We start from the raw sequence: 115343 nt of genomic DNA, 5'->3' as shown, positions 1-115343 counted from the left end.
GCCGCCCTGGAAGATGTTGTGGCCGTCCGCATCCTTGCGGTTCACCCACCAGGAAAAATTCAGCAGCAGCTTGTGGAAGACAAGTTCGAGGAAATCCCGGTCAGCCTTGCCGGTGATCGCGCGATCGATCTCGTACACGCGCCATGCGGCCCACGCGTGCACGGGCGGATTCGCGTCGCCGAACGCCCATTCGTAGGCGGGCAACTGGCCGTTGGGATGCTGATAGCGGTCCTTCACGAGCAGCAGCATCTGCTTCTTTGCAAACATCGGATCGACCAGGGCGAACGCGACCGCCTGAAACGCGAGGTCCCACGATGCGTACCACGGGTACTCCCATTTGTCCGGCATCGAGAGGATGTCCGCGTTGCATAGATGCCGCCAGTCCGCGTTGCGCCCGCGCTGGCGCGCGGCGGGCGGTGTCGGCTGCAGCGGGTCGCCTGTCATCCAGCGGTTCACGTCGTACTGGTAATACTGCTTCGACCACAGCATGCCCGCCAGCGCCTGGCGCTGCACGAGCCGCGCGTCGGCACTTTCGATGTCGCGCTGCAGCGCGTCGTAGAACGCGTCCGCCTCGGCAATGCGCTGCGCGAACAGGCCGTCGATGTCGAGCGCTACGTCCTCCTTCGGCGCGGATAGCGGACGCCAGCGGAACGTGACGACTGCGCGCCCGTGCGCCGCGATCTCGAGATGCACGCGCGCGGCCGCCTTCGTGCCCGCGTCGCGCCGGATCGCGTCGTTATTGCCGTGCACGACATAGTCGTCGAAGCCGTCCTTGAATGGACCGGCGCCGTCCATGCCGAACAGGCGCTTCACGTTGGTCTCGTTCTCGCAAAACAGCCACTCGACGCGCTCGCCTCTTTGTGCGGCAGCCGTCACGACGAGCGGCTCGTGCGTGCCGCAGTGCGCGACGACATGCTCGCCCTCGGCGGACGAAACGAGCGCGAGCGACGGCTTGCTGCCTGTGGCCTTCCACGACCACGTGTTGCGCGCCCAGAACTGCGGCAACACGTCGATCGATGCGTGCTGCCCGGCGCGGTTCTCGACTGTCACGCGCATAACGATGTCTTCCGGCGTGTGCTTGGCATATTCGATCTGCACATCGAAATAACGCTGATCATCGAATGCGCCCGTGTCGAGGATTTCGTATTCGGGCAAGCCGGCGCCGCGCCGCGCGTTTTCGTCGACCAGGTCCTGGTAGGGAAACGCCGCCTGCGGGTACTTGTAAAGCATGCGCATGTACGAATGCGTCGGCGTGCTGTCGAGGTAGAAGTACAGCTCCTTCACGTCCTCGCCATGATTGCCTTCCTGATTCGTCAGACCGAACAGACGCTCCTTCAAAATCGGGTCGAGGCCGTTCCACAGCGCGAGCGAACAACACCAGTCCAGCCGCTCGTCCCCGAATCCGGCCAGGCCGTCTTCGCCCCAGCGATAGGCGCGCATGCGCGCGTGGTCATGCGGGAAATAATCCCACGCGGTGCCGTGCTCGCTGTAATCCTCGCGCACGGTGCCCCACTGGCGCTCGCTGAGGTACGGTCCCCAGCGCTGCCAGCGGGCGTAATCGGCCGAGTACAGGCGTTGACCTTCAACCGTGTGGATGAGGCCGGCGGCGCGCTGCAGCATGGGCATCTCCTTGAATTGGGGCCGCCACGGTGGAGCGTGGCGCGGCGAATCTCCCATGCTAGCGCGGTTTGGCCGCCGGGCGCATGCGCCGCGCTACGGGTAGGCGCTAGCCGCCATCGCCGAGCCGTTTGAGGATGCGCAGCAATTCGCCGAGGGACCATGCCTGGAACGGTGTGCCGCCAGGCCGGTGCGGCGCATCGCCATCGGCGACCTCGGAAACATGGTCGAGCCCGGCGCGGTCGAGATGCGCGAGCAGCGGCGTGACGAACCGCTCGCGAGCGAGCGCGCACTGCGCCGCGGTATCGCCGTTCACGCGCAGCCAGGCATCCACGAAGGGGCCGAGCAACCAGGGCCAGACGGTGCCCTGATGATAGGCGCCGTCGCGCTGCAGCACCTCGCCACGGTACTGCCCGCGATACGCGCGGTCAGACGGCGCGAGCGTGCGCAGCCCCATGGGCGTGAGCAGGTTGGCTTCGACCTGCGCCACGACCGCGCGCGCCGCATCGCCTTCGAGCAGCGCGAACGGCAGACCGCCCGCCGCGAAGATCTGGTTCGGCCGAATCGAGCAATCGACCGTACCGTCCACGTGATCGAGATCGACCACGTCGAACAGCGCGCCCGTCGACGGATCGACAAAGCGCCCGGCAAACGAGGCGCTTGCGCGCGCTTCCAATTCGCGCCAGCGCGTATCCCACGCCGCGGCGATGCGCAGCGCATTGATCCACAGCGCCTGTATTTCCACCGGCTTGCCGATGCGCGGCGTGACCACCCAGTCGCCCGCCTTCGCATCCATCCAGGTGAGCTGCACGCCCGGCACGCCCGCTCGCAGCAGGCCGTCGCGCGGATCGGCTGCGATCCCGTAGCGCGTGCCGCGCGCATAGCCTTCGAGGATGGCGTCGACGGCGCCCTGGAGCGCACGCCGCGCTTCGTGCGGCACGTTCCCGGCCGCAAAGTAGTCGTGCACCGCCACGACGAACCACAGCGATGCGTCGACGGAGTTGTATTCGGGCGCGCCGCCTGCGTCGGGAAAACGGTTTGGCAGCATGCCCTCAGAAACGGTCGCCGCCCATTCGAGCAGGATCGCGCCCGCCTCCTCGCAGCGCTCGTTCGCGAGCAGCAGGCCACGCATGGCGATGAACGTGTCGCGGCCCCAGTCGGTGAACCACGGATAGCCCGCGACGATCGTACGGCCCTCGCCGCGTGCAACGGCATAGGCATTGGCCGAACGCTGCAGACGCGAGCCGAGCGACGCCCGGCGCGCTTCTTCGATGCCGACGAGCAGCTGCGCGCGGCTCGCCGCGCTATCGTTGCTGTCGAGCGAGGCATCCGGCACACCCGAAGATGGTTGCGCGTGCAACAGTATCACCACATCGCCTATGCCCAGGTCAAACGTGAATACGCCTGGCGTCGCGAGATCCTCGATGTAGTCGAGCCCTCGCTCGCGTTCGCGCGGGTAGCAGAAGTTGCGGTACCAGTCCGGCGCATGCGTATAGCAGCCGTTGGAGCGCGCGACGATGGCGGGCAGATCGCCGTACGGTTGCCAGCGCACGTGCTCGCCGTCGATCTGGGCGTTGAAGTCGAACGCGGGGTTCTCGTGGTGCAGCCCGTGATAGTCGCGGCCCGAGATCAGCAGGCGGACTTTCAGCACGGCAACGCCAGCCCCGGAGGGTGCATCGAGCCGCCAGCGCAGCACGGTTTCGCGGCTCGCCTTCGCCAAGAACACTTCCGCCGTGAGCACGGCGCCGCCGTCCAGCCGGTAGCACCACGTGGGCCACGGCGAGGTGTCGAAGCTCGCGATGCGCCCCGAGGTATCGGGATAGAGCAGATCGGGGGCGTAGCGCTGCATCGTCAGCGCGGTCTTGCGCTCCCCGTCCTCGAGCCAGGCTTCGATGCCGTTGACGAGCACCACGCGGTTCGTGGGCGGCTGCATAGCCGTGAGCAGCAGCGCGTGGTAGCGGCGCGTACGCGCGGTGCCGACTGTGCCGGATGCAAATCCGCCGGCGCCGTCCGCTTCGAGCCATTCGTCGTCGAGGCGCTGCGCATCGATGGGGCTGTGAAGACGCGTCATCGGTTGTCCTACCCTCGTGGATCATCTGCGCAACGATACTCCCGTCGGCGCGGAGCAGCCAGAAAGCGAGTCGAAAGACGCGGGCGACGTGAACATCGCGAAATTGTTTACGTGCGTGCAGGGTTAGCGGGGCTCGGGCCGCCCGCGCCGCTGCCGGTAATGGATCTGCGCGGGCACCTGAATGGACTCGGGCGCGCCTTCGCCTTCGAGCAGTGAAAACACGCAACGCAGGCTATGTTCCGCGAGTTGCGCGCTGTCCTGCACGATGGCGTCGATGCGAAGCGGCAGGCAGTCGAGCAGTTGATGATCGTCGAAGGTCATCACGCGGCCCGGCGCCTCGGCCAGTTGATGCGCTTCGTTCACGAACTCCAGCAAGCCTTCGAGCAGCGTGATCGAACCGGCGAACAGCGCCTCGGGGTAGCGCCCATGGGCTTCGAACCAGGCCTTCATCAGCGCATAGCCCGACTCTCGCTGGTAATCGCGCTGATACACCCAGTCGGCCTGCTCCGCAATGCCGTGCCGCTCTAGCGCGAGCCGATAGCCCGCAAGGCGGTCGCGGCTCGGGGAAAGTTCCGGCTGGCCACCGAAGAACACTACTTCCCGTGCGCCCTGTTCGATCGTCTCGCCCACCAGAGCCGCCACCGTTTCAGCGGCGTCGGTAATTACATAGGGAATCGCGCTCGTCGCCACGCGGCGGTCGGCGAACACGATCGGCAGACGCTTCACCCACTTGTCGTAGCGCGGCGCTTCGGCCGTGCACGGGACGACCACCACGCCATCCACCTGCTGCGCGACCAGATGCGCAAGACCCTCGGTCTCGCGCACCGGATCTTCGTCGCTCGTCACGATCACGAGCTGATAACGGTAGCGCTCGCGGCATTGCCATTCCATGGCCTGGGCGAGCGCGGCGTGCGCCGAGTTGGTCAGATCGGGAATCACGAGGCCGATCGTGTTGCTGCGCCGCGAGCGCAGCGCGCGCGCCGATTGCGACGGCGTGAAATGATGGTCCCTCGCCACCTGCAGCACACGCTCGACCGTGGCCGCCGAGATGCGGTAGCGCTCGGCATTGCCGTTGAGCACCATGCTGGCCGTGGTCCGCGAAACCTCCGCGAGGCGGGCAATGTCGTCGATAGTCAGACGCTCGAACTGGGACACGCGGCGTTCCTGCTGGATGTGAGTTGGGGATCGGGTGAACGCGGGAGCGAAGAGCGGGCGACGCGGCTGCGAGCCAGGGCAAGGCCCAAAACGAAGCGCCCCGTGTGGCACGGGGCGCGCAGTCACTCTCAAGTGCGCGCGGTCGCGAAGTCTTCGCGTCCGATGGTACTACGCTCGCGCGCGCCTGAAAACGTGCTTACTGCTTGTACAGGTTCAGCGGCACCGGGATGAACTTGTCGACCGGCTGACCGTCGACCACCTTCTTCGCGGCCTGCACGCCATACTGGCCGATCAGTTCGGGCTGCTGCTGCACGGTCGCGGCCATCTGGCCGGACTTGACCGCGGCGATCGCGTCGTCGGTGGCGTCGAAGCCGACCACGGCCACGTTCTTCAGGCCCGCAGCCTGCAGCGCCTTGACCGCGCCCAGCGCCATTTCGTCGTTCTGCGCGAACACGCCCTGAATGTCCTTGTTGCTCTGGATGATGTTTTCCATCACCGAAAGGCCCTTGGCGCGATCGAAGTCGGCGGGCTGCTTCGTGACGATCTTCACGCCGCCCTTTGCCGCGATTTCATCGTCGAAACCGGCGCCGCGCTCGTTGGCCGCCGACGAACCCGGAATGCCCTGCAGCTCGACGATGTTGCCCTTGCCGCCCAACTTGTCGGCGAGAAAACCGGCAGCCATCTTGCCGCCTGCCTTGTTGTCCGAAGCGATATGCGAGCTGACTTCCGCGCCGTTCACGCTGCGGTCGAGCGAAATCACCTTGATGCCCTTGCTCGTCGCTTCCTTCACGACGTTGGCCACGGCCGAAGAATCGGTCGGGTTGATGAGGATGACGTTGACCTTCTTCTCGATCAGGTCCTCCACGCTCGCCTGCTGCTTCGCCGGATCGTTCTGCGCGTCGACGGTGATGAGCGTCACGCCATCCTTCTTCGCTTCGTCTTCGGCGCCTTTCTTGAGCGAGACGAAGAACGGATTGTTGAGCGTCGAGATCGACAGGCCGACTGTGACCGCGCCGCCCGAAGCCGGCGCCGCCGACGCGCCAGCATCGGCCGTGCTGCCCGGACCTTCCTTCGAGCAGGCCGTGAGGCCCAGCACGAGCGAACCGGCAGCGAGCGCCGCAAAGAGTTTCGATATCGACGGCGAATTGTGCTTATTCATAGTCTTCCTCCTCGTTATATGTGGAGTGTGTGGAGATATACAACTCAGGATAACTATTGATGCCAAACTGCCGCGCCACGCGATTCGAGCGTGGCGCAGCCTGGGGGATTACGACGACTTCTTGTTGCCGCGATCGATCAGCACGGCGAGCAGGATCACGATGCCCTTGATGACCTGCTGATAGAACGACGACACGTCGAGCAGGTTCAGGCCGTTGTTGAGCACGCCGATCAGCAGCGCGCCCACGAGCGTGCCGAAGATCCAGCCGCGACCGCCCGTGAGGCTCGTGCCGCCCAGCACGACCGCTGCGATGGCGTCGAGCTCGTAGCCCGTGCCCGCGGTCGGCTGCGCGGAGTTCAGGCGCGAAGTCAGCACCACGCCCGCGAGCGCCGACATGACGCCCGCGATCGTGTACACCCACAGCTGGATGCGATCGACTTTCACGCCCGAAAGCTTCGCCGATTCGGCATTGCCGCCCGTCGCGTAGATATGGCGGCCGAACACGGTCTTGCGCAGCAGCACCCAGAACACGCCGAACATCACGAGCATCAGCACGACGGGAATCGGCACGAGGCGCGCGACATAGCCGCCGCCCAGCAGCGAGAAGAAGTCGCTGTTGAAGCTGCTGATCGGGCTGCCGTTCGACACGACGAGCGCGAGGCCGCGCAGCACCGTCATCGAACCGAGCGTGGCGATGAACGGCGCGACCTTGCCCTTGCTGATGACGAGTCCGTTGGCGAAGCCCATCAGGCCGCCAGCCACGAGGCCGGCGAGCGTCGCGACGATAGCGGGCGTGCCCGTGCTCAGCAGCGTCGCGATGATCACCGAGGAAAGCGCGAGCACGGAGCCCGCCGAGAGATCGATGCCGCCGAGCAGAATCACGAGCGTCATGCCGAACGCGATCAGCGCGTTGATCGACGCCTGGCGCATCACGTTGAGCAGGTTGTCGAGCGTGAGGAAATCGCGGCTCACGATCGAGAGCGCCACGGAGATGATCAGCAGTGCTACGAAGGGTCCGAGCTTTTGCAGCGTCGCCCGGCTGCCGGGGGTAAGGGTCACTTGCGACATGTCATGTCTCGCTAGTTTGTAGTGTATGAGTAAGCGCCTTCGCTCAGACCGCCACGGCTTGCGCAGCGCTCGCCTGGCCGCCGGCTGCCGCCGTCATGATCAGTTCCTGAGTGGCCGTGGCCGCCTCGAAGATGCCGTTCTGGCGCCCCTGATGCATGACGAGAATGCGGTCGCTCATGGCCAGCACTTCGGGCAACTCGGACGACACCATCACGATGGCGACGCCCTGCGCCGCGAGCTGATTGATGATCGTGTAGATCTCGGCTTTGCCGCCCACGTCCACGCCGCGCGTGGGCTCGTCGAGCAGCAGCACCTTCGGCGGCTGCGCCAGCCACTTCGCGAACACGACCTTCTGCTGGTTGCCGCCCGAAAGCGCCTTGACGTCCAGTTCGGCGTCGCGCGTACGCACGCGCAACTGCTCGATGAGGCCGTCGACGGCGCTGTGCTCCGCGCGCTCGTTGACGAAGCCGAGGGTCGCGTACTGGTCCAGATGCACGAGCGTCGCGTTTTCGCGCACCGACATGCCGAGCACGAGCCCCTGACGCTTGCGGTCTTCCGTAACGAAGCCAATGCCCGCCGCAATCGCGCTGGACGCGTCGCGCACCTCGAGCAGCTTGCCGTCGAGCGTGACCGTGCCCGCGCTCTTGCGGTTCGCGCCGAACAGCGTGCGCAGGATCTCGCTGCGCCCGGCGCCCATGAGTCCGGCGATACCGAGCACCTCGCCCGCGCGCACGTCGAACGTAATGCCTTCGATATGGCCTTCATCCGCCAGACCGGCCACGCGCATGCGCACGTCGCCCGGTGCATGGCTGCGTTTCGGAAAACGCTCGCCGATCTCGCGCCCCACCATCAGGCGCACGATCTCGTCGAAACCGGTGTCGCGAATCGCGCGTTCGCCGACGAAATGGCCGTCACGGAGCACGCTGATCTTGTCGCACACGCGGAATATCTCTTCCATGCGGTGCGAAACGTAGACGATCGCCACTCCGCTCGCCTTGAGCGACTGCATGATCTCGAAGAGCGTTTCGATTTCGCGGTTCGTGAGCGCGGCGGTCGGCTCGTCCATCACGAGGACTTGCGCGTTCAGCGACAGCGCCTTGGCGATTTCCACGAGTTGCTGCTGACCGATGGAGAGCAGCCCTGCTTCGGTCTGCGGATCGATACGCTGCGCGCCGACCTTGTCGAGCCACTTGCGCGCCTCTTTACGCATCGTCGCGACATCGACCATGCCGAAGCGGCTCGGCTCGCGGCCAAGGAACAGATTCTCCATCACCGTCAACTGCGCGATGAGGTTCAATTCCTGGTGAATGATGGCAATGCCCGCGCGTTCGGCCTCGACGGTGCTGCGGATCTGCACCGCGCGCCCATCGACGAGGATCTCGCCTGCATCGGCTTGATACACGCCGCTCAGGATCTTCATGAGTGTCGATTTGCCGGCGCCGTTCTCGCCCATCAGCGCGTGGATCTCACCCGCCTCGATGTGGAATTCGACGCCTTCGAGCACCCGAACCGGACCGAACGCCTTGCCGATCCCCTGCATCATCACTTGCATCCTGGACCTCTCAGAAGATCACGCCCGAATGCAAAATCACATTCGCGTAGGGGCTGCACTCGCCGGTGCGGATCACCGCCTTCGCCTCGCGGCAGCGGCGCTTGAATTCTTCGTGCGGCACGGTTTCCACGGCGATGTGCGTGGCGGCCATCTCGCGGCTGCGCGCCACCACGGCCGCGTTATGCGTCTGCGCCTCGCTCGCGAACACCGCGCGCTCGGCCTTGAAGTCGGCGAGCACGCTGTCGAGCACGGCGAAGAAGTCGGGCACGCCCACCGCGAGCGAAACGTCGATGCATTCCACACCGTCGGGAATGGGCAGGCCGCAGTCGGCGATCACGAGGCTATCGGTGTGGCCCATGCGCGCGAGCACGCGTGCGATGTCGCGATTCAGATGTCCGTGTTTTTTCACTGCGAATCTCGGGCTTGCGTGTTCAGAAAGGCTTCGAGCTCGGCGAGCGTGGGCATGCCGCCCTGCGCACCGGCGCGCGTCACCGAGAGCGCGCCTGCCGCGTTCGCGCGCCGCACGGCCTCGCCAATGCCGAGATGCCAGAACGCCGCGAGTGCGCCGTTGAAGGTGTCGCCGGCGCCGGTCGTATCGACGGCTTCGACGGTGAATCCCGGCTGATGCACGAGCGCGCCATTGGCATCGGCGTAGTACGCGCCGTCTTTGCCGTGGGTCATGGCGATGCGCATGGGCGAGCGCGCGATGACCTCGGCCCACGCGCCTTCCGGCGTTTGCAGCGCGGTGGCGAGTTCATGCTCGTTGGGCGTGAGCAGCGTAGTCAGTTCGAGCAGTTCGCCGCTCAGTTCGACTGCGGGCGCGGGATTGAGAAAGAACGGCTTGCCGTGTTCGCGAGCGCGCCGCGCGGCGTGCAGCACCGTTGCGTAGGGCACTTCGAGTTGGGCGAGCACGACGTCGGCCTGCGCGATCGCGGTGCTTGCACGGTCGATGTCTTCGGGCGAAAGCTCGTGGTTCGCGCCGGGCACGACGATGATCGCGTTATCGCCGCCCGAGAGTGTGATCGACGCGATGCCGGTCGCCTCGCGCCCCGTGCTCACATGCGCGATATCGACGCCTTCGCGCGCCAGCGTCGCTTTCATCTCGCCGCCGAACGCATCGGCGCCGACGCAGCCGATCATCGTCACCTCGGCGCCAAGGCGCGCCGCCGCGACCGCCTGGTTCGCGCCCTTGCCGCCCGGATGGGTCGAAAAATGCGTGCCGAACAGCGTCTCGCCGAGCCGGGGAAACGTGTCGGTCGTGACGACCATGTCCATGTTGATGCTGCCCACCACCACTACGCGCGCCATTGCACTCCCTTTCGACGGCTTGCCGCGCCTGCGGTTTTTTGCCGTGCTAAAACGTAATCAGCTTGGGAGCGCAGTTATACCAGAGTGCTCACGCGTGTGAAATAGACCCAGGGTATAACCGGATGCGCAGGACAATATGTCCCCGATTACTGGTGGGCCGGCCGTAGTGGGGCACCGGCTCTATACGAATCCGGCGCGGTGGTGGCCCGCGACGCGATTCTTGCGCATCACACCTCGATACCTAGCGCGACGATCCGCCGGTACAGCGTCGCGCGCGCCATGCCGATCTGCGCGGCGGCTTTCGTCACCTGGCCGCCGGCCGCGCGTAACGCTTCGGTCAGGAAGCGGCGTTCGTAATCGCGCATTGCTTCGTCGTACTGCTGATACTGCGGCACGCCAGTGTCGTCCTGCGTATCGTGCTGAGTGCCCGTCTCTTCGTCGCGGCGCTGCCCGCGCCCATCGCCGATGAAGCGCGCGAGCGAGCGCGCATCGATGCGCTCGCTGTCCGATAGCAACACCGCGCGCTCGAGCGTATTGCGCAGCTCACGCACGTTGCCTGGCCAGCCATACGCACACAGCACCGCGAGCGCGTCCTTGTCGAGTTCGAGATGCCCCGCGCCGCTCTCCACCGCGAGCTTGTCGAGAATCGAATACGCCATCGCCTCGATGTCCGCCAGGCGCTCGCGCAGCGGCGGCACACGAATCATTAGTACGTTGAGCCGGTAGTAGAGGTCCGCACGAAACCGGCCCTGCGCCACGAGTGCGGGCAGATCCGCCGAGGTCGCCGCGATGATGCGCACGTCGGTGCGCACGATGCGATTCGAGCCGAGCGGCTCGAACTCCTGCTCCTGCAAGACCCGCAGCAATTTGCCCTGCAGCGCGAGCGGCATGTCGCCGATCTCGTCGAGAAAGAGTGTGCCGCCCTGAGCCAGCTCGAACTTGCCGATGCGCCCCTTGCGCTCCGCGCCGGTGTACGCGCCCGCCTCCGCGCCGAAGAATTCCAGTTCCAGCAGCGTGTCGGGAATCGCCGCGACGTTCACCGTCACGAGCGGACTGTCCGCGCGTCCGGACGCGCCGTGGATGGCGTGCGCGAGCAACTCCTTCCCCGTGCCGGTTTCGCCAAGCAACAGCACCGGCGAGGCGAGACGCGCGGCCCGGCGCGCCTGGCGCTTCACTTCGAGGCTTGCGGCGCTCGTGCCGATCAAGCTCGAAAAGCTGTACTTCGCGCGACGCACCTGCGCGAGCGACTGACGCGTGCTGATCAGTTCGGCTCGCAGCCGTGCGTACTGGCTAAAGAGCGGCGACAGTCCCTTGAGTTCGTTGAACAGCACGAAGCCGACAGCACCGATCGTCTCGCCGTTGTCGTCCTTGATCGGCAAACGCGTGACGACGATCGGATCGCGATCGGTCTCGAGAATGTCGAGCAGAATGGGCTCGCCCCCCTTCACGACGTCGCGCATCATGCTGTTCGGAATGACGGCTTCGCAATCGAGACCGATCACGGCTGTGGGGTCGTCAAAGCCGAAGCGCGCCGCGTAGTCCCGGTTGATCCACACCACGCGCGCGTTGCGATCGACGATCACGGTGCCTTCGCTGAACTTGTCGAGTGATCGAAAGAGCGATTGCATCGCCAGCTTGCGCACGTGGTCGTAGTCGGCCAGCAGCGCGGTCGTTTCGATTTCCATTCGGTGCTTTTCCTGGATCGCGGCCCTGACGTAGCCCGTCACGACCAGTGGATTCTCATTTGCGGGACGCATTATCCCAGAAATGAGATTGCGCCACGTCCCCTGAAATTTCCCGGCTTGGCGCGCGGGGATGGCAAGCGGCGCCGCGCTTTCTTCGCCTAACTCGTCTCAGTTTTGCGACTCGCAGCCGCCGCAAGCATCCCGGCGCACCCCTGCGCCCCGCGCAGCGGGTTCGCCCGCCGCTTCGCGCAAGGCTCTCCGTCCGCTGGCACACATCGTGCTCTATTGCGCGGTCGCGCCGGCTTCGGCGCGCGCGAACAACAAACAGACCTGCACGAATAAACCAACTGGAGACAAGATGTCCTTTGTGATTGTGATCGCCGCTTTGGCGTTCCTGATGTTCGTGGCCTACCGCGGCTACAGCGTCATTCTCTTTGCGCCCATCGCCGCACTGGGCGCCGTGCTGCTGATCGATCCCTCCGCCGTCGCCCCCGTGTTTTCCGGCATCTTCATGGAAAAGATGGTCGGCTTCGTCAAGCTCTACTTCCCCGTCTTCCTGCTCGGCGCCGTGTTCGGTAAGGTCATCGAACTATCCGGCTTCTCCGAGGCGATCGTGGCCGCCGCGATCCGCTACATTGGCCGCTCGCGCGCCAATGCCGTGATCGTCGCGGTCTGCGCGCTGCTCACGTATGGCGGCGTCTCGCTCTTCGTCGTGGTGTTCGCGGTGTATCCGTTCGCCGCCGAACTCTATCGCCAGAGCAACATTCCGAAGCGCCTCATGCCCGGTGCGATCGCGCTCGGCGCGTTCACGTTCACGATGGATTCGCTGCCCGGTACGCCGCAGATCCAGAACATCATTCCCACGACGTTCTTCAAGACCACCGCGTGGGCCGCGCCCTGGCTCGGCGTGATCGGCTCGATCTTCATCATCGTGGTCGGTCTCACGTACCTCGAATGGCGCCGCCGCAGCGCCATGGCGAAGGGCGAAGGCTATGGCACGTCGCTCGTGAACGAACCGGAGCGCGTCGAGACCGGCAATCTGCCGCATCCGGCGCTGGCCATCGCGCCGCTCGTGCTCGTTGGCGTCGCCAACTTCCTGCTGACGAAGTGGATTCCGCAGTGGTACGGCGAAAGCTTCACCGTCGCGCCCGACGTGCTGCCCGGCATGCACGCGCCCGTGACGGTGGCCGTGAAGAGCGTCGTCGCCATCTGGGCCGTGCAGGGCGCACTGCTGCTCGGCATTCTGCTCGTCATCGTGACGGCGTTCGGCCGCGTGAAGGAACGCTTCGCGACCGGCACGAAGGCCGCAGTGAGCGGCGCGCTGCTCGCCACGCTCAATACGGCATCCGAGTACGGCTTCGGCGGCGTGATCTCGGCGCTGCCCGGCTTCCTCGTGGTCGGCAATGCGCTCAAGGCCATTCCGAATCCGCTCGTGAATGCGGCCGTGTCGGTTTCGGCGCTCGCGGGTATCACGGGTTCCGCATCGGGCGGCATGAGCATCGCGCTCGCCGCCATGTCGGACACCTTCATCAAGACCGCGCAGGCCATGCACATCCCGATGGAAGTGCTGCACCGCGTGGTGGCAATGGCGAGCGGCGGCATGGATACGCTGCCGCACAACGGCGCGGTCATCACGCTGCTCGCGGTTACGGGCCTCACGCACCGCGAGTCGTATCGCGACATTTTCGCGGTGACGATCATCAAAACGCTCGCGGTCTTCTTCGTCATCGCCGTGTTCTACCTGACCGGCATCGTCTAACCGGCAACTACACCAGGCCCACCCATGCATCTCCCCAACACGCTCTCCCTCGCCGGAAAGACCGCCGTCGTCACCGGTTCGACCAGCGGCATCGGTCTCGGCATTGCGACGGCGCTGGCTCGCGCTGGCGCCAATATCGTCCTGAACGGTTTCGGCGATCCGGCGGCCGCGCTCGCGCAAATCGAAGCGACCGGCGTGCGCGCCGTGCATCACAACGCGGACATGAGCCGTCCTGCCGAGATCGAAGCCCTCGTGACTTTCGCGGCAAGCACGTTCGGCGGGCTCGATATTCTCGTCAACAACGCGGGCATTCAGTACGTCGAAACGATCGAGAACTTCCCGGTGGATCGCTGGGACCAGATCATCGCGATCAATCTGAGCGCGACGTTTCACGCGACGCGCGCAGCGCTTCCCATCATGCGCGCAACGGGTTGGGGACGCGTGATCAATATCGCGTCGGTACATGGGCTCGTGGGCTCGGTCGGCAAGTCGGCCTATGTCGCGGCCAAGCATGGCGTGATCGGGCTCACCAAGGTCGCCGCACTGGAAACCGCGCGCAGCGGCGTGACCGTCAACGCGATCTGTCCGGGCTGGGTGCTCACGCCGCTCGTACAGAAGCAGATCGATGACCTGGCTCACCGCGAGGCCATCTCCGTCGAAGACGCCACGCTGAAACTGCTCGGCGAAAAGCAACCGTCGGCAAGCTTTGCGACGGTCGAGCAAATCGGTGGCGTAGCGGCCTTCCTGTGCTCGGAAGCGGCGAACGAGATGCGCGGCGCCGAACTCAAGGTGGATGGCGGCTGGCTCGCGCAGTAAAAACGGCAGCGGCGCGCGAACGACGTACGACGCGTCAATCGCGCGCCATGCGCCGCAGTTTCATGGCGTGCGTATTCCGTACGTCTTCGTACAGAACACCTGAGCGCGCCGATTTATATGCTGGCTGATTATTTCGTATCGTTCCGCAGTGAGTCGATACGATGCTGCCGTATCGATTCATTTGCGATTGCTTCGCTCCTGCCCGGCCGCCGCGCCTTCCGCGATCAATGACCAAACCACCTGTTCGAACTGCTCGGGTTCGATCGGTCTGGAGTACAAATAGCCCTGCGCGAAATCACAGCCCATCGACTTGAGAAAATCCCGTTGCTCGACGGTTTCCACGCCTTCGGCGATGACCTGGATTCCCAGCTTGTGTGCGAGCACCACCATCGCCTCGCATAGCACCTGATTGTTTTCGTCCACGCTGAGGTTCTGGACAAACGACCGATCGATTTTCAGGTAATCAATGTCGAAGCGTTTGAGATAGGCCAGCGAGGAATAGCCCGTGCCGAAGTCGTCGATCGAGATGCCTATGCCCGCCAGACGGAAATCGAGCAACCGCTCGTCGATATTCGATTCGGCCTGCAGCAGCAGCCCCTCGGTGATTTCCACCACCACGCTTTGCCCCGGCATGCCCTCGCGATCGAGATAGTCATGCCACCGCACGCCGACCGTGCTGTCCTGGCGGACCTGCACCGGCGACATGTTCACGCTGATCTGGAACGACGGATCGTATTGCTCACGCCAGATGCGCGCTTGTTGCACGGCTTGCCTGAACACCCAGTCGCCGATGGGAATGATCAGGCCGGTATCTTCGGCCAGCGGAATGAATTCCAGCGGACTGATCATGCCGCGCTCCGGATGCAGCCAGCGTAACAGGGCTTCCGCCTTGCAGACCCGGCCCGTTGCCAGGTCGACGACCGGCTGATAAACCAGCCGAAGCTGATTGCGAGGCAACGCTGAACGCAGGTCGCTGGTCAGGCGCAAGCGCGTTTCCGCCTCCAGCTGCATGTCGGGCGTGAAATAGCTGAAGCGGTTGCGTCCGGCATTCTTGGCCGCGTACATGGCCTGGTCTGCGTTCTTGAACAAGGCGTCGAGTTCAACCGTGTCGTCGGGGAAAACGGTGACGCCAATGCTCGCCGAGATGTAGACCTCGTCCGCGCCGAGTTTGAACGGTTCAGTCAGTTTGCGATTGATATTGCGCACGGTCTGCTCGACCGCGTCCATGTCTTCGAGATCGGGCAAGATCACCGTGAACTCGTCGCCGCCCAGTCGCGCGACGGTATCCAGATTGCGCACGCACGCGCTGATGCGGCGACCAGCCTCGATCAACAGCACGTCGCCGCGGTCGTGCCCCAGCGAGTCGTTGACCTCCTTGAAGCGGTCGAGGTCGATCAACATCAGGGCCACGCGCCTTTGCGAACGGCGCGCGAGCGCGGCCTCCTCGGTAAGACGATCGTGAAAGAGCTGCCGGTTAGGCAGACCCGTCAGCGCATCGAAATTGGCCTGCTTCCAGATGGTCGCCTCGAACGCCATCCGGTCGGAGAGGTCGCGACCGACTGCCAGCACCGAAGTGACATGGCCGGAACGATCGATCTCAGGCGTGATGCGAATGTGAGTGCATTGCTCCTGCCCGTCCTTTCCTGCCCACCGCAGTTCGAACTGGGCGCTTTTTCCCGTCGCGATGACTTCGCCGATCTTCCTTTCGTAGACCAGCGCATTGGCGCCGCCGGGAAGCTCCGAAGGCCGCTTGCCGAGCACGCTGGCGAGATCGCATCCCGCCGACGTGCAAAAGGCCGGATTGGCGAAGATGCGGCGCAGCTCGCGGTCATATCGCGTGATCGTATCGGGCGAATTCTCGATCAGCGTGCGCGACTCCCGTTCGCGGGCGACGAGTTCCGCCGTCCGGTCGACGACAGTCTGTTCGAGCGACGCATTGATTTCGTTGATCTTGTGAATCTTCTGCCTGATCGCCGTGCGCATCCGCTCGAAGCGCTGCGCCAGCCGGGCCAGTTCGTCCGGTCCGCCAGGCGGGCCTTCCCCGTCCTTGCCATCGTCCTCGACGGCGCCGGCATCCTCGCCAGTGTCGTGCATGCGGCGCACCAGATCCTGGAGCGGCGCCGAAATGCTGTACGAAATAAAGTAGGCAAGGAAAATGGAAAGCAGAAACCCGGAAATGCCGACCACCACGATCTGGTTGCGTACGGCCTGCGCCTCCGCGGTGAGATTCCGTTCGGCGATCGTGCTGACCACGAACCAGCTCGTGCCGGGAATGCGCGCGTAGGCGGCAAGATAATGCCCGCCGCGCTTTGCCGCGAAATTGACGAACCGGCTCGACTCGCCCGATACGCGGTGGCGCGCGATATCTTCGATCAGGCCGGGCTCGGGCGCGGCGCCCGGGTTGGGCGACGAGGCGTGATTCGGAACCACGATGATCTTGTTGTCGCTCGCATCGAATACGTAAATCTCTGTTCCGCTGCCCGTGGCGACGTCGTTGAAAATCGTCGAGAAGTATTCGGGGCGAACGACCAGAACCAGACTGCCGATCTTCGCGTTGTCGCTCTTGTTGTAGATGGCGCGCACCATTCCCAGGTTCTGCTGGCCCACGCCATCGTCGTAGCTGCCCCAGTAGGTGCGTTCATGCGATTCTTCCGCAATGCCGACGAGCGCCGTCACACCCGAAGTCAACTGCGCAAATGCCTGCGTATCCAGAATCCGGTCTTTCTGGTCGAGCAAATATTTCTGGTTGATGAAATCGACCGACCCATAATGCTCGAGCAGCAAACGCGTCATGTCCTCGCGCGCCTCGCTCTGCTCCATCGCACTGCCGCTCGCCGCTCTCGCCAGTGCGCCCTGGACCCGGTCCGAAAGCACGAGAAGATTGCTTTCCGTTTCGATCTCGTGCATGCGCAGCTCGACATTTCTCGAAACCTGCCTCACCACCTCTTTCGAAAATATCTCCGCATTTTCCTTGATCGCCGCGATCGACTTCACATAGGAAATGCAGCCCGAAATGATAATGGGCAACAGCGCCAACAGAATGAAAGCGGCGATCAGTCGATAGCGAATCTCGACGCGTCGAAGCAAATCCTGGCAGAGGTAGTCGAAAGCGCGTCGCAGCAGTGCGGAGATTGCATTCATTTGTAGTGCATCTTCGCTTCAGTCTTGACCGAGTTATCCAGGCGCTGCGCAGCCTGCCTGGGTGTAATTTTCCTGAGCAGCACATCCTGCATCAATTCATGCACCAGCTCAATCGTATTGGAAGGAAGCGACGAATAATAGGGGCTTGCCGTGACGGGATAACGGCTGAGCGCGTTCGTGTAGTCGACGATCTCCACGTCGCTCACCACGGTCCCCATGCCTTTCTGGAACGGCGAAATGTTGTGGCGTTTCCGCTGAAGAATCGGAAACCCCTTGCCGGCGATGAATTCCAGAAAACGCATGGCCGCGGCCTTGTTGGGCGTTTCGCAAACGGCAAAGCCCGTTTCGCTGCCGAGCACCGGCACGACGCGTTCGCCGCGCGCGTTCCAGGGCGGCACGAACACGCCCACCGAGAAATCGTTTCCATGCAGCATGAGTCCGGCTGACCAGCTGCCCTGGAACGCCATCGCCACCTTGCCTTCCTTGAAAAGGCGAATGCCCTCGTCGTACCCCGTCGTCATGAACGACGGCTGCGCGTAACCGCGCTCCGGGATCAATGCGATTTTGGCGAAGATATCGGCCGCCTCCGGCGTATCGAGGTTCAGCGTGCCGTCCGCCATTTTCTCTTTCCAGTTGGGCTCGCGCGCGACCACATCATTGGCAAAGCCTGAAGCGAATGGCCCGTTGCCGAGCATGTTCGGAAAGCCGCCGCTCCACATCACCGGAATCATGCCCGCCTGCTTGAGCCTCGCGCACACCGCCAGGAACTCATCGAAATTCGTCGGCAGCGTGTCGATGCCGGCCTTGGCGAACATGGCGCGGTTGTAATAGATCATCGTCGTCGCCACGCCGCCCGATATGCCGAACCCCTTGCCTTCGCGACTGGTCCAGTCAGCCTTGAGCGGATCGAGCATGTTCTTCCATGCGGCGCTCTGGCGGACATCGGTCAGGACGCCCTGGTCGGCCAGCTCGGCGGCATAGGCGTTCGGATTGATGCTGACGAGGTCGGGCAGCGTGCCCGCCGCCACGCGCGGCTTGATGTTCTCCTCGATCGAGTTGCCGACCATGAACTGCACGTTCACGTGCAGATCGGGATTGAGCTTGTCGAACCCGGCGGCGATCTGGAGCATCTCCTCCGGCCAGTCCGGCGCCCAGATCAGCGCGGTGATGGTGGTCCGTGCCGGCGCGGCCTTGCTGCTCTGGGCGCCGTTCTGCTGATCGCAACCCAGGAGCAAAAGCATGCCGATCAGACCGGACCACAGCCAGGCAAACTTGATTCCGTGCACGTAACGCTCGCTTTCAGTTCGGGAATGGCGGACCCCGCGGAACGCAGGGGAACCACATTGCATATCGGCCGAAACCGGGCGTCACTTGAGGGGGTTACGCGTGAGCGTGGCACGCGACAATTGGCGAGCCTTGCGGACGAACGATCATGCCCGTTCGCAAACGTTAGCGCGGCGCGATGCGCTAACGTGGTGCAATAGCAGCGGGTCTCTTTGCGCAGACCCGGAGCGCGGCGCGGCGAGGTCGATGGCTCGCCGCCTTGCGTCGCTTTCGAATCAATCGTTGCGATCGTTTCAATCGAGCGACGGGCTGCATTCGCATTCGAGCGCCGCGACCCGCGCCGGCCGCTCCATTGCCGCAAGCCGATGCAGCGTCACGAGTCCGAACACGGCGAGCGCGCAGCCGAGCACCAGATCGGCACGTATGCCCGCGCGGTCCACGATCGTGCCGCCCACTGACGAGCCAAGCGCAATCGCCACCTGGATCACGCTCACGAACATCGCCGAGCCCGCTTCGGCAAGATCGGCCGTGCCGCGCTGAATCCACACGGAGAAGCACAGCGGAATCGCGCCGAACGCCACGCCCCACATCAGCATCGCCGCGATCTCGCCAATTCGCACGTGGTCGAGCAGAATCATCGCTGCGAGCGCGCACAACAGCAGCGCCGTCATCGTCGCCACGGCGAGCTTCAGGCGCGTGGCAACGACCGCCGAAGTCAGCGCGTTCGAGAAAAAGCCGATCACGCCGAACGCGAGCAGCAGCAGCGTGATGGCGCTCATCGAGAAGTCCTGCTGGAGCAGCGGCGCGATGAACGTGTACGTCGAGAAATGCGCGCCGAACACGAGCGCCACCATCAGCATGCTCAGACGCACATGCGGGCGACGCAGCAGCGTGGCGAAATCGGCAAGACGCAATGCGGCGGCGGAAGGAAGCGTTGGCACCAGCAGCGCCTGCGCAACGAGCGCGAGCGCGACGAGGCCGCCCGTCACGAAGAACGACATGCGCCACGACGCGAAACCCGCGATAAAGGTGCCGAGCGGCACGCCGATCACCGTCGCGAAGGTCACGCCGGTCAGGATGATGGCCGTTGCGCGCGGGGCGTCGCTCGTATGCACGAGGCGGCCCGCCGCTGCAGTCGCGAGCGTCCAGAATCCGCCGAGCGCCGCGCCGAGCATCGCGCGGCCAACCAGCATGAACGCGAAATTCGTCGCAAGCGCGGAGACGATATTCGACGCGAGCAGCATGGCCGTGAGCAGGAGAAAGACTTGCCGCCGGTCCATGCGGCCTGCAAACATCATCAGGCCCGGCGCGAAGATCGCCGCCATCACGCCCGGCGTGGTCACCATGAGTCCGGCAGTACCCGGCGTCACGCCGAGGTCGCGGGCGATCTCGGTGAGCAAACCGACCGGCAAAAATTCGGACGTCACGAACGCAAATGCGCTGATCGCCACGGCCAAGACTGACAGCCACTGGCGCAGTGTCGTCTCTTCGAGCGGCGCGGGCGCGAGATTGGGAGAACGGTCGTTCATGTTTCGATGACTGTTTTGTGTGTGGCGAATAATAAAAGCCATTGTTCGGCAATTTCGCACCAAAAAATGGGGAAAATCGCCGCTTAAATGGTCAATCGGGAATGACGTTTAAATTAACATCAAATAAAGCATCGCGTGCGGCCCTGCGATTAGCGGGGTCGACAAAAGGGTTATGAATGGAATGTGACGCGGCCTGCCTCGCGCGGGCCGGCGGGGCGGTGATTATGTCATTTCAGAGCCGGAAAAATAAACGATATTTTTCTGGGGACAATATAGGCATCGAATAGATGCTTTGCTGGTCACTGGACAGGAGACTAAGGGCGCCGGGAAAGCGCCCCGTGAGGAATTGCCGGAAAACCGGCCCATCAGGTCAAGCGAGGCGCTCGCAGGCGCCTGGGTTCAAAACCGCGTCTGCACGCCAACGCGGGCGATGAACTGATTGGGACCGCTCGACGTACCGTTGGGGTCGAGCACGCCGCTGATCAGCGCCTGAGCCCCGGCGTTCGTGCGCTGATACACGGTCTCCACATACACGACCGTCCGCTTGGACAGGAAGTGATCGACGATGGCCGTGATCTGGTGCGCGTGATTGTTGTCGAGATACGCGTTGCCCTTCATGTACATGTAGTCGGCGGCAATCGCCCAGTCTGGCGCGAGCAGCCAGTTCGCGCCGGCCTCGGCCTGGGCAATGGCGCCGCCGTTGAAGGTGTTGCGCACGGTCGTCACCAGCAGCGTCGCCATGACCTTGCCGAAGTCGTAGTGCGCGCCCACGCCCCAGTTGCGAATGCCGACATCGGGTTCGCCGGTCTCCACATATTTGGCTTCGGTGTACGCGGCCGCCATGCCGAACGCGCCGTTGGTGTAATTCGCGCCGGCACTGACCGTATTGCCGCGTCCGAATGCACCCGGAATGCCACCAAAGCCGTACAGGCCGCCGAAGCTGAATCCGGCAAACTTCGGCGATTGATACTTGACCGAGTTCTCGACCGTGGCGCCGGCCATGCGGTCCCAGTCGAACTGCTGCGCGAAGGGTGGGTTGCCCGGAATCGCGATCTTCGCAAACGGGCCCGCGCGGAAGTTGTAGAGGCCCCCGACTTCCATCGCCGCGTCGTCGTGGCCGAAAAACAGCGAATCGGTCATGAAGTCGTATTGATTGCCCATCGTGAGCCTGCCGTACTGGTCGCTGTCGAGGCCAACGTAGGCGTTGCGCCCGAAGATCCCTTGACCCGAGATGATCGAACCCGTCCCCATCGAAAATTGATCGACGAGATCGAACACCGCGTGCAAGCCGCCGCCCAGATCTTCGCGCCCGCGTATCCCAAGCAGGTTCGGCGTGAAAATGCCGTCGTCGAACTTCACCACCGAGTGGCCGCCCTGGTTGCTGACCCACGACACGCCCGCGTCCACCATGCCGTACAGCAACACGCTGTCGCCTGCCGGGCCGCCTTCCGCATGTGCCTGGGCGCAAGCCATCACCGATACCGCCGTGCACCACAGTGCGAGGCTCTTCATTGACGTCTCCTTTACCTTGATCTCTTTGTCGGCATCCTTTTATTACGGATACCTTATTAATTGAAATAATCGTCGAACTTCGGGAAACCGTAACGGCGCCGGGGCGCCGTCACCGCGACATCAGTCGGATTGCAGTGCGACCGGAGCCGACCGGCGTGCCAGCGCGCGCGGTGCGGTTTCGATCAGGAACATCGAAACGAAGATGCCGCAAATGAGCCCGCCGAGCGCGAACTGCAGCGTGAACTGAATGCCGTCGTGCTGCGCGACATAACCGGCAATCGCCGGCGCGATGCCGCCGCCAAAAATCTCGCCGGCACCCGAAGTAATGCCGATGGCCGAGGCGACTAGCCCCGCGGGCGCAGCTTCAGTCGCGATCGGCCCGGTGAGGACGCCCAGCATGCCAAGCGCGAAGAACGAAACGACAAACAGGACGGCAAAGAGCATCCACGGATTCGCGCCGATGCGGGCGAACACATACAGCGAAATCGCCGCGCCCGCGAACGACGCGACCGAGGTCAGCCGCCGCCCCGCAACGTCGGAGAGACTGGCAAGGCCGAACTCGCCGAGAAAGCCGCCGAAGCCGATCGCCGACACGACAAAGCCCATCTGCGCGGTGTCGAGATGCAGATAGTCCACGAGATAGTTGGGCACCATCGCGCCGATCACGAAGATGCCCGCCATCGCGCAAAGCGTGGCCAGCATGGCTAGCACGACGTTGCGGCTGGCGAAGAGCGCGCTCCAGCGCGGGCCGCCCGTTGCGTGCGCAACCGCCGCGTGCACCGGCTTGATTTGCGGCGCGTCACGCAACATCGTCGCGATCAGCACGGCCACGATGAGGCCCGGCACCGCGGAAACCGCGAACACCCAGTGCCACGACGGCACGACGCGCAGCAACTGCGTCGCGATGATCGGCGCGAGGCCCAGGCCCATCAGCGCGAACATGCTGAGCTGCAGCCCCTGGTTGCGCCCGCGGCGCGACGGATGCGAGGCCTCGCCTACCGTCGCCACGCTCGTGGGCGTGAACGCGCCCTCCGCGACGCCCATCAGCGCGCGAATGAGCAGCAGGCTTGCGAAGCCGGTCGCGAAACCCGAGAAGCTGGAGAGCAGCGAGAACATCACCATCGCCGCGATCATGATCTTGCGCCGGCCGATGCGGTCGGACAGGCGGCCCATGAGGATCGAGAACACGCCCCACGCAATGCTGAGAATGCCGATCAACTGGCCGAGCTGCTGGTAGCTCAGGTTGAGGTCTTTCATCATGTGGGGAAAGAGCGGCGCGATCATCCAGCGATCGAGCCCGACCAGACCGAAGCCGATGGCGAGCAGGACCAGCGTCCTGCGTTCGTTTTTCAGATCGTGTGGTTCGTGCGGATGGTGTGATTGGGCCTGCCTCGTCACGTTTGTCTCCTTGGTTGTCATGCGTGTTCGTATTGCGAACTACGCTTCGTTTATCGAACTTCGAGCGAGATCGTAGGAAACCTCACCTAATGATGTCAATCAAAAAAGACCCTCGTTGTACACAATTTCTCTTTACTTTCCGCTTACTTTTCCACGTTTACCCTGTATTTCGCGACAGTTGTATTGAATAGATCGATTCGCTGTATACAATCTGTACACATCGTGGTGCAGTCTCTGGCCGCTTCTCCATTCGCTTTTCACCACTTCCTTACGCATGAACGGCATCGACGACACCCCCGCCAGCACGCGCGCCGGCTCCGCCGCTTCGCAAACCGTCAAGGCCCAGCTCGGGCTGCGAGAACTGATACTCGGCGGCGAACTCGCGCCGGGCGAGCGCATTTCCGAACTGGCCGTGGTCGAGCGCCTTGGCGTCTCGCGCACGCCGGTGCGCGCGGCGCTCATGCGCCTGCAGGAAGAAGGGCTGCTCGAACCGATTCCGAGCGGCGGCTATGCCGTACGCTCGTTTTCGGAAAATGAAATACGCGACTCGATCGAACTGCGCGGCACGCTCGAAGGGCTGGCTGCGCGCCTTGCCGCCGAGCGCGGCATCACCCATTCGATGTTCCGCGACCTGCACGACTGCATCGACGAGATCGACGAACTGCTCGTGGGCGAGCTGAGCGAAGAAACCTTCTCCCGCTATGTCGAAGCGAATGGCCGCTTTCACCGGCTGCTGGCCGCGGCTTCCGACAGCGAAGTGGTGGCGCGGCAGATCGAGAAAGTCGCCACCTTGCCGTTTGCATCCGCCAGCGCGTTCGTCGTCGTGCAGTCGCTCGACCCGCGTGCGCGCGAAACGCTGATCGTCGCGCAAGCCCAGCATCGCGCCGTGCTCGAAGCGATCGAAAGCCGTGAAGGCGCGCGCGCCGAAGCGCTGATGCGCGAGCATTCGCATATCGCCCATCAAAACCTCAAGCGCGTGCTCGACAACCAGCGCGCCATGACGAGGCTGATTGGCGGCAATCTCATTCGCCGCAATCCGCGCTAGTGGCGCGCGGTATACACGCTCGCTAAACGGCTTGATTCGAACGGCGGCATGCGTGCCGCCCCTCACCCTGAACGAAGGCGCAGCCAGGCGCCCTGGAGGAGACATATGTTCCTGAAAAACGCATGGTATGTCGCATGCACCCCCGATGAAATCGACGGTAAGCCGCTGGGGCGTCAAATCTGCGGCGAGCGCATGGTGTTCTGGCGCACGGCCGAAGGCGGCGTCGCCGCGCTCGAAGACTTCTGCCCGCATCGCGGCGCGCCGCTCTCGCTCGGCAGCGTACGCGAAGGGCATCTGGTGTGCGGCTATCACGGCCTCACCGTGGGCGCCAGCGGCAAATGCGTGAGCATGCCGTGCCAGCGTGTGGGCGGCATTCCGTCCGTGCGCAGCTATCCCGCGGTCGAGCGCTACGGTTTCATTTGGGTATGGCCCGGCGATGCGGCGCAAGCCGACCCGGCGAAGATCCATCACCTCGACTGGGCCGACAATCCCGCGTGGGCGTATGGCGGCGGCCTTTATCACATCCAGTGCGACTATCGCCTGATGGTCGACAACCTCATGGACCTCACGCACGAGACCTACGTGCACGCCTCGAGCATCGGCCAGCCCGAGATCGAGGAAGCACCGCCCAAGACCACGGTCAACGGCGACGTGGTCACCACCAGCCGCTACATGCAGAACATCATGCCGCCGCCGTTCTGGGCCGCAGCGCTGCGCGGCAACGGCCTCGCCGACAACGTGCCCTGCGACCGCTGGCAAATTTGCCACTTCTCGCCGCCCAGCCACGTGATGATCGAAGTGGGCGTGGCGCACGCAGGCAAAGGCGGATATGACGCCGATACGCGCGACAAGGCATCGAGCATCGTCGTCGACTTCATTACGCCGGAAACCGAAACGTCGATCTGGTACTTCTGGGGCATGGCGCGCAGCTTCGCCGTGCACGATCACGCGCTCACCGAAACGATCCGCACGGGCCAGGGCAAGATCTTCTCGGAGGATCTCGAGATGCTCGAATCGCAGCAGCGCAATCTGCTCACGTGGCCCGAACGCCGCATTCTGAGCCTCAACATCGACGCCGGCGGCGTGCAGTCGCGCCGCGTGCTCGACCGGCTGATCGCCGCAGAACGCAACACAACGGCCACTGCCGCAACGGACTGATTCGACCAAAGCCACGGTCGCGCGGGCACGCGCGGCCGCTCTCCTTCCCTTGCCCCAACGCATCATGAAAGTCACTCTTCTGCGCAAGATTCCCGTCGCCACCGATATCTGCGAGTTCGAACTGGCGAGCGCCGATGGCGCACCGCTTCCGGCATTCGCGGCGGGCGCGCACATCGACGTCCATGTGGATGGATTCGTGCGCCAGTACTCGCTGTGCAACCGCCCCTCCGATCACGGCGCCTACCACATCGGCGTGTTGCGCGACCCGGCTTCGCGCGGCGGCTCCGTTGCGATGCACGCGCTCGACGCCGGTACGAACCTGGAAATCAGCATCCCGAAGAATCATTTCCCGCTGGACGAACAAGCCACGCATACCATCCTGCTCGCGGGCGGCATCGGCATCACGCCGCTCATCGCCATGGCCGAGCAGTTGCGTGAGGAAGGCCGCCCGTTCGAACTGCACTACTGCACGCGCGAGCCACAGCGCGCCGCCTTTCGCGAGCGTCTTGCCGAAGCGGGTTTTGCCGAGCACACGCACTTCTATTTCGACAGCGAAGGCGCCGATGCACGCATCGACCTCGCGCGCGTGCTTGGCGCTCCGCACGACGGTAAGCACGCCTACGTATGTGGCCCTGCGGGCTTCATCGACGCCGTGCTCGCAGCCGCAACCAGCGCGGGGTGGCCCGCGCAGAACGTGCACCGCGAGTACTTCGGCGCCGCCCAACCAGGCGCGAGCGCGAACGCCGACACGAACGGCGCCTTCCAGGTCACCCTTGCGAGCTGCCAGCGCGTGATCGACATCCCGGCCGGCACGTCCATCGTCGAAGCGCTGCGCGCGGGCGGCGTCGAGGTGCCGGTCTCATGCGAGCAAGGCGTATGCGGCACCTGCATCACGCGGGTGCTGTCCGGCGAGCCGGACCATCGCGATCTCTACCTGACCGACGAGGAGCGCGCCGCCAACGACCAGCTGCTGCCGTGCTGCTCGCGCTCGCGCTCGCCCATGCTCGTGCTCGACCTCTGATACGGCGCGGCGGGGCCCATCAGGACTCGCGCGCTCGCCTCACCGCGAGCAGCGCGGCGAGCGCCGCCACCACCGTAACCGGGACGCTTGCGCCTATCACCGTCGTGGCGCTCGCGCCGCCCGCCAGCAACTGCCCTGCCGCGAGCGGACCGACGATCGACCCTACGCGGCCCACCGCGACTGCCGCGCCCACGCCGGTGCCGCGCATGACGGTCGCGTAGCTCGCCGCGGAAAGCGCGTAGAGCATCGACTGCGCGCCCACCACGCCCATGCCCGCGAGCAGCACCGACACCGAGATCCAGAACAGGTTGCCCGCGCCCGCGAGCATGAAAAGCGAAATCGCGATGCCGGCATAGACAGCCGCGACGACTCGCCCGGGCCTGACGCGGTCCATCAGCATGCCGATGCCGAGCACGCCGATCACGCTGCCCACGTTGAAGAAGATCTGCGTGACGCCGGCCTGGCTGCGCGAGAGGCCCCGGCTCACGATCAGCGAGGGCAGCCAGTTGAGCAGGAAGTACAGCACGATCAGCGTGCAGAAAAAGCTGATCCAGATCTGTGCGGTCACCGCGGCGCGGCCGTCGCCGAACAGCACGCGCCACGTGGGCGGCGGGCCGCTCTGCGTGGACTGCGCGCGGCTCGAGGCCGCTTCATAGGCCGCGGATTCGGGCAGGCAGGCGAGGATCAGCGGCGCGACCACGAGCGGTCCGACGCCGCCCGCATAGAAGATATGCCGCCATTCGGTGTCGCCCGCACTGAGCACGCCGATCAGCGCCGCGAGCGCGCCGCCGAGCGGCATGCCGCAATACATGATGCTGACCGCCGTATTGCGCAGCCGCGGCGCCACGGCTTCGGCCGAGAGCGCGATCAGGTTCGGCATGGCGCCGCCAAGGCCGACGCCGGTCAAGACGCGCGCCACCAGCAGCGTGGCAAAGCTCCACACATGGGCGGTGAAGATCGAGAACACGCCGAACGCGACCATCGAGAGCAGCAGCACGCGCTTGCGCCCGATGCGGTCGGCGAGGCGTCCGCCGATCATCGCCCCGGGCAGGAGCCCGAGCATGCCCGCACTGAACGCGAGCCCCATCTGGCTCACCGAAAGACCGAACTCGCGCGCCATGCGCGGCGCGGCCACGCCCGTCGACTGAAGATCGACGCCCTCCAGCACCGCCACGATCAGACACAAACCCAACACCCATGCGGTGCCCGCCGCCGTGCGCGCGCTCACCTGCGTAGTCGATGACGACACGTTGCCTCCTCGTTTTGTAATGGAATGTCGCGGCCTTTCACCGCACCGTCACTAGTTAGTTAACCTAACCTACGTGCTAAAAAAATTTCATGCATGGGGCAGCGGAGTGCGGCAGCCCGCTTCGATGAGCCGCAGCCGGTGATCGAACGCCATGAGCGGGTAAGCGAAGAAGTAGTGCGCCGTGACGCGCTTTTCGGCATAGAACGGATCGTCGGCCGAGGCATCCATCGCGATGCGCAGCGTGCGCGCCCAGGCGAATGCAAGCAGCAGCCAGCCGATAAGCGCGAGATAGTCGTCGGCCACGCGGTAGGGCAACTCGCGATCGTCTGCACTGCCCTGCCTGATTTCGCCCGTGATGCGCTGCACGTCCGCCACCAACGCATCGAGCCGTGCGCCTGCACGGTGAAGCGCAGGATCGTGGGAAGCGACACAGCGTGTGGCGTCCGCTGTGACATGCGCAAGCAACGCGCGCAACGCCTCGCCGCCATCGCCGAGCACCTTGCGCACGAGCAGATCGATCGCCTGGATTTCGTTCGTGCCTTCGTAAAGCATGGCGACGCGGCTGTCGCGCACCGTCTGCTCCACGCCGTATTCGTGGATATAGCCGTAGCCGCCGAACACCTGCAGCGCACTCGATGCCGCCGCAAAGCCATTGGCGGTGAAGAACGCCTTGGCGACAGGCGTGAGCAGCGAGGCGAGCTGCCCCGCCGCCTGGCGCTCGTTCGCATCGGGGTGGCGCGCGGCCACGTCGAGCCAGTAACCGATCCAGTAGCCGATGGCCCGCTGGCCCTCCACCGTCGCGCGCAAGTCGAGCAGGATGCGCCGCATGGCCGGATGAAACGCGATCGGCGCGGCCTGCGCCGGCTCGCCCTCGTATTGCGCAGGCGCACTCACGGCGCGCATTTGCACGCGTTCGTGCGCGTAGGCGTGCGCGCGCTGGCAGGCAAGCTGCGCGTGGCCCACACCCTGCATCGCCACCTGCAGGCGCGCCGCGTTCATCATGACGAACATCGAAGCGAGGCCGCGATGCGGCTCGCCCACCAGCCAGCCCAGCGCGTGCTCGAAACGCATCGAACACGTCGGGCTCGCCTTGAGGCCCATCTTCTTTTCGATGCCCTCGCAATGCACGCCGTTGCGCACGCGCTCGCCGGTCTCGCCGAAGGTCCATTTCGGCACCACGAAGAGCGAGAGGCCCTTCGTGCCCGCCGGCGCATCGGGCAGACGCGCGAGCACGAGGTGCACGATGTTGTCGGTCAGATCGTGCTCGCCGCCCGTGATGAAGATCTTGCTGCCGTCGATGCGCCAGGCGCCGTGCGCCGAGTCGGGCGTCGCTCGCGCGCGCAGCAGCGCGAGATCGCTGCCCGCCTGCGGCTCGGTCAGACACATCGTGGCAAGCCACTCGCCGCTCGCGATCTTCGGCAGCCAGTCGCGCTTCAGCGCATCACTGCCGTGCGCCATCAGACACGCCGTCGCGCCATGCGTGAGGCCGGGCGACATCAGCCATGCGTGGTTGGCCGCCGCGAGCATTTCCTGCAGTGCGACTTCGAGCAGTTGCGGCAGGCCCTGGCCGCCCGCGTCGGCGTCGAGCGCGAGCGTCGGCCAGCCTGCCGCGACGAAATCCGCATACGCCTCGCGAAAGCCCGTGGGCATCGAGACCTCGCCGCCCTCGAAGCGGCACCCCTCGAGGTCGCCCGCCGGGTTCAGCGGCGCGACGCGTTCCATCACGAAACGTGCGGCTTCTTCGAGCACCTGCTGCGCCGTCGCGCTGTCGAGGTCCGCCCATGCGGGAACGCTGCGCCACCATGCGGGTGCTTCGATCCATTCGTCGATCACGAAGCGCATGTCGCGCAGCGGGACCTGATAGTCGAGACTCATCGTGAACGTTCCTCAAACGTGCTGCAGATGACGAGCGAAGATCACGCGCGTTTGCGTGCCCCGCGCGGCGTACAACGCGTCTACGAGCGCCGCGCGCTGGCTCAGCACGACGCGCTGATTGATCGACCCTTTATCCGTAATCTCGCCCAGATCGAGCGACGGCGGCGCGTCCATCAGGTGCAGTCGCGTGACGAGGGTCGCGCTGCCCGTCGCCTCGCGGTTCAGCCGCTCCATCAGGTCAGCAAAGAAGTCGCGCACGGCGCTCGCGTCCAGAACGTCGCGCGCGGGCGCACTCGCATCGAGCCCCGCGAGCCGGCGGCATTCGTCGAGGCGCGGAAAGATCAGCACGCCGATGTCGTCGCGGTCCATGCCCGCGATCACCGCGTCCTGCACGTACGGTGCGCCGCCCGAGACGATGCGCGCGCGCATGGGCCCCACGCTCACGAACGTGCCGGAGCTGAGCTTGAAATCCTCAGCAATGCGTCCGTCGAACAGCAGGCCGAGTTCGGGCCGCCCGGCATCGACGAAGCGCACGGCGTCGCCGGTGCGGTAGTAGCCCTCTTCGTCGAACACGTCGTGACGGTCCGCCTCGTTCGCGCGCCAGTAGCCGCCCATCACGTTCGGGCCGCGAAAGCGCGCTTCGAGCTTGCCGTCCACGGGTACGAGACGCGTCTCGCAGCCCGGCGCGGGCAGGCCGATATAGCCCGCGCCCATCACCGGGCCGGTCGTGAAGAGGCACGACGGCGCGGTCTCGGTCATACCAAGGCCCGCCATGATGCGGATGCGCTCGCCGCAATGGGCCTGCGTCACGCGTTCGAGCCGGTCCCACGCCGCCTGCGAGAGCCCCGCGCCCGCGAAGAAATACATCTTCACGCGCGAGAAAAACGTCTCGCGCAGCTGCGCGTCGGTTTCGAGCGCGGCAGTCAGTTCTTCCCAACCCTTCGGGACGTTGAAGTAGAGCGTGGGGGCGATTTCGCGCAAATTGCGCAGCGTCTCTTCGAAGCGGCCGGCCACGGGTTTGCCGTCGTCGATATAGAGCGTGCCGCCGTTGTAGAGCGCGATACCCACGTTGTGGCTGCCGCCGAAGGTGTGATTCCACGGCAGCCAGTCCACCAGCACCGGCGGCTCGATGCCGAACTGCGGGAACGTCTGCAGCAGCATCTGCTGATTGCTGCACAGCATGCGATGCGTGGTGGGCACGGCCTTCGGCAGGCGCGTCGAGCCGGAGGTGAAGAGGAACTTCGCGATCGTGTCGCCGCTCACGCGCGCCTGCGCGGCTTCGAAGCTGCCCGCCTGCGTCTCGAGCAACGTCGAAAACGGCGTCTCGCGGCGGCCGCCGCCAGCCGGCGTCACGACCACGCGCTCGATATCGGCGGGCACCGCGGCGTCGAGCGCCGCGGCAAAAGCGGGGCCGTCCGCCGCGAATACGAGGCCGGGATTGAGCAGACCCAGCGTGTGCCGCAGCTTGTTGTAATCGCTGGAGACGAGCGAATAAGCGGGAGAAATGGGCGCATAGGGCACGCCGGCCCATAGCGCGCCGAACGCCATCTGCAGATGTTCGAGATCGTTGCCCGAGAGCAGCGCGACCGGGCGCTCAGCCGACAAGCCTCGCTCGATCAAGGCTTGCCCGATCGCACGGGCGCGTTCGAGCATCTGCGCGTAGCTGATGCCCTGCCATTGGCCGTCGACGCCGCGGCGCGCCACGAGCCAGCGCTCCGGATGCTCGCGCGCGCCGCTCACGAGCCGGTCGGTCACGCGTTCGGGGAAGTCGTCGAGCGCCTCGCTCGAGCGCAAATACCAGCAGTCGCCGCGCCGTTCGATCTGCGGCGCGGCCGAGCCGATCGCGACGGCGCGATAACCGGCGAAGTCCGGTTGCACGACGGCGCGAGCATGCGTTTGGGTCGGCTCCGAATCCAAAGCCTGTCTCCTTTGCTTGACCGGTGCCAGGCTGCGCGATGGATCGGCGCAGACGGCCCGGTGGTTCATGTCGTGATGCGCGCGTTCAGATCGGATAGTGGCGCGGACCGGTCTGCACGGTAATCCAGCGCAGGTCCGTGAATTCGGCGATCGAAGCCTTGCTGCCGAAGCGGCCATAGCCGCTCGCCTTCACGCCGCCGAACGGCATTTGCGCTTCGTCGTGCACCGTCGGCCCGTTGATATGGCAGATGCCCGATTCGATGCGCTTCGCCACGTTCATGGCGCGCGCGATATCGCGGCTGAACACCGCCGCCGAAAGCCCGTACTCGCTGTCGTTGGCGACCTTCACCGCTTCTTCGTCGCTGTCCACACGCTGTACCGTCACCACGGGGCCGAACGATTCGTCGGCGTAGAGCTTCATCTCGCGCGTGACGTTTTCGACGATCACGGGCTGCATGATCGCGCCGTTCACCTCGCAGCCCAGCGGCAGTTTCGCACCCTTCTCGCGCGCGTCTTCCACGAGCGCGAGTATGCGCCGTGCCGATGCTTCGCTCTCCAGAGTCCCCAGCACCGAGCCCGGCTGCGTGGGGTCGCCTGCCTTCAGCGTGCGTGCCTTCGCAACGAGCTTGTCGACGAACGCATCGGCAATCTTGCGGTCGACGATCACGCGTTCGGTCGACATGCAGATCTGCCCTTGATTGAAGAACGCGCCGAACGCTATGCCTTCCACTGCCGCGTCGAGATCGGCATCGTCGAGCACGAGCACGGGCGCCTTGCCGCCCAGTTCGAGCAGTGCGGGCAACAGACGCCGCGCGCAATGCTCCGCGACGACGCGGCCCACGCGCGTCGAACCCGTGAAGTTCACGCGTTTGACGGCGGGGTTGGCGATCAGGCGCTCGACAATGGTCGGTGCATCTTCCGGCGCATGCGTGAGCACGTTGACGACGCCCTCGCCCAGCCCCGCCTCGTTGAGCACTTCGCCGATCAGCGCATGTACGCCGGGACACCCTTCGGAAGCCTTCAGGACCACGGTATTGCCGCACGCGAGCGGCATGGCGAGCGCACGCGTGGCGAGAATCACCGGTGCGTTCCAGGGCGCCATGCCGAGCACCACGCCGCACGGCTGGCGCACGGCCATCGCGAGGCTGCCGGGCAGGTCGGATGGGATCACCGCGCCGTCGATCTGCGTGGTCATGGCGGCCGCTTCGCGCAGCATGTTGGCGGCGAGCATCACATTGAAGCCGTACCAGTTCGCCATTGCGCCCGTTTCCGCCGCGCCGATGGCGATGAAGTCCGCAGTGCGCGCATCCATGCGATCGGCGGCGGCCAGCAGGCGCTTGCGGCGCTCCGTGGGCGTGAGCGCGGCCCAGGCCGGGAAGGCGTGCGCGGCGGCGGCAACGGCCGCGTCCGCATCTTCCACCGTGGCGGCTGCCGCGCGCGTGGCCACCGCGCGCGTGGCCGGATCGATGCGCTCGAAGGTCTTGCCGTTCGACGCACGGCGCTTCTCGCCGCCGATCAGAAGCCGGGTTTCATGCATGTCGTTGTCTCCTCTGTCTGGTGCGCCGCTATCGATTAGCGCTTGTATGCCTGCAGGCCCGGCTTGATGCTCTTGTCGTCGAGGAACTGCTTGAGGCCCTGCTCGCGGCCGCCTTCCTTGTCGCGATGGTTGGCCTGGTCCAGCTTCGCGTAGAGATAGTCCTCGTTCTGCTCCCACGTCAGTTCACGCGAACGCTTGAAGCCGTGCTTCGCGTTGCGCAGCACGACCGGGTTCTTGTCGAGCAGTTTCGCGGCAAGCGCGAGCACTTCCTCGCGCAGCTGCGCGAGCGGCACGCTCTTGTTGACCAGGCCCATTTTCGCGGCCTGCTGGCCCGTAAAGGTATCGCCCGTCATGATGTAGTAAAGCGCCTCGCGGTGGCCCACCGTATCCGCCATCGCCTTGCTCACGAGGTTGCCCGGCGGAATGCCCCAGTTGATTTCCGAAAGACCGAACGTGGCTTCGTCCGCGGCAATCGCGAGATCGCACGCCACGAGCGGCGAGAAGCCGCCGCCGAAACACCAGCCGTTCACCATCGCGATGGTCGGCTTCGAATACATGCGCAGCAGCTGCCATTGCCAGCGGCTCGCGTCGCGGCGAATGCGCTCCTGCAGGACGTCGGGGCCCGCATCGACCTCGCGGAAGTATTCCTTCAGGTCCATGCCGGCCGTCCATGCCGAGCCTTCGCCGGTCAGCACGAGCACTTGCGCCTCGGCGTCGAGCTCGAGCGTTTCGAGCACGTCGATCATCTCCTTGTTGAGCGTCGGGCTCATGGCGTTGCGCTTTTCCGGCCGGTTGAACGTCACCCAGCCGATGCCGCCCTCGACCGCAACCTTGACCGTTTTCCAGCGACCTTCGTAACTCATTCTCTCTCTCCGTAGACACTGCCGCACTCGCGGCTTGAAATCAATTTACTATCAGGCTACCTGATATGTAAAGTAGAATATGATCTCGTCGGTACAAACCCGTAAAACGCGATGAACCAGAAAACCTCACCCACTGCGCCGCGCGCCCGAATCGCGCAGCCAGCCGCCGAGGGCAGCCCGCACGCCGTGCCGCCCATGCGCCTGAGCTACCTGATCGGCCAGCTCGACCGCGTCGTGTCGCGCCGCCTGACCGAAGCGCTCGCGCGCCACGGGCTCACGCTGCCGCAGTACACCGCGCTTTCCGTGCTGCGTGCGCGCGGCCGCTCGTCCAATGCGCAACTCGCCGAGCGCTCGTTCATCACGCCGCAGGCCGCCAACGAAGTCGTGAAGACGATGGAGGCGAACGGCTGGGTCATGCGTGAAGCCGACCCGATGAACCGCCGCGTGGTGCTGCTTTCGCTCACGGAAGCCGGCAACGCGCTGCTGGGCGAATGCGACGCCGCCGCCGACCACGTCGAAGGCGCAATGCTCGACGATATGGACACCGAAACAGCGGAAAAACTCCACGCGCTGCTGCATGCCTGCGTGCGCAATCTGCGCGCTGCTTAAGCGCTCGTGCGGCGAGTGACAATAAGGAGGAGACACCTTTGAACATCGACCAGCTCGTTGCGATCGACACGCACGTCCACGCCGAAGTGTCGTGCTGCCAGCCGCCCGACCTCTTCGCGAAGGAGTTCGACGACGCCGCCGACAAGTATTTCGGCACCGTGTTGAAGCAAGGCCGCCGCCCGACGATTCCGGAAACGATCGAGCACTACCGCGAGCGCAACATCGGTTTCGTGATGTTCACGGTGGATTGCGAGGCGAATATCGGGCGTCGCCGCATCGACAACGAAGAGATCGCCGACTTCGCGCAGCGGAACGCCGACATCATGATCGCGTTCGCCAGCATCGACCCGCACAAGGGCAAGTTCGGCGCGCGCGAGGCGCGGCGGCTGATCGAGGCGCATGGCGTGCGCGGCTTCAAGTTTCACCCGACTATGCAGGGCTTTTTCGCCAACGACCGGCTGGCTTACCCGCTCTACGAAGTGATTGCCGAATATGGCCTGCCCGCGGTGTTTCATAGCGGCCACTCGGGCATGGGTTCGGGCATGCGCGGCGGCGGCGGGTTGCGTCTGAAGTACTCGGAGCCGATCTATCTCGACGACGTGGCCGCCGATTTCCCCGACATGAAGATCGTCATCGCGCATCCCTCCTGGCCGTGGCAGGAGCAGGCGCTTTCCATCGCGCTGCACAAGCCCAACGTGTATATCGACCTGTCGGGCTGGTCGCCGAAATACTTCTCGCCGGAACTGGTGAAGTACGCGAATACGCTGTTGCGCGAGCGAGTGCTGTTCGCTTCCGACTTTCCCTTGATCCGTCCGGATCGCTGGCTCGCGGATTTCGATACGCTCGACATCAAGCCGGAAGTGCGCCCGTTGATCCTCAAGGAGAATGCGGTACGGCTGCTGGATCTCGGCGCGAAAACCTGAAGAAAGCGGCGCGCCCGGCGAGACACGGCCACGGTATTCGATACGCTGCGCCCATGCAATTTACATCAAGCGGAGCACGATTCTATGGAGAAGCGCTTGCAGGTCACGTCGCGTGTCGATCACGAGGTGAATAAAAACGGTGTCGTCGCGGACCTGATAGATGATCCGGTTCTTGCCCGAAAACATCTGTCGAAAAGTGTCGTCGACAAAGCCATCGAGTTCGGCAGGCACATGGCCGCTCTCCGGGAACTCGCGGGTCTGCGCAATGGTGTCCTGGAGTTGAGCCGACGTCTGACGCCAGGTCTCCCATCCGGATGCGCGGACGATGTAGCTTCTCAGCTCATCGATACCGATCCGCGCGGTCGGCAGGACGCGGTACTTCAGCAGCAGGGCCTGCATTAGCGAAGCGTTTCCGCGTGATGATGAGCGGCTCCCCTGAATCGGTCAGATCCTTGACGATTTGCGCGGCTTCACTCTTGAGGTAGCTGATTGGCTTCACGTGATCGGCGAGAATTATCGGTCCGACACGCACCACCTTTTAGGGCCGGAAGAAACGGGCGTCCCACAGCGTATCCGCTAACGGGCGACGATGATCGTCATCTCGGATTCGTACTTGATCCGCACGTGGCTATGGTGCTTGAGGGACTGCATCACTTCGATCAGATCCGGGCGGCTGACCCGAATGGAACGGGCCGTGCCGGACTTGTCGACGACGGTCAGGAGGTTGAGCTTGCGGTCGACGCCGGTGACTTGCGCCACGCCGCTGAAGACCCGGAGTACCTGGAAGTTTTCCTGGTCGGCGCCGGAGGAGTGCTGGGTCACCTTTGCCGTGTGGGTCAGGCGCGTCACCGCCGCGCCTTCGGCCGGCGTCAATCCGGTGACGTACGGCTCCATGTAGTGGGTCGTCAGCTTGTCGCCGACCCGGATCACCTTAAGCACATCGGGATGATCTTTCACATTGAAGCTCAGGTCGTCGTGACCCGGCACGGTCACGACGATGAGTGCATTCTTCTGATCGATCAAACTGATGGTGCCGCTTTCCGTGTCGACGGAGGCCCCGGCGGGCATGGCCTCCGAGGCAGCAGAGGCGTCCTCGTCAGCCGCGCGGCACAGGGGTACCGAGGCCGCAAAGAAGCCGCATGCTACGACTGAGAGCGCCAGGCAGCGCGCGAACGCAATGCGCGTATTCGATCGGTAGAGCATGGTAGTCCCCTTGAAACGATCAGGTGCCACGCTTGCTGCGCCGGTCCGGGACCATGGCGTGTGTTCTCGGAGCCTAACACTGCAGGACGCGCCGACCATCGGACTTTGGTCCTATAGGGTCGAGGCTGGGGTCGAGGCTGCCTACCGTGCGAAGGCCGCCGCACAGCTTCCCGGCGCCTGCCCCGGCACCGGCGAGCGGAACGTGAACAGGCCGCCCGCCAGCGGCTGCTTCTCGCGCTCGGCTGCCGTGAGCCCCTTCCACGCGGTGGAAACGTACACGGTCTGCAGATCGTCCCCGCCGAACGCGAGTTTCGTGATATTTGCGCACGGAAACGCGATCTGGCCGGCCAGTTCGCCTTCGGGCGAATAACGGTCGATGCGCCAGCCGCCGAACAGTGCGACCCACACGTAGCCCTCTGCGTCCACGGCCATGCCGTCCGGGTACCCGTCGCCGGCAATGGCGGTGAAGACGCGCTTGCCCGACAGCGTGCCGTCAATGGCAACATCGAACGCATACACGACGCGACGCATCGTGTCGTTGTGATAGAGCGTGCGGCCGTCCGGACTCATGGCCGGGCCGTTGGTGATCACGTAGCCGCTGTCCTGCGTGCTCACCACCGCGCCTGCGTCCACGCGATACAGCGTGCCGCTCGGCGCTTGCTCGGCGTCGTCCATCGAGCCGAACCACAGGCGCCCGCGCGTATCGGCGAAACCGTCGTTGAGGCGATTGCCCGGCAGATGCGGCTCGACATCGACCAGCTTGTCGAATTCCCCGCTCACGGCGTCGAAACGATACAGGCCGTCAGGCAGGCCGCACACGAAAGCCCGGTCGCCCAGCGGCGCGATGAAGCCGACCTGGTCGGGCGCGTACCACGTCGTGCGCTCCCCGGTCGTGACCACGAAGCGATGAATCCGGCGGCCCTTGATATCGACGAAATAGACCGCGTTTTCCGCGGCCTGCCAGAGCGGCCCTTCGGCCAGCTCGGCGCCGATCGGCCACACGCATACGGGAGCCGGCATCGTCATTCTCCGTACCATCCCGCGTCGACGAAGTAATCGCGCCCGGAGCAGCGCGAGGCGTCGTCGGATGCGAGGAACAAGGCCATGCGGGCCACGTGCTCGGGCTCGATGCGCAGCTGCAGACACTGCCCCGCGACGACTTTCGCCTCGCTCTCCGGCGTTTGCCACAGGTTCATCTGCCGCGGCGTTTTCACGGCGCCCGGGATGATGCAGTTCACGCGAATACCCGCGCCGCCCAGGTCGCGCGCGAGGCCGCGCGTCAAACCTTCGATGCCGGCCTTGGCGGTCAGGTAGATCGGCAGGTTCGGCAACGCGACGTGCCACGACACCGAACCGAAGTTCAGGATCACGCCGCGCCCCGCCTGGCGCATGCCCCGCGCGGCGGCCTGCGCGCAGAAGAACTGATGGCGCAGGTTGACGGCGATGCGCCCGTCCCAGTAACTCGCGGTCAACTCGCCAACATCATGGCGGTCGTCGTTGCCCGCGTTGTTCACGAGCACGTCGATCGGGCCCGCGGCATCGACGATCGACGCGAACACGCTTTCGATCGCGTCCACGCTGCACAGGTCGCAGCGCTTGAACAGCGGCGGATGCTTCGCACCGCGAAGCTTCTCCTGAAGCGCGAGCGAATCGTCTTCGGCCACATCGAGGAAAAACACGCGCGCGCCCTGCTGCGCGAATGCCTCCACGACCGCGGCGCCGATCCCGCTGCCGCCGCCGGTGATAACGACGGTTTTGTCCGCCAGGCTCGGATAGATTGCGTACGACATCAAATATTCCAGTGTTGACTTGTCAGAACCCAAACAGGGCGGCGAGCCGCAAATGGCTCGCCGCCCTGACCTGCCGCTTCCCTTTCGCTTACGAGACGACTTCGACGGCGCTCAGCATGCGCCAGTCGCGCGGGAGCGTGCGCGTGGCATTGCCCACCACCGTGACCGTGCCGCTCAGATGGATATCGCGGCTCGAACTGCCCACCATCAGATCGAATTTGCCCGGCTCGACGATGCGCTCGCCGCGTGCGTCGGTGAAATTGAACATATCGACGGGCAGCTTCACGTTCACGCGAGTGAGCGCGCCTGCCGCGAGCGGCACACGAGCGAACGCCTTGAGTTCGCGTACCGGTCGCGCCGTCGAAGCATGCTGGTCGCGCACGTAGATCTGCACGATCTCCGTGCCGTCGCGCGAGCCGGTGTTCTCGATCGTGAAGCTCAGTTCGACGGTGCCGTCTTCGAGCGGGACTTCGTGTTGCGCCACCGCGAGACTGCCGTAACGGAACTGCGTGTAGCCGAGGCCGAAACCAAACGGATAGCGGCTGCCGAAGTGGTAGGCGATCGGCGTGCCCGCGCTCTTGAGGCGATGGTTGTACACATACGGCACCGCCCCTGCGCTCTTCGGCACGGAGAGCGGCAGACGGCCGCTGAACCCGGCGCGACCCACCAGCAGATCGGCAAGCGCCTCGGCGCCGCGCTCGCCCGGCGCAAACGCCATGATCTGCGCGGCGATGCGATCTTCGAGGCCGCCGAGGTTGTACGGGCGGCCGCCCGTCATCACGACGACCGTAGGCGTGCCGCTCTCGACCACGGCCTCGAGCATCTGCAGCTGCACGCCCGGGAGTTCCAGGCTGTCCGTATCGGAGCCTTCGCCCACCGTACCGGACTGGAACAAGCCCGCCAGATCGCCGACGAATACGACGGCCACGTCCGCTTTTCCCGCAGCATCGACCGCGTCGGGAATCGCATCGGTGTCCTTGCTGATCAGTTCGTCGCGGTTGGCGGCGGCGCTCAGGTCGAGCGACACGTCGCCCGGGAAAACCGGCGCACCCGCACGGCGGGTCTTGATGATGTCGCAACCCTTGGCATGCAGCACGCGCGAATCGCCCAGCAGCGCGCGCAGTGCGCCCAGCGGCGTGGCGATCGACGCGACAGACTGCTCGCCCGAGTTGATGAGGTGCACCGGAAAGCTGTAGCCGGCGAGCAGCGCGAGCGGGTCGTCGGCGGTCGGGCCGATCACCGCGATTGTTTGCGCGCCATTGGCGTTCAACGGCAGCACGCCGCCTTCATTACGCAGCAGCACCGCCGATTCGAGCGCGACCTGATACGCCGTATCGGCCGCCGCCGTGCCCTTCACATCCACGCGCTCGGCATCCACATACGGATTCTCGAACAGGCCAAGGCGGAACTTGGTGCTCAGCACGCGCGACACCGCGGTGTCGATCGTCGCTTCGGTGATCTCGCCGCGATCGAGCGCTTCTTTCAGATGGACCGCACACTCGTGCCCCGGCAACTCGACGTCGAGTCCCGAATTGAACGCGAGCGCCGCCGCCGACGCGCTGTCGTGCGCCACCGCGTGATGGCTGTAGAGCAGGTCGACGGCAGCATAGTCCGCAACGACGAGCCCCTCGAAGCCCCACTTTTCGCGCAGCGTATCGTGCAGCAGCGTGCGGTCCGCATGGCAGGGCACGCCGTCGATATCGTGGTACGCCGGCATGATCGAGCCCGCGTGCGCGAGTTTGACCGCCATTTCGAACGGCAGCAGAAAGACGTCGTTCAACTCGCGCGGTCCGACGTGCACGGGCGCATGATTGCGAGCGCCTTCGCTCGCGGAGTGGCCGACGAAATGCTTGAGCGTGGCGAGCACGTCGCGGCGCTCGCCTTGCAGACCGTTCACGTAGTGACACGCGAGCACGCCCACCAGATACGGATCTTCGCCGAGCGTTTCTTCGGTGCGGCCCCAGCGCGGATCGCGCGACACGTCGAGTACGGGCGCCAGGCCCTGGTGGCAGCCGATCGAGCGTGCCTGCTCGCCGATGATGCGCCCCACTTCGCCCACGAGATCCGGGTTCCACGTCGCCGCGTAGTTCAGCGGCGAGGGAAACAGCGTGGCGTCCTTGATCATCAGGCCCACGAGACATTCCTCGTGCGACATGACGGGAATACCCAGGCGCGTATCTTCGACCATCTTGCGCTGCAGTTCGTTGAGCGCGCGCACGCCCTCTTTGGGATCGACCGTGTGGGTGCCGAGCGGACGCGTGATCTGTCCAAGACCGTGTTCGAGAATCTGGTTCACCGTGAGGCTGTTGGCGCTTTGCGCGAAGTCGATACTGCGCGCCTTGTGCTCGCCGTCGGCCGAAAGCACCAGCCACGCGGCGTGAAGCTGGGCAATTTTTTCATCGAGCGTCATGCGCGCGAGCAGATCCGCCACGCGCTGCGCGGTCGGTGCGTCGGAGCGGCGGTAAAGCGGAATCTCTGTGGTGTGTTCAAGCGACATTGCTTCACTCCCTGGTATTGCACGAGACGGCGCTGATGTTTCGCCGTCCGTTTAGTTGTGCTTTTGAAAATGGCGTTGCGCGGGCGCGCGGCGAAAGCGGCGCCCGGCTTAGATGAGACGACGCAGCGCCATTTCGTGTTCGTCGAACACGTGGCATGCCTCGGCGGGCAGCGCAAGCTTGACCACTTCATCGTGCGTCAACGCGCTGTCGCCGGGCAGCTTGGCGATCAGTGTCGCCGCGCCCGAGCCGGTCTGCGTTGCGTGGATGTAGCTGTGCTCGCCCATGTGCTCGACGAGCTTCACGCGGCACGCCAGCGTCTGTTCGTTGCGTGCATCGCCGGCCACACGCAGATGCTCCGGACGCACACCGAGCGTCACCTTCATGCCGGCGCGCGCACGCGAGCCGTCCACGCGCGCACGCACGCGCTCGCCGCTTTGCAGGTCGATGTCCACGCCGCCATCGTCGCCACCCACCACCGTGCCTGCGAAGAAGTTCATTTTCGGCGAGCCGATGAAGCCCGCGACGAACCGGCTCTTCGGATGGTGATACAGATCGAGGGGCGCCCCCACCTGCGCGACGCTGCCGTGGCGCTCCATGTGATCGCCGGCCTGCAGGAGCACGATGCGATCGGCCAGCGCCATGGCTTCCACCTGATCGTGCGTCACATACACGGCGCTCGCCTCGCTGAACTCGCGATGCAGACGCGCGATTTCGGTACGCGTCTGCACGCGCAGCGCCGCATCGAGGTTCGAAAGCGGCTCGTCGAACAGGAACACGCCCGGCTCGCGCACGATCGCGCGCCCGATCGCCACGCGCTGGCGCTGGCCGCCCGAAAGCGCTGCGGGGCGGCGTTCGAGATAGCTATCGAGCTGCAGTGCGGCAGCCGCGCTGCGCACCTTCTTGTCGATGACGGCCTTGTCGATTTTCGCCTGACGCAGACCGAATGCCATGTTCTCGTACACGCTCATATGCGGATAGAGCGCGTAGTTCTGAAACACCATCGCGACCTTGCGCTTCGCGGGTTCGACCTCGTTCATGCGTTCACCGTCGATGCGCAGTTCGCCGTCGGTGATCGATTCGAGTCCGGCGATCATGCGCAGCAGCGTGGACTTGCCGCAGCCCGACGGGCCGAGGAACACGCAGAATTCGTTCTTGCCGACTTCGAGGTTGGCGTCGCGGATCACCGCGTTGCCGCTCGCGTAGGCCTTCTGTACGTTGTTGAGGGAAATGCTTGCCATATCGTTTTATGCGAAGTTCGGTTAGCGGTGCGAATCAGACCTGAATCAGCCCTTGAGCGAGCCGGCCATCATCCCCTTGATCACGCGCTCCTGACCGAACGCGTAAGCGACGATCAACGGCAACGACGTGAGCACGAGAACGGAAAGCATCGAGGGTATGTTCGACGCGTATTGCCCCATGAAGTCCCAGATCGCGAGGGGCAGCGTACGGTGCTCGGACGTCGACGTGAGCATGTACGCGAAGATGAACTCGTTCCAGAGACCAATGCCGTTGAAGATCGCCACCGTGGCGAGCCCCGGTCCCGAAAGCGGGAAGAAAATGCGCCAGAAAATGTGGAACGGGCTACAGCCGTCGAGCTGCGCGGCTTCTTCGAGCTCGCGCGGAATCTGCCGCATGAACTCGGTCAGGATGAAGATCGACACCGGCAGGCTGAGCGCCACATAGGGGCCGAGCAGCGCGAACTGCGTATCGTAAAGACCGAGGTTGCGCGTAAGCAGGTAGATCGGCACCAGCGTCGCATGCAGCGGCACGATCATGCCCGCCACCACGAGACCGAAGAGCAGCTTGTTCAGCCTGAAGCGCATGCGCGCAAACACATAGGCCGCCATCGCGCTGATGACGACGATCAGCGCGACCGACACGCCCACCGTGAACAGGCTGTTGCGGAAATATGTGAAGAACGGCCCCTTCAGCACGGCCGCGTAATTGCCCCAGTAAAGGTGGCTCGGCGGCGCCCACACGGAAGTCGTGAAGGTCTCTTCCTGGCTCTTGACGCTCGACACCACCATGAAGATGAACGGCACCGTGGTGACGGCCAGCCAGATCAGCGCGAGGATCGGAATCGTCACACGGGGAAAGCGGAATTTCTTGATCATGCTTCAGACCTCGGTTGCATAGCGGCGCGTGAAGTACATCGACACCGCCGCCACTGCGATGACGATCAGGAACATCGCCGAGCCGATGGTGCTGCCGTAGCCGAGCTGGAACGAACTGAACACCGTGCGATACATGTAGGTGGCCATCACCTCGGACGAGCCCTCGGGGCCGCCGCCGGTCATGACGAAGACGAGATCGAAGTAACGCAGCGAGCCGAGCACGGAAAGGATCACGGCCGTGCGCACCGTGCCCTGCAGGTGCGGCAGCTTGATGCGCCAGAAGATGGTCCACTCGGAAGCCCCGTCGAGCAGCGCTGCCTCGTTAACCTCGGCCGGCATCGACGAGAGGCCGGCGAGGAACAGAATCATGTAGAAAGGCGCGTTCTGCCAGATGATCACGGCGATGGTCGCGCCCAGCGAGAAGTGCGGGTCGCCCAGCCAGTCCTTCGCGAGACCATCGAGCCCGAATGCCTGCAGCGCGACATTCAGGGGTCCGAAATTCGGATCGTAGATCTGCTTGAACAGCACGCCGATCGCCACGCTCGACATGAGCAGCGGCAAAAAATAGAGAACCTTGAGTACGCGCGAGCCACGGCCGGCCTTTTCCAGCAGCACGGCGAGCGCCAGCGCGACAGGAAGCTGAATGACAATCGAGGCGAGCGCGAGAATCACGTTGTTCTTGAGCGATTGCCAGAACACCGTGTCATGGGCGAGCCGCGCCCAGTTCGCGAGCCCCGTATAGCGGGCCGTATTGCCGAGACCATTCCAGTCGAGCAGCGACAGCCGCAAGCTGGAAACGAGCGGATAAAGCAGGAACACGGCCAGCAGCAGCAGCGCCGGCGCGAGAAACACGACCGTGACGAGCGTTTGCGAGGAGAGCTTCAGCCGGCGTTCGGGTGTAGCGGAAAGTGCAATATTCACGAGCTTTTCTGCCGGCCGGCGCCTTGCGGCGCCAGCCGGACTTTTCCTGAGTGCTGGAGATCAACCGCCCTTCTTCGAAGCGGCTTCCATTTGCTGCGCGGCCGCCTCAGGCGTCACCGACAGACCGAACAGCGCCTGCGTCGTGTCCTTGTGCAGTTCGCCCAACGCCGGCGGCAGAGCCTGGTCGTACCAGAGCTGCACGCTCGGCGCCGCGGCAAGCAGTTGCTGCAGACGCTGCGTGAACGGATCGTCGATCTTGACGTTGTTGACCGGCGGAAGCTTGTGGTCATCCGACGCGCGCGCCTGCATCGCCTGGTCGTCGGTCAGCGACTGGATCAGCTTGAATGCGGCTTCCGGCGTCTTGCACTCGGTCGAGATGCTCAGGAAGCCATCGCCCACCGTGCCGATCAGGTCGCGCGGGTCGCCCTTGCCGCCCGGCACGCTCGGGAACGGGAAGAAGTCGAGATCCTTCGAGAACGTCGGATTTTCGTTGGCGATCGTCGAAGCTTCCCAGGCGCCCATCAGCTCCATCGCGGCCTTGCCCGTATACAGCAGACGGCGCGATGCACCCGAGTCATAGTCGAGGCCGTTGATGCCCGGCGCGAACGCGCCCGCCTTCACGAGCTCCTGAATGCGCTTGCCGGCTTCGATGAACGCCGGATCTTCGAAGCCCTTACCCTTTCCTGCGATCGCGTCGCTCACGACTTGCGGACCGCCGATACGGTCGACGAGGTACATGTAGTACATCGAGCCCGTCCACTTGTTCTTGTTCGCAAGTGAGAACGCTGCCACGTTGTGCTGCTTCAGCACATCCACGACGTGCATCAGTTCATCCCACGTCTTGGGCGGCGTAATGCCGTACTTCTTGAAGACTTCCTTGTTGTAGAAGATCACGGCGGCCGCGGCGTTTTCGGCAGCGACACCGTAGGTCTTGCCGCCGAACGTCGTGACGCTCCACGACGACTGCATGAAGCGGTTGCGATACGCCGGGTCCTTGTTCAGGTACGGCGTGAGGTCGACGATCTGACCGGATTTCACATATTCCTGCAGGCCGCCGCCGCCCCAGTTCTCGAACACGCACGGCGGCTGGTTCGCACCGAACGCCACCTTCAGCTTCGTCTTGTACGCCTCGTTCAGGACGTGCGAATTCTCGACCTTGTAGCCCGGATCGGCCTTTTCGAAGCGGTCCGACGCGTCACGGATGATCTTGCTCGACGACGCATTGGTCTGCTGATCCCATACCGTGATGGTTTTGGATTCCGCCGCAACGGCGTTCGAAACGACTGCAGACAGTGAAAACAGCAGTGCCGTGGCGCCGGCAATGGCCCGCGCCGTGGAGAAACCTGGGTACGCCATGTTTGTGTCCCCTCTTTAGGATTTTTGAGAGCTACCTGAGTTATCTGCGGGTTTAACGTTAGCCTTAACGTTAGTGGATGTTAAGCCGAGACTCAAACTACGGCTATGCGGGATTTTCCTGGTGAGCCCCCGTGGGAGCTTGCGCCCTGCGCAAGGGTGGTACGCACGGGGACGGTTGCACAAGCGCGCATCTGATAGAATAACCAGCACACAAACGGTATCGCTAACGTGACGAGCGGCCCATCCGCGGAGTAACCAGCGAGTCACGAGCGAGTCTTCGCAGACATGACCTCTCGTAAGCCCACACCACGCATGGCAAGGCAAACTCCAACGCTTGAGCACGTCGCCAAGCTTGCCGGGGTGTCGCAGATGACCGCGTCGCGCGCGCTCAATGGACGCCCGGGCGTGTCGCGCGAAACGCGCGACGAAGTACTGAGAATCGCTTCGGACATCGGCTATGTCGTGAACCGCACCGCCCAGAAACTCTCGGGCGGGCGCAACGGCATCATCGGCATCATTACGCCCACGCTCGACACGCAGTTCTCGAGCGAACTGGTGCTCGGCGCGGGCCGCGCGGCACGCGGCGCGGGCATGGAAATGCTCGTGTACACCGTGTTCGACGAAGACCGCCATACGCATCACGACCTGCTCGGGTTGATCCAGCAATTTTCCGACGGCATTCTCGCCATCCTGCCGCGCGAATCGCTCTGCCTCGAAGCCCTCGCCACGGCCAAAGTGCCCGTAGTGGTGGTCGATCAGCGCGGCACGCTCACGGGCTTTCCTTCGGTGTCCGTCGACAATTACGGCGGCGCCTGTCTCGCGGTCGAGCATCTCGCGGAACTCGGCCACAAGCGCATTGCGTTTCTCGCCGGCGACGAAACCATCGAAGGCGTGCGCGACCGCCAGCGCGGCTATCGCGACACCCTCGCCAAGCTCGGCCTGCCACGTGAAGACGCGCTGGTCGCCGCGGGCGACCTCTCGCAAATGATGGCGTTCGACGTCACGTTCGACCTGCTCAATCTCCCCGATCCACCCACCGCGATCTTCACGGCCAACGACCAGAGCGCGTTCGGCGTGATCGCCGCAGTCAGGGAAGCAGGCCTGCGCGTGCCCGACGACATTTCCGTGATCGGGTTCGACGACATTCCCATGTCCGAGCAGTTTCATCCTGCCCTCACTACGATTCGCCAGCCGTTTCAGCAAATGGCGCGTTCGGCGGTCAATACGCTGCTCGCGCAGATCGCCGGCATCGACGCCGCTTCGCAGCGCATCACGCTGCCTGCCGAGCTGGTGGTGCGCGACTCGACCGGACCGGTGCGAGCGCGCCACCGCCGCTCGCGTCACCAGATCGTTTCGACGTAAGTCGAGGCGCGCACCTTCGCATCGGAGGTCACGAGCGCGCCGCCATGCGTGCGGGCGGTCGCAACGATCAGCCTCTGATGCGAAGTGAGCGCGGGCGGCAGCGTCGCCGCCCGGAACGCAATTTCCGAATCGACCGGAATCAGGCGCACGCCATCCAGCTTCAGAAACGTCGAGAGCCAGCTACGGGCATCCATGGAAAGCCCCAGGCTGCCCGCCTTCACGAACTCCGCGATTTCCAGCGCGCTGATGGCTGAAATGAGGATCTCGCCGCCGTCGAGTTCACGGTCGATCGCATCGTGCGCGGCCTGACTCAGCGCTTTCTGTTTGCCGAGCCAGCACACGAGCGCAAGCGTGTCGAGCGTGATCATTACTCTTCCTGCTCGGCGGGAACCGGTGCAAGCGCGTGCTTGAGATTGAAATGCGTGATCGACGCGCGCAGCAGCTCGAGCGGATTCTCCGTCTTGCTGCGATACGGCCGGATTTCAATGGTGGGTTGTCCCCGGTCCGTCACGACGACGGTTTCGCCCAGCGTTTCGACCTGGCGGAACAGCTCGCAGGCGCGGGACTTGAAAATGGCTTTGGATACTCGCTTTTCCATGACGCTCTCCACCCATCAAAATTCTATCGGATTTTTATTGCATCGGGTCGTTGCGCACGCAACGAAATTGCGCTTCGCACCCCAATGGCTCTTTATCGGCGTTGCCCAACCGTTTCCTGCCTGAACTACGCCCTGCACCGGTATATCTCGCACCAACGAACTGCGGGTTTTTACCGGTAACATGTTTCGCCCGAATCCGCCCCGCGGCCCTTGCGCTTTCATATAATCGGTCTGTCTGATGGATGCCCGTCAAGCAGCCCGAGTTGTGATCGAGCGACCCGCGAGGCACGACAACAGGGTGTGTTGCTTGCCGGCGGATATGCGCGAGTAGCGGTGTACGCTTCGCTTGCCGATACGGACGCTGCCGCAGGAAAGCGGAGCGTTGGGGGAGGTGATTACCTTTGCTGCAGACCATCGATTAAGCAGAAACATAATAACGTTACCCTTAACGTTAATTCATGTTAAATGCCCGCTTCCGGCGCCGCCATGCGTGTTTTACCTGGGCTTGGCGAATCGACGCGGAGTCCGCGTAAACCGCGCCGGATCCCGGCCCAGTAAGGAAAGAGTGCCTGGAAAGCTGGCCACAGGGTACTGCAAAAAAGTACCGTTCCGGCTAACGTTAAATGGGCGGTAAGAAAAGTCGTAACGCCGATTCGCGACACTCATAATCATCCCTGCCCCCATATCGTCACACTCGCTGGTCCGGCTCATCCGGCGGCGGCTTCGTCGCAGGCTCCGCGTCGAAATGAACGATAAACGCATGCAGCGGCTCGCGCCGTTTCTCCTGGCGGTCGCGTTGCGACTCGCGCTCCCTCTCCGTCACATCGCGCGTTTCATCGGACGTCGCGGCCTGCCCGCTGCGCGCATTGACAGCGGACGCGAAATCGTCCTTCGACCCTTTGTTCGTCATGGCACTCTTCCCCGACCAAACCGGCACGTCAAACGACGGCTTGAACGTGCTCTCCCACCTGGGGACGCTCGAACGCCACCGCGTCGCCTTTCGCATCGAACAGCGTGACCGCGGACGAGGCCACCTTGATGGCCACGCGCGCGCCCGGCTCGTATTGCGCGTCCTTCTTGTCGAGCTTGAGCGCGACGGCGTGCGCCATGCCGTCGAGACGCGCGTGCAGGATCGAGACATCGCCCAGATGTTCGACCAGCTCCACGCGAGCGGCGATGCCTTCGTCCGCGAAGCCGATGCTCAAGTGTTCGGCGCGCACGCCCAGGGTCAATTCGCCATTGAGTGCGCGATCCGGGCGGCCCGACAACGCGATACGGTGGCTCGCTCCCGCAAGCGCGAGGACGGTCTGCACGCCGTTTTGCGACACGACCGTCGCGCCGAGCATGTTCATCTGCGGCGAACCGATGAAGCCGCCGACAAAACGGTTCGCGGGCCGGTCGTACAGATCGAGCGGCGCGCCCGTCTGCTCGATGTTCCCCTTGTTGAACACCACGATCTGCTCGCCGAGCGTCATCGCCTCGACCTGATCGTGCGTGACGTAAATCATCGTCGTGCCGAGTTCGCGGTGCAGCTTCGCGAGTTCGATGCGCATCTGCACGCGCAGCGCCGCGTCGAGATTCGACAGCGGCTCGTCGAACAGAAAGACGCGCGGCTTGCGCACGATCGCGCGGCCAATCGCGACGCGCTGCCGCTGACCGCCCGAGAGCGCCTTCGGCTTGCGCTCGAGCAGGTGCGTGATCTGCAGGATTTCGGCAGCGCGGCCCACGACCTCGCGTACTTCGCGCTTCGATTTGCCCGAGAGCTTCAGCGAAAAGCCCATGTTCTCCGCAACCGTCATATGCGGGTAGAGCGCGTAGCTCTGGAACACCATCGACACGCCGCGGTCCACAGGCTGCAGATCGTTCACGCGTATGCCGTCGATCAGAATGTCGCCGCCGCTCACTTCCTCGAGCCCGGCGATCATGCGCAGCATGGTCGACTTCCCGCAACCCGATGGCCCGACGAATACCGTGAACTGTCCATCGGGAATATGAAGATCGATGCCCTGAATGATCTGCGGACCTTCGCCATAGGTCTTCACGACGTTGCGCAATACGAGTTCGCCCATTGTTATGTCCTCCTTAGTACGCTTGATCGGCGGCGGCATGTTCCGCGATGACCTTGCCATACCAGTGCGCGCTGTCCTTCAGCGTCCGCTTCTGGGTCTCGTAGTCGACGTACACCATGCCGAAGCGCTTGTCGTAACCGGACGCCCATTCGAAGTTGTCCAGCATGCTCCATGCAAAATAGCCGGCCACGTCCACGCCTTGTCGTGCGGCCTCGGACAATGCGGCGAGGTGCAGATCGAGGAAACGGATGCGGTCGGTGTCCTGCACGCGGCCGTTTTCGAGCACGTCTTTCGACGCGCAGCCGTTCTCGGTGATGAAGATCGGCGGCAGCTTGTACTCGGCATTGAGCTTCGTGAGCAGTTCGGTCAGACCTTCCGGATAGACTTCCCAGTCCATGTCCGTGAAGCCGTGCACGCCCGGTGGACGCTTGTTGCCCGAAGCGCTCGCGAAGATACGCGTGTAGTAGTTGATGCCGAGGAAGTCGAGCGGCGTGCCGATGATGTCGAAGTCGCCTTCGCGAATCACCTCTTGCGGGCCGTTCGCGCCATACCATTGCAGCGCTTCGGCCGGATATTCGCCCTTGAAGATCGGGTCCATGTACCAGCGGACGAACTTCGCATATTCGAGCGATGCGGCTGCGAGGTCTTCAGGCGCGTCGGTCGCGCCGTGTGCCGGCGACTGGTTGAGCACGATGCCGAGCGGCGCCTTCACACCATCGGCGCGCATGGCCTGAACGGCCAGGCCGTGCGAAAGCAGCAGATGATGCGCCACGTGCGCAGCCTTCTTCAGGTCGGCATTGCCCGGCGCGAAGTAGCCCGTTGCGTTGCCGAGCCATGCGGTACACCAGGGCTCGTTGTGCGTGGCGATCGACGCCACGCGGTCGCCCAGCACACTGCCGATCTTGCGGGCGTAGTCGGCGAAACGATAAGCCGTATCGCGGCTTTCCCAGCCGTTTTGCTCCGTCTGCAATGCTTGCGGCAAGTCCCAGTGATACAGCGTCGCGAACGGCTGGATGCCGCGCTCGAGCAAGCCGTCGACCAGACGCTCGTAGAACGCGAGGCCCTTTTCGTTGTACGCGCCGCGGCCATCCGGCTGCACGCGCGGCCATGCAATCGAAAAGCGATAGGCGTTGACGCCCATTTGCGCCATCAGATCGAGATCTTCCTCGAGGCGATGGTAGTGATCGCAGGCCACGTCGCCGCTTTCGCCTTTCACGACCTTGCCGGGCACCCGGCAGAACGTGTCCCAGATCGATTCGCCACGGCCGTCCTCACGGGCTGCGCCTTCTATCTGATACGAGCTGGTGGCCACACCCCAGACGAAATTTTCCTTGAATTGAAACGTCGACATAACGGTAGGTATCCTGAATAGTCGTGTCCGCTCTTGCTCGAGCGGCATGAAATGAACGAAGCGAAACTCAGGCCTTGACCGCGCCGGTCGTCAAACCGTCGATCAAGCGCCGCGAGGTGAAAGCGAACAGCACCAGCAACGGCACCACGGCGACCGCCGAGCCTGCCATTACCGCGCCCCAGTCCGAATTGGTCGGGCTTTGCAAAATGCGCAGCGCGAGGGGCAGCGTGTACATCGAGGGCGAACGCAGCACCACGAGCGCCGAGAGGAAGTTATTCCAGGCCTGAATGAAGCTGATGAGCCCGAGCGTGCCCAGTGCCGGCCCAAGCAGCGGCAGCACGATGCTCCAGTAGATGCGGAACTCGCCGCAGCCGTCGATGCGCGCCGCCTCGATCAGGTCGGACGGAATGGCCGACGCGATGTACTGGCGCATGAGGAACACGCCGAGCGCGGCAGCCGCGCCGGGCACGTAGAGCGCGCGCGGCTGATTGATCCAGCCGAGCAGATTCATCGTCATGAAGGTCGGAATCATGCTGAGGAACGGCGGCACCAGCATGGCCGTGAGCGCGACGGCAAAGAGCGTCTTCTTGAAGCGGAATTCATACATCGCAAACGCGTAACCGGCCATCGAGGTGACGAGCAGGGTCAGCACGGTCTGGATCGTGGCCGTATAAAAACTCCAGCCCAGATTGCGCCAGAACGGAATGTGACGCATGAGCGACGCCATGTTGTCGAGAAACGCGTTGCCGAACCACAGCGGCGGCGGCATCGAGAAAATTTCGGAACTCGTATGTGTAGCGAAGACGAACATGAACCAGAACGGCGAGAACATCAGCACCGCGCCCGCCAGCACGACGGCGTAGCCCGTATAACGCGCCTTGTTTTTCGACAGTTTCATCGCTGTGCCTCTTCTTTCATGCCGCTGCGGTGGAAAATGCGCGTGTTGAGCCACATCAGCGCGGAAATCGTGATAAAGAGCAGCCACGCAATCGAACTGGCCGTGCCGAAGTCGCCGTCGTGGAATGCCGTGCGATACATGTAGACCGCCGTCGTCAGGCCGGACTGGCTTGTGCCCATGCCTTCGTTCGGGAGCAGGATGAACGGCTCTTCGAACAGTTGCAGCCCACCGATGATCGAAAGCGTGACCGCGAAGAAGATCATCGGCTTGAGAAGCGGAATCGTGATGCGCGTGAACTGTTGCCAGCCATTGGCGCCGTCGATGCGCGCCGCTTCGTAGAGATCCTTCGGAATGGTTTGCAGCGCGGACAGATAAAGCACCGTATTCCAGCCCACGTAGCGCCAGAAGACGACGACGGAAACCGCCGGCTTCACGTTCGCGGGGTTATACAGCCACTCGATCGGTTTCGAAGGCACGATCCAGTGCAGCCCCGGAATCTTGCCGATCTCGGCGATCGCGAGATTGATCATGCCGAAGTCGGTCGAATACAGCGACGAGAAGATCAGCGCGATCGCCACGCTCGACGTGATGAAAGGCAGGAAATACAGCCCGACCACGAAATTGCGCCAGCGGCGAAATGCGGTTTGCAGAAAGAACGCCAGCGGCAGCGCAATGAGGTGCTGCGGCACGCCGGACATGACCGCCATCGAAGCCGTGTTGTAGAGCGATTTCCAGTACCACGGGTCCGTCAGCGTGAAGGTGAAGTTCGACAGGCCCACCCACTTCATGCTCGCCAGCCCCGCTGTCGCGTCCCAGCTCTGGAACGAGAGATACAGCGAAAACAGCAGCGGAAAGGCCAGGAACACGGCGAACAGCAGAAAAAACGGCGCGAGAAAGAGGTACGGCGCAATCCTGACCGGATTGAACCGCGGCTTGCCACGAGCGTGGGCGAGCGGCGCGTGCGTATCGGGCACGAGCCCTTCCCGGGAAACCTGTTCAGTTGTGGGCAGAGGAGAGTTCATCAATAATTCCGTCCATTCGGGCGTGGCCGGCCGGGGCGACCGGCCACGCTGTTGCAGCGGGCTTCAAAGCGCGGCGATGCGTGCCGCGCCGTTTCATCAGAGCCGCTTAACGGCGGACACGATGCGTGATTTCAGCCTGTGCTTCCTGCAGCGCCTGGTGGATGTCCTCGTTGCTGTCGACCACCTTGTCGAGCGCCGAGTGGACCGCCTCTTCGGCAACCTGGTCATACTTGCTGCGCTGGATCGCCGGGATATGCGCGGCCGCATCGCGCCAGATCAGGCGTGCCTTCTCGTTGCCGAGGAACGCCACCGGCTGCGCGAAGAAGTCGTCGTGCTGCGCCGAAAGCAGCGCCGGGAAGGCGTCGATCGAGCGGAACGAAGCGAGCTGCTCGTCCGGGCGCGTCGTCAGGAACTTGATGAATTCCCACGACAGCTGCTTTTGCGTGGCCTTCACCGGAATCGACCAGAACGTGCCGCCGAACGATGCATAAGCGCCGTCGGGCAGATTCGTTGCGCGCCACAGGCCCTTCGTATCCGGCGCGATCCACGAGGAGAGGTGGCCGCCGAGCCATGCGCCCATCATTTGCGTGGCGACCGTGCCGCGCTTGAAGCTTTCGGCCCATTCGTTCGACCACGGCGTGATCTTCGCGTCGAGGCCGAGATCACGCGCCTTCTTCGCCAGCTCGAATGCCTTCACGAAACGCGGCGAGGTCACGACCGGATTACCGGCCTTGTCGAAGTACACGCCATCGCCTTCCTTCAGGTCGGCGCGAATATAGATGTCTTCGATATCGCGCGACGACGCCATCAGGTACGCGCCGGTCGCCTTCTTGATCTTCTGCCCGGCCGCCAGATACGACTCCCACGACTTGGTCAAGTCGGCTTCGGTCACGCCTGCCTTGTCGAGAATGTCCTTGCGGTAGAACAGCGTGCCCGGGCCGATATCGCCCGGCATGCCGACAATCTGTCCGTCCTGCGTCGTAGCCTGCGCGAACGTGTAGTTGATGAACTGGCTCTTGTACTGGCCTGCGTTATAGGGCGGCTTCGCCAGGTTCTCGAGACCGCCGCCCGCTGCGAAACGGCCAATGAAGCCGACTTCGACGGCCATCACGTCGGGCAGGTCCGAGCTCGTTGCGAGCGCGGTGGTCATGGCGTTGTGGTGATCGGCGATCGCCAGCGACGACACCTTGATGTCGACGTCCGGATGCAGCTTCTTCCACGCGGGAATCGCGTCCTTGATTTCCTGGTCGAGCTTCGGAAACACCGCGACGGTCAGCGTGGTGCTGGCATGCGCAGCCACGGTAGCCAGGCTGAGCAAAACTGCAGCGGCAGTGCCTGAAAAACGGAAATTCATTACATGTCTCCTGGTGAAACGTTTGTGAGTGACGTTCAATTGCTCCCCTGCTGCTACGAACTACTTCCCCTGTTGTATTCATTCGCAGTGCCTGACGCCCTGCTTGCCGCGCTCATCTGTTTGAAAGCGCTTTCACCGCAAAACTAAAAAAACGGCCCGATCTGGATTCGAACCTTATGCACCCGTCTCTCCCGGGCTCGGCGACGGCCCGATGCGACGCGTCGTCTCGCGCGTCACCAGCGTGAGCGGAATGGGGCTCAGTGTGATGGGCTGCTTGCGGATCATCTGCACGATGCCTTGCGCGGCGAGACGGCCGATTTCATAGGTCGGCTGGCGCACTGTCGTCAGAGGCGGCGTCATGTACGAAGAAGTCGGCAGATCGTCGAAGCCGACCAGCGACACATCTTCGGGCACGCGTACGCCGCGGCGGAACATCGCGAGACGCGCGCCGTATGCGGTCTGGTCGTTCGCGCAGAACACCGCGCTCAACGACGGCCGGCGCATCAGCAGCCGCTCCATGGCGGCGAGCCCGCCCGTTTCGAGGTAATCACCCTGCTCGACCAGATCGGCGTCGAAGCCGATACCCGCTTCTTCCAGGGCGATGCGGTAACCGTCGAGACGCTCGATCGCGTCCTCGTGACTACTCGGGCCGGCAATGAACGCGATCTCGCGGTGGCCCTGCTCGATCAGATGGCGGGTCGCGTCGCGTGCGCCCTGCAGGTTGTCGATCGGCAGGCCAGCGAGCGCCGTGCCGTTTTGCACCGAGCGCCCAAGTACGAGCATGGGCGCGTAGCGCGAGTATTCGGTGAGCGTCGATTCGTCGAGTTGCGCATGCAACAGAATGATGCCGTCCACGCGGCGCGCGATGAATTCTTCGAGGCGCGCCTTTTCGTCGACGACATTCCAGCGGCTGCTCACGAAAATCGGCGTGAAGCCCGGCTCGGAAAGCGCCTCTTCGATACCGCGCAGCCACTCGGCGTAAAACGGGCTCGACACGGCTTGTGTCAGGACACCGATAGTTTCGGTGCGGCCGCTCGCAAGACTGCGCGCCAGCACATTCGGACGATAGTTAAACCGCGCGATCGCCTCTTCCACCGCGCGCTGCTTTTCGGGGAGAACACGCGCGGTGCCGTTCAGGATGCGCGACACCGTGCTCGGAGACACGCCGGCTGCGCGCGCAATTTCTTCCAGCGTCACGTTGGGACCCGGAGTGGGTCCGCTCTGGACACTGGGCGCGCCGGGTGCTTCGTTGGTGCCGTCGGTCATGAGTTCCGCCTGAACATTTTCATGAAAGCGCTTTCAAACACTGAAAAAAGCGCTCCCGGATACGAATTCGAAGGGGCTAAAAGAACGCAGAAAAAGCAGCCGGTGCGACCAGGGTGGAGGAGAGATCGCACCGGCCTCTCTATGTAGAGAATTAAGCAGTACCTAACACAAAGAGATCACAACAACTACAGGTCAAACGAAGTCAAATCAGAACATGTGCATGATGCCCGCGAACACGCCGGTCTGGCTGTGGCCGTAGTTCGGGTTGTCGTTTGAAGACGTGCCCGTCGTCGCGTCGAAGTTGTTGTTGCCGTACGAACCGTTGCCAAGGTTGATGTTCGACGTCGAGCTGTTGTGCACGTAGCCGGCTTCCGCGTACAGGAACGTACGCTTCGACAGGTTGTAGGTCGTACCGAGCGTGAACAGCGTGGCGTTGCCGTTGCCGTTGTTCGCGTTCGCGTGGAACACCGCAGCCGTGATCGCCGAAGTGTCGTTCACCTGCCAGCCAGCGCCGATCCACTCGTGGTCCACCGTCGTCGGTGCGCGCACGCCAGCCGGCTGCGACGCGTCGGTCACGCCCATGCTTGCGTTGGTGGCGCTCGGTGCGCTCAAATGCTGGTAGCCAGCGTAGATCTTCACCGGACCGATCACGTACGTGCCGCCAGCGAGAATCGAGCGCGAAGCCGAATACACGTTGTTGAACGAACCGTCCGCGCCGCGGACTTCGTCATAGATCACACGGAAATCGCCGCTGCCCCAGGTATAGATGCCTTCGATCGCATTCGTACGGCCCTGGCCCGTCGGGACGCCCTTCGCGTTGACCGGCGCCGAGTTCCAGCTCGTGTTGTTGGTCAGCGAATACTGGCCCTTGAACACGAGACCGCCGAACAGCGTGGGCGAATCATATTCCGCGCCGTTGCTCGTGCTCGCCCAGTTGCGGCCGCGCACCAGCGTCGAAATCGCGTAACGCTGCATCAACTGCGGGTCCGCGCCCCAGCTGTCCTGCGAAAGTTCGCCGGCGCCGAGATTACCCATCTTGAACAGACCGAAACGGTCGTTGCTGAAGCCCACCGTGGCGTGACGACCGAACAGGTTGCCTGCCGAGGCGCCCGTCATCGTATTGAGCTGGCCTTCCAACTGGAACACCGCCTTCGTGCCGCCGCCGAGATCTTCCGAACCCAGCAAGCCGAACCAGGAGCAACCCCAGTCGCCGCTCTGTGCCGAGAACCTGTTACCGCCCGGCAGGCCGGTTTCGTACTGCACGCCGTTGTCGATACGGCCATACAGTGTGACGCTGCTTTGCGCGTGCGCCATCGTCGTCGCAGCTGCCATCACCGACAATGCAATAAGCTTCTTTTTCATTAGCTATCCTATATATATTTTGGCGTCTCCAAACCGCGCAGGTCGCGTGCGCTCTACACGTTCCCTACCAGGCTGCCTCACTGAAATGTTCCGAATCACATTTCGAGGCGATTATAGGGACGCCCCTGCCCCGGTGTATCGAACCGGCGGGCTAGGGAAAACGCTGTTACCGATAACAGTTGCGCGACGCGCGGCCCCGGGGTAGGCCCCTGCTTTGTGACCATTCCGTTATGGTCATAAAGCTCGCAACTCCGTTTGCGGTCGTGAGGGAAAATATGCGCAGCGAGGGAAATGTACCGAACAGCTGTGCTACTTCGGCCAAATCGCGCTTGACAGCGCTTTCAAAAGCGACGCTCTGACGTTGTGAAGTTGCAACGGCGACACGAGAGTTTCTTGCCTGTTGCGTCCGCAGCGTTGCAAATCTGCTGATAGCGCTGTCACCAGCAGGCCTGGGCAATAGCGACTATGATCAAGGTATACCCTGCCGGGCAACGAGTCGAGATTCTCCGGTAAGCACATTCAGCGCGGGCGTTGAATCAATCCCGCGGGCTTTCCGGCTTTAGACCATCGCGCCACGCAATTCCCCGCGCCTCGACTCCCGCTGTTCCCCGCCACGTCGCGCGCGACGTCCCGTCCGAACGCAATGCACCAGCACGCACCATCGCAACTTTCGCCGGGCGACGGCGCTGCCGTTCCATGCCCGGCTGGCGGAACCCCTGACGCGTCCTTGCGGTGACCATTGCACCGCGCACTGCGCGGGCTGGTTTGCCCTCTGACTTCCGCGGCCCTGCGTTGAAGAAGGACCGGAAGACTTGCTGCCGGATGTGACCGGCATTTTTGCCACACTGCAAGGAGGTATCGTGAAAGCCATCATCACTTCCACGCTCGCATTGCTGATTTCCAGCGCCATGGTGCCGGCCGCACAGGCTCAAACCGACTCAGGCGCGAGCAACCCGCAACTCGCGCACAACGTCCGGGTCGCTTTTGCGCGTAATGGCGTCAACACTTCTCATATCTTTGTCTTTGCTCGCGGGGGCACCGTCACGCTGCTCGGATGGGTCGACGCGCACGAACAGGTCGCGCTGGCCGAGCGCAGCGCGGCTTCGGTCGAGGGCGTGCAATCGGTGGACAGTTGGCTTGCGCGTGGACGCTGAGGTCAATGCGATCGAATGCATCGCCGCGCGGACGGCGCGCTTCTCGTCCGCGCGCCGTTCTTTATCGATCGCGCTGCGCGATGCTGTGTCTGATCCGTTTGATCCAGCCGCCGCGCCCATAGTCGGTCTGCTGCAGAAACACGGCAATCACGATGATCAGGCCTTTGAGGACTAGCTGCGTATTGCTGTCGATATCGTTGAGCAACAGGATGTTGCCGAGGAAGCCGAATATGAGGACGCCCGCCACGGTGCCCGATATCCGTCCGACTCCGCCGGCCAGGCTCGTGCCGCCAATCACAACGGCCGCAATCGCATCGAGTTCCCAGCCGGTTCCGGCATCGGCCTTCCCCTGGCGGTACTGCGCCGCATAGAGCACACCAACGAGCGCCGAGAGCAGGCCGGAAATGGCGTAGGCCATCAGCTTGTAGCGGTTGACGTCGAGCCCTGAAACCACGGCGCATTTCTCGTTGCCGCCTATCGCGTACAGATATTTGCCGAACACCGTGCGGTTCATCACGAAGCTGAAGACGAGCGCGATCACGAGAAAGAAAAGCGCAGGCACGGGAATCAGATTGAACAGCAGCGCGCGCAGATTCTCGATTTCGGCGGTCGCATTCGTTCCGCTATAAATCGAATAGACGGCGGTGTCCTGCCCGGCGATCAGCCGCGCGGCGCCGAGCACGCCGACCATCGCCGCGAGCGTGACGATGAACGGTTGCATGCGCCCGCGCGTGATGATCCAGCCGTTGATGCTGCCTACCGTGAAGCCCGCAAGCGGCACGATCCAGAGCACGCCGGCGAGCGGCATGCGGTGCGCCGCGTGCAACGCGATATACAGGCACGCCAGCGCCGCGCACAGCAGCGCAATGCCGCCGCGCACCGCGCGTGTGGCGCCCATATGCGCGCGATGCGAACGCAGCGGCCTGCGCCATGCTCCGAGCACGATGAACACGATCGAGAACACGGCAATCGCATTGAGCACGAGCGAGGCGTAAGTCGCCCGGTTCCATCCCTCGGTAGTCAGCAGCATGGCGGTCAGCACGCTGCCGAGGCCCATGATCGCGCCGACGGAAAGATCGATACCCGCGGTGATGATCACGAGCGTCATGCCGATCGACATCACCCCGACGTTGGCGACCTCGCGAAACACGTCGGAGATATTGGCGCTGGAAAGAAAGATGTTGCTGCCATCGGTCGAGTGAGGCGAAGTGAACGCGCCCACCACGAGCAACAGGATCAGCCCCAGATAGTACTTCAGGTGCGTCATGAGCGTGCTGATTTGACGCCTGCGCGTGGGCGCGTCCGGCTCGGCGACATGGTCCTGCACATGCAGCATGGTCAGTCTCCAGTCAGTATCGATTCATGGCGAAGCAAGATTGATCAGCAGGTCGCCGGAAAAATCGCTGCGCGGTACGATCTGTTTGGCGCGCCCTTCGCACAGCACGAGAATGCGGTCGCACAACAAGGTCAATTCGTCGATTTCCGAACTGGCGATCAGCACCGTCACGCCCGAGCGCGCCGCGTCGAGTATCTGGCGGTAGATCTCCGCTTTGGCGGCGACGTCGACGCCGCGCGTCGGTTCGTCGAGCAGCAGGATGCGCGGCTTCGTCATCAGCCATTTGCCGATAATGAGCTTCTGCTGATTGCCGCCCGACAAGCTACTGGCGCTTTGCGCGAGGCTGCGATGCTTGACCCGCGAGGCCCGCGCCTGTTCGGCGGCCCAGCCGCACAGCCTGCGCCGCCGGTAGAACGGAAAGCCGGGCACGCGCGGCAACGACAGCAGCACGAAATTCGCTTCGAGCGACTGGTCGAGCACGAGGCCATCCTTCTTGCGGTCTTCGGTCACGAAGGCAAGACCCGATTCTGCGGCTTCGTTCGGCGACCTGAATGACCGGTTCCGCCCGGCAATGGCAATGGCGCCCTCCTGCTGGTAGGCCGAAATCCCGTAGATCGCTTCGAGCACTTCGGTCTTGCCCGCGCCGAGCAGACCCGAGAGGCCGAACACTTCGCCCTCGCGCACCGCGAACGACACGTCGCGCACCATCGCGCGCGCCGGTCCCCACAGCGACAGATTGCGCACTTCCACACTCGTGCTGCGAGCGCGTGGCGCCTCGTCCGCGCCGCGCTCTGGCGGCGCGAAGTCCTTGCCGATCATCATCGAGACGAGTGCCGTCGAGGACTCCACCTGCGCGACCGGCAGCGTCGAGATGCGCCGGCCGTCACGCAGCACGGTCACGCGGTCGGCCACGGCGAAGACTTCGCCCAGCCGGTGGCTGATCAGCACGATGCCCATGCCGCGTTCGCGCAGTTGCCGCGTGAGCGCGAGGAGTGCGGAGGTCTCCGCGTCGGAGAGCGCCGAGGTCGGCTCGTCCATGATCAGCACCCGAGCTTCGGCCACCAGCGACTTGGCAATTTCCACGAGTTGTTTTTCGCCCACCCGCAGCGCGCCGACCAGCGTATCGGGACTCGCGCGAAAGCCCAGTTGGCCGAGTACGCTGCGCGCTGCCGCGCGCATGGCGCGCCCGTCGGGAAAGCCCCAGCGCGTGCGCGGTTCCTTGCCAAGGAATATGTTGTCGACGGCGGAAAGCGTATCGACGAGATTCAACTCCTGATGAATGACCGCGATCCCCGCATCGATCGCGTCGTTGACGCTCGCGAGGCGCGTGGGCACGCCCCGCACGCGTATCGTGCCGCTGTCGGGCGTATAGAGCCCGCCCAGCATCTTCATCAGGCTCGACTTGCCCGCGCCGTTCTCACCGACGAGCGCATGCACCTCGCCCGCTACGACATCGAAGTCGACGCTCGACAACACGGCGCTGCCGTTGAACGAAATCGACAGGCCAGCCGCCTCGATGAGCGGCGCGGTGGCGGTGGCATTCATTCAGGAGTGGCTAGCAATATACGCCTTGGCGTTGTCCGCAAAGATACCCTGGGTCGGCAACGTCACCTTCTTCGGGATCTTTTCGCCGTGCAGGAGCTTGAGCGCCTGGCGTATGCCTTCGGCGCCGGGCGTGGGGTACATGAACGTGCCGGCAAGCAGGCCTTGCGAGACCCACGTCGCGCCCTCCTGCGGCAACCCGTCGATGCCCACGAACTTGATGCTCTTGTCGCGCCCCGCGTCCTTGGCCGCGAGATAGGCGCCGTAGGCCATCGGATCGTTGTGCCCGTACACCACATCGATTTTCGGATTCACGCGCAACACCGTCTTCATGTACTCGTACGCCTTGTCCTGCTTCCAGTCGCAGTCCACGCGTTCGCCAACGAGCTTGATGCCCGACTCCTTGCCGATCACGCTCGCCGCGCCGTCGTGGCGGTCGTGCGCCGGCTGCGCGCCGAAGCCGCCCCAGACCTCGACGAGATTGCCCTGCGCGTGACCCGGGCCGCCCATCAGCTTGACGATGAATGCGCCGGCTTCGCGGCCGATCTGCACGTTGTCGCCGCCGATGAACTGCGTATAGGATTCGCCGTTCACCTCGCGGTCGAGCACGAACACAGGAATGCCCGCCTTATAGGCCTTTTCCACCACGCCGGTCAGCCCGGCCGACTCCTTTGGCGAAATGAAGATCGCATCCATTTTCTGGGCAATGAAATTCTCCATGTCCGCATTCTGCTTGTCGGTGCGGTCGCCGGCGTCGGCAATGATCAGATCGACCTCGGGATGCTTCGCGGCTTCGGCTTTCATGTCCTTGTTGAACTGCACGCGCCAGGGCTCGACCGTGGTCACCTGCGAGAAGCCGAAGCGGTATTTCTTCTGCTGCCCGAACGCGGGCGCACTGAGCGTCCCGAGAAGACCCGCTGCGCCGGCAAACGGCACGGCGACCAGAGCCGCAACCAGAATGCGTCGTTGACTGTCCATTGCCCTGTCTCCTTTGTTGTCTGAACCGGGCGGCGCGTGCGGCCGGCCTCGGGTGCTGCGAAAAATAAAACGTTATAGCGGCGGCGCGGCGGAGGCGCGCGCCGCTTCGCCCCATTCGTCATACCGCACCGGGCCTGTGCTGTCGCGCACGCGCAAGTCGGCACGCATGCGCAAGTGCACGATCTCCGGGCTCTCGCCCAGCAACTGCTTGTGCAGGAGATGCCAGATGCCGCGGGCAATCGCTTCGGCGGGCTGACGAATCGAACTGATGCCGGGGCGCAGTACCGACATCCACGGCGCGTCGTCGAAGGAAAGCAGCGAGATGTCGTCCGGCAGCTGCAGGCCCGCATCGCGGATCGCCCGCAGCGCGCCGAGCGTCGCGACGTTCGCGCCTGTGAAGAGCGCAGTGGGGCGTTCGCGCGCGGCGAGCACGCCGAGCGTCGTCGCGTGGCTTTCGGTATCGCTCATGCCGCACACCACGACGTTGGCGTGCTGCGCCAACCCGGCGCGCTGCATTGCGTCCTGGTAGCCCTGGGCCCGCTCGCGGCTGTTCACGAGATCGAGCGCATTGACGATGAACGTGATGCGGCGGTGACCGAGCGCGATCAGATGCGCGGTACCGTCCATCGCCGCACGATGACTGTCGGTCGTGACCGTGTTGGCGGGAAAACTGTTGTCCACGCGATCGGCCATCACGAGCGGCACGTCGCATTCCCGCAGTTCGCTGATTGCGTGCTCGTAGCCGTGGCACGGAATGATGATCATGCCCGCGACCTGGCGCGAGAGAACGAAGCGGATGCGCTCCGCTTCGCGCTCCGGGTCCTCCTGGGCGTGCGCGAGGATGAGCCGGTAACCGGATTCGAGCGCGTGGTCTTCGAGCGCGCAGACGAGTTCGATGAAGAACGAATTGGTCAGGTCGGGCACGACAAAACCAATCGACGTGGAGCGGCAACTGCGCAGTTCGGCGGCCAGACTATTGCGCCGGTAGCCGAGCTTGCGAGCCGCCTCCCAGACCTGGCGCTGGCGCGCTTCGCTCACGTTTGCTGCACCCGCGAGCACCTTCGACGCCGTGCCCAGCGAGACTCCCGCCGCATTCGCGACGTCCTTGAGTGTACTGGCACTTTTCTTGCGGTCGTCCATGCTGGTCTTTCCGCCCGAGGTGATGCGCCGGCGTTATCCGTCCGTTACCCGTCCGAACTGAAACGTTTCATAGAGTAGGAAATGGATTTTCAGGCTTCAAGGGAGGGTTTTTCCGGGTCGCCGGGGAGCGCGCGCGAGGACTAGCGGTAATTCACGAAGTTGATGATGTCGTTGAGAAAGCTCAGAGGTCGCCTATAAACAATCAGCGAGACGGCGCCAAAGCCTTGTCTGGCAACGGTTTCGCCCGACGCCCGTGCGGGTGTAGCGCGGTCTTGTAACGCATCCAGTGTGAAACCGAAAGACCGGCGGGCTCAAAGCTGCCCACCCCACGCCCTTCTCCCATCTCAACGCGCATGCGCGTGGTAGGGCTCCTCATCGGAAGCGGAAATTCGATCAAAACGGACCGAGTTCATTGCGGTCGGTCGTCAGATCGCGGTCCCTTCGTCGCTTCTTGAGGTACTGCGGTCATCCGACGGCCGATCTTGTTGGTCGGGCATCGGCCAACACAGTCAACAGCGCCGCAGACCTTATCGACTTGGCGTACGCCGAGTTCCGAGTCATTGGATTTGAGGAAGCCGCGTCAGAGAGAGATTGCGCCGGAAGCTGCTTGTATTGCCGCAGCAATCTCGTCTTCGCTGCGCCCCCCATTGATTGCAATGCTTCCCCCAAAGACAAAGTGAGGAACCGAACGGACACCGGCATCGGCCGACTTGGCCGCTTCCTGCTCGACGCGGCGGTGCTGTTTGGGTTCAAGTGCAATGGCACGCGCCTGATCGCGGTCGAAACCGTAGTCGGCTGCGATGTCGGCCAGCACGTCCGCATCGGCGATGTTCTTCGCTGCGATGAAATAAGCATGGGTGATTGCAACTGCGAGCCTGTGCTGCGTGCTACGCCCAGCGGCCGCCAGAATCAGCGCATGAGCAGCTTGAGTCGGATAGGTCCAGAGTAGGCGGCCAAGATCCAGGTCGAAGCCCGAAGCGCGAGCTTCTCCCTCGGGGCGAGCAAAGGCGACCTTCGGATCGGTTATGCCGTAGCGCGAACGCAGCAAGTCGGGAACATAGAGGCCGCCTGCCGGCGCATCTGGCAGTAGCAGGACTGGATGCTGCCGAATGTCAACGGCCAGGTTGGGGAAACGCTCCGCCAGCACTTTATCGAGACGGTGATGCCCGACGATGCACCACGGACATGTGATTTCAGTATAGAGATCTATTTGCATAACCATCCTCTCGTGATCTGGTCTTCGCGCTATGAATTTGAAGGTAGTTCGGCATTGATTCCGATCAGTTGAACCGATACGTCCCACAGTCGTTTAGCGAGTTCTGGATTCCGCGCGTCCTGAGACGGAGTGCATTCACCAGAGGGGCCTCGCAATTCAGAAGTTCTCGTCGGCCCGTAATAGCCGCCGGACTTTATTTGTCCGGTCGCCGCCTGCAATGCACCCCACGCGCCCTGAGCCGGCGTATTGAAGAACAGGCCGATCAATGACATTGCGATGTTGCCCCACCAGCTATCGCGCGCAAGGTTGGTTCCAGCAAGGCCCGGGTGGCAGGCCACTGCCGTAACAGGTATACCCGCCGCACGCAGTCGCCGATCCAACTCAAAGATAAAAAGCAGATTCGCAAGCTTGCTGGCTGCATAGCGAGGCATCCACTTGTAACTCTTCTCCGCATCAAGATCGTCCCACTCGATCTTCGCGTCCTTGTGCAGGCCGCTGCTCGTGACAACGATGCGCGACCCGGATGTTTTCGTGAGCTTGGGCAACATGAGCGCGGTGAACGCAAAGCTACCAAGATGATTGACGCCGAATGTCTGCTCAAAGCCTTGCACCGTGTGCTTTAGCTTCGGCCCTTGCACGCCCGCATTATTGATGAGCGCGTCGATGCGCGGTTCCTTTTCGGCCAGTTTTGCTGCGTTCCGCACGCTCGTCAGATCTGCGAGGTCAAGCGGCAGGAATGCGAGATTCGCTCCAGGGGTCTTCAGACGAATCCGGCTGATAGCCGCTTCCGCTTTCGACTCGTCACGGCACGCGAGAAGCACCCTGGCTCGCCGTGCCGCCAACGTACTCGCTATTTCAAAGCCTATGCCGGTGTTGGCGCCAGTGACGACAAAAGTCTTTCCCGATTGATCGGGTACATCAGCATGGGTGAATCCGCTCATGGTGTGAACCTTGTCGAGACGTTATTGCGTTAATGGTTAGCGATGCCTGGCGCGGCACGCACGAACTTCCTGTCGGTCACCTGGTCAACCAGGAACTTCGCAAGATTGCCTCTGGAGAGCCCAGTCCAGGTCCGAATTGGCGACCAATTCGCCAGTCGCCTCGATGTCCTCATACCCCTTGCGCGCGATAACCTTGAACAACAGCGCGAACGCATGGGTTTTGAAAGCAAAGCTATCCTTGGGATCACGATAGGCAGCCGTAGAAATCTGGATAAGACGGCGCACGCCTGCGTGCTTCATCGCGGCGATGATGTTGGTCAAGCCGTGCATGATCGGCTTATCGCCTTGCACCTTGAGACTGTTGGGACCAAGGGCACTGATGACTGCATCGGCACCTTGAACGCTCCTCGCAATGGCACTCTGGTCTTGCAGGTCGCCGACAACGATTTCTACCCTTCCCGCGAACGACGCGAGTTTCTTTGCGTCGCGCGTATAGACCGACAGGTTGTAGCCCTGCTTCAAGGCTTCCTCGATGATGTGCCTTCCGGTCGGCCCGGTCGCACCGAACAGCGCGATGGTTTTTTCCCCGGCCATGAGGTCACGCAGCCTTCGCCAACAAGGCTTTGATGGCCGTTTCGGTGTTGGCGATTGCGGCCTTCGCCGCATCGGGGTCGAAAACCGTGCCTTCGACACGCACCACTTCAACGTCGGTCAGACCGATGAAACCGAACAGGTGCAGCAGATAGTTGGTCTGAAAGTCGAACGGTGCCCAGGCACCTTCCGAGAACACGCCGCCGGTAGCGGTAACTAGATAGACCTTTTTGCCGGTCAGCAGCCCCTTCGGCCCAGCATCGCCGTACCCGAAGGTGACGCCCGGCCAGGTGACGTGATCGAACCACGCCTTGAGCTGCGAGGGCAGACCGAAGTTGATCATGCCCGAACCGAGCACGATCACATCGGCGACCTCTAACTCATCGACCAACTCTTGCGCGACCTTCACCGCCTCGACCTGTTCCGGTGTGCGATCTTCGGGCGACGTGCTCCGGCCTTGGATGTAGGCCGGTGCGATGTGCGGCGGCGGATTCGCGGCGAGGTCGCGCACGGTCAGCGGGCCGCCCGAGCGGGCCTGGATGCCTTCAGCAATTTCGGTGGCAAAGCGGGTGGAAAGGCTGTCAGCCCCGCGCGGACTGGAAGTGACAAGCAGGGTGTGGCTCATGACGGCTCCTAGGTATAAAATGAGAACTAAGTTAGATATTGACTCTGACTTACCAATTCATACGAAGGATGGTATGGTTCCCGCCGTTTCCCCACAAGAAGGCACACGCATGTCACTTAGTCACACCGAGCTACCTGCCGATATGCCTGCACCTGACGCTGGCGGCTGCCTGGCAACCCGTGAAATCCTGGACCGCATCGGCGACAAGTGGAGCCTCTACATTGTCGCCATGCTGGCCACTGGCCCGCGGCGCTTCAACGAATTGAAACGCGGCATCGACGGCATTTCCCAGCGGATGCTGACGCTGACCTTGCGCGGACTGGAACGCGACGGACTGGTAACGCGAACGATGTATCCAACGATTCCGCCGCGCGTCGATTACGAACTCACTGACATGGGAAGAACGCTGTTGAAGCCTGTCATGGCGCTGGTCAACTGGGCGAGCGAGAATCAAGTCGCCATTGCCGAGGCGCATAAACGTTTTGACGAGGAGCCGGAGCCAGATCAGGTCTTGGTTCAGGGCGTTGTCTACCAGCGTCGATAAACGAGCCCAGGCTGTAGGCTTGTGCAAACACAGCGACGAAATCCAACTGACGGCTCGCGGCGGGACCGGTCCCAACGCGGATCTTTCGTGGGGTGAGAAGGCGCTGCATTTTCCGATCTATCCAAACAACAGTCGGCCACGTCCGATCGGAAAAGTCGCATAGCCTGACCTGGGTGTCCGTTCCCTGAGCCAAACGGGACGCCTCAACGTCTCGCCGTCGACGCAAACCAATGACGCTTCATGGCCGACCGGCGCCCGACGACCGAGCGACACTACGTGTTTTGGAATGAGGCTAGCGATAGTTCACGAAGTTGATGATGTCATTGAGAAACCACGGAAGAATCAACTGGGTGTCGGGATCGCTAACGCCCACGGTGAGCCTCGGCGGCTTCGAGGTGGGTGAACCGGGCTTCGCGCCATCGGGGGTGTGCAGCATGTAGGTGGTGGTGTCGGCGGCGGGCGGCGACGGCGAAGCACAACCGGCAACGAGTAAGGCAAGGAACGCTGCGCAGCACAAGCGCTTCATGATAGGCAATCTCCAGCCACATGATCTCGAGAAGCCCAAGCGTACCATCGGGCCCGTTGCTGCCGCGCAAAGCTGTGCATGCGCCGGATATGCCGAATTAATTCGATGCCGTGGCTTTCGCGCTTATTCGGCGCGAAATTTCACGTCTGAATATCGCCATACAAAGGGGAAAGGAACGAAGCATTGCGGCAATGGAAAGACCACGTTGCGCGAAACGAATACGTGCAACGCGGCCGTCCCGAAAATGAGAGGCGTGGTTAACGGAAGCCGTAAACGAGAACCTTCTTTCCTTCGAATTGTTCCTGCACACCTTGTTCGCAGTTGGGCGGACACGTCGTGCCGTCGGCGGTGGGACCGGACGCGGGCGAATACGCCCTGTAGACAACGGATTCGATGAGTGTCCCGTCGTCGGAAACCACGATCTGCAGGTCGGTCTCGACGCCGGCCAGCACCGGTCCGCCGCTGCCATAGACCTGTTTCATGATCCCCGTGCAATCGGAGTTCACCGTGTAGGTGCCGCTCTGGTACGGGTTGAAGGCGGTCTGCCCGCCTTTCGGCAAGCCATTGATCATGCCGAAGTCGGTGCGGGTGAATTTACCCGAACCGTCGAACGTCACGATGGCGACGTCATCGAGTGTCGAAGGTGAGGCAAACGGGTGCAGCTTGTTGTTGCTATCCAGCAAGCCAAGGATCTCACCATGTCCGTGAAATCCATAAGCTCCCCTTAGCGTTGCGTTCGAGCAAAGGCGCCCGTCGGCCTGCGCGACGCCACTGAGCGAGAGCAGTGCAAAGGCCGTTGCCGACAAAATGCTTGAATGCTTGATCTTCATGGTCATCTCCTTGTCACCATAGCAGGCGTCTGGCTTCATAACGCGCAGCGGGCCAAAAGCAGGCGTCGAGCGAGGCGCCGGCTCGTGCCGGTGTGCGCTCCGCTTCCTAAGCCTATGGAACCGCGCACGCTTGCGCCTCCATCATTTGATGGAGAGAGCGAGGCAACAGGAGATTTCGTGTGCAGACAAACTCGATGGGAACGGCGTTACGGCCTCACTGCATTACAGCTTCACTGCGTAATGCACCAGTTCGATTGCGTTCGTTGCGGGTGCGCCTCTTCCGGCCAGACGGCCCTGAAATTCTTCGCGCACTACCCGCTTGACGCTCGGGGCATACCAGAGCGTCTCCTCCATCGGGCCGCCGCCCGGGCCGTACTGCGGCTGCCAGACGCCGCTCATCGTGATCTTGATCGCGGAGACAACGCCCGCCTTCGTCTTGACCGTCTCGACGCCGTCCACTTCGCATTGGGCCCGGCGCTGCACCCTCATGCCCGAAGGGGCGGTGGCCATGCAGTCCGCTTCATAGCGCGCGCCGGCTCGCAAGTTGTCTCCCACCCTGTAGTGCGGCACGTCTTGAGGCAGCGCGATGGCAGCGGCGTCGAGCGCGAAGCTGGCCGGGGCGCCCGGGCCGCCAGCACGCTCACGACGCCGATCAATGCAGTGCGACAGACTTGCGGCCTCATTGGCCCTGTTTCTGCAGATATTGCCGCACATCGCTCATCGACACCCTGCCTGTATGCGCCGTGTCGATCTGATCGAAATGCTGCGAGATATACCCCAGCCCGCTACTTTGCGCCTGCGCTTTCGTGATCGAAGCGCCGTTGTTCAATGCAGTATTCGCACCCAGGCGAGCCTCAACCCGCTGTTGCGCCTGCTGCTGCAATTGCGTACCGGTGGAAGGTGTGAGCGGCGCTGGCCGGCTCGTCGGGAAAAATGGGCCATCCACACCGTGGCCGCCCTTCGGCAGTTGAACGGGCGCCACCGCTTGCGTTGCCGCCTGGGCAATGCCTGTTGTGACCACAGCAACCGCGCCAAGCATGAACGGCGCAATGCACCACAGCTTTTTGAATGTAGACATGATCGCTCGCCTTCAATGTGTGAGGAGCGGGCCTCAATCGGCTATCGATGATCGACGCTCGAGGAAAGGCCCCGGCCTGTCAGGTTATTGGCCCGCTGCGGCGACTGCCGTGGAAGTCGGCGTACCCGCGGGACTCTCGTCGGGCCACGGCTGCGGAAGCGTCCAGAGCGAAAGCGCCAATGGTATGGGTTGACCACCATAGTAGCTCACGAGATCGGCCTTCATCTTCGGGCGCGCCACGTCGTCCAGATAGATCATGTGTCCACCCTGGAAGAAGTTGACCTGCAGGTTCGGGCTCAAACCGGCCACCGTTTGCAGACGCGCAAGCTGCTTCTCCGTATTGAAGAACGGCGTAGCAAGATCGTGATAGCCGTTCTCCGCAAGCACCTTCAATTGCGGATTGAGCTGGATCGCGCCGAGCAGGTCGGGCAGCGTATCGGGCAACGGCTGACCGTCGTGCGAGAAGTCCCAGACTCCGATGATGTTGTCGTTCAGAGGCATGTACGTCGCATTCGGCGCCGTATAGCCGAGATAGTCCGGCATTTGCGTAGCGAGTGCTGTCGTGAACGGCTGCGAGATGAGGATGTCCGACGGGTCGCCGTCGCTCTGCAAGCGCGGATCCGAATTCGGCAGCGATACGCGTCCGTCGTAACGACCGATCGTCGTGCCCGGGATCAGTTCGTTACTGAACGGATTCACGTTGAAATAGCCATTGAGCGCCTGCAAGGTGAGGCTCGAGGGCCAACGCCACGAATCCAGCGTTTTCTCGGGCGGAAAGACCGGCTTGCCGAGCGCGTCGGGAATGCCGAGTTGACTCAGCACCCACGATTGCGCGTATTTGCGGAAATGCTGGTACTGGCCCGTCGCAAAGATCTCCGACTGCAACGCGAAGAGGCCTTGATCGATCAATGGCGGCGAAACCAGGTTGAAGTAGGCGGCCACCTCGGCATAGCCGGGGTAATAGCCCGCGAGTGTGTCGGTATCGAGCACCAGGCCAGCCGTCGAATTCGTGATGGCCGTCGCCTCGATCGCATCGGCAAAGTAGTTCAGGATGGACGACTGAAGCACGATGCCAGTCAACTGCACGCCCGCCGCTTCGAGTGCAAGCGCAAGCATGTCGGTGCGCGGCGTGCCATACGATTCGCCGTAGAGATAGATCGGCGAACTGCTACGATTATTCACGGCCAGATAGCGCTTGATGAAATCGCGCATCACGTCCACGTCCGTATCGCAGCCCCAGAACTTCTGGTTCGTGTTCGGCAGAATGGCCTCCGAGAGCCCCGTGCCCGGTGGGTCGATGAACACCATGTCCGTCGTATCGATCAGGCTCTCCGCATTGTTGACGAGCGGAAAGTTCGGCCAGTTGGTGAGCAGCGGATCGGGCGTCGCGACACGCGTTGGCGCAAACGAGCCGAGACGCAGCCAGATCGACGAAGAACCCGGCCCGCCGTTATAGATGAACGTCACGGGCCGCGGCGAACCGTTCGTGCTCGGCGCGGTATAGGCGACATACGACATCGTCGCCTCCGGATTGCCGTTTGCGTCCGAAGCCGTCAAATGGCCCGTTGTCGTCGTGTAGTTGATGGTCGTTTTTCCCGAAGTCCACTGGTAATGCATGATCGCGGCCTTTTCGGCGACCTGCGACGCGGCAAGGCCATCGGTAGCGTTCGGCGAATAGGCGATCGGGTCGGTATAAGGCTGGTTGGCATTTGGCGAATTTGAATTTTGCACGGCGGCTTTAGCGCTTGCCGAAACCTGGTTCATGGCGCTCGCGGCCGACGAGGTCGGGCTATCTCCACCGCCGCAAGCCGCTAGCATCAACACGCCGATAGCGATTGCGCCTGCATGGCGCAGCTCGCACCAACTGCGGCTGAACTCCACACTGGGTTTACTGTCCGGATGCATTGTTATACCCCTTCGAATGATGACTTCACACTACGCGGGGGCCGCGGTCGCCGGTAATAACGCCTTGAAAAAGTCACCGAAATTCAAACACAATTACCTGCGCGAGGCGGCTGACATTTAACTTTCCATTCCTGACAAAGTCGATTCAATTTAAGCGACATCTATTTACTATGGATGCCTAAATAATCCATAAAGCATCGGGAGAAACCACTGAGTTTCGCCGACGGAATTTCGCTGGAAATATTTGGTAATGAAAGATAGCAGAGGAAAAATAGGAGGCGCCGCAGTACTTTGTCAAGGGATAGTTCTTGAACCTATGCGCGCTGATTCGTTGCGCACGCAGCAATTGCGTCGAGCACGAAACGGCCGCGTGCATGCGGGTCGGCGATGCGAGATCTCGGTGCCACGCGAGCGCGAACGAAGAGCGAAATGGATGCTCGACAATGCCCACGGATTGTATGAATGAATGCAATCCATCGCTTGCGCGCCTGTCACCCATTCAATTGGGGCCATACTTCCAGGTGAAGTGCGTGACGGTTAAGAAGCCGTCCGCTCATTTAGCTATTCTTATAAATAAAACGCCACCATGGTAAAAAATTCCGCAAGGCAATCCTTACCAGCACGCAGCCAGCACGCATATGTGCGCCGGGCAACAACGGAGATTGACGCGCTGTGCGAAATCAACCATATTTTGACCAGACGGCTGCGCTCGGTCGGGCCCCGTCGCTTTCCTGCGCATGCAGATCGTGAGTTCCGCGACGCCTTGCCGATCGCTTCAACGACGATTCTGAGCATGCCGAAATGGCATCGCCATAACGGTGGGACGACATCATGTCCGCTCAGATTGGTCGCGACCAGAATTTCCCCGCAGCGTGCAAGCATTGCGGCGGACTGCTGTACGAAAACTTCGAATTCTGCCCTTACTGCGGCACAGATCTTCCACTCGACACCGTTTCGCTCGGCACCCATCCGAAGGCCACATTGACACCGCTCGGCGCCACGGCCGCGGCGCCCCCCGCACCCGCGGCCGCGAAGCTCGCGCAGGCGCGCTTACCCGCATCCGACGGGCCGTCGCTGGAGACCGGCTACCCGCATGCCGCGCAGCACGCCTTGGCGCTTCCACACGGGTTGCGGTTTTCGCAGATGGGGCAATGGATCTTCCCCAGGGGTCTATTCGTATTCGCACTGATTCTTGCGTTCGCGTACGGCACGTATCTGCTGCTCGGTGCGAACCGCCAGCGGGAGGCCACCGCCAGCGAAGAGACCCTGCACTCATCGGGCGGATCGGTTTCGACTGATGCGTCCGGGCAACAGGCCAACGAGACGCCCCCTGCCGCCGGCACGCAGACCAGCGAGCATCCGCAATCCCCCCCGCGCAACGCGCACCCCGCGCCGCAATTCGCCGACACGGCCGAAGCTCTGCGTGCCGCGCGCAACAGCCTCGCGGAAAACAACCTGTTCGACGCGAAGACTGCGGCCAACGCCGTGCTCGCGCGCGGCGGGGACAACGAGGAGGCACGCGCGCTACAAAACGATATCGCCGCGCGCGAGCAACGGCGCGATAGCGCGTTGCAAAACGCAGACCGCTGTGTCGCGCAGCGTGCCTGGGCCTGCGTGCAACAACAGGCTTCGGAAGCGCTCGCGATCGATTCGAGCAGTCAAGTCGCGCAATCGTTGATGGAGCGCGCCATCGTATCGACCGCCTGGAAGCCACTCAGCCCACCTAATGGCGCCCCGCAAACGAACGCGGCAGCGGCGTTGCCGCACGGCGCGAACACCGTACGGCTGCCCTCGTCGCAGGACTGGAATACGGGCGCATCGCCGCCTCCGCTGCCCGGCGCGACGAACACGGCGAACGCGACGAATGCCCCGACCGCGGCGAATGTCGCGACGGCCGCCAGTCCCGCCGGCGGCAACAACAGCGTCGACGCACAGGAGCGGGCGATCCTGCAAAACGGCTGGAAGCACGCCGCGCCATCTGGCGCCGCACATTGAACAGGATTCCATAACATATAGAAGTCTGCCGTAGATCGCAAACAAGGCGGGAGAGAGACCATGCTGAAAACGACTCTAGCGGGAGTGGCGGCGCTGATCGCCCTGCTTTTCTCTGTGCTCGCCGTCGCCGCCGAGGTCGACGCGCACTACCGCATCGTGACCGGCCCGGAGCGCGGGACGTACATTCAGATCGGCCAGGACCTGGCGAAATGGGTCGCGCAGCCGGCGGGCATCGACCTCGAAGTGATCCCATCGAAAGGCTCGGCCGAAAACGTGCAGCGCATGCGTTTCGAGCCCGGCGTGAAGCTCGCGCTCGTGCAGTCCGACGTCTATCAGGCCTACGTCGACATGGCCAATTCCGGCAACGAAGAGGCCGGCACGCTGATACGGCCGCTGCGGCTCATCATGCCGCTCTACGACGAGGAGATTTACTTCGTGGTGCGTAACGACTCGCCGATGAAGACGATCAACGAGATCAAGGACAAGGTAATGAGCGTCGGGCTGATCGGCAGCGGCACCGCGCAGTCGGCGACGACGCTGTACCGCCTCATGTTCGGCCAGCCGATTCCGGAGCAGAACGCGCAGCACCTGAGCAACGAGGACGCACTCGCCGCGCTCATCGTCAAGAAGATCGACGTTGCGATCATCGTCGCCGGGCAACCCGCCAAGCTCTTTACCGACATGAACCCCGAACTGCTGCAGCAGATCCGCTTCCTGCGCGTCGATGCGAACGCGCCGGAAACGGCGCGCGCGAAGCAGACCTACTATCCCGCGACGATTCACGTGTCGAGCTACCCGAACTGGCTCAAGGAAGACGTGCCGACATGGACGGTCAAGGCCTTTCTCGTCACCTATGACTACAACCTGCGCGATACGGTCGGCAACCTGAAGCGCTTTGCCGATTCGCTCTGCGCGAACTTCGACAACCTGCAGGAGCACGGCCATCCGAAATGGAAGCAGGTCAAGCTCGATCTACCGGGCCTCGGCAAAGGCTGGCAATACTATCCGCCCGTTGAGCGACGCCTGAAGGCGTGTTTCGCGCATCGCGCCGCGATGCAGGCCGCCACGGGTTCGACCGCGGCGCAAGGCGCTCCCGCCGCACAAAAAGTCGACGGGCGGCCATGCCCGGATCAGGAGCGCCTGCTCCTGCTCTGCAAATAATCCCCCGACGAATCCGCCAGCCGAACGCGGCCCCCGACGCGCGTGAACAGCAAACAAGTGGACCCTTCAAACGCCAGCACGGCGTGGAAGGCGATCCCCTTGTGCCACATGCATTCTCTCCTGGTATCTGCTTTCAGGATGTCCTAATGTCCATGAGTGCCGTGATGCCGGCACGTCGAAACGGTCTTCCCGATGCAGTGCGTCCTAGCCTAACAACAAACAAGGAGACACCCATGAGAGATACCCCGTTCACAGTCCGGCGTAAAACGGCGCACCTGCGTGCCGCGATCGCCATCGCAGGTGCGGCGCTCGTTCCCGGCGCACACGCTGCCGAAAACGACGCCCATCACCCGGAATTCAACCGGCTGCCGTCGTTCGTGGTGGCGAGCAGTCTGCAAACCACGAGCTACGATGGCGTCAGCGACGATCTGTTGACCGCCGGTCTCGGCAAAACCGGCCTCGCCGGGGCGCAGCCTGCCATCGCCGACCACTCGGCGCCGACGGCAGCGGAACTGCGCCGGCTCGCGATCTGGTCGAACTATCGGGCGCTCGTCGATATGAGCGCGAACGGCGGTTATGGCCGCTTCTGGGGGCCCAATGTCGATGTGTACGGCAACGACACACTGGGCGAAGGCAAAATCGCCGGCACCGAATATCTCGCGTTTGCCGACGACGGCAGCGGCCGCCGGAACGTCAGCCTGCTCGTGCAGGTGCCGACCAGCTTCGATCCGGCGAACCCGTGCATCGTGACCGCCACGTCGTCGGGCTCGCGCGGCGTGTACGGCGCGATCTCCGCGGCCGGCGAGTGGGGACTCAAGCGAGGCTGCGCGGTCGCCTATACCGACAAGGGCACGGGCAACGGCGCAGAAGAACTGATGAGCGGCCTCGTGACGTTGATCGATGGCGTCACGGCCAACGCAGCAACGGCTGGGCGCACGAGTATTTTCACCGCGGACGTGCCGGCGGGCGCGCTTGCCGCCTACAACCAGAAGTTTCCGAACCGTTATGCGTTCAAGCACGCGCATTCGCAGTTGAACCCCGAAGCGGACTGGGGCCGCGACACACTCGAGGCGGTCCAGTTCGCGTACTGGGTGCTCAACCAGCAGTTTGCGCCGCGCGTCGACGCGTCGAATCGCGGCGTGCGCTATGCGCCCGGCGACATTACGACGATCGCGGCTTCCGTGAGCAACGGCGGCGGCGCATCGCTCGCGGCAGCCGAAGAGGACACGGGCAAGTGGATCACGGCGGTCGTGGTCGGCGAACCGCAGATCAATGTGCGCATGCCCGGTGACGCGCAAGTCAGGGAAGGTGGGCAGCGCATTGCCGCGGCCGGCAAACCGCTGGCCGACTACATGACGCTCGCGAACCTGCTGCAACCCTGCGCCGCGCTCGCGGACGCCGCCGCCGGCGCGCCCTATCTCACCGCGCTGCCCGTGGCGACCACGACAGTCATTCGCCAGGCGCGCTGCACCTCGCTCGCGGCGGCAGGCTACGTCCACGGCGGCGATACGCAGGCGCAGGCGAACGACGCGCTCCAACGCCTGCATGAAGCGGGCTATGAAGCGGACTCCGATCTGCTGCAGGCGCCGATGTGGGATTCACAGGCCGTGCCGGCTGTTGCGGTGACCTACGCCGATGCCTACACGCGCTCGAGCGTGCTCGACAACCTGTGCGGATTCAGCTTCGGCACGACGAACGCATTGACGGGCGCCGCGGGCGTTGCGCCCGCCGTCTCGCCAATGCTGACCATCTTTGGCGTGGGCAATGGCGTGCCGCCGACCAATGGCGTCAATCTCGTCTACAACGTCACGCCGCCTGGCGGCGCCGACCATCGGCTGGCCACGCCCGACGCCAGCTTCGCGGGCGCGGCATGTCTGCGCGCGTTGTGGACGAACGGTGATCCGCGCATGCGCCAGAGCGTCCAGGCGATCAGCGTACATGCGAACCTGCATGGCAAGCCCGCAATCATCGTACAAGGCCGCAGCGACGCGCTCGTGCCGATCAATCATGCGTCGCGCGCGTATCTCGCGGCAAACAGCGAACGGGAAGGTTCGCACAGCCACCTGTCGCTGTACGAGGTGACGAACGGGCAGCACTTCGATGCATTCCTCGCCGTGCCGGGCTTCGATACGCACTTCGTGCCGGTGCACTACTACAACATCGCGGCGCTCAATCTGATGTGGAATCACCTGAAGAATGGCACGCCGCTGCCGCCTTCTCAGGTCATACGCACGATCCCGCGCGGCGGCAACCCGGGCGCCGCGCCGCCGTTGGGTCTCGCGAACCTGCCGGCCATCGTGGAGAATCCGGGCAGCAACGCGATTCGCGCGAACGACGGCGTCGTGAACGTGCCGCATTGAGTCGCGAAGCACGCCGGCGCGGCGAGCGCATCACACCAGCAGTTGCCGCGCCAGCACTTCTCTCGCTTGTGTCACGGTGTCCCCTTCGCCGGGATGCGGCGGCAGGAGCGAGAACACGGCGTCGGGCAAGGCCGGCAGCCGGTGCTTCGGGCCGAGCCGCGTGAGACCCTCCCCGATTGCCGATGCGCACAGGCATCCCACGCCCAGACCGGCTGCCAGCATGGACTGCAGCCCGGCCACGCCCGACGCGCTGTGGACGAGCACGTACGGGATGTCGTTTTCTTCGAGCGAACGCACCGCGACCTGGTGCATCATGCAGTCGCCCGGCAGCAGCACGAGCGGCAACGCTTGCGGCAACAGCTCGGCGAGCGTCGGCGACGCGACCCAATAGAGCGGTTCGCGCAGCAACTCCCAGCGCGCGTCCGCGTCGGTGGCGGCGGGTCGGAACGGGCCGCGCGACAGATGCATGACCACGCCGAGATCGATTTGCCGCTTCGCATACGCGAGCTCGATATCGGCGCTCTTCATCGCGCTCACGTGCAAGCTCAGCTGCGGATAGCAGTCGCGCAGCCGCACGAGCAGACCGGCCACCTCGTTCGTGCGGAAGTACTCGGTGATCGCGACGCGCAACTCGCCCTTGATGGCCTGGCCGCGCACGTCGTCGAAAGCGGCTTCGTTGAGCGCCACGAGACGCCGCGCATGGTCGAGCAATCGTGTGCCCGCGGGCGTGAGCTCCACACCGCGCTTGCTACGCACGAAAAGCGGCATGCCCGCGCGCGCTTCGAGCTTGCGCACCTGCTCGCTGATCGTGGATTGCGAAAGGTGCAGCAACGGCGAGGCCGCCGAAAGGCTGCCCACGTTCGCCACAGCCGCGAACGTCTTCAACTGGTCGAATTCGAAGCCACGCATGACATTCAACATCCATCGAATAACTCGATGGATAGTACCACCTATTCCCGCTTTTCCGTCAGATCGAGGTGGATCAGAATGTCGACTGGACGCTCACGCTGCGCGCGTGCTGAATAGTGCAGCCTGACGAAATCCGGCCCTTTATCGCTGAGCACACTCATGTCTGACAATACGTACGCCGCCTGTGCCGTGGCGCCTCGCGCCGCCGCAGCCGATACCAGCCACGGCCATCACGGCTGGGCGCTGGTCGTTTTGCTGGTGGGCGCGATTCTGCCGCCGCTCGACTATTTCATCGTGAACCTCGCGCTGCCCGCCATCCGCGACGGACTCGGCGCGAACGCGTCCGAACTCCAGCTGGTCGTCTCGGCCTACGCGTGCGCGAATGCCGTCATGCTGATCACGGGCGGGCGCCTCGGCGACCTGTACGGCCGCAAGCGCATCTTCATGGTGGGCATGGCGGGCTTCGTCGTCGCCTCCACATTCTGCGGCCTGGCCACCAGCGGCACGGCACTCGTCGCCGGACGCATCCTGCAAGGCCTGTTCGCCGCGACCCTCGCGCCGCAAGTGCTCGCCACGATCCGCAGCGTTTTCACGCCGCACGAACAGGTGCGCGTGATGGGGCTTTACGCGTTCGTTTTCGGCGTGGCCGCGGTGATCGGCCAGCTTGGCGGCGGCGCGCTCATCAGCCTGCATCCGTTCGGTCTGGGATGGCGCGCGATCTTTCTCGTCAACCTGCCTATCGGCGTGTTCGCGCTCATCGGCAGCTGGCGCTTCATCCCGGAAAGCCGGCCGCCGCGCGGCAAGCGCATCGATGTCCCGGGCACCCTGCTGCTGTCGCTGTTTCTGCTGATGCTCGTCTATCCGCTCACGCGCGGACGCGAGTCGGGCTGGCCGCTGTGGATGCTCGCCTGCCTCGCCGGCTCGCTGCCCATGCTCGGTCTGCTGCTGCGCGTCGAGTGGCGCAGCCTCGCCAACGGCAAGGATCCCCTGCTCGATGTGCGCCTCTTCCGCAATCCGGTCATCGCGCTCGGTCTCGTGCTGGCGTTCCTCTTCTATACGATGAGCGCGTTCTTCCTGACCTACGGTATTTATCTCCAAGGCGGCCTGCATTGGACGCCGCTCGCTTCGGGACTCGCGATCCTGCCGTTCGGCATCGGCTTTCTTTCCAGCCCGCTGCTGATGCCGCGCCTCGTGCACCGGTTCGGCGGCTATCGCGTGCTGACGTTGGGCTTCGTGATGCTCGCGGGCGGACTCGCGATTGCGGCTGCGCTCGCGGGGGCGGTACAGCCCGGCGCCGGTTTCTATCTCGGACTCGCGGCGATCGGCATCGGCCAAGGGCTCGTTTTGCCCTCCGTCGTGCGCATCGTGCTGGCCGAAGTGGAGCCCGAGCGCGCGGGCATCGCCTCGGGCATGGTCACGGCAACGCTGCAGATCGGCGCCGCCGTCGGCGCGGCCACACTAGGCGGCCTGTTCTTCTCGACGCTCGGTGCGGCGCCCGGTGTGATCGACTACGCACATGCGTTCAAGACGACGATGTTCGCACTCGTCGCGATCCTGCTGCCCTGCGCGCTGCTCTCCACCGCGCTGGGACCGCTGCATCGGCGCACGCATGCAAACGGTCCCGGCACACAAACCGGCACACAAACCAATACGCAGTGATTTGCTCCGGAGTCCTCGCTATCAGAAGTCGATCTGCGCGGAGCACGGTGCCGAACGCGCAGGACGTGAGGCAGGTGCCCTGCTGGAGCCAGTAGCAGGCGATGCAGTGAAACTGCTTTCGCTTATATTGGATGCCTGATTATATTTTCTTCCTTGCAGCGGCTATTCACCCACGGGAGGAAATACATTCCAGTAACCGTCGTCGTGCTGAAAGAAGAACAGCGCGTGAAAACCCGTTGTCTGGCGCGTCTCCACGCACACATAGCGTGCCCTGCCGGAAGGGGTATGGCCAAACGCGGTGACATGCACCGGCGAAGTCGGTGCGAGCCATTTTTCGACCTGATAACGCAGTGACTGCGTCTTCGTGCGTCTCATCTGGTCCTCCCAGAGATCGGTTGGTTTTGCAGCCTTTTCGCCGGAAACCGCGAAAACGCCCTGCGCAAACCGAACGCTCTTGATGCAAGGCGCAATTCTTACCGCGTCGCATCAAGTGTTTGAGAAAGCACTTTAACTATAGCCAGAAAAGCCTTTCGCAACATCGATTTCAGCAAGATAGCAACAAAACAACAGAAACCCGGAAACCAGCGTCCGGCAGCATGGGACGACCCCGGCTGATGCGCCGCACCAGGCTGTGAAACGAATGAAAACGTATGCGATGTGTGAGGCGCGCGGTCCCGGCGTATCCTGACTTCTGGCAGTTGGCCACCGGGATCTTTTGACTGGCCATTGAAACGATGAGAAACGTGTACGTTGCGATTTACATCTTGTTGTTGATAGCCGTTATCGTCGGCGTGGATGTGGTTTTCCTGAAAAATCTCTTCTGGCTACGGCTGGCCGTGAACATCGGCATCGTCGTGGTATTCGCCGCCGTCTACTACGCATTATTAAAGAATCTGTAAGTCAGGGATCGCGCGTAAAGGACGCAAACCCTGCACCGCGCCCCACACACCCGCGGCACACACGACCGCACCCACGAAAACCACAAGCCACAAATAAAGCCCGCGAGGCCGATACCGTTGAGGGAGCGCGGTGAGGCTCAGGGCGACGAGCAACCCCAACACGAGCGGCAACATCAACGTGTTGACCACTTGCGCGGCAACGTTCAGGGAAACGAGGTCGGGTGCGAGCCAGACAGCCCAGGCACTGCCTGCAACGGCTAGCGCATACGCGCCGTAGAACCAGGGCGCGCGGCCCGGACGGTCATCGAGCGAGGCCCGGTACCCGAATACATCGCCGAGCCCCCATGCCAGCGCGAGTGAACTCACGATGGCGGCCACCAGCGCCGCACCGAGCACGCCTGCGCCAAAGAGCAGGCGCCCCGCAAACGGGCCCGTTACCGCAACGAGCGCATTGCTGATTTCGCCGATACTGCCGAGGGAGCGCGGCTCGCCATGCGCCGACAACGTAGCCGCCGCAGCGACGAGCACCGCTGCCGTCAGCAATTGCGTGAGGACGGCGCCAACCGCCGTCTCGACTCTGGCCGACGTGAAGTCCTTCGCCGTGAGGCTGTCCGCGACCGCCGCCTGCTGATAGAACACCATCCACGGATTGAACGTCGCGCCAATGAGCGCCGCCGCCAGGTAGCCGGCTTCGCGGCCGCCCGCTGCCAGATGAGTCATTTGCGGGACCATGACCTGAAGTTTGTGACGCGCACTCCATGCGACGGCAAAGAACGTCAGGTCGAACGCGCCGATGGCAATCGCGATCCGGTCTACGCGCTTGTGCGAGCCCGTAACGACGATACCGGTCAACAGAATGACGGCGAGCGGCAGCGTGACGGCACGCGATACGCCATACATTTCCCCCACGCCGGCAACGCCCGTGAACTCCGTCACGAGCGACCCCAGCACGGCCACGACCAGTCCGGCCGCGGCGAGCGCGGCCCAAACCGGTCCGAAGCGCGAGCGGATGAGTTCGCCATAACCGCGCCCGGTGAAAATGCCCAGGCGCACGGTCAGCTCCTGAACCATGTAGAGCAGCGGGACCAGCGCAAGCAGCACGGGCAAGAGCCGCAGCCCCGTTTGCGCGCCGGCCTGCGCGGCCGTCACGACGTTGCCGGCGTCGCAGTCGGCCAGCATCACGAGCAGACCTGGGCCCCACAGGGCGAGCCCCCGCAGTCCACGCGAAACGGTTTGCTTGAGCGTCGGGAGACGAGTCATGCGTTCTGAAAGGATGCGCCTGTAGTATCTGTCGGGCGATTGTAGCGTGCGAGTCGGGAGCCGCCAGGCCTGACGTTTGTGCTCCGCAGCCTGTCCCGAGGGACGTCGATTTTCATTTTCCTTACCCATGGCCTCTATATCTGCGCGTTCATCCAGTCAAACTACTGACGCCCCCGCCGCCCTGATTCTGGGCGCCATAGGGGTGGTTTTCGGCGACATCGGAACCAGCCCGCTCTACACACTGCGCGAATGCCTGAAAGCCGCCGGCGGAATTAGCCAGACCAACGTATTCGGGATCGTTTCGCTGATCCTCTGGTCGATCATCATTGTCGTGACGCTCAAATACGTGAGCTTCGTCATGCGGGCGGACAATGACCGCGAAGGCGGCATTCTGGCGCTCACGGCGCTGGCCGCTCGTGTGGCGCCCGTGCGCCTGCGCACCGTGCTGCTGACGCTCGGCGTATTCGGCGCCGCGATGTTTTACGGCGACTCGATGATCACGCCGGCGATTTCGGTCATCTCGGCAGTGGAAGGCGTCGAACTCGTGGATCCTCATCTGGCCGCGTGGGTCGTGCCGATCTCGCTCGTGATCCTGACCGGCCTGTTCAAGCTTCAAAAACACGGCACGGCCACGGTCGGAAAAGTCTTCGGGCCGGTCATGATCGTCTGGTTCCTGACGCTTGCCGTACTCGGCGTCGCTCATATCGCACACAACCCCGGCATTTTGCGCGGCGCATCGCCGTCTTACGCCCTGAGCTTCATCGCACATGCACCCGGCACGGCATTCGTCGTCCTCGGCTCTGTGTTCCTTGCGTTGACGGGCGGCGAAGCGCTTTACGCGGACATGGGACACTTCGGCAAGACGCCGATCCGGCTCGCGTGGCTGCTGCTCGTGCTGCCGAGCCTCATCCTCAACTACTTTGGCCAGGCCGCGCTCGTGCTGTCGAAGCCTTCGGCGCTCACGCAGCCATTCTTCTCCCAGGCGCCGGACCGGGCATTGCTTCCGCTGGTTCTGCTGGCAACCGCGGCGACGATCATCGCTTCGCAGGCCGTCATTTCCGGCGCGTTTTCCATGACGAAGCAGGCTGTCCAGCTCGGGTTGCTGCCCCGCATCCCCGTCGTCCACACTTCGACACACGAAGTCGGTCAGGTCTACGTGCCGTTCATCAACATCTCGCTCTATGCGGCGGTCGTATTCCTCGTCGTGTTCTTCCGGTCTTCCGATAATCTCGCGGCCGCTTATGGCATTGCCGTCGCCTCGACGATGCTGCTCACGACGCTGCTCATGTACTTCATCACCCACTGCCTGTGGAACTGGAAACCGGTCGCTACGCTGGCAGTGATCGGGCCGCTGGCCGTCGTGGATGCGATATTCGTCGCGAGCAATGCGAGCAAGGTCCTCGATGGCGGATGGTTCCCGCTGCTGGCGGGCGGCGCGCTGTTCACTATCATGACGACATGGCATCGCGGGCGGGAGATGGTCGTCGAGCGCGTGAAAAGCGACAACCTGCCGCTTCCGGCATTCATTCACTCCTTGTGCGATGGATCGCACCCGCCTCCCCGCGTGGGCGGTACGGCAGTGTTTCCAGGCGGCGTGCCCGGCATGACGCCGAGCGCGTTCCTGCACAATCTCAAGCATAACGGCGTGATGCACGAGACCAATATCTTTCTGGCCGGCACGACCGAGAACGTTCCGCACGTGCCCGAAAGCGAAAAAGTCTCGGTGAGCGATCTTGGGCACGGTTGCTATGCGGTCGCCGCGCGTCACGGCTTCATGGAAATGCCCAACGTGCCGGCACTGCTCCTGCTCGTGCAGAAGCAGATACCTACGTGGCAGTACGAACCCGCGGCCACGTCGTTCTTCCTGGCCCGCGACACGATCCTCGCAACGGCACAGAGCAAAGGCATGTCGCTATGGCGCGAGAAGCTGTTCGCGTTCATGGCGCGCAACGCAGCGCAGGCGGCCGAATACTACAGCCTCCCCGCGAACCGGGTTGTCGAGATGGGTGGACAGATCAACCTCTGAGGCACGATCCGGCGTATCTCGAGAAAAACGACGCATGGCGAACGACGACCGTACCACGATAATTGCCAGACGAACGCCGGAATCCGCGGCCATGACGGCCAACCTCAAACGGGCGATGGCGATCACGGCCAGGATCAACCGGGGATTGCCACCGACGAGCGTAACGAACTGCCCCCTCAGTTTGAAAATCCGCTGTAGCAGCGCAATCGTCGCGAACGCGCTCGCGCTACTATGAATAGCTCAATTGCTTGTTTGTGGTGAGATAACCGATCGGCAAGAATGGCCCTGCCAAACTTTGGTCAGGACCACGATATGTCGAACGCGCCCAGCCTTCAGCTCGATTCCGCCACGCTCGTCGAAGAATACGACCGGCTTGGCATTCGCCAGTTTCATCACGGTCTGCAACTGCTCGACGTGCTCGGCTTGCGTGAAGGCGAACGCGTGCTCGACGTGGGTTGCGGCACGGGCCGTCTCACCGAATCGGCGGCGCAGCGCGTGGGCGAACACGGCGAAGTGCTCGGGCTCGATCCGTTGCCGCTGCGCGTGCAGCGCGCGCTCGAACGCGCGCAGGGCCGCTTCGCCGCGCGCGTCGGCCGCGCCGAAGCGCTGGAAACGGTGCCCGATGCGCACTACGACGTGGTGTATTTCAACAGCGTGATTCACTGGATCCCGGATCAGGCGCAAGCGCTGCGCGAAGCGTGGCGCGTGCTCAAGCCAGGCGGCCGGATCGGCTTCACGACCATGCCCGAAGAAGCGCCACACGACCTGCATGTCGTGCTGCGCGCGCTATTTGCGGGCGAGCCCGAATGGCAGCGCGCTGGAATCGGCGCGCCGAACAAACTCACGCGCGAGCGCTCGGCAGCGCTGCTCCAGGGCGCCGGCTTCGACGTGACGCACAACGAGATCCGCACCTTCGGCGACACTTTCGACAACGTCGACGATGTGCTCGCCTTTAGCCGGTCCAGTTCGTTCGGCAATTTCCTCGCCTCGCTCACGCCCGACGACATCGCACGCGTACGCGCACGGCTCGCGGGCGCGCTCGAACCCCATCGCAACGCGCGTGGCTATGCGCTCACGCGGCGCATGATCATCGCCACGGCGCACAAGCCGCTCGCGCATTGAATCTGCCTTCCATTCCGTAGCGAACGCCAACCACATTCGAGGAGCACACATGAGCGCAGCACCGCGACGCGCGGGACAATTGAGCCTCGGCGCCTTCCTGATGGAGACGGGCCACCATATCGCCGCGTGGCGTCACCCCGATGCACACGCAGCCGGCGGCCTCGACTTCGCGCACTACGCCGAGCTGGCGCAAACGGCCGAGCGCGCCAAATTCGACGCCGTCTTTTTCGCCGATAGCGTGAGCGTGCGCGACACCCATGTGCCTTCGCTCTCGCGCACCGCGCGCGCCGATCATTTCGAGCCGATCACGCTGCTCTCCGCACTATCGGTGGTCACGAAGCACATCGGGCTCATCGCCACGGTGTCGACCTCGTTCAACGAGCCCTATAACGTAGCCCGCAAATTCGCTTCGCTCGATTATCTGAGCGGCGGCCGCTCGGGCTGGAATCTCGTGACGTCGAGCACCGAAACCGAAGCGCACAACTTCAGCCTCGACAAGCATCTCGATCACGCCTTGCGCTACGAGCGCGCGAAAGAGTTCTACGACGTGGTTTCCGGGCTTTGGGACAGCTGGGAAGACGACGCCTTCATTCGCGACAAGGCAAGCGGCCTCTACTTCGACCCGCAGAAGCTGCACACGCTGGACTATCGCGGCAAGCACTTCAAGGTGCGCGGCCCGCTCAACGTCGCGCGTTCGCCTCAAGGCTGGCCCGTCGTGGTGCAGGCGGGCGCCTCGGAAGCCGGCAGGGAACTCGCGGCGCAAACCGCCGAAGTGATTTTCGTCGCGCATCAAACGCTCGATGAAGCCAGGCAGTTCTATCGCGACGTGAAAGGGCGGCTCGCGCGTTACGGCCGCCGCCCCGAGCATCTCAAGATCATGCCGGGCATTTTCCCCGTGATCGGCCGCACGCAGGAAGAAGCGCAGGAGAAGTTCGACGCGTTGCAGGCGCTGATCCATCCGAGCGTGGGACTGCAGCTGCTCGCGAACATGTCGGGCGGCCTCGACCTCTCGCAATATCCCGTGGATGGCCCCGTGCCCGACCTGCCGGAAACCAACGGCGGCAAGAGCCGGCAACGCTTGCTGCTCGATCTCGCGCGGCGCGACAACCTCACCATACGCGATCTCTATCTGCGCATTGCGGGCGCGCGCGGGCATCAACAGGTGATCGGCACGCCGCAAAGCATTGCGGACCAGCTTCAGCAATGGTACGAGGAGGAAGGCGCCGACGGCTTCAATATCATGTCGCCCTGGCTGCCTGGCGGCCTCGACGAGTTCGTGCAGTACGTGGTGCCCGAATTGCAGCGTCGCGGACTTTTTCGCACGGAATATACGGGGCGCACATTGCGCGAGCATCTTGGCCTGCCTCGTCCCGCGAACCGCTACGCCACGCAGCGCGAAGACGCATTGCGCGTCGCTTCCTGATTCCGTTCATCGACAATCCACATTTCACGCCAGGCCGAAATATTCGCACCGAAGATGCCCGCATACTGTCGATACGCGCTCTATCCCTGGAGCGTGGCCCGTAATCTCACCGCGTCCGCGTGAAATCGACCGCCCAGCATGCAAACATCGACCGCGAGCAAATCGGCCGGACTCGACCTGCTTTTGCTCCTCGCACTTTCCACGCTGTGGGGCGCGTCCTATACGTTCATTCGAGTCGGCGTGACGACCATCCCGCCGTTGACGCTCATCGCCGCGAGAACGTCGATTGCCGGAACGCTCCTTCTGTTCTGGATGCTGTGGCAGCGCATTCCGGTACCGCGAGACCCGGCCGTGTGGCGTCGCTTCGCCGTGCAGGCGCTGCTCAATAGCGTGATTCCCTTTACCTTGATCGCATGGGCCGAGCGTTCGGTGGAAGCCGGTCTGGCGACCATCCTCAACTCGACCTCGCCTGTCATGGCGTTCCTCGGCACGTGGCTGATTACCCGCCACGAACCGGTCAACGCGCGCAAGCTGTTCGGCGTCGCCGCGGGTCTCGCTGGCATATGCCTCGTGGTCGGCGTGAGTGCATTCGAAGGACTCGGCCAGCAACTCGTTGCGCAGCTGGCGATCGTCGCCGCGACGGTTTGCTACGCCGGCGCGGCGATCTACGGCCGTTCGTTCAAGGGACTCGCGCCGGCCGCACCCGCTGCGGGGTCTCTCATCGTCGGTGCGATACTGCTGGTCCCCGTGAGCCTGGCCTTAGACCGCCCGTGGACGCTTCATCCGTCGTTGCAATCGATCGCAGCGCTGATCGCACTCGCCGTCTTCTCCACGGCGATCGCGTTCGTCATCTACTTCCGGCTCGTCCAGACGCTCGGCTCGGTCGGCACGACGGCGCAGGCCTATTTGCGCGTGCCGATCGGCGTGGCGATAGGCATTGCGTGGCTCGGTGAATCGCTTTCGACCTCGGCGTGGCTGGGGCTCGGGTGCGTCGTTGCCGGAGTCATCGCGATGACGCTGCCATCGGCCAGCCAATCCCGCGCGAGCGGCCACAGGCTGCGCTCGAATCGCGAGTGAAAAAACGCGAAATGTCCGATGCTGCGCTCGCCAATTGACGCGGGCGCGATGCGTACATGCGTCGACAGGCTCTGTGTGAAATAACACAGCGCGCGTTCGATCGCGCGAATCGTGCCGAACGGATCGTCGTGGAAGCTCACGGCGAGAATCGGCGCACGCATGTTGCCGAAACGAGCGACGATGTCCATGCGCTGCTCGGGCGTGCGTGCGAGCGCCCCGTCGGTGAGCGTGTCTTCAAAGCGGGCGCGGCCCCGGCTCCATATCCTCGCGACGCCGCGCGGCGTGTCCTCCATCCATCCGAACCACGATGCGGGGAAATAGCCCATCAGGCCGGTCAAAACCGGCATCACGACATGCCATTTCCAGAGCATGAGCGGCATGCAGCGCGGCGCGTAGTCTCGCCAATACGCGTATTGCGTGCCGACGGTGAAGACGCGTCGAATGAGATGATTCGACGGCGCGAGCCCGATCAGGAAGCCGCCAATGCTATGCCCCACGACATCGATCGGCTGCCCAGGGAACAGGCTTCTTGCGTAGCGCAGCACCGCTTCGAAATCGCGCTCTCCCCATTCCAGCCAGCTCGCATCGAGCGTGGCGAGCGCGACGGGCTGCGAGCCGCCAATGCCACGGTAGTCGTAGACCAGCACGTCGAAACCCTGCTGGTGCAGCCATGCGGCAAAGCGGAAATAGTAGTGGCAGCGCACCGACGTCGCCGAATTGACGATGACCACCGGACGCGACGCGTCCGCGTTCGGCGGCGCGTGACGACGCCACACATATGCGCGAAGCGTAAAGCCATCGGCAGCAGTGATGGCGACAGCGATGGGACGTGCCTCGGCTGGATCGGCTGAATCCATGAGCGTGCTCCCTGAAGAATCCGGAGTATCGATTTCACTTGACCTTGCCCGCTGCATCAATCAATCTTTGCGCAGCTTTCGCATGAGGAAAACGCATGTCAGTGCCGCTCGTGAAACTCCCTCCTCTCGACCTCATTCGCGGTTTCGTCGCGGTGGGCCGGCGCATGAGCATCACGCTCGCCGCCGACGACCTGTGCGTGACGCAATCCGCCGTGAGCCGCCAGATCGCCGCGCTTGAAGAAGCGCTAGGCGTGCGCCTCTTCAGCCGCGGCTATCGTTCGATCGCGCTCACAGCGGAGGGCGAGCGCCTGCTGCGCGTTGCGGACGGCGCGGTGCAGCAGATGCAGGAAATCGTCGGCGCGCTGGCCGCGCCCCAAGCACGTCAGCCGGTGACGATCACCGCCAGCATCGGCATTGCAGGACTGTGGCTGCTGCCGCGCATCGGCGAGTTGCAACGCCAGCTTCCCGATATCGATCTGCGCCTTGCGACCTCAGAGAAGGTGCTCGATCTGCGCGCAGAAGGCATCGATCTCGCCCTGCGCTACGCGCCGGCCCGCATCGCGCCGGAGGCAGCCAATCGCGCTGTGCATCTCTACGACGAATACGTATTGCCAGTCGCGCATCCTTCGTTGAACGTGAAGAAGCTCGACGCGGCCACGCTCGCGCGCCACGTGCTGCTCGAATTCGAGGGCGTGCGCCGCCCGATGCTGCGCTGGGCGGATCATCTGGGCGCGCGCGGCCTCGACGGCGCTCCGCTTCGCGGCGTGCTGCGTTTTAACCAGTACGACCAGGTCATTCAGGCCGCCACCGCCGGCCGCGGTATCGCGCTCGGGCGCCTTGCCCTCGTGCAACCGCTGCTTGCCGACGGCAGGCTCGCCGCCATCGGCAATGCGCGCGCCGAGGGTCCGACTGGCTATGCCTACTGGCTGCATCAGGCCGACGAAGCGCCGCGCGACGACGTGCGCGCCGTCATCGACTGGATCGTCGATCAGGCTCGCCAAAACCATGTCGCATGAGCGGCACGCATGCGAAGCGTGCCGAAAACTCACTTGAGCCAGCCCGCTTTCCCGCGCTCTACTAGGCACCACGCTGCGCAACAGCGAAGCGCCCAGTGCGAGGAGGCGAACGATGACCGGGATGGACGACGCATGGCGCCGCCGCTGGCTGCTCGTGATCGCAGGTGGCGTCGTGATGGGTGCGGCGCTCGGCGTGCGCAACGTGCAAGGGCTTTTTCTGTTGCCCGTCACGCTCGAGCGCGGCTGGTCGCGCGAGACGTTCGGCCTCGCGCTCGCGCTGCAAAACCTGCTGTGGGGCGTTGCACAGCCGCTCACGGGCATGATCTCCGACCGCTTCGGCTCCGCACGTGTGATCTTCGCGGGCGCCCTGCTCTACGCGCTCGGCCTCGCGATGATGGCATTGAGCGCGACGCCTGGCGTCTACACGTTTGGCGTGGGCGTGGTGCTCGGCGTGGCATTGTCCGGAACGGCTTTCGGCGCCGTCTATGGCGCGCTCTCGCGGCTCTTTGCAGCCGACCAGCGCAGCTGGGCGCTGAGCGTGGCGGGGATGTTCGGCGGCCTGGGCCAGTTCTGCATCGTGCCGCTCACTCAAGGGATGATCGGCAGATTCGGCTGGGTCACGGCCATTCTCGTGCTCGCCGCCTTGATGCTCGCCAGCGCGCCGCTCGCGGCATGGCTGCGCGATCGGCCGCTGCAGCGTAGCGGCGCGATCGATACGCACGACACCCTGCGCCGAGCGCTCGGAAAGGCGTTCGCGCATCGCGGCTTCTGGCTGCTCAATGTGGGCTTTTTGTCGTGTGGCTTCCAGCTTGCGTTCATCGGCGCGCACCTGCCGGCGTATTTGCTCGACAAGGGCATGAGCGCGCGCGAAGCGAGCCTGGCGCTCGCGCTGATTGCGCTGGCCAACACGGCAGGCACGTTTCTCTGCGGTTACGCAGGGGGGTTTCTGCGGCGCAAGTATCTGCTCTCGGCGATCTACTTCGCACGGGCGGGCGTAATGGCGCTGTTCCTCGCCTTGCCCCTATCGCCCCTCACGCTTTACGTGTTCGCGTTCGCGATGGGCTTCATGTGGCTCGGCACCGTGCCGCTGACGAGCGGGATCGTTTCGCAGATGTTCGGCGTGCGCTATATCTCGACGCTCTTCGGCTTCGTATTTCTCGGGCATCAGATCGGGAGCTTCTTCGGCGTCTGGCTGGGCGGCGTGGTGTTCGACGCGACGCATAGCTACGGCCTGCTCTGGCAGGGCTCGATTGCGCTTGGCGTCATCGCGGGATTGATGCACTTGCCGATCGACGACGAGCGGGTCGTGCAGCGCGCCATGATCGCCGGCCAACCTTCGTGAGCGAGGTCGTGGCCTGGCGCATCATGCAGGTCATGCTGGCCGTTTCGTTCGTAACGCTTATTGTCTGGACGTTCGTCGAGTATCTCGCGCCTTCGACGATGCTTGCCTTGCTCACCGGCGCCGCGTTTTGCAGATGAGCGCGCCGCTGGTAGCCGCTTACTTGATCAACTGCAGTATGTCGCGAAAGCGCGGGTGCTGGCACGAGCGCAGCCATTCGAACGCGACCATCTCGACCGTCGCCACTTCAGCGCCCGCTTTGTACAGCCGCGCAATGGCCGCCTCTTTGTCGGCGAGTTTCCGCGAGCCTGTCGCGTCAGTAACGACAGTGACCGATAGACCGCGCTGCAGCAAACCCATCGCTGTCTGCAATACGCAGACATGCGCCTCGCATCCCGCGACGATGGCTCGGGTTCGCCCTTCAGGCAGCGCTTCAAACAGACCATCCGCGGTGGCGTCGAAATGGTGCTTTGCAACAGTTCTCGCGCACAGGTCCTTTATTTCCGGCGAGTTGTCGCCGAGTGCGCCCGGATTCTGTTCTGTCCCGATGACCGGAACATCGAGACCCCGAGCAATCCGCCCAAGCCGAATGGCTTGAGCGACAACGGATTCGCTGTCGTGAATCGCCGGCATCAGTCTCACTTGCAAGTCGATAAGAACTACGATCGATTCGGAAAGGCTATGCAGCATCACGCATCCTATTCGGAGATTGCAGTGCGGAAAATGGCACCTGTCAGGGATATTACTAAGTATGCGACAAATGGTCACCGTGCGACTCTATGTCCCAATGCCATTCCCTATGGAGCCAGGCATGCAAGCAGAGACGCTAAAGAAAGCAAAAGCCGCCACCTTTCTCACCCGGTCGGCGGTGTGTCTGATGCTGTTGCCAGTTGCCTGTCTTGTCTGGGCACTCCAGGCGTATCCGCCACAGGAAGCGATTTGGGTTTGCTTCTCGCTGGCAATCTATATCTGGCCTTTCGCCGGAGTCCTGTTTGTGATCTCAGCGGGATTCCACGTCGGTAGCCACGGCCGCCGACTCGAAAAGGACGCCGGTTTCCGCGAGGCGCATGGGCACTAACTAGCCCGCGCGCCGTTCCTGCCAAACGGTCTGCTGTCGTTGCCCGGATAGAAGCCTGCTGGAAGCAGCAGGCTTCTGAGGCGCGACTTGCCGTCCGCGTCCGTCCGTATATCAGAACTGCCGGTATGGTTGGTTAGCAAACCTTTTCGGCACACCATCCTGCGCTGTCAGCGCGGAGCACAACAACGCACGCAGCGACGGCGCGGGTGACGCTACGCCTTGCGTGCGTTCGGCTACCGCATGCGCGACCTGCATGATCAAATCCGTTCGGCATCCTTATAATGCGGGTCGATTTATCAGCGCCAGCTGCTCCGCGCGCCATGGCGAAGTCAGGCGCGCAATGTGCTTCGACCTTTTTCGCCCGGTGAAAGGCGGGGACCGCTCTTTCGCCAATGGCGCTGTTTGCACTGCACCCAGGCCGAAACCACAAGGAGAAGAACGATGACCCTGCTCATCTATCTGATCGGATGGATCATTTTCATTGGCGGCGTGGCGTGGGCATTGATGGCGCTGCATGTTGCGGTGCACATCATCGAGATCGTGGCGGTGATACTGCTCGGCGTCGCGGTGATCACGGGCGCCACGCGCGCGCGCAATCGCGACCGGTCGACGTAGCCATACACGGGCGAGTCACGGGTGTGTGCAGACTGACGGCGCCTCACACGGCAAAACCAGGACCGGCAAAACTCGTGACTTTCGCTCACAAGCGTGCCCAAGGCGTCGGGTTTTACGATCAAAGTCATTTCAACAGGGCGTTCCGTCACGCGTTTGGCCTTCGCTCGCCTGACGCGTCAATATCTTACAAGCCAGACTCTTCTCTTCCTCTTTAGGATCAGCAGAAGAACGGTTGGTCCGATCGCAATCCTGGAAGCCCATTGCAATGCATCTGCACTTTGAAACCCCGTTGGTGGAGTCGCGCGCCTTGAGCGTCCCTGGTGAACAATCCGTGTGGCTCAAGCTCGACGCCTTGCAGCCATGTGGATCGTTCAAGATCCGGGGCATCGGCCACGCTTGCGCCGTTCACCAAAGCCGTGGCGCGCAGCGTTTCGTATCGTCGTCCGGGGGAAATGCGGGTCTTGCCGTGGCTTATGCGGGCCGGCGCCTGGGCATTCCCGTGCTTGTCGTGGTGCCGGAAACGACGACGGAACGCGCCAGGGAGTTGCTCCGCCTGGAAGCTGCAGAGGTCGTGGTGCACGGCAGTTCCTGGCAAGAGGCCAACCAGTTCGCGCTGACCTTGCTGGGCGCGACGGACGCGTTTCTGCATCCCTTCGACGATCCACTGCTGTGGCACGGCCATGCCTCGATGATCGATGAAGTTGCCCAGGCCCGCTTCAAACCCGATGCCATCGTGCTTTCCGTTGGCGGCGGCGGCCTGCTTTGTGGCGTCGTGGAAGGCCTCCAGCGCAATCATTGGCACGACGTGCCGGTGTTGGCCGTCGAAACCGATGGCGCCGCTTCGCTTCATGCCGCTGTCGAGGCGGGTCATACGGTGGCATTGCCCTGTATCTCCAGCGTCGCCACTTCGCTCGGCGCCAAGCGGGTGTGCGAGCAGGCCTTGCGCTGCGTGCGCGAGCACCCTGTCCACAGTCTCGTCGTATCGGACTCCAGCGCACTCGCTGCCTGCGAGCGCTTTCTTGCGGATCACCGCATTCTGGTTGAGCCGGCCTGCGGCGCAGCGCTGTCCGTCGCCTACGAGAGGCATCCCGCGTTGGCCAAATACCGGAATATTCTGGTTGTCGTATGCGGCGGCGCGACGGCCACCATCGATCAGATACGCGCGTGGGCAAGCGAGGCAGATAGCCGATGACCTGGTGCCCGCAGCGGCGGAAACGATCGGATCTTCGCGGCGCCGTGTTCGAAGCGGCAGCCTGCGCAACGCACAGTTACGCGACAGCCGCCTTGATGGCGCGGACCTACGGTCTGTAGACCTAAGCGGCTTTCGACTCTCCAATGTGCTCCAGCATCTCGCGGCCTGCGCGTGTTGTAACCCGGCGAGGGCCAGCGCGAGCTGGCCCTCGCTTGCGATCGCCGCGGCAACGTCAGCCGGGAACTCCCATTGCGCTACGAGGAACGCAACTTACAGGAGCTCGACATGCACTGGCGTCATCTAGCGCTTGGTTTGCTCATAGCCGCGGCATTCTCATTACACATTGCATGGGGTGCAAATGACGACCAGCACATGAATCGGCCGAACGACCTTCATACTGCCACTCCGATCAAGCACCTGGTCGTGATCTATGGAGAGAATGTCTCGTTTGATCACTACTTTGCCACCTATCCGCATGCGGCAAATCCTTCAGACGAACCGGCGTTCAACGCACTGCCCGGTACGCCCGCGGTGAACGGCCTCTCTGGACCTCTCCTCTCCAGAAATCCGAATGCCACGAATCCGGCCAATGGCGCGGGCGCAGCGAACCCGTTCCGCATCGACCGTACGCAAGCTGCGACCGCCGACCAGGATCACGCCTATGCGGCAGAACAGCAAGCCTACGACAACGGCGCCGTCGATCTGTTCCCGAAGTACACGGGCAAAGGTAAGAGCGACCGGGACGGCGGGTCCGGAAACAATGGCGAGGTCATGGGCTATTACGACGGCAACACGGTCACCGCGCTATGGAATTACGCGCAGCGATTCGCGATGAGCGACAATGCCTGGTCGTCGACCTATGGCCCGTCGACGCCAGGCGCGCTGGAGGTGGTCTCGGGTCAAACCAACGGCGTGAGGCCCGTGCTGACGACGAAAAAGCCTTCGGTCCCGGGCTCCTACTACGTGAACGACGGACAGGGCGGCTTCACGCTGATCGACGACGTCGATCCCGCCTTCGACCAATGCTCGAGCCAGCGCGACACAGTCATGATGACGGGTCGAAACATCGGCGACCTCCTGAACGCCCGCAATATTTCGTGGGGCGGCTTCATGGGCGGCTTCAACCTCGAGACCGTGAACAGCAATGGCACGACCGCGTGCAGGCGCAGCACGCTATCGGCGGTCGTCGGTGCTGCCAAGGAGGACTACGTTCCACACCACAACTGGTTCCAGTACTACGCGTCGACGTCGAACCCGAAACATTTACGCCCGAGTTCGATCGAGGCGATCGGGCATACCCTGGAACGTGATGGCCGGACCCCGGACCCCGCCAATCATCAGTACGATTCCGACGACTTCTTTGGCGCGGTGAGCGCCGGGAACTTCCCGGCCGTGAGTTTCCTCAAGGCTCCCGCCTTCCAGGACGGTCACGCGGGCTATTCGGATCCACTCGACGAACAGGCGTTCGTCGCGAAGGTCGTCAACTTTCTGCAGCGCCAGCCGGACTGGACCAGCACCGCCATCGTCGTGACGTGGGATGACTCGGATGGCTGGTACGACCACGCGTACGCATCGCCGACGAGCGCGTCATACGATTCGTTCGCCGATCACCTCAACGGTCAGGGAAAATGCGGTACCGGCTCCGCGCAGGACGGCGTGAACGGCAAACCCGTGAACGGCCGCTGCGGCCCGGGTGCACGCATTCCGTTTCTCGTCATTTCGCCCTGGGCGAAAGAGAATTACGTCGACCATACGTTGATCGACCAGTCGTCGGTCGTTCGCTTCATCGAAGACAACTGGCTCGACGGAGAACGTATCGGCGGCGGGTCGTTCGACAGCAAGGCCGGCAGCATCATGGGCATGTTCGACTTCGGCCGCCGCTACGAAGACATCGCGCAGCGCAAGCTGTTTCTCGACCCGCCGACGGGGCTGCCAGTCGACCGGCCCGCGAAGGTCTGGCGCCAGACAGCGCGGAGTTCGAAAGCTCTCACCATTCCAGTTTTGATTTCGATTCAATGCAAGGGTAAACGATGCAGTACGCGCCATTTCTACACTGACTTCTTGTAGATATGTCAACGCATCGCGTCGCTTCGTTCCCTCAGTTTTCAGCCTCTCGATAGTTCATATGGTTGATTTGGAATCCAAATCTGTCTCTCCTTCATTTGCTGGTTACCATTCAAGCGCCCCAGCGCGCCATCAGCGCTATGTCTGATTGTGGCTTCGGTCACAGCCCGAGATAAAAACGTGGCGCTATGTATCGAATGAATAACGCCCTCGCCTTTACACGGACCCTTGCAAATTTTCTGATGCTCGGGAAGGTACGGCGATTGCAACACGAGCGAAGCGCGTTGCCGTGTACGCCGATTGCCGGATGGCCCACAGAGACCCTGACGGCGCTTGGAGTTGTGCGACGCGATGCCTGACATTTGCATGAGCGGGGGCTCTTCTATGTCGAACCGACACGAGGCCTCTCCTGCCGAGACGGGGGAGGTCCTGGTACTGGTGGGCGCCGCCTTCGCTGTGCTTGGCGGCTGGCTCGTCGCAATGGGTTCCACGCCCTACTACGTCGTCACCGGCCTCGCGCTGATCGGCTCGGGTACCCTCATGGTGCGAAGCCGCTCGGCGGGCGTCTGGAGCGTTTTCTTCACGCTCGTCGCGGCACTCGTCTGGTCTATCTCCGAAGTCGGGCGCGACGGCTGGAAGCCCATGCCGCGCCTGCTGCTGCTCGCGCTGCTCGGCATCTGGTTCTACCTCAACATCGGCCTCGGCAATTCAGCGATCGCCCGCCCCGTACGCGTTGTGGCGGGCGTCGCGGCGATCGTTTATGCGCTCACGATCGTCGGCATGTTCTCGCCCAAGGTGCCCATGTCGGTGGCGCAACACCTTCGCTACGGACCGTTATCGCCTCCCCACAGCAGCAGCGCGTCGTCCGATCAGGGTAACTAGCATCGTCCGGGATTATTTGCTGTGAACGAACTGAGAATTGATTTCGATTCAAACGGCGAACTCGTGATGCAGGCTTTCAGCGCTTCATCAGACGTGCGAGGAACACCAGTTGCTGAGGGCAGGTCCGGCAGTCAAAGAGGTATGCGACCGTGTTTATACAATTCCCAGATGAAGAAGCCTTCTACCACGCGAGTGGCACGATCCGGTATCGCGCCGTCGTCGACGGCACTTGGGTCATGTGCGAAATATCTCCGGAGGCCCTAGAAGACTATTTTCGTGCGCGCTCGGGCCGCGCCGGCCTGTTAGCGGCCTTCGCAACACATAGGAAGGAGATCGAATCAATCACAAGACAAATTCTTCCCCATCGGATCTCTGCTGGACGCTGCCAGCTTTTCTTGCGAGACTGCTTATACAGGCCAGAAACGAACGAAGCCGACATCAGGCACAACGGCGAATTCCTGGAAGCTGCCCGACGCGACGAGATGGCAATCACGAGCGCATGCCTACAGACATCGCCCCTCTAGAAGCTGGAAGTGCGTTGACGTGAGGGCGCGCACCGCGATCTGATTTCCTTGAATACGAATGCCGCCGGGTCCTTGACGCACTGCAGTGTGATCCAAGGCACGCTATATGCGCACGTATGAGATTGCATCGCAGCAGCTCGCCGCTGCGAACTGCTTTCACCGTGTGCGCTGGCTTGAAAAGAACATGAAAAATGCCTTGCGTATGTGGCACGGAGGCGGTTGAGGATTCTGTTCGAGACCGCCCTTCTCACGAATTCATCAGCGGGATGGCCACAATAATGAACAGCTTCGATACCGTCATTCTGGGAGCCCTCACTCAACTCCAGCTTCCTCAACAGGTCAATTACGCCATTGGGGTAATTGCCGACTTCTACACGTTCAAGGGCTATCTGTTGATCCCGTTGTTGTGGTGGATCTGGTTCCAGCCACACGAGCGGCGCGGCTGGCGCCGCGAGATCGTACTCGCCACGCTGGCGAGCGGCCTGATTGCACTCGCGGTGGGGCGCCTGCTTGCGCGCATTCTGCCGTACAGGGAGCGGCCGCTATTCACACCGGGGCTGAATCTGCATTTCGCCTCGTCGCCCGTACAGCTTGCCGGGCTGATGCACTGGAGTTCCTTTCCGAGCGATCACGCGATGCTGTGGACGGCAGTGGCAATGGGGATCTTCCTCGTCTGGAGAGGCATCGGCATTCTTGCGTTTCTGTCTGTCGCGGCATTTGTCTGCTTTCCGCGTGCGTACCTGGGTTATCACTACCCGACGGATCTGCTCGTCGGTGCCTTCATCGGCATCGTGATCACCTGGATCATGACGCGCAGAGCCGTGAGACGGCGCACGGTCAAACCCTTCATGCGCTACGTCATGCGCTACCCTGGGCCGGTCGCGGCGGTCGGTTTTCTGCTCTGTTTCGAACTGGTCACACAATTCGACGATCTTCTGCGCCTCGCCCATTCGGTATGGCACACGGCGACATGACAGATGCCGGCGTCGAGTCCACGCCAATCCTGGCTGCCGGGTTTTCCGCCCACCGCTTTCGCGATGGTGATGGCAACAGGCATCGTCTCGATGGCAACGCATCTGCTGGGCGTTCGGTGCGATGAAATCAATCACGGGGGAGTGACGACCCTCGCAGTGCACTAGTTCGCACTACTGTGCATCACTGCGCGCGTGCGTCGTGATCTGCACGAAATCGGCAACGATACGCCCTTCGCCGTAGTGTGCTTCCATCTGTTTCAACTGCTGCCCCACTGCCGCGAGGTAAGCCGAGCGAGACTCCGAAGCCGGACGCAGCCCATCGAACAACGGTGCCGGCGTGATCAGCAGAACGATCATCTCCGTGCCGAACGGCTTGTCCACGAGCCAGTATCCCGATCCCCCGACCGTCGCCGAGAAGCCGGGCGGCGCCTGATTGTCGCGCTCGACATTGCTGGGAACCAGATGGACGACACTGCCGTCGAGCGCGAAATAATCCACGTTGACGTATGACTCGTAATGCGGCGTGGTGATATCGACGATGAGCGGCATGCCCTGCGTCAGACGTGCGTCGAGTGGCCGGGTATGGATCGTCGCGCCGCCGCCAGCCAGATGGTTGGCGCGCCAATATGGCGCGAACGCGCTCACGACTTCACAGTTGTGGTTCTCCACCGCGGTCACGTCGAGTTTCGCGGCTAGCCCTCCGGGCATTTGCGCGAGCGCGTCGTGAACGTGCGCCATGTTCTCGCCCGTGTTGGCAAAGCCTCGCACCTGGACCACGTGTTCGGGCAGCGACGCCGCAAGCGCCGAGCACGGAATGCGCGCGAGCGTCGCGTTCAGCGCGACAATCGACGCCGCGTCGGCCACCGGCGCACTCGATGCGGGAACCACTGCAACCCCGCTCGCGGCAGGCATGCTCGCCACAACCGCGGCTGGCGCTGCGGCAAGCACCGGCGAGGCCGGCGCCTCCGAGGCCGCCTTCGTCGCGCCAGCGGGCGCCATGGCGGCCATCGAGGGCCTCGCGCCCGTTTGCCCATGTCCCGAAAGCACGCGATATCCTACCCATAACCCCGCAGCGACGACGACCGCCCCCACGCCAATGGCGCCAACCCGCGCGCCCGGGAACGCCGGTGCATGCTTGAGCACGCCCATGCCCTGGAGAAACTGATTGACGCTCGCGGTGCGCGAGGCGCGGTCAAACGAAAGCGCCGCGCTCAAGGTGCGCCACTGGCCGCGATCGAGGCCAGGCGCTCGCTCAGCGCGCATCTTGTCGCTGCGTGCCTGCGTGGCCGATTTGCGATTGAACGGGTGCTTGCCAGTCAACAGTTCATAGGTCACACAGGCGAGCGCATAGACATCGTCGCGCGGGTCCGGCTCCCGATGCTCGAACATCTCCGGACTCGCATAGGCGGGCGTGATGCCGCCGAGCGTCGCGGGATCGAACACAGTGACGTCGGGATCTTCTTCGGGCCGCTGGAACACACGCGCAATGCCGAAGTCGATCACTTTCACATCGCCGCCGTCGGTGAGGAAAACATTGGCGGGCTTGAAGTCGCAATGCACGAAGCCGCGCTCGTGCGCGTAGGCCAACGCCTGCCCCATCCCGGCAATGATGGGCCGCGCCTTTTCGAATGGCATGCCCGCGAAACCCGGCGCGCGCAGCAGCTTGCTGAGCGGCTTGCCCGAGAGATATTCCATCGTGAGGTAGACGAGCGGCCCGTCGCGGTCGAAGTCGTACACCGTGACGATATTGCGGTGCGCGAGCGTTTGCGCCTTGCGGGCTTCACGCTGCAATGCGATCAGCGAAGTCGGCTGGCCGCGGAACTGCACGTTCAGCACCTTGATCGCGATATAAGGCTTGCGATCCGAAGCTTCCAGCTTGCGCAAATCGAGCGCCTTGTAGACGGTGCCCATGCCACCCACACCCAGACATTCTTCGAGCACGAAGCGACCATTGAGCGTATCGCCGATTCCCTTCACGTGGTCCGCATCGTCACCTGTGGTGGCGCTACGCGCAGCGGCCAGGGCTTCGTGAATGCGAGTGGAGTCGTCGACGGCCGCCGCGTTGTCCTGGCGATGTTCGATGCGGCGCAGGACCTCGGCATACACGGCATCGGGCAGCGGATGGACCGTTTGCGTCGCGTCCACCGCTTCGCGCAGGCGAGCGCAATTGGCCGCGTCGACCGCGAGCACGTGGTCGATCTCGGCGAAGAACGCCTCGCGTGAGAGCGCCCCGCTCTGGAATGTCTGGATCAGCTGCGCAAGGCTCATCATTCGTATGCCTTCAACTCAGCTTCAGGATGGCCGAGGCGCTTTGCGTCACACGTTCCCGGCGCACGATCGCGCCGCGTGTAGCTGCGGCCGCGATCCCCGTCGAGTCCGCTGCAGCGCGGTCTCGTCATCTTTAAAGCATACAGAGTCGCCGCCGGACCTGCGCGCACCGTGATCTCAGCCGGCGCGCGCCTGCAACCATGCAACAAGGTCTGATGAGAGATTAATCTGCGGCACGGCGCAGTGCAATCGGTGCCTGAACCAGGCCTTTGGCTCGCACGTGTTGCAGCGAATCCAACGAGCGCGCCACGCGCTGTTGGGCTTCCACCATCAGCGTTTTCGCGCGCAAGTGCCGCCACCTGTCCCGCACACACCGGCTGGCTTGCCGCAAAGCTCCGTCGCACAAGGCGTCGAGCGGTTCGTGAGGCTGGCGCGAAGCCGCTGGCACAGCCTGTGCATCAGGAGGAGCGAGCCCGCAAGATACTGCAGCTCAATCGCCAACTACACCGTACTGCCCTTCTGGAGAACTGTCATGAGCAAGCTGATGATCGCCGACTTGAGCGTCGCGCAAGAACTCGACCGCAAAGCAATGAGCGCCGTTCGCGGCGGTGGCGGCCTGAGCCTCTGGCCCGGCTACTACCCGGCGCCGTCGTTCAAGTACGACACGACGAACTTCACCGCCCAGCAGTTGATCGGCCAGACGAACACCATCGAGAACAACGTGGGCAACGACGTCGCCTTCGCGCAGAACATTCACGCGACGGTCAACCCGGTGCAGACCGCCCACAACACGATCAACTTCTGATCGTCCCGCCGGCGGCGCGGCCGCACGCTGCGTTCATTCGCGTGCCGCGCCCGCCCGGGTCCACCCGCCCTATTCATCAGCAACTGGAGGCTCATCATGAGTTCCCTCGTTATCCGCGAGCTGGCTCCCGGAACGGCACTCGACCGCCGCGCCTTGACAGCCGTACGCGGCGGCAACGGCAGCTCTTACGGTGGCTATGGCTCGATTGCCAACATCACCGTCTCGCCCAACATCGTGCAGAACATCTCGCAGGTTCAGGTGGTCGACGTCGCCGCGCTCAATAACATCGGTTATATCGGCGCTGGCTTCGGGCCGCTGAATCTCAAGGTCAATCCCTCGCAATACGCGAACACCGGCGTGACGTTCTAGCCGCTGCCGCGAAGGGAAAATGTAGACGGCGCCGCGAGGCGCCGCCTGCTTGTTTACGTGCGCCGCGCGCCACCGCCTATACTCGAACGACACCCCTCGAGCCCAATCCGCTATCGTGGAGCAGACCATGAGCATTATCGTCATCAAGGACCTTCCGGAAAGCGTGGAACTGGACAGGCAGGCAATGGCCGCGATCGTGGGCGGCGCCCGCGTCGCTTCGCAGCGCACGCTACTCGTGCCGCGGCCGTTTATCGGCGTACGTGTGGAGATCGAAGGCTCGCCCGCGCAGCGAGGGCCGGCAACCGTCCTCGCGGCGCGGCCCCGCCCGACGCTGCTGCGTTGAGTTCACGCAGCGCGTGCGGTCATCGCCGGACGCGTGCTGGCAGGCGGAAATACGCACCACGTGCCGTCGTCGTGACGGAAGAAGAAGATTGCAATCGTGCGCGCGGGATGGACTGCCTCGACGCAAACATAGCGCAGCCGTTGCTCGTGCGTGCGGCTGAAACGTACTACACGGGCCGGCACGCGCGCGTTGGGTGCAAGCCACTTGTCGACGAGAGTGCGCAGCGAGGTTTCGGCGGAATTCATGGTGATCTCCGATGCAAGTAGCGGCGATACGTGTCGTATTGGTCTCGACTGGATATGGCGCTTACACCGCGTGCGCGACGTACGTTTCGCGGCTGGCCTGCAGGCGGCGCGCGTGAACCAGCGCGCGCACCGCGCGCAAGCCGGCCAGCGGATGGGCAATGCAGGTGCGGACCTGGTCGCTGCGGCCCTTGCCGTCCACGCACCAGGTGCAGAAGTGTTCGCAGTTGTTGCTGAGCAGTCGATAGCGGTCTTCGCCGAGACGCGAGCGCGCCCGCGCGACGGCTTCGCGGCCCACGAAAGCTGCGCACGGATGCGCGACAACGGCGACTTCGTAGCCGGCGGCGAAACGTTCGAGCGTGACCTCTTCGATCGGACCGCGATGCAGCGATACGCACAAGCCGGCGTAATGAACGACCCGCCCACCGCCGACATAGATGCCGTGATGGCTGTAGCCCGCGCGACGCGATACGAGATGCGCGCCGAGCGGCGGTTCGTCTGCGTGCATCGTCGGTTGAAGGTCGGGGCTCATGGCTGCATCCGTCTGGCGGGTTGCCGGCTTCCTGTGCTGCTCGACGTTTGCCGGTTGCCAACTACCCTGCATCAGATATGCCAGGCGGCCGATCACGGTTCTATAAGGCGGAGCGGGATAATGTGCGCGCTGGAGGCGCTCGTGTGTCGGCGTTGCACCAACTCGTGTGCTTCGATTGTGTCGGCGTCGAACCATCGGGTCGCCGCCAATCCGGCTGAGGAAGCGGCACTGTGTATGTGTCGGAGTCCTGATGACGACAGGCACGCAACGTGTTGGCGAGCGCACGACCATCGCACCGCGACCGCACGAGACGCGGGCACGCGCGGACCGCGCTCCGTGAGTGCGATGTCATATGGGGCAAGCCTCACGGGGAGATGGCGCGCGAGCGCCGCGTTTCGCCGAAAAATGGCATGCTGCTTGCAAGGTATGGTCGGAACGCCGCGGACCTGCGGCTATCATCTTGACGGAGACCTGTCATGACCTCGCTCGCCATCACCGACCTTCATCTGCAATGCGATCTCGACCGCAACGCCATGTCGTTTATCCGGGGCGCGGGCGCGCCGTGGGTATTCGGCTGGATACAGCCTTACGAGCCCGCGCAGCCTTCGCCGCTCGGTCCGATCATCAACCTCTATCAGACCAACAACACGTTCTACGCGAATCAGGTCGTCAATCAGTACCAGACGCTCGATGTGACCAATTCGGCGTCGAACTCGAACGTTGCGGTAAACGTGGGCCAGAACGGCAGGAATAACGGACTCGTCGCGTAGCCTATGGAGGCTCGATCGTGACAGGCGGATTGTTATGGAGCTCGGCATCGCGCACGGACGTAGGCCGTGTGCGGGCGCTCAATGAGGATGCATGTCTCGATCAGCCCCAACGGGGCTTGTGGGCAGTGGCCGACGGCATGGGCGGGCACACGGCGGGCGATCTGGCCAGCGGCATGATCGTGCGCGCGCTTGGGGCGATTGCCATACCCAACACCCTCACCAGTTTCTCGGCCACGGCGCGCGGCACGCTGCAAACAGTGAACCACCAGCTGCGCGAAGAAGCCGCGCGGCGCGGGGTTCGCATGATAGGCAGCACCGTTGCCGTGCTGATAGCGAAGGGGCGCGAGTTTGGCTGGCTATGGGCGGGCGACAGCCGCATCTATCTGTACCGTGATGCACAGTTCGAAGCGCTCACGACGGACCATAGTTACGTGGCGGAGCTACAGGCGCAGGGGCATTTGAGCGCCGAAGCGGCGCGCCACCATCCATCGCAGCATTTGATAACACGGGCCGTCGGTGCGGCAGACTGGCTTGATCTGGACGAAGGCCGCATCGTCGTGCGCGACGGAGACCTCTTTTTGCTGTGTAGCGACGGCCTGAGCAATGAAGTGCAGGTTCCCGAGATGGTGCGGGCGCTCGAGGCTGGGGATTGCCAGCATGCCACTGATTTGCTTGTTGAAATGGCCTTGCAGGCTGGGGGGCGGGATAATATTACCGCTGTCGTTGTGAGGGTGGATGATCCGGCTGCGTCGGATCGGACGCTCGTTAATCCTGCTGTCGGGCGTTAGTTTTTTTGTTTTTAGTTTTTTGTTTTTGGTTTTTGGTTTTTGGCCTTTCCTTGGTTCCGCTTCGGTACCCCGGCGTCGCCCCTGTGTGGGGCCGCACCTCCTTTCTTTGCCGCGGTCGTCACGCCCAGAAGCTCTTTGCACTTTGCAGTTCGCACGCAGCCAGACCTCCGTCCGGCTCGCGCGGATGGCGTGCGAGCCGGCGCGAACACCGGCGAACGGTTCGCACAGCCCCCCTGTACCTGGCAATCCTTGACGATTTATCTGGCTGTTCCTGGGAGCCCGGTCAAAGATCGGGCGATTGAGCATTGCTGGCCAGCTCCGTTCAGTGTACTTCTTGCGTCCCAACGCCTTTTTCGCGACGTATCCGGGAGGTTTTCGATGTCGTGGCTCATGCCGTTACAGGCTTATGAATTGAAGCTGGCGCCCCATCCGGCGCCATTCTCGATAGTGAAGTTCGCGGGCCATGACCGGATCAGCCAGCTCTACGAGTACGAGATTGAATTCACAAGCCCGATAGCGGGTCTTCCGATGGATCAGGTACTCGGGCGTCCAGCCCGGTTCATCATCGATCCGGTCGACCCGAACATGGGCCACCTGCAACGCATGTTTGGCGAGAACGCTGAAAAGTTCAGCAAAAGGCCGCCCGCACAGGCCGTCCACGGCATCATCACGAAGTTCGATGAGCACGAGACCTCCGCAGATGAGACGCGCTACCGCGTCAGGCTCGAGCCTGCGATGGCGGACTTGAACCGTGGCAGGACAAGCCGGCTGTTCCAGAAGCAGTCGGTCGAAGAGATCATTACCGACACGCTGCGGCACTACGGTTACCGGGCCGGTGTCGATTTCAGATTCAACCTGCGCGGTACATACAAGCGGCACGAGTACATCACCCAGTACCACGAGACGACGTTCGCGTTTATCCAGCGCATCTGTGCGGAAGAAGGCATCTGGTTTCGGTGGGAGCAGAAAAAGGATTACGCGGTGATGGTGTTCGGCGACGATCTGGATGCGTACGCGCGCAAGCAGCGTACGGTGCCGCATCGTCGTGATTCGGGCCTCGAGAGCGTGGGTGCCGACTCGATCAAGTCGCTGCGGCGGCGTACCCGGCGCGTGCCACAATCCGTGCGCCTGCACGACTACAACCATCGCCAGGCCGACGTCTCGCTTCTGGTCGAGGAGAACACGGCACGCGGGGACAAGACCACCAACGCCGTCGACTATCACTGGGGCGAGCACTACGAGACGCCGGAGGAAGGCCGGCGCATTGCCCGTCTGCGGCACGAGGCTCACCTCGCGGGTCAGGTGACGTTTATCGGCACCGGCAATCCGTTCTGGCTGGAAGCCGGGGAGGTCATGCTGGTCGATCCGGTTCAGGTCGATGCGAAGCACGGGATCTTCATCACGTCGGTACGCTCGCACGGTGGGCGCAACAAGTCGTACCGCGTGACGTTCGAGGGGATTCCTTCGGATCGGGTCTGGCGAACATCCATGGACACGATCCCGAAACCGGAAATCAGGGGCGTGCTCCCGGCCCGGATCACGTCGCCCGGAAACTACAAATATGCCTATCTGACGGAAGAAGGCTGGTACGTCATCAAGCTGCCGTTCGATCTGGACGAATGGAGCCCGGGTGGCACGAGCCGGCCGGTGCGCTTTGCCAAGCCCTACAGCGGCGACAACTACGGTCACCACTTCCCGTTGATCGATTCCGCGGAGGTCGCGCTCGAATTTACGGCCGCGGATCCAAACCGGCCCATCATCATCGGAGCGCTGCATGACAGCCTGCATCCGGATCTCGTCAACAACCTGAACAATACGCGCAATCTCATCCGCACGGCTGCGCAGAATGAGATGCGCATGGAGGACAAGGAAGGCGTCGAGCACATTCACCTGACGACGCCGTTTCAGACTAGCGAGCTCAATCTTGGGCATATGGTCGATGGCAGTCGCAAGGAGCGGGGAAAAGGTGCGGAGTTGCGTACGGACGAGCACGTCGCTGTGCGAGGAGCTAAAGGCGGCCTGATCTCGGCGCACGCGCAACCTGCTGCCCAGGGCACGCAACTGGACATGCAACCCGCTCAGGCATTACTGGAGCAGGCCCTTCAGCAGATGCAGGCACTCGGTCAGGCTGCGATCGCGGCGCAAGCGGTGGCAGCAGACTACGAGCGTCAGCGCGAGCTGCTCAATGGAACGCTCAGGGACCTGAAGAGCGCCGGCGTTCTTGTGAGCGCACCTGACGGGATGGGACTGGCTTCCGGGACGGATCTCCAGCTGAGTGCGGACAACCATCTGATTGCGACCGCTGGTGGGAACGCCGATATCGGCGTCTTGAAGCGCTTTACGGTCGCAGCCGGTGAGCTCGTGTCGATTTTCGCGCGCAAGTTTGGGCTGAAACTCTATGCCGCGCGCGGCAAAGTCGAGGTTCAGGCACAAAGCGATGAGATGCACCTGACGTCGGACAAGGACATGTGGATGACCAGTGCCAATGGTCGGATCACAATTGAAGCGAAAAGCGAGCTTCTCCTCAAATGCGGCGGGTCCTATGTCCGGATTTCGTCCGCAGGCATTGAAGATGGCACGCGGGGTAACCGGAAGATCAAATCGGCCGCCTTCAGCCGGCAGGGCCCAGCCAGCCTCGCTGGCGATCTGCCTGTGTTGCCCGTACCCGCTGAGACGGAATGCGCGCAGCGCGCGAGTCGCGCCGGTATGCCTTTCGCACGCATGTAATTCTGTTGCCACCGACTGATCCGGTATGCCACTTACAGAAATTGAACCTGTGCTGGAACGTTTTCGAACCCAGTACGCCGCGTACAAAGCGATTCATCCGCGTCTGCAACTTTATGCGCTGATCGATTTCGCCTCGATGTCTGATGACAGGCCGTATGCCTTGTCCGACGTCATTGAGACGATGCCGCGCGTATCGCTGTACGCTAACACCGGTCTCGACAACCTGTCGGAGACGGGGCCCGTGCTGGTTTTATGTCCCGAGCCGCAAGGCGTTGAACCGTTGCGCCTGATCCGCGTGCTTCTGGGGCTGGCCAGACGCGATAGCCGGCTCGTGTCGTGGTTGTGGGTCACGCATGAGGTTGAACCACTCGTCGACCACCTGCAGACGCTGCTGCACGCACGGCTTGAATCGGACGACCAGGAATCGTGGTTCTTCTTTCATCAGCCGTCTTACCTGCCGGTTCTGTATCGGACGCTGCCTGACGACATCCGGCGGTACATGTTTGGCCCGTGCGTCGCATGGTGGTGTCTGGATTTCCATGGCGTACTGGTCGAACTGCCCGGCGAGAATCTGCCGATCCCCACGGCGTGGGACGTTTTCCCCATCTCAGAAAATGTGGAAGAGAAAATTTACCGCGTTGGCGCTCCCGCTCAGGTGCTGGCATGGCTTAAACGCGCCCGTCCCGACGTGCTCGACAACTCGCTTGACGCCAATGAGCAATTTCAGCGGATCACGCCTCTCGTTGAACGTGCATTCGAGTATGGCCTGACCGGCAAGGTCGATCAGGGTGTGTACGCCGCATCGGGCCTGTTGTATGGACGACAGTACGATGAGCATCCTGCGCTGCAGGCTGTCCTCACGCGCTTTCCGGACGGCGGGCAAACGCTGATCGATGCCTACATGGCAGTGGGCCAAACGGTTTGGCGGGAGGTGGCGGAGTCCGCCCGCCTGCGTGCCGCGGAAGTCGCAGCACAGGATTACCACACAGAAATTATGGGGCGCGGTTACACGTTCGTGCGCGTCCAAATCTTGAACGACACCGATATCCCCAGGCGAAAGATCGAACTGCTGTCATCCAGTGAAAGCTATCCGTGCAGCGCGATGCTGGGCGACGTTGACGATAGAGGGTTTGAGGCTGCGGCAATTGAAATCGCATCCGCGCGGGTGCCGGTTCCGGGCACCCCTGTCACTGTGAAGTGGATCGGGCCAACGGGAGCGTCATCGGATGAGGTTGTGGTGACTGGGGAGCTGCCCCGTGCCGATGGAGAAGGGACAGCGGTCGTGAGGTTTGCGCGCAACTGGCGAATCTACGTGAGCATGCATGCTGATGAACCGAAGGGGGCCGCTTGGCAGTGGTGAAGAAGCTCCAACGTCAAGTACGACGTCGAGCGGAAACACGTCTGCGACGTTAGATAAAGATAGAGCGAAATTTGAAAGGAACATTTCGACTTTTGGTCATTTTTCTTATGGCTACATCACTCACAGGATGCATGTCTACTGCATTCACAATCTGGTGCGAGAAGCAGCGCATGTCTGACCCCGACTTCAATTGTTGGAAGTAGTAGCCGAAGATTGATGAAGAAGGTCTCTTAACGGTATGTGACGGTAGTCATCGAACAAAGGGAACACGAGCAATGAGACAGCTGATAGGTGGATTTCTCGTCGTGACGTTGAGCATACTCGCCGGCTGCGCCATCGGTCACCCGAGTGGCTACGTCGATGCGTCGGCATGGAGTACTAACTATACAGAGGACTATATCCACGACTTCTGGATTCAAACGGCTTCGGGGAAAGACACCGGAATGGGAGGTATTCAGGTTTCGGAGTTTTCGCGAGGCGGCAAAGGTGGACGTGAATGCTGCTCGCTGATCCCTGGTATGGGGCAGATGATCAAGGTGGTGTGGCGCGTCGGCGGGCGCCAAGAAGACAGGTCAGCGTGGAAGACATACAGTCGCGACATCGTGGAGTCAATAGAGAAGGCGTTACGACAGCGTGGTGGCAGTAGTCGATGCACCGAACGAAAGGTGAGCAATGAGACGCGTGATATGTGGATTCTTCGTACCGTTGTTGATCATGCTGACTCGGGTGCGCCGTCGGTCAGTCGAGTGGCTACGTCGATGCGTCGGTGTGGGGAGCGAACTATACCGAAGACTATATCCATGAATTCTGGATTCAAACGGCTTCGGGGAAAGACACCGGAGTGGGAGGGGTTCAGTTGGCGGAATTTTCGCGAGGTGGGAAGTCTGGAAGCATCTGTTGCTCACTAATGCCGGGCGTCGGCCAGTCGATCAAGGTAGTGTGGAGCGTAGGTGGGCGTCAAGAAACCAGGGCCGAGTGGAAGACATACAGCCGGGATATCGTGGTGAAGGGGGAAGTATCAAAAGATTCAAGCCGTCACAGTTATTTGATTGTGAGATTTTTTCCGAAGCATGAAATTGAAGCGGAGTTTGTTCCTGGCGATGATCCCCGTGGCGCACGAAACCCAAGGGTTGACCGGCTATTTTTAGGCCAACGGGTGATGCGCCATATAGGAGAATAAGAATGCAGGACTGGATAACCGCCAACCCAATGCACTTTTTGCGGTCGATGAAGACTGCCACGCAGCAGCATGCAAAAGAATCCATGACCTGCACCTCGTGCGAGCTGCTACCGTGGTAACGGAAATCGAAAAAAAGAGAGGCAGACAATGAGATGGATGGTAGGCGCGTTCCTGGTGATGATATTTGGCGCGGTCGGGTGCGCCCTTGGCCAGTCAGGCGGATATGTCGATGCATCGGCATGGAGTGCGAACTACACCGAGGACTATATTCCTGAGTTCCACCTTGAAACCACGTCCGGAAAGAATCCGCTGCTGAGTGGTATTCAGGTCAAGGAATTCTCTAGGGGGGGAACGGGATCTTCCGAATGCTGCTCGCGAATTCCAGGCGTCGGGAAAACGATCAGGGTGGTGTGGCGCGTTGGGGGGCGACAAGAAACCAGGTCAGAGTGGAAGACGTACATCAAGGACGTATCAATCGCGGGCGCGACGTCGATCGAACCTGACGCGATGAATTTTTTGATTGTACGTTTCTTTCCCGGCCACAATATCGAGGCCGAATTCGTTTCTGAATCAGCAGAGCCCGATGGCAAGCCAAGTCCCCGAGTGGATCAATTGTTTTATGGGCGTCGAGTCATGCGACAAATGGGAGAATGAAAGTGCAGGACTGGATAACCGACAACCCGATGCACTTCTTGCGGTCGATGAAGACTGCCACGCAGCAGCATGCAGAAGAATCCATGATCTGCACCTCGTGCTAGCTGCTACCGTGGTAACCGAAATCGAAAAAAAGCGAGGCAGACAATGAGATGGATGGTACGCGCGTTCCTGGTGATGGTATTTGGCGCGGGCGGGTGCGCCCTTAGCCAGTCAGGCGGATATGTCGATGCATCGGCATGGAGTGCGAACTACACCGAGGACTATATTCCTGAGTTCCACCTTGAAACAACGTCCGGAAAGAATCCGCTGCTGAGTGGTATTCAGGTCAAGGAATTCTCTAGGGGGGGACGGGATCTTCCGAATGCTGTTCGCGAATTCCAGGCGTCGGGAAAACGATCAGGGTGGTGTGGCGCATTGGAGGGCGGCAAGAAACCAGGTCAGAGTGGAAGACGTATAGCAGGGACGTCGTGGTCACTGGCGCGATGCCAACGAAGAAAGATTCCTACAACATCTTGATGGTCTGATTCTTTCTCGACCATGACGTAGAAGCAGAGTTAATACCGGACCGAGGGGAATCGGGCGGTTCGGCAAGTCCTCGCGTCGACAAACTGTTTTCGGGGCAGCGCGTGATGCGCCACATAGGAGAATAACGATGCAGGACTGGATAACTGACAATCCGATGCACTTTTTGCAGTCGATGAAAACCGCCACGCAGCTGCGTGCGGAAGAATTCATGACCTGCACCACGTGCGAGCAGCAGCCGTGGTTCAGTTTTTTCTTCGATGGCACGGGAAATAATCGAGATCTTGTCTTGCCGCTGAGAAAGTTGTCGCGAGTCAATAGAGAAGGCGTTACGACGGCGTGGTGGCGGTAGACGATGACCGAACGAAGGGTGAGCAATGAGACGCGTGATATGTGGGTTCTTCATAGTGTTGTTGAGCACGATGACTGGGTGCGCCGTCGTTCAGCCAAGTGGCTACGTCGATGCGTCGGCGTGGGGAGCGAACTATACCGAAGACTATATCCATGAATTCTGGATTCAAACGGCTTCGGGGAAAGACACCGGAGTGGGAGGGGTTCAGTTGGCGGAATTCTCGCGAGGTGGGAAGTCTGGAAGCATCTGTTGCTCACTAATGCCGGGCGTCGGCCAGTCGATCAAGGTAGTGTGGCGCGTAGGGGGGCGGCAAGAAACCAGGTCAGAGTGGAAGACGTACAGCAAAGACGTGGCAGTCGCGGGTGCGACGTCGAGCGCGCCTGACGCGATGAATTTTTTGATTGTACGTTTCTTTCCCGGCCACAATATCGAGGCCGAATTCGTTTCTGAATCAGCAGAGTACGATGGCAAGCCAAGTCCCCGAGTAGATCAATTGTTTTATGGGCGCCGAGTCATGCGACAAATGGGAGAATGAAAGTGCAGGACTGGATAACCGACAACCCGATGCACTTCTTGCGGTCGATGAAGACTGCCACGCAGCAGCATGCGGAAGAGTTCATGACCTGCACCACGTGCGAGCAGCAGCCATGGTTCAGCTTCTTCTTCGACGGTACCGAAAACAATCTCAAGAATGATCTACCACGAAAGCAGTTGTCAAATGTCGCACGCCTGTACTTGGGGCACGTTGCTGACGAGAGGCCGCTGATCGTTCCGCTCTACTATCAGGGCGTCGGTACGCCGCTGGACGCAAGCAATCCTGGCTGGTGGGAAAAGATCCGCGATAGCGAGATTATGGGTGGTGGCGTTGGACTGGGTAGCGACGTTCGCTTAGCAAAAGCCGAGGGTGAGCTAAACCTCGCCCTTCGCCGAAACCACAAAGTTAGTCGCATCGATGTCGCGGTGTTCGGATTCTCGCGCGGTGCCACACTCGCCCGGGCGTTCGTGAACCGGCTGCTGAAGAAGTGCACGCTGAAAGACGGCGTGCCGCACTGGCCGTGTCCGACGGCGGTGGACGGCCAGTCGGCACCGCTGCACTTCCGCTTTCTCGGTGTGTTCGATACGGTCGAGTCGGTCGGGCTGCCAGCCCATAACCTTTCCGACATGCGCATGATGGTGCCCGAGCAGGTGGAGCGATGTGTGCACTTCGTCGCCGGCCATGAGTTGCGTGCCTGCTTTCCCGTGACGCCCGTGCGCGGCACGCAGGCATTCTACGAAGAAATCGTATTGCCGGGCGTGCATTCCGATGTGGGCGGCGGCTATCGGCCCGAGGAACAGGCCCGCTCCGACCTGCTCGCCCGCATAGCGCTGAACCGCATGCGCCTTGAGGCAGCAATAAGCGGCGTGCCGTTCACCGCACCAAAGCTCGCCGAGAAGGACGTGTTCGCCCTTTTCGAATATGACGACGACGTCAAGGCGCTGTTCGATGAGTACATGGGCACCGTGAACACAAACGGGACTCTGGAGCAGCAGATCTTCGCGCACATGCGCCTCTACTATGGCTGGTTGAAGGTGCGGTTCAGCGAGCGGCCTTGCGACGTCTACAACGGGGTGTGCTCGGCCGATCCGGAGATCCAGGCCCAACTCGAGCGGATTCAGCAGTTCCACGAGCAAATGCAGATCGACGTGGACACGATGAACTGGCGGGCCTACCTGACGCAGCTGTGGAAGACAGATCGAGGCGAATACGATCGCGTGATCGAAGCGGCCGGTGGTGATCGCCCTCACAACAAGCCGCTGTCCGACGAACAACTGGCTTACTGGAATGTGTGGCTGAACCCACCGACCCTGTCGCCCAACATGATCCGCTTCTTCGATCAATACGTGCACGACTCGCGAGCCGGGTTCCTGCGCATCGACGGTAGCGGGTACCTCAAGCCACGGCAGATCATTGACGTTGAGGGGGCAAGCGTAGCGACAGCCCAATCCGGGACAACGCAACCGTCCGGTTCGATGGCAGAACCCTCGCCAGAGGCTGCGACTGCTTGATTGCGATTTCTGAAGGAAATCAGGTATGGCTGTCAACTTCTCGAAGCTTCCGCCATTGGAACCGATGCCGGAGAATCCGCCGTCGCGCATCGTCTGGACCATCGTGTTCTTCGTCATTGTGATCGCTGGAATATTCATGGTATTGCTTCTCTGGCCCAAGGGCGAGCCGACTCAAACACCGTGGTTCTGGACATGCGTTACCGTGTACCCGCTGGGTATCGCAACCTTCGTTGTCCTTCGGCGCTATAGCGTCTACGAAGGGCGTCGGCTGGACGCCATCGCGTGGAACGACGCCCGCGAAAGCTACGTGAACGATGTGTTTGAGCGGGCCAGCCGACCGCTGGGTGTTCTCGCTTCGACCGTCAGGTTTGCCAGTGAGGCGAAGGACGATGACCTTGGCAGATTGCTGGATGGATCCGTCAAGCTCGAACCGCGGACGGCCCCAGAGTCAGGCGCTCTACCGGTCAATGCGCGCTGGTTCGAGAAGCCGGACAGAGACGAGGGCGGGATGCGTTTCAGGAACGACGACGAGCGCCGCCGGTATGTCCTGGCATGGGCGTTTAGCACTGTGACCGATTCGGTTGCAGAAGCGGTACGTTCGTTGCCGCCGGATTTGGGGGTGAGGGTCCAGTTGCTGCTGGCGGGCATGGTGGACACGGACGAAGCGCTGGCAATCTGGAACAGGCAATGGGCGTGCTCGGACCTGCGCCCGGTTCAGGTCAGGCTCATGCCAGAGCCGTCCGACCTGATGTACGCCGACGCGTGGCTTGACCGGGTCAACCGCAGGCTCGACGAGGAGGCACGGCTTGTCGTTTGCGTGAGACTGAACGCAATTTGTCAGGCGCTCCCTCCTGACGGAAGTGCAGAAGTTGTTGTTGCCCTTCTCGTCGCGCCCGAAGCGGTATGTCAGAAATTTGCACTCGCGCCGATCGCGATGTTCCATCGGCCGAACGGGACAGATGACTGTGCCATAGACGACGCGCTTGCGCGTACCCTGCGATGGGGATGTAGCAAGCCCGCGGACATCAAACGGATCTGGCAGGGCGGCCTCGATGGTGCTGGCGCCAATGCGGTAACCAAAGCTGTCGTCAAGGCAGGTATTGGCGCAAAGGTGGCAGATATCGACTACATGGTTGGCCATGCCGGGCCGGCGGCGCCGTGGTTCGCCGTGGCGTGCGCGGGCAATGGCGCTGTGCAGGATGGTGCGCCCCAGCTTGTTGCGACGGCTGGAAAAACCGGCGTCTGTTTTTCGGTTATGCGAAGTGTCACTTGACGAAGAGGCACCCCGCGAGCGTTCCGCGTGCTAGTCGATTGCGGTGTGGAACACGAGACGATTTATCTCATCAATCTGGAATCACATCATGGTCAGGCGGTACGACATTCTGAAGGGCGACAGGACGACGGCGGATGGCACCGTAGTGGGTGGCGATCCCAAGGACAGGATTGGCGAACACGAGCAGGCCTACGAGAGGGACGAAGTATGGTGTCCTGAATGTCAGTCGACAGGTTACATCGTGTGCGACGGGCCGCGTCAGTCAATGACGGGACCCGATGGCAGGGAAGGCGCACTGAGCGATGACCTGTGCGTGTGCAGGTGTGATCCACCTCCACGTCTGCTTCCATCGCAATACTCATCTTACGTGGATGTTTGAGCGTAGGCCGAAACTGCCGCGGCAGCTTCACTTCCGAGGGCAGGCCACCGGCTTTGCCATCTGGCATTGCAACTTCACCTTCGACTGTAACGAAATATGCTACGCAAGTTCCGGACCGACATTCTGAGCGTCGTCATACTGGTTGTGCTGCCCGGATTGCTGATCTGGTTCAGGGGCGACCCGTGGTTGGGTCTACATTCAGCCGAACGTCGGGCAGGGTGGATCGTCGCTCTTTGTACCGTGTTCGTCGTGCTGTTCCTGTGGTTCAGCTTCGATGAATCTTCGCGACCAGCCATCGCTGCACGGCGGATCCGGTACTGGGTAGCGAAGCAGTTCAGCCCGTCATCAGGGCAGTCTGGCAGCGTGGCATCGGCGGAGGGTTCGCACGCAGCAGACTTGCGTAACAGTCTTCGCGACAGGCACGGATGGCGCTGGCGCTATCACGAGCGTTGGGTGCTCATCACTGGCGACGAACCACTCGTCAAGCGTCTCGCCCCCGGCCTTGTCGCCACCGGCTACCTGATCACCGGCGACACCGTCCTGCTCTACGCGAAGCAGACCACCGACAGACTCGACACCGACTGGCTCAACCAGATTCGCCGCCTGCGCTCCCGCCGGCCGATCGACGCGATCGTGGCAGTGACCCGCAACCGCACGTCGGCGAGGGCTGCGTTCGACGCCGACGAGCTTGCCCAGCGCCTGGCGCGCCACGCCCGCGCACTGCGCTGGGTGGCACCCACCTATCTGGTCAACGTGACGGATTTTGGCACCGAGCCCACGGGTCCGGACGAGGCCATTGGTTTCACGTGGTCGAACGCCTGCGTGAACGCGGACGAGGTCCACACGTCGCTACGCAGCCTCATACGCAATCTCGCCGACACCGGGGTCGAACGCATTGCCCGGGACAATCACGACCGCTACCCGGCCGAACTTTCGCAGCATATCGAGCGGCTAGGTAGCGCCCTGTCGGGACTTGTGGTGCAGACGGCCCGCTCGCGCTACTGGCGCCACGCCGTTCACGGCCTGCTTTTCGCACCGCTATTGAGCGAGCGGGAGCTGGCCCCACCTGCGGCCACGGGTAAAGCCGTCGAAGAGGGGGGAGACGATCCCATCGCTCCACAGCACCGCTCGATCTGGCAGACCGTCGCCGATCACAGCCGAAAAATCCACGGTCGCCGCGTTGGCTTTTCACCGTCGATTCTCGCCGCGTGGATGGCAACAGGCGTGGCCGCCCTCTGGATCGTGGGCACGATGGTGTCGGGCCTGTCGAATCGCGCCACGATCGGCGCAGCACAGGACACGCTCGCGAAACTGTCTGGAACCCTGAGCCCGGCGCAGGGCATGCAGGCACTCGACAGTCTCGACAAGCAGATTGATACGCTCGAGAGCCGTCAGCGCGACGGCGCGCCCTGGACCGCGCGCTTCGGTCTGAATCGCGACAGCGCCGTGCTCGCTGTGCTGTGGCCCGGCTATGAGG

101 protein-coding genes and 4 pseudogenes (1 of these 105 running past the window's edge) are annotated in these 115343 nt (G+C 63.0%); 46 read left to right on the top strand and 59 right to left on the bottom strand.

The genetic code is table 11. The features are described from left to right. The 9 genes from AB4Y36_RS24100 to AB4Y36_RS24060 form a co-directional block, all read right to left on the bottom strand. Positions 1-1626 carry the 5' portion of a glucosidase gene (locus AB4Y36_RS24100; RefSeq protein ID WP_069262172.1) on the bottom strand. Its footprint begins 1104 nt before the window's first position, so only the first 1626 of its 2730 coding nucleotides appear in the window; it begins with the start codon at positions 1624-1626; the stop codon falls past the left edge of the window. A gap of 100 nt (positions 1627-1726) precedes the next feature. Further along, positions 1727-3688 (bottom strand): amylo-alpha-1,6-glucosidase, encoded by a 1962-nt coding sequence (locus tag AB4Y36_RS24095; RefSeq protein WP_368684305.1) that lies wholly within the window; start codon positions 3686-3688, stop codon positions 1727-1729. 123 nt (positions 3689-3811) lie between these two features. Continuing rightward, positions 3812-4843: a substrate-binding domain-containing protein gene (locus AB4Y36_RS24090; protein WP_368684304.1), complete on the bottom strand. Its 1032-nt coding sequence runs from the start codon at positions 4841-4843 to the stop codon at positions 3812-3814. 196 nt (positions 4844-5039) lie between these two features. Beyond that, complete coding sequence (gene rbsB / locus AB4Y36_RS24085) at positions 5040-6002, bottom strand: ribose ABC transporter substrate-binding protein RbsB (protein WP_368684303.1); 963 nt, start codon at positions 6000-6002, stop codon at positions 5040-5042. Positions 6003-6110: 108 nt separating this feature from the next. After that, on the bottom strand, positions 6111-7070 hold the full coding sequence (locus AB4Y36_RS24080; RefSeq protein ID WP_368684302.1) for an ABC transporter permease: 960 nt from the start codon (positions 7068-7070) through the stop codon (positions 6111-6113). Positions 7071-7113: 43 nt separating this feature from the next. Beyond that, the gene (locus AB4Y36_RS24075; RefSeq protein ID WP_368684301.1) at positions 7114-8622 is read right to left on the bottom strand and encodes a sugar ABC transporter ATP-binding protein; all 1509 of its coding nucleotides are present in this window, start codon (positions 8620-8622) and stop codon (positions 7114-7116) included. A 10-nt stretch (positions 8623-8632) separates the two neighbouring features. Next, the gene (gene rbsD / locus AB4Y36_RS24070) at positions 8633-9031 is read right to left on the bottom strand and encodes a D-ribose pyranase (protein ID WP_368603205.1); all 399 of its coding nucleotides are present in this window, start codon (positions 9029-9031) and stop codon (positions 8633-8635) included. Beyond that, positions 9028-9930, bottom strand: a complete 903-nt coding sequence (gene rbsK, locus AB4Y36_RS24065; protein ID WP_368684300.1) for a ribokinase — start codon at positions 9928-9930, stop codon at positions 9028-9030. The genes rbsD and rbsK overlap by 4 nt, the downstream gene beginning before the upstream one ends. A gap of 227 nt (positions 9931-10157) precedes the next feature. Beyond that, positions 10158-11615: a sigma-54 interaction domain-containing protein gene (locus AB4Y36_RS24060; protein WP_368684299.1), complete on the bottom strand. Its 1458-nt coding sequence runs from the start codon at positions 11613-11615 to the stop codon at positions 10158-10160. Between the two features lie 358 nt (positions 11616-11973). On the opposite strand from AB4Y36_RS24060, the gene AB4Y36_RS24055 reads away from it, so the two are divergent. Then, a complete protein-coding gene (locus AB4Y36_RS24055; RefSeq protein ID WP_342948202.1) occupies positions 11974-13374 on the top strand; it encodes a GntP family permease in 1401 nt (466 codons plus the stop codon). A 24-nt stretch (positions 13375-13398) separates the two neighbouring features. Then, the gene (locus AB4Y36_RS24050; protein WP_368684298.1) at positions 13399-14190 is read left to right on the top strand and encodes a 3-hydroxybutyrate dehydrogenase; all 792 of its coding nucleotides are present in this window, start codon (positions 13399-13401) and stop codon (positions 14188-14190) included. 177 nt (positions 14191-14367) lie between these two features. Here the strand turns inward: AB4Y36_RS24050 and AB4Y36_RS24045 are convergent, their stop codons facing one another. From AB4Y36_RS24045 to AB4Y36_RS24025, 5 genes are all read right to left on the bottom strand, one after another. After that, positions 14368-17331, bottom strand: a complete 2964-nt coding sequence (locus AB4Y36_RS24045) for an EAL domain-containing protein (RefSeq protein WP_368684297.1) — start codon at positions 17329-17331, stop codon at positions 14368-14370. Next, entirely contained in the window at positions 17328-18572 is a 1245-nt protein-coding gene (locus AB4Y36_RS24040; RefSeq protein WP_368603263.1) for an ABC transporter substrate-binding protein, read from the bottom strand. Before AB4Y36_RS24040 ends, AB4Y36_RS24045 begins: the two co-directional genes overlap by 4 nt. Before the next feature lie 336 nt (positions 18573-18908). Beyond that, positions 18909-20144: an MFS transporter gene (locus AB4Y36_RS24035; protein WP_342948203.1), complete on the bottom strand. Its 1236-nt coding sequence runs from the start codon at positions 20142-20144 to the stop codon at positions 18909-18911. A gap of 399 nt (positions 20145-20543) precedes the next feature. Further along, a complete protein-coding gene (locus tag AB4Y36_RS24030) occupies positions 20544-21656 on the bottom strand; it encodes a porin (RefSeq protein ID WP_069262186.1) in 1113 nt (370 codons plus the stop codon). A gap of 120 nt (positions 21657-21776) precedes the next feature. After that, entirely contained in the window at positions 21777-23054 is a 1278-nt protein-coding gene (locus AB4Y36_RS24025; RefSeq protein ID WP_368684296.1) for an MFS transporter, read from the bottom strand. 274 nt (positions 23055-23328) lie between these two features. On the opposite strand from AB4Y36_RS24025, the gene AB4Y36_RS24020 reads away from it, so the two are divergent. The 3 genes from AB4Y36_RS24020 to AB4Y36_RS24010 all read left to right on the top strand — a co-directional run bounded on the left by AB4Y36_RS24020 (position 23329) and on the right by AB4Y36_RS24010 (position 26278). Beyond that, positions 23329-24099, top strand: coding sequence for a GntR family transcriptional regulator (locus tag AB4Y36_RS24020; protein ID WP_254355476.1), 771 nt, complete (start codon positions 23329-23331; stop codon positions 24097-24099). A gap of 105 nt (positions 24100-24204) precedes the next feature. After that, positions 24205-25257: a Rieske 2Fe-2S domain-containing protein gene (locus AB4Y36_RS24015; protein ID WP_368684295.1), complete on the top strand. Its 1053-nt coding sequence runs from the start codon at positions 24205-24207 to the stop codon at positions 25255-25257. A gap of 64 nt (positions 25258-25321) precedes the next feature. Next, positions 25322-26278 carry a 2Fe-2S iron-sulfur cluster-binding protein gene (locus AB4Y36_RS24010; protein WP_368684294.1) on the top strand — a complete coding sequence of 319 codons (957 nt, stop codon included), beginning with the start codon at positions 25322-25324 and terminating at the stop codon, positions 26276-26278. Between the two features lie 19 nt (positions 26279-26297). Here the strand turns inward: AB4Y36_RS24010 and mhpT are convergent, their stop codons facing one another. From mhpT to AB4Y36_RS23985, 5 genes are all read right to left on the bottom strand, one after another. Then, positions 26298-27527: a 3-(3-hydroxy-phenyl)propionate transporter MhpT gene (gene mhpT, locus AB4Y36_RS24005; RefSeq protein ID WP_368684293.1), complete on the bottom strand. Its 1230-nt coding sequence runs from the start codon at positions 27525-27527 to the stop codon at positions 26298-26300. 87 nt (positions 27528-27614) lie between these two features. Next, positions 27615-29402: an acyl-CoA dehydrogenase family protein gene (locus tag AB4Y36_RS24000; protein WP_368684292.1), complete on the bottom strand. Its 1788-nt coding sequence runs from the start codon at positions 29400-29402 to the stop codon at positions 27615-27617. 12 nt (positions 29403-29414) lie between these two features. Then, entirely contained in the window at positions 29415-31319 is a 1905-nt protein-coding gene (locus tag AB4Y36_RS23995; protein ID WP_368684291.1) for a feruloyl-CoA synthase, read from the bottom strand. Between the two features lie 85 nt (positions 31320-31404). Continuing rightward, on the bottom strand, positions 31405-32856 hold the full coding sequence (locus AB4Y36_RS23990; RefSeq protein ID WP_368684290.1) for an aldehyde dehydrogenase: 1452 nt from the start codon (positions 32854-32856) through the stop codon (positions 31405-31407). 35 nt (positions 32857-32891) lie between these two features. After that, positions 32892-33719: a p-hydroxycinnamoyl CoA hydratase/lyase gene (locus tag AB4Y36_RS23985; protein ID WP_069262195.1), complete on the bottom strand. Its 828-nt coding sequence runs from the start codon at positions 33717-33719 to the stop codon at positions 32892-32894. A 111-nt stretch (positions 33720-33830) separates the two neighbouring features. Between AB4Y36_RS23985 and AB4Y36_RS23980 the strand changes: the two genes are divergently transcribed. Together AB4Y36_RS23980 and AB4Y36_RS23975 are read left to right on the top strand one after the other, a co-directional pair. Further along, entirely contained in the window at positions 33831-34328 is a 498-nt protein-coding gene (locus tag AB4Y36_RS23980) for a MarR family winged helix-turn-helix transcriptional regulator (RefSeq protein ID WP_069262196.1), read from the top strand. Positions 34329-34366: 38 nt separating this feature from the next. Then, on the top strand, positions 34367-35251 hold the full coding sequence (locus tag AB4Y36_RS23975) for an amidohydrolase family protein (protein WP_069262197.1): 885 nt from the start codon (positions 34367-34369) through the stop codon (positions 35249-35251). A 60-nt stretch (positions 35252-35311) separates the two neighbouring features. On the opposite strand, the gene AB4Y36_RS23970 is transcribed toward AB4Y36_RS23975, so the two are convergent. The 9 genes from AB4Y36_RS23970 to AB4Y36_RS23930 all read right to left on the bottom strand — a co-directional run bounded on the left by AB4Y36_RS23970 (position 35312) and on the right by AB4Y36_RS23930 (position 45133). Beyond that, positions 35312-35650, bottom strand: a complete 339-nt coding sequence (locus AB4Y36_RS23970) for a type II toxin-antitoxin system RelE/ParE family toxin (protein WP_083245065.1) — start codon at positions 35648-35650, stop codon at positions 35312-35314. A 177-nt stretch (positions 35651-35827) separates the two neighbouring features. Further along, positions 35828-36454: a hypothetical protein gene (locus AB4Y36_RS23965; protein ID WP_368684289.1), complete on the bottom strand. Its 627-nt coding sequence runs from the start codon at positions 36452-36454 to the stop codon at positions 35828-35830. 141 nt (positions 36455-36595) lie between these two features. Next, a complete protein-coding gene (locus AB4Y36_RS23960; protein WP_368684288.1) occupies positions 36596-37480 on the bottom strand; it encodes an SMP-30/gluconolactonase/LRE family protein in 885 nt (294 codons plus the stop codon). Then, positions 37477-38244 (bottom strand): SDR family NAD(P)-dependent oxidoreductase, encoded by a 768-nt coding sequence (locus tag AB4Y36_RS23955; RefSeq protein ID WP_368603222.1) that lies wholly within the window; start codon positions 38242-38244, stop codon positions 37477-37479. The genes AB4Y36_RS23960 and AB4Y36_RS23955 overlap by 4 nt, the downstream gene beginning before the upstream one ends. A gap of 88 nt (positions 38245-38332) precedes the next feature. Continuing rightward, a complete protein-coding gene (locus AB4Y36_RS23950; RefSeq protein ID WP_368684287.1) occupies positions 38333-40741 on the bottom strand; it encodes a glycoside hydrolase family 3 N-terminal domain-containing protein in 2409 nt (802 codons plus the stop codon). Between the two features lie 108 nt (positions 40742-40849). Further along, positions 40850-41980: an ABC transporter ATP-binding protein gene (locus AB4Y36_RS23945; protein WP_368684286.1), complete on the bottom strand. Its 1131-nt coding sequence runs from the start codon at positions 41978-41980 to the stop codon at positions 40850-40852. A gap of 45 nt (positions 41981-42025) precedes the next feature. Beyond that, the gene (locus tag AB4Y36_RS23940; RefSeq protein WP_368684285.1) at positions 42026-42856 is read right to left on the bottom strand and encodes a carbohydrate ABC transporter permease; all 831 of its coding nucleotides are present in this window, start codon (positions 42854-42856) and stop codon (positions 42026-42028) included. Positions 42857-42859: 3 nt separating this feature from the next. Then, entirely contained in the window at positions 42860-43777 is a 918-nt protein-coding gene (locus AB4Y36_RS23935; RefSeq protein ID WP_256094494.1) for a carbohydrate ABC transporter permease, read from the bottom strand. Positions 43778-43837: 60 nt separating this feature from the next. Further along, entirely contained in the window at positions 43838-45133 is a 1296-nt protein-coding gene (locus AB4Y36_RS23930) for an extracellular solute-binding protein (protein WP_069262204.1), read from the bottom strand. Positions 45134-45418: 285 nt separating this feature from the next. Here AB4Y36_RS23930 and AB4Y36_RS23925 point away from each other — a divergent pair, with 285 nt between their 5' ends. Next, on the top strand, positions 45419-46495 hold the full coding sequence (locus tag AB4Y36_RS23925) for a LacI family DNA-binding transcriptional regulator (protein WP_368603224.1): 1077 nt from the start codon (positions 45419-45421) through the stop codon (positions 46493-46495). Here AB4Y36_RS23925 and AB4Y36_RS23920 read toward each other — a convergent pair. The 10 genes from AB4Y36_RS23920 to AB4Y36_RS23875 all read right to left on the bottom strand — a co-directional run bounded on the left by AB4Y36_RS23920 (position 46474) and on the right by AB4Y36_RS23875 (position 56415). Next, a complete protein-coding gene (locus AB4Y36_RS23920) occupies positions 46474-46863 on the bottom strand; it encodes a type II toxin-antitoxin system VapC family toxin (RefSeq protein ID WP_133183964.1) in 390 nt (129 codons plus the stop codon). The genes AB4Y36_RS23925 and AB4Y36_RS23920 overlap by 22 nt on opposite strands. Continuing rightward, positions 46863-47093 carry a type II toxin-antitoxin system Phd/YefM family antitoxin gene (locus AB4Y36_RS23915; protein ID WP_069262207.1) on the bottom strand — a complete coding sequence of 77 codons (231 nt, stop codon included), beginning with the start codon at positions 47091-47093 and terminating at the stop codon, positions 46863-46865. Before AB4Y36_RS23915 ends, AB4Y36_RS23920 begins: the two co-directional genes overlap by 1 nt. A 688-nt stretch (positions 47094-47781) precedes the next feature. After that, positions 47782-48003: a hypothetical protein gene (locus tag AB4Y36_RS23910; RefSeq protein ID WP_368684284.1), complete on the bottom strand. Its 222-nt coding sequence runs from the start codon at positions 48001-48003 to the stop codon at positions 47782-47784. A gap of 28 nt (positions 48004-48031) precedes the next feature. Further along, positions 48032-49162 carry an ABC transporter ATP-binding protein gene (locus tag AB4Y36_RS23905; protein ID WP_368684283.1) on the bottom strand — a complete coding sequence of 377 codons (1131 nt, stop codon included), beginning with the start codon at positions 49160-49162 and terminating at the stop codon, positions 48032-48034. Between the two features lie 13 nt (positions 49163-49175). After that, a complete protein-coding gene (locus AB4Y36_RS23900) occupies positions 49176-50513 on the bottom strand; it encodes a GH1 family beta-glucosidase (RefSeq protein WP_342948220.1) in 1338 nt (445 codons plus the stop codon). 67 nt (positions 50514-50580) lie between these two features. Continuing rightward, the gene (locus tag AB4Y36_RS23895) at positions 50581-51411 is read right to left on the bottom strand and encodes a carbohydrate ABC transporter permease (RefSeq protein WP_028204698.1); all 831 of its coding nucleotides are present in this window, start codon (positions 51409-51411) and stop codon (positions 50581-50583) included. Beyond that, positions 51408-52433 (bottom strand): carbohydrate ABC transporter permease, encoded by a 1026-nt coding sequence (locus tag AB4Y36_RS23890; RefSeq protein ID WP_368684282.1) that lies wholly within the window; start codon positions 52431-52433, stop codon positions 51408-51410. Before AB4Y36_RS23890 ends, AB4Y36_RS23895 begins: the two co-directional genes overlap by 4 nt. 106 nt (positions 52434-52539) lie before the next feature. Next, positions 52540-53787: an ABC transporter substrate-binding protein gene (locus tag AB4Y36_RS23885; protein WP_069262212.1), complete on the bottom strand. Its 1248-nt coding sequence runs from the start codon at positions 53785-53787 to the stop codon at positions 52540-52542. Between the two features lie 174 nt (positions 53788-53961). Next, on the bottom strand, positions 53962-55053 hold the full coding sequence (locus AB4Y36_RS23880) for a LacI family DNA-binding transcriptional regulator (RefSeq protein ID WP_368684281.1): 1092 nt from the start codon (positions 55051-55053) through the stop codon (positions 53962-53964). A gap of 207 nt (positions 55054-55260) precedes the next feature. Next, a complete protein-coding gene (locus AB4Y36_RS23875; RefSeq protein ID WP_368684280.1) occupies positions 55261-56415 on the bottom strand; it encodes a porin in 1155 nt (384 codons plus the stop codon). A gap of 812 nt (positions 56416-57227) precedes the next feature. Here AB4Y36_RS23875 and AB4Y36_RS23870 point away from each other — a divergent pair. Further along, entirely contained in the window at positions 57228-57569 is a 342-nt protein-coding gene (locus AB4Y36_RS23870) for a BON domain-containing protein (RefSeq protein WP_256094495.1), read from the top strand. Between the two features lie 61 nt (positions 57570-57630). Here the strand turns inward: AB4Y36_RS23870 and AB4Y36_RS23865 are convergent, their stop codons facing one another. The 8 genes from AB4Y36_RS23865 to AB4Y36_RS23830 all read right to left on the bottom strand — a co-directional run bounded on the left by AB4Y36_RS23865 (position 57631) and on the right by AB4Y36_RS23830 (position 65938). After that, positions 57631-58905 carry an ABC transporter permease gene (locus AB4Y36_RS23865; protein ID WP_368684279.1) on the bottom strand — a complete coding sequence of 425 codons (1275 nt, stop codon included), beginning with the start codon at positions 58903-58905 and terminating at the stop codon, positions 57631-57633. A gap of 24 nt (positions 58906-58929) precedes the next feature. Continuing rightward, positions 58930-60450, bottom strand: a complete 1521-nt coding sequence (locus tag AB4Y36_RS23860) for a sugar ABC transporter ATP-binding protein (RefSeq protein WP_368684278.1) — start codon at positions 60448-60450, stop codon at positions 58930-58932. Beyond that, positions 60451-61425 carry a substrate-binding domain-containing protein gene (locus tag AB4Y36_RS23855; protein ID WP_368684277.1) on the bottom strand — a complete coding sequence of 325 codons (975 nt, stop codon included), beginning with the start codon at positions 61423-61425 and terminating at the stop codon, positions 60451-60453. 72 nt (positions 61426-61497) lie between these two features. Further along, positions 61498-62565, bottom strand: a complete 1068-nt coding sequence (locus AB4Y36_RS23850; protein WP_069262218.1) for a LacI family DNA-binding transcriptional regulator — start codon at positions 62563-62565, stop codon at positions 61498-61500. Positions 62566-63145: 580 nt separating this feature from the next. Beyond that, positions 63146-63781 (bottom strand): DsbA family oxidoreductase, encoded by a 636-nt coding sequence (locus tag AB4Y36_RS23845; RefSeq protein WP_368684276.1) that lies wholly within the window; start codon positions 63779-63781, stop codon positions 63146-63148. Positions 63782-63810: 29 nt separating this feature from the next. Further along, positions 63811-64722, bottom strand: coding sequence for an oxidoreductase (locus AB4Y36_RS23840; protein ID WP_368684275.1), 912 nt, complete (start codon positions 64720-64722; stop codon positions 63811-63813). Positions 64723-64806: 84 nt separating this feature from the next. Beyond that, the gene (locus AB4Y36_RS23835) at positions 64807-65316 is read right to left on the bottom strand and encodes an NAD(P)H-binding protein (RefSeq protein WP_368684274.1); all 510 of its coding nucleotides are present in this window, start codon (positions 65314-65316) and stop codon (positions 64807-64809) included. 4 nt (positions 65317-65320) lie between these two features. Continuing rightward, a complete protein-coding gene (locus AB4Y36_RS23830) occupies positions 65321-65938 on the bottom strand; it encodes an FMN-dependent NADH-azoreductase (RefSeq protein WP_368684273.1) in 618 nt (205 codons plus the stop codon). 109 nt (positions 65939-66047) lie between these two features. Here AB4Y36_RS23830 and AB4Y36_RS23825 point away from each other — a divergent pair, with 109 nt between their 5' ends. Beyond that, positions 66048-66482, top strand: coding sequence for a winged helix-turn-helix transcriptional regulator (locus AB4Y36_RS23825; protein WP_368684395.1), 435 nt, complete (start codon positions 66048-66050; stop codon positions 66480-66482). Positions 66483-66774: 292 nt separating this feature from the next. Here AB4Y36_RS23825 and AB4Y36_RS23820 read toward each other — a convergent pair whose 3' ends face one another. The 5 genes from AB4Y36_RS23820 to AB4Y36_RS23800 all read right to left on the bottom strand — a co-directional run bounded on the left by AB4Y36_RS23820 (position 66775) and on the right by AB4Y36_RS23800 (position 70734). Continuing rightward, on the bottom strand, positions 66775-67008 hold the full coding sequence (locus AB4Y36_RS23820) for a hypothetical protein (protein ID WP_069262219.1): 234 nt from the start codon (positions 67006-67008) through the stop codon (positions 66775-66777). A gap of 257 nt (positions 67009-67265) precedes the next feature. Further along, a complete protein-coding gene (locus AB4Y36_RS23815; protein ID WP_368603237.1) occupies positions 67266-67838 on the bottom strand; it encodes a hypothetical protein in 573 nt (190 codons plus the stop codon). A 222-nt stretch (positions 67839-68060) separates the two neighbouring features. After that, positions 68061-68348: a hypothetical protein gene (locus tag AB4Y36_RS23810; protein WP_368684272.1), complete on the bottom strand. Its 288-nt coding sequence runs from the start codon at positions 68346-68348 to the stop codon at positions 68061-68063. A 169-nt stretch (positions 68349-68517) separates the two neighbouring features. Continuing rightward, positions 68518-68877 carry a 2-oxoglutarate dehydrogenase gene (locus AB4Y36_RS23805; protein ID WP_176732835.1) on the bottom strand — a complete coding sequence of 120 codons (360 nt, stop codon included), beginning with the start codon at positions 68875-68877 and terminating at the stop codon, positions 68518-68520. A 123-nt stretch (positions 68878-69000) separates the two neighbouring features. Then, a complete protein-coding gene (locus AB4Y36_RS23800) occupies positions 69001-70734 on the bottom strand; it encodes a peptidase S10 (RefSeq protein WP_368684394.1) in 1734 nt (577 codons plus the stop codon). Between the two features lie 918 nt (positions 70735-71652). Here AB4Y36_RS23800 and AB4Y36_RS23795 point away from each other — a divergent pair. The 3 genes from AB4Y36_RS23795 (at position 71653) to AB4Y36_RS23785 (ending at position 76337) form a co-directional block, all read left to right on the top strand. Next, positions 71653-72816: a hypothetical protein gene (locus AB4Y36_RS23795; RefSeq protein ID WP_368684271.1), complete on the top strand. Its 1164-nt coding sequence runs from the start codon at positions 71653-71655 to the stop codon at positions 72814-72816. 60 nt (positions 72817-72876) lie between these two features. Beyond that, on the top strand, positions 72877-73977 hold the full coding sequence (locus AB4Y36_RS23790; protein WP_342948236.1) for a TAXI family TRAP transporter solute-binding subunit: 1101 nt from the start codon (positions 72877-72879) through the stop codon (positions 73975-73977). A gap of 233 nt (positions 73978-74210) precedes the next feature. Continuing rightward, a complete protein-coding gene (locus AB4Y36_RS23785) occupies positions 74211-76337 on the top strand; it encodes a D-(-)-3-hydroxybutyrate oligomer hydrolase (RefSeq protein ID WP_368684270.1) in 2127 nt (708 codons plus the stop codon). A gap of 30 nt (positions 76338-76367) precedes the next feature. Here the strand turns inward: AB4Y36_RS23785 and AB4Y36_RS23780 are convergent, their stop codons facing one another. Further along, on the bottom strand, positions 76368-77246 hold the full coding sequence (locus AB4Y36_RS23780; protein ID WP_368684269.1) for a LysR family transcriptional regulator: 879 nt from the start codon (positions 77244-77246) through the stop codon (positions 76368-76370). A gap of 159 nt (positions 77247-77405) precedes the next feature. On the opposite strand from AB4Y36_RS23780, the gene AB4Y36_RS23775 reads away from it, so the two are divergent. After that, positions 77406-78905 (top strand): MFS transporter, encoded by a 1500-nt coding sequence (locus AB4Y36_RS23775; protein WP_069262227.1) that lies wholly within the window; start codon positions 77406-77408, stop codon positions 78903-78905. A 162-nt stretch (positions 78906-79067) separates the two neighbouring features. On the opposite strand, the gene AB4Y36_RS23770 is transcribed toward AB4Y36_RS23775, so the two are convergent. Then, a complete protein-coding gene (locus tag AB4Y36_RS23770; RefSeq protein ID WP_069262228.1) occupies positions 79068-79280 on the bottom strand; it encodes a hypothetical protein in 213 nt (70 codons plus the stop codon). A 368-nt stretch (positions 79281-79648) separates the two neighbouring features. On the opposite strand from AB4Y36_RS23770, the gene AB4Y36_RS23765 reads away from it, so the two are divergent. Further along, on the top strand, positions 79649-79804 hold the full coding sequence (locus AB4Y36_RS23765) for a hypothetical protein (RefSeq protein ID WP_368617441.1): 156 nt from the start codon (positions 79649-79651) through the stop codon (positions 79802-79804). On the opposite strand, the gene AB4Y36_RS23760 is transcribed toward AB4Y36_RS23765, so the two are convergent. After that, positions 79790-81064, bottom strand: a complete 1275-nt coding sequence (locus tag AB4Y36_RS23760; RefSeq protein ID WP_342948239.1) for a divalent metal cation transporter — start codon at positions 81062-81064, stop codon at positions 79790-79792. The genes AB4Y36_RS23765 and AB4Y36_RS23760 overlap by 15 nt on opposite strands. Positions 81065-81191: 127 nt before the next feature. Between AB4Y36_RS23760 and AB4Y36_RS23755 the strand changes: the two genes are divergently transcribed. The 5 genes and pseudogenes from AB4Y36_RS23755 to AB4Y36_RS23735 all read left to right on the top strand — a co-directional run bounded on the left by AB4Y36_RS23755 (position 81192) and on the right by AB4Y36_RS23735 (position 86712). After that, positions 81192-83090 carry a potassium transporter Kup gene (locus tag AB4Y36_RS23755; RefSeq protein ID WP_368684393.1) on the top strand — a complete coding sequence of 633 codons (1899 nt, stop codon included), beginning with the start codon at positions 81192-81194 and terminating at the stop codon, positions 83088-83090. Between the two features lie 34 nt (positions 83091-83124). Beyond that, positions 83125-83232, top strand: a pseudogene (locus AB4Y36_RS23750) (sugar O-acetyltransferase); the annotation flags it as partial. Positions 83233-83402: 170 nt separating this feature from the next. After that, positions 83403-84212, top strand: a complete 810-nt coding sequence (locus AB4Y36_RS23745) for a methyltransferase domain-containing protein (RefSeq protein ID WP_342948241.1) — start codon at positions 83403-83405, stop codon at positions 84210-84212. A 49-nt stretch (positions 84213-84261) separates the two neighbouring features. After that, positions 84262-85635, top strand: a complete 1374-nt coding sequence (locus AB4Y36_RS23740; RefSeq protein WP_342948242.1) for an LLM class flavin-dependent oxidoreductase — start codon at positions 84262-84264, stop codon at positions 85633-85635. A 138-nt stretch (positions 85636-85773) separates the two neighbouring features. Next, a complete protein-coding gene (locus AB4Y36_RS23735) occupies positions 85774-86712 on the top strand; it encodes a DMT family transporter (RefSeq protein ID WP_368684268.1) in 939 nt (312 codons plus the stop codon). On the opposite strand, the pseudogene AB4Y36_RS23730 reads toward AB4Y36_RS23735, so the two are convergent. Continuing rightward, positions 86655-87569, bottom strand: a pseudogene (locus tag AB4Y36_RS23730) (alpha/beta fold hydrolase); the annotation flags it as partial. The gene AB4Y36_RS23735 and the pseudogene AB4Y36_RS23730 sit on opposite strands and share 58 nt — an antisense overlap. A gap of 95 nt (positions 87570-87664) precedes the next feature. Between AB4Y36_RS23730 and AB4Y36_RS23725 the strand changes: the two are divergent. From AB4Y36_RS23725 to AB4Y36_RS23715, 3 genes are all read left to right on the top strand, one after another. After that, positions 87665-88585 carry a LysR substrate-binding domain-containing protein gene (locus AB4Y36_RS23725; RefSeq protein ID WP_069262236.1) on the top strand — a complete coding sequence of 307 codons (921 nt, stop codon included), beginning with the start codon at positions 87665-87667 and terminating at the stop codon, positions 88583-88585. Between the two features lie 112 nt (positions 88586-88697). Continuing rightward, complete coding sequence (locus AB4Y36_RS23720) at positions 88698-89927, top strand: MFS transporter (protein ID WP_368684267.1); 1230 nt, start codon at positions 88698-88700, stop codon at positions 89925-89927. Continuing rightward, positions 89924-90064, top strand: coding sequence for a hypothetical protein (locus AB4Y36_RS23715; protein ID WP_176732828.1), 141 nt, complete (start codon positions 89924-89926; stop codon positions 90062-90064). The genes AB4Y36_RS23720 and AB4Y36_RS23715 overlap by 4 nt, the downstream gene beginning before the upstream one ends. Before the next feature lie 19 nt (positions 90065-90083). Here AB4Y36_RS23715 and AB4Y36_RS23710 read toward each other — a convergent pair whose 3' ends face one another. Then, positions 90084-90614 (bottom strand): isochorismatase family protein, encoded by a 531-nt coding sequence (locus AB4Y36_RS23710; RefSeq protein WP_368684266.1) that lies wholly within the window; start codon positions 90612-90614, stop codon positions 90084-90086. A gap of 121 nt (positions 90615-90735) precedes the next feature. Here AB4Y36_RS23710 and AB4Y36_RS23705 point away from each other — a divergent pair, with 121 nt between their 5' ends. The 8 genes and pseudogenes from AB4Y36_RS23705 to AB4Y36_RS23670 all read left to right on the top strand — a co-directional run bounded on the left by AB4Y36_RS23705 (position 90736) and on the right by AB4Y36_RS23670 (position 97253). Continuing rightward, positions 90736-91002 (top strand): hypothetical protein, encoded by a 267-nt coding sequence (locus tag AB4Y36_RS23705; protein WP_069262239.1) that lies wholly within the window; start codon positions 90736-90738, stop codon positions 91000-91002. 441 nt (positions 91003-91443) lie between these two features. Further along, positions 91444-91617: a hypothetical protein gene (locus tag AB4Y36_RS23700; protein WP_176732829.1), complete on the top strand. Its 174-nt coding sequence runs from the start codon at positions 91444-91446 to the stop codon at positions 91615-91617. A 265-nt stretch (positions 91618-91882) separates the two neighbouring features. Continuing rightward, positions 91883-92809: a pyridoxal-phosphate dependent enzyme gene (locus AB4Y36_RS23695; RefSeq protein WP_368684265.1), complete on the top strand. Its 927-nt coding sequence runs from the start codon at positions 91883-91885 to the stop codon at positions 92807-92809. Between the two features lie 4 nt (positions 92810-92813). Further along, the gene (locus AB4Y36_RS23690) at positions 92814-93113 is read left to right on the top strand and encodes a pentapeptide repeat-containing protein (protein ID WP_368617432.1); all 300 of its coding nucleotides are present in this window, start codon (positions 92814-92816) and stop codon (positions 93111-93113) included. A gap of 68 nt (positions 93114-93181) precedes the next feature. After that, positions 93182-94681, top strand: a pseudogene (locus tag AB4Y36_RS23685) (phospholipase C); the annotation flags it as partial. Between the two features lie 576 nt (positions 94682-95257). After that, the gene (locus tag AB4Y36_RS23680) at positions 95258-95755 is read left to right on the top strand and encodes a hypothetical protein (RefSeq protein ID WP_141710577.1); all 498 of its coding nucleotides are present in this window, start codon (positions 95258-95260) and stop codon (positions 95753-95755) included. Between the two features lie 149 nt (positions 95756-95904). Continuing rightward, positions 95905-96279: a DUF1488 family protein gene (locus AB4Y36_RS23675; protein WP_368684264.1), complete on the top strand. Its 375-nt coding sequence runs from the start codon at positions 95905-95907 to the stop codon at positions 96277-96279. A gap of 278 nt (positions 96280-96557) precedes the next feature. After that, complete coding sequence (locus AB4Y36_RS23670; protein ID WP_069262242.1) at positions 96558-97253, top strand: phosphatase PAP2 family protein; 696 nt, start codon at positions 96558-96560, stop codon at positions 97251-97253. A 171-nt stretch (positions 97254-97424) separates the two neighbouring features. Here AB4Y36_RS23670 and AB4Y36_RS23665 read toward each other — a convergent pair whose 3' ends face one another. Beyond that, positions 97425-99524 (bottom strand): protein kinase, encoded by a 2100-nt coding sequence (locus tag AB4Y36_RS23665; RefSeq protein WP_368684263.1) that lies wholly within the window; start codon positions 99522-99524, stop codon positions 97425-97427. 529 nt (positions 99525-100053) lie between these two features. On the opposite strand from AB4Y36_RS23665, the gene AB4Y36_RS23660 reads away from it, so the two are divergent. From AB4Y36_RS23660 to AB4Y36_RS23650, 3 genes are all read left to right on the top strand, one after another. Beyond that, positions 100054-100326 carry a hypothetical protein gene (locus AB4Y36_RS23660; protein WP_069262244.1) on the top strand — a complete coding sequence of 91 codons (273 nt, stop codon included), beginning with the start codon at positions 100054-100056 and terminating at the stop codon, positions 100324-100326. 96 nt (positions 100327-100422) lie between these two features. Further along, positions 100423-100695 (top strand): hypothetical protein, encoded by a 273-nt coding sequence (locus AB4Y36_RS23655; RefSeq protein ID WP_368684262.1) that lies wholly within the window; start codon positions 100423-100425, stop codon positions 100693-100695. 127 nt (positions 100696-100822) lie between these two features. Further along, a complete protein-coding gene (locus tag AB4Y36_RS23650; RefSeq protein WP_368617429.1) occupies positions 100823-101038 on the top strand; it encodes a hypothetical protein in 216 nt (71 codons plus the stop codon). 2 nt (positions 101039-101040) lie between these two features. Here AB4Y36_RS23650 and AB4Y36_RS23645 read toward each other — a convergent pair whose 3' ends face one another. Continuing rightward, positions 101041-101283 (bottom strand): hypothetical protein, encoded by a 243-nt coding sequence (locus AB4Y36_RS23645; RefSeq protein ID WP_069262246.1) that lies wholly within the window; start codon positions 101281-101283, stop codon positions 101041-101043. A gap of 61 nt (positions 101284-101344) precedes the next feature. Next, on the bottom strand, positions 101345-101812 hold the full coding sequence (locus AB4Y36_RS23640) for a lecithin retinol acyltransferase family protein (protein ID WP_368684261.1): 468 nt from the start codon (positions 101810-101812) through the stop codon (positions 101345-101347). Positions 101813-102288: 476 nt separating this feature from the next. Between AB4Y36_RS23640 and AB4Y36_RS23635 the strand changes: the two genes are divergently transcribed. The 12 genes and pseudogenes from AB4Y36_RS23635 to AB4Y36_RS23580 all read left to right on the top strand — a co-directional run. Beyond that, positions 102289-102582 carry a hypothetical protein gene (locus AB4Y36_RS23635; RefSeq protein WP_368684260.1) on the top strand — a complete coding sequence of 98 codons (294 nt, stop codon included), beginning with the start codon at positions 102289-102291 and terminating at the stop codon, positions 102580-102582. A 17-nt stretch (positions 102583-102599) separates the two neighbouring features. Continuing rightward, on the top strand, positions 102600-103370 hold the full coding sequence (locus tag AB4Y36_RS23630; protein ID WP_368684259.1) for a PP2C family serine/threonine-protein phosphatase: 771 nt from the start codon (positions 102600-102602) through the stop codon (positions 103368-103370). A gap of 378 nt (positions 103371-103748) precedes the next feature. Beyond that, complete coding sequence (locus AB4Y36_RS23625) at positions 103749-106097, top strand: type VI secretion system Vgr family protein (RefSeq protein WP_368684258.1); 2349 nt, start codon at positions 103749-103751, stop codon at positions 106095-106097. Positions 106098-106146: 49 nt separating this feature from the next. Then, positions 106147-107457 (top strand): DUF4123 domain-containing protein, encoded by a 1311-nt coding sequence (locus tag AB4Y36_RS23620; RefSeq protein ID WP_368684257.1) that lies wholly within the window; start codon positions 106147-106149, stop codon positions 107455-107457. Between the two features lie 766 nt (positions 107458-108223). Next, positions 108224-108637 carry a DUF3304 domain-containing protein gene (locus AB4Y36_RS23615; RefSeq protein WP_368684256.1) on the top strand — a complete coding sequence of 138 codons (414 nt, stop codon included), beginning with the start codon at positions 108224-108226 and terminating at the stop codon, positions 108635-108637. Positions 108638-108784: 147 nt separating this feature from the next. After that, positions 108785-109291: a DUF3304 domain-containing protein gene (locus AB4Y36_RS23610; RefSeq protein ID WP_069262253.1), complete on the top strand. Its 507-nt coding sequence runs from the start codon at positions 108785-108787 to the stop codon at positions 109289-109291. 655 nt (positions 109292-109946) lie between these two features. Further along, positions 109947-110168 (top strand): hypothetical protein, encoded by a 222-nt coding sequence (locus AB4Y36_RS23605; protein ID WP_368684255.1) that lies wholly within the window; start codon positions 109947-109949, stop codon positions 110166-110168. 25 nt (positions 110169-110193) lie between these two features. Beyond that, positions 110194-110703 (top strand): DUF3304 domain-containing protein, encoded by a 510-nt coding sequence (locus tag AB4Y36_RS23600; protein WP_069262255.1) that lies wholly within the window; start codon positions 110194-110196, stop codon positions 110701-110703. Continuing rightward, positions 110700-112214 (top strand): DUF2235 domain-containing protein, encoded by a 1515-nt coding sequence (locus tag AB4Y36_RS23595; RefSeq protein ID WP_368684254.1) that lies wholly within the window; start codon positions 110700-110702, stop codon positions 112212-112214. Before AB4Y36_RS23600 ends, AB4Y36_RS23595 begins: the two co-directional genes overlap by 4 nt. Positions 112215-112239: 25 nt before the next feature. Next, positions 112240-113487: a hypothetical protein gene (locus tag AB4Y36_RS23590; RefSeq protein ID WP_368684253.1), complete on the top strand. Its 1248-nt coding sequence runs from the start codon at positions 112240-112242 to the stop codon at positions 113485-113487. Between the two features lie 88 nt (positions 113488-113575). Beyond that, complete coding sequence (locus tag AB4Y36_RS23585) at positions 113576-113866, top strand: PAAR domain-containing protein (RefSeq protein WP_368684252.1); 291 nt, start codon at positions 113576-113578, stop codon at positions 113864-113866. A gap of 96 nt (positions 113867-113962) precedes the next feature. Then, positions 113963-115343: pseudogene (locus tag AB4Y36_RS23580) on the top strand (type VI secretion protein VasK); the annotation flags it as partial.

This window comes from Paraburkholderia sp. BR10936, from assembly GCF_040965735.1.
GTDB classification, from domain to species: Bacteria; Pseudomonadota; Gammaproteobacteria; order Burkholderiales; family Burkholderiaceae; genus Paraburkholderia; species Paraburkholderia nodosa_A.
Note: the sequence above shows the minus strand (reverse complement) of the source record. Positions and strands in the feature narration are given on the sequence as shown.

Coding starts and splice junctions, on each gene's coding strand:
- AB4Y36_RS23720 (WP_368684267.1), top strand. CDS start 88,698: ATGACCGGGATGGACGACGCATGGCGCCGCCGCTGGCTGCTCGTGATC.
- AB4Y36_RS23640 (WP_368684261.1), bottom strand. CDS start 101,812: ATGAGCCCCGACCTTCAACCGACGATGCACGCAGACGAACCGCCGCTC.
- AB4Y36_RS23945 (WP_368684286.1), bottom strand. CDS start 41,980: ATGGCAAGCATTTCCCTCAACAACGTACAGAAGGCCTACGCGAGCGGC.
- AB4Y36_RS23865 (WP_368684279.1), bottom strand. CDS start 58,905: ATGCTGCATGTGCAGGACCATGTCGCCGAGCCGGACGCGCCCACGCGC.
- AB4Y36_RS23700 (WP_176732829.1), top strand. CDS start 91,444: ATGACCCTGCTCATCTATCTGATCGGATGGATCATTTTCATTGGCGGC.
- AB4Y36_RS23955 (WP_368603222.1), bottom strand. CDS start 38,244: ATGTCGTACGCAATCTATCCGAGCCTGGCGGACAAAACCGTCGTTATC.
- AB4Y36_RS23740 (WP_342948242.1), top strand. CDS start 84,262: ATGAGCGCAGCACCGCGACGCGCGGGACAATTGAGCCTCGGCGCCTTC.
- AB4Y36_RS23760 (WP_342948239.1), bottom strand. CDS start 81,064: ATGACTCGTCTCCCGACGCTCAAGCAAACCGTTTCGCGTGGACTGCGG.
- AB4Y36_RS23830 (WP_368684273.1), bottom strand. CDS start 65,938: ATGAGCCACACCCTGCTTGTCACTTCCAGTCCGCGCGGGGCTGACAGC.
- AB4Y36_RS24075 (WP_368684301.1), bottom strand. CDS start 8,622: ATGCAAGTGATGATGCAGGGGATCGGCAAGGCGTTCGGTCCGGTTCGG.
- AB4Y36_RS23855 (WP_368684277.1), bottom strand. CDS start 61,425: ATGGACAGTCAACGACGCATTCTGGTTGCGGCTCTGGTCGCCGTGCCG.
- AB4Y36_RS23790 (WP_342948236.1), top strand. CDS start 72,877: ATGCTGAAAACGACTCTAGCGGGAGTGGCGGCGCTGATCGCCCTGCTT.
- AB4Y36_RS24020 (WP_254355476.1), top strand. CDS start 23,329: ATGAACGGCATCGACGACACCCCCGCCAGCACGCGCGCCGGCTCCGCC.
- AB4Y36_RS23650 (WP_368617429.1), top strand. CDS start 100,823: ATGAGCATTATCGTCATCAAGGACCTTCCGGAAAGCGTGGAACTGGAC.
- AB4Y36_RS24035 (WP_342948203.1), bottom strand. CDS start 20,144: ATGAACGACCGTTCTCCCAATCTCGCGCCCGCGCCGCTCGAAGAGACG.
- AB4Y36_RS23880 (WP_368684281.1), bottom strand. CDS start 55,053: ATGACCGACGGCACCAACGAAGCACCCGGCGCGCCCAGTGTCCAGAGC.
- AB4Y36_RS23900 (WP_342948220.1), bottom strand. CDS start 50,513: ATGTCGACGTTTCAATTCAAGGAAAATTTCGTCTGGGGTGTGGCCACC.
- AB4Y36_RS23815 (WP_368603237.1), bottom strand. CDS start 67,838: ATGAAGATCAAGCATTCAAGCATTTTGTCGGCAACGGCCTTTGCACTG.
- AB4Y36_RS23920 (WP_133183964.1), bottom strand. CDS start 46,863: ATGATCACGCTCGACACGCTTGCGCTCGTGTGCTGGCTCGGCAAACAG.
- AB4Y36_RS23930 (WP_069262204.1), bottom strand. CDS start 45,133: ATGGCGTACCCAGGTTTCTCCACGGCGCGGGCCATTGCCGGCGCCACG.
- AB4Y36_RS23595 (WP_368684254.1), top strand. CDS start 110,700: ATGAAAGTGCAGGACTGGATAACCGACAACCCGATGCACTTCTTGCGG.
- AB4Y36_RS23600 (WP_069262255.1), top strand. CDS start 110,194: ATGAGACGCGTGATATGTGGGTTCTTCATAGTGTTGTTGAGCACGATG.
- AB4Y36_RS23585 (WP_368684252.1), top strand. CDS start 113,576: ATGGTCAGGCGGTACGACATTCTGAAGGGCGACAGGACGACGGCGGAT.
- rbsB (WP_368684303.1), bottom strand. CDS start 6,002: ATGAATAAGCACAATTCGCCGTCGATATCGAAACTCTTTGCGGCGCTC.
- AB4Y36_RS24095 (WP_368684305.1), bottom strand. CDS start 3,688: ATGACGCGTCTTCACAGCCCCATCGATGCGCAGCGCCTCGACGACGAA.
- AB4Y36_RS23820 (WP_069262219.1), bottom strand. CDS start 67,008: ATGAAGCGCTTGTGCTGCGCAGCGTTCCTTGCCTTACTCGTTGCCGGT.
- AB4Y36_RS23645 (WP_069262246.1), bottom strand. CDS start 101,283: ATGAATTCCGCCGAAACCTCGCTGCGCACTCTCGTCGACAAGTGGCTT.
- AB4Y36_RS23665 (WP_368684263.1), bottom strand. CDS start 99,524: ATGATGAGCCTTGCGCAGCTGATCCAGACATTCCAGAGCGGGGCGCTC.
- AB4Y36_RS23850 (WP_069262218.1), bottom strand. CDS start 62,565: ATGGACGACCGCAAGAAAAGTGCCAGTACACTCAAGGACGTCGCGAAT.
- AB4Y36_RS23960 (WP_368684288.1), bottom strand. CDS start 37,480: ATGACGATGCCGGCTCCCGTATGCGTGTGGCCGATCGGCGCCGAGCTG.
- AB4Y36_RS23745 (WP_342948241.1), top strand. CDS start 83,403: ATGTCGAACGCGCCCAGCCTTCAGCTCGATTCCGCCACGCTCGTCGAA.
- AB4Y36_RS23875 (WP_368684280.1), bottom strand. CDS start 56,415: ATGAAAAAGAAGCTTATTGCATTGTCGGTGATGGCAGCTGCGACGACG.
- AB4Y36_RS23625 (WP_368684258.1), top strand. CDS start 103,749: ATGTCGTGGCTCATGCCGTTACAGGCTTATGAATTGAAGCTGGCGCCC.
- AB4Y36_RS23990 (WP_368684290.1), bottom strand. CDS start 32,856: ATGCATGAAACCCGGCTTCTGATCGGCGGCGAGAAGCGCCGTGCGTCG.
- AB4Y36_RS23805 (WP_176732835.1), bottom strand. CDS start 68,877: ATGCTTGGCGCGGTTGCTGTGGTCACAACAGGCATTGCCCAGGCGGCA.
- AB4Y36_RS23725 (WP_069262236.1), top strand. CDS start 87,665: ATGTCAGTGCCGCTCGTGAAACTCCCTCCTCTCGACCTCATTCGCGGT.
- AB4Y36_RS23755 (WP_368684393.1), top strand. CDS start 81,192: ATGGCCTCTATATCTGCGCGTTCATCCAGTCAAACTACTGACGCCCCC.
- AB4Y36_RS23785 (WP_368684270.1), top strand. CDS start 74,211: ATGAGAGATACCCCGTTCACAGTCCGGCGTAAAACGGCGCACCTGCGT.
- AB4Y36_RS23670 (WP_069262242.1), top strand. CDS start 96,558: ATGAACAGCTTCGATACCGTCATTCTGGGAGCCCTCACTCAACTCCAG.
- AB4Y36_RS23810 (WP_368684272.1), bottom strand. CDS start 68,348: ATGGCCACCGCCCCTTCGGGCATGAGGGTGCAGCGCCGGGCCCAATGC.
- AB4Y36_RS23980 (WP_069262196.1), top strand. CDS start 33,831: ATGAACCAGAAAACCTCACCCACTGCGCCGCGCGCCCGAATCGCGCAG.
- AB4Y36_RS23735 (WP_368684268.1), top strand. CDS start 85,774: ATGCAAACATCGACCGCGAGCAAATCGGCCGGACTCGACCTGCTTTTG.
- AB4Y36_RS23655 (WP_368684262.1), top strand. CDS start 100,423: ATGAGTTCCCTCGTTATCCGCGAGCTGGCTCCCGGAACGGCACTCGAC.
- AB4Y36_RS23905 (WP_368684283.1), bottom strand. CDS start 49,162: ATGGGCGAACTCGTATTGCGCAACGTCGTGAAGACCTATGGCGAAGGT.
- AB4Y36_RS23695 (WP_368684265.1), top strand. CDS start 91,883: ATGCATCTGCACTTTGAAACCCCGTTGGTGGAGTCGCGCGCCTTGAGC.
- AB4Y36_RS23775 (WP_069262227.1), top strand. CDS start 77,406: ATGTCTGACAATACGTACGCCGCCTGTGCCGTGGCGCCTCGCGCCGCC.
- AB4Y36_RS23780 (WP_368684269.1), bottom strand. CDS start 77,246: ATGCGTGGCTTCGAATTCGACCAGTTGAAGACGTTCGCGGCTGTGGCG.
- AB4Y36_RS23860 (WP_368684278.1), bottom strand. CDS start 60,450: ATGAATGCCACCGCCACCGCGCCGCTCATCGAGGCGGCTGGCCTGTCG.
- AB4Y36_RS23795 (WP_368684271.1), top strand. CDS start 71,653: ATGTCCGCTCAGATTGGTCGCGACCAGAATTTCCCCGCAGCGTGCAAG.
- AB4Y36_RS23610 (WP_069262253.1), top strand. CDS start 108,785: ATGAGATGGATGGTAGGCGCGTTCCTGGTGATGATATTTGGCGCGGTC.
- AB4Y36_RS23910 (WP_368684284.1), bottom strand. CDS start 48,003: ATGACGAACAAAGGGTCGAAGGACGATTTCGCGTCCGCTGTCAATGCG.
- AB4Y36_RS23635 (WP_368684260.1), top strand. CDS start 102,289: ATGACCTCGCTCGCCATCACCGACCTTCATCTGCAATGCGATCTCGAC.
- AB4Y36_RS24055 (WP_342948202.1), top strand. CDS start 11,974: ATGTCCTTTGTGATTGTGATCGCCGCTTTGGCGTTCCTGATGTTCGTG.
- rbsK (WP_368684300.1), bottom strand. CDS start 9,930: ATGGCGCGCGTAGTGGTGGTGGGCAGCATCAACATGGACATGGTCGTC.
- AB4Y36_RS23895 (WP_028204698.1), bottom strand. CDS start 51,411: ATGAAACTGTCGAAAAACAAGGCGCGTTATACGGGCTACGCCGTCGTG.
- AB4Y36_RS24000 (WP_368684292.1), bottom strand. CDS start 29,402: ATGAGTCTCGACTATCAGGTCCCGCTGCGCGACATGCGCTTCGTGATC.
- AB4Y36_RS23890 (WP_368684282.1), bottom strand. CDS start 52,433: ATGAACTCTCCTCTGCCCACAACTGAACAGGTTTCCCGGGAAGGGCTC.
- AB4Y36_RS24015 (WP_368684295.1), top strand. CDS start 24,205: ATGTTCCTGAAAAACGCATGGTATGTCGCATGCACCCCCGATGAAATC.
- AB4Y36_RS24050 (WP_368684298.1), top strand. CDS start 13,399: ATGCATCTCCCCAACACGCTCTCCCTCGCCGGAAAGACCGCCGTCGTC.
- AB4Y36_RS23970 (WP_083245065.1), bottom strand. CDS start 35,650: ATGCAGGCCCTGCTGCTGAAGTACCGCGTCCTGCCGACCGCGCGGATC.
- AB4Y36_RS23770 (WP_069262228.1), bottom strand. CDS start 79,280: ATGAGACGCACGAAGACGCAGTCACTGCGTTATCAGGTCGAAAAATGG.
- AB4Y36_RS23950 (WP_368684287.1), bottom strand. CDS start 40,741: ATGTCGCTTGAACACACCACAGAGATTCCGCTTTACCGCCGCTCCGAC.
- AB4Y36_RS23825 (WP_368684395.1), top strand. CDS start 66,048: ATGTCACTTAGTCACACCGAGCTACCTGCCGATATGCCTGCACCTGAC.
- AB4Y36_RS24040 (WP_368603263.1), bottom strand. CDS start 18,572: ATGCTTTTGCTCCTGGGTTGCGATCAGCAGAACGGCGCCCAGAGCAGC.
- AB4Y36_RS23885 (WP_069262212.1), bottom strand. CDS start 53,787: ATGAATTTCCGTTTTTCAGGCACTGCCGCTGCAGTTTTGCTCAGCCTG.
- AB4Y36_RS23800 (WP_368684394.1), bottom strand. CDS start 70,734: ATGCTAGCGGCTTGCGGCGGTGGAGATAGCCCGACCTCGTCGGCCGCG.
- AB4Y36_RS23985 (WP_069262195.1), bottom strand. CDS start 33,719: ATGAGTTACGAAGGTCGCTGGAAAACGGTCAAGGTTGCGGTCGAGGGC.
- AB4Y36_RS23845 (WP_368684276.1), bottom strand. CDS start 63,781: ATGCAAATAGATCTCTATACTGAAATCACATGTCCGTGGTGCATCGTC.
- AB4Y36_RS23605 (WP_368684255.1), top strand. CDS start 109,947: ATGCAGGACTGGATAACTGACAATCCGATGCACTTTTTGCAGTCGATG.
- AB4Y36_RS23705 (WP_069262239.1), top strand. CDS start 90,736: ATGCAAGCAGAGACGCTAAAGAAAGCAAAAGCCGCCACCTTTCTCACC.
- AB4Y36_RS23840 (WP_368684275.1), bottom strand. CDS start 64,722: ATGAGCGGATTCACCCATGCTGATGTACCCGATCAATCGGGAAAGACT.
- AB4Y36_RS24060 (WP_368684299.1), bottom strand. CDS start 11,615: ATGGAAATCGAAACGACCGCGCTGCTGGCCGACTACGACCACGTGCGC.
- AB4Y36_RS23835 (WP_368684274.1), bottom strand. CDS start 65,316: ATGGCCGGGGAAAAAACCATCGCGCTGTTCGGTGCGACCGGGCCGACC.
- AB4Y36_RS24045 (WP_368684297.1), bottom strand. CDS start 17,331: ATGAATGCAATCTCCGCACTGCTGCGACGCGCTTTCGACTACCTCTGC.
- AB4Y36_RS23590 (WP_368684253.1), top strand. CDS start 112,240: ATGGCTGTCAACTTCTCGAAGCTTCCGCCATTGGAACCGATGCCGGAG.
- AB4Y36_RS23660 (WP_069262244.1), top strand. CDS start 100,054: ATGAGCAAGCTGATGATCGCCGACTTGAGCGTCGCGCAAGAACTCGAC.
- AB4Y36_RS24010 (WP_368684294.1), top strand. CDS start 25,322: ATGAAAGTCACTCTTCTGCGCAAGATTCCCGTCGCCACCGATATCTGC.
- AB4Y36_RS23710 (WP_368684266.1), bottom strand. CDS start 90,614: ATGCTGCATAGCCTTTCCGAATCGATCGTAGTTCTTATCGACTTGCAA.
- AB4Y36_RS23915 (WP_069262207.1), bottom strand. CDS start 47,093: ATGGAAAAGCGAGTATCCAAAGCCATTTTCAAGTCCCGCGCCTGCGAG.
- AB4Y36_RS23965 (WP_368684289.1), bottom strand. CDS start 36,454: ATGCTCTACCGATCGAATACGCGCATTGCGTTCGCGCGCTGCCTGGCG.
- AB4Y36_RS24080 (WP_368684302.1), bottom strand. CDS start 7,070: ATGTCGCAAGTGACCCTTACCCCCGGCAGCCGGGCGACGCTGCAAAAG.
- AB4Y36_RS23940 (WP_368684285.1), bottom strand. CDS start 42,856: ATGATCAAGAAATTCCGCTTTCCCCGTGTGACGATTCCGATCCTCGCG.
- AB4Y36_RS24030 (WP_069262186.1), bottom strand. CDS start 21,656: ATGAAGAGCCTCGCACTGTGGTGCACGGCGGTATCGGTGATGGCTTGC.
- AB4Y36_RS23680 (WP_141710577.1), top strand. CDS start 95,258: ATGTCGAACCGACACGAGGCCTCTCCTGCCGAGACGGGGGAGGTCCTG.
- AB4Y36_RS23925 (WP_368603224.1), top strand. CDS start 45,419: ATGACCTCTCGTAAGCCCACACCACGCATGGCAAGGCAAACTCCAACG.